The sequence below is a fragment of the Bacillus chungangensis genome (genome assembly GCF_030812995.1).
In the GTDB taxonomy this organism is placed as follows: domain Bacteria; phylum Bacillota; class Bacilli; order Bacillales; family Bacillaceae_C; genus Bacillus_CF; species Bacillus_CF chungangensis.
Window position 1 is genome coordinate 57,672 of record NZ_JAUSTT010000012.1, and the last position, 84,840, is coordinate 142,511.

The 84,840-nt window shown below is 37.1% G+C and carries 64 protein-coding genes and 5 pseudogenes; 50 read left to right on the forward strand and 19 right to left on the reverse strand.

The window, feature by feature from the left end; all coding sequences use genetic code 11:
• Nucleotides 1-325: 325 nt before the first annotated feature.
• The gene (locus J2S08_RS11105) at nucleotides 326-526 is read right to left on the reverse strand and encodes a LysM peptidoglycan-binding domain-containing protein (protein WP_307229507.1); all 201 of its coding nucleotides are present in this window, start codon (nucleotides 524-526) and stop codon (nucleotides 326-328) included.
• A gap of 158 nt (nucleotides 527-684) precedes the next feature.
• On the opposite strand from J2S08_RS11105, the gene J2S08_RS11110 reads away from it, so the two are divergent.
• The 3 genes from J2S08_RS11110 to hutI all read left to right on the forward strand — a co-directional run bounded on the left by J2S08_RS11110 (nucleotide 685) and on the right by hutI (nucleotide 5,315).
• On the forward strand, nucleotides 685-2,166 hold the full coding sequence (locus J2S08_RS11110) for a helix-turn-helix domain-containing protein (protein WP_307229509.1): 1,482 nt from the start codon (nucleotides 685-687) through the stop codon (nucleotides 2,164-2,166).
• 170 nt (nucleotides 2,167-2,336) lie between these two features.
• Entirely contained in the window at nucleotides 2,337-4,001 is a 1,665-nt protein-coding gene (hutU, locus tag J2S08_RS11115; protein ID WP_370875672.1) for a urocanate hydratase, read from the forward strand.
• Nucleotides 4,002-4,037: 36 nt separating this feature from the next.
• Nucleotides 4,038-5,315, forward strand: a complete 1,278-nt coding sequence (gene hutI / locus J2S08_RS11120) for an imidazolonepropionase (protein WP_307229512.1) — start codon at nucleotides 4,038-4,040, stop codon at nucleotides 5,313-5,315.
• Between the two features lie 404 nt (nucleotides 5,316-5,719).
• Here hutI and J2S08_RS11125 read toward each other — a convergent pair whose 3' ends face one another.
• From J2S08_RS11125 to J2S08_RS11145, 5 genes and pseudogenes are all read right to left on the reverse strand, one after another.
• The gene (locus J2S08_RS11125; protein WP_307229606.1) at nucleotides 5,720-6,505 is read right to left on the reverse strand and encodes a glycosyltransferase family 2 protein; all 786 of its coding nucleotides are present in this window, start codon (nucleotides 6,503-6,505) and stop codon (nucleotides 5,720-5,722) included.
• Between the two features lie 288 nt (nucleotides 6,506-6,793).
• Nucleotides 6,794-7,099 carry a hypothetical protein gene (locus J2S08_RS11130; protein ID WP_307229515.1) on the reverse strand — a complete coding sequence of 102 codons (306 nt, stop codon included), beginning with the start codon at nucleotides 7,097-7,099 and terminating at the stop codon, nucleotides 6,794-6,796.
• Between the two features lie 217 nt (nucleotides 7,100-7,316).
• A complete protein-coding gene (locus tag J2S08_RS11135; RefSeq protein ID WP_307229517.1) occupies nucleotides 7,317-8,717 on the reverse strand; it encodes a protoporphyrinogen oxidase in 1,401 nt (466 codons plus the stop codon).
• 155 nt (nucleotides 8,718-8,872) lie between these two features.
• Nucleotides 8,873-9,121, reverse strand: a complete 249-nt coding sequence (locus J2S08_RS11140; protein ID WP_307229608.1) for a GNAT family N-acetyltransferase — start codon at nucleotides 9,119-9,121, stop codon at nucleotides 8,873-8,875.
• 454 nt (nucleotides 9,122-9,575) lie between these two features.
• Nucleotides 9,576-9,713 (reverse strand): annotated as a pseudogene (locus tag J2S08_RS11145) (sunset domain-containing protein); the annotation flags it as partial.
• 1,115 nt (nucleotides 9,714-10,828) lie between these two features.
• Here J2S08_RS11145 and J2S08_RS11150 point away from each other — a divergent pair.
• From J2S08_RS11150 to J2S08_RS11185, 8 genes are all read left to right on the forward strand, one after another.
• Complete coding sequence (locus J2S08_RS11150) at nucleotides 10,829-11,449, forward strand: hypothetical protein (protein WP_307229519.1); 621 nt, start codon at nucleotides 10,829-10,831, stop codon at nucleotides 11,447-11,449.
• A 462-nt stretch (nucleotides 11,450-11,911) separates the two neighbouring features.
• Nucleotides 11,912-13,135 (forward strand): sensor histidine kinase, encoded by a 1,224-nt coding sequence (locus J2S08_RS11155; protein ID WP_307229520.1) that lies wholly within the window; start codon nucleotides 11,912-11,914, stop codon nucleotides 13,133-13,135.
• Nucleotides 13,132-13,815: a response regulator gene (locus J2S08_RS11160; RefSeq protein ID WP_307229522.1), complete on the forward strand. Its 684-nt coding sequence runs from the start codon at nucleotides 13,132-13,134 to the stop codon at nucleotides 13,813-13,815. Before J2S08_RS11155 ends, J2S08_RS11160 begins: the two co-directional genes overlap by 4 nt.
• 156 nt (nucleotides 13,816-13,971) lie before the next feature.
• Nucleotides 13,972-14,100 (forward strand): hypothetical protein, encoded by a 129-nt coding sequence (locus tag J2S08_RS11165; protein ID WP_307229524.1) that lies wholly within the window; start codon nucleotides 13,972-13,974, stop codon nucleotides 14,098-14,100.
• A 13-nt stretch (nucleotides 14,101-14,113) separates the two neighbouring features.
• On the forward strand, nucleotides 14,114-15,046 hold the full coding sequence (locus tag J2S08_RS11170) for an ABC transporter ATP-binding protein (protein ID WP_307229526.1): 933 nt from the start codon (nucleotides 14,114-14,116) through the stop codon (nucleotides 15,044-15,046).
• Between the two features lie 14 nt (nucleotides 15,047-15,060).
• Nucleotides 15,061-16,260: an ABC transporter permease gene (locus J2S08_RS11175; protein WP_307229528.1), complete on the forward strand. Its 1,200-nt coding sequence runs from the start codon at nucleotides 15,061-15,063 to the stop codon at nucleotides 16,258-16,260.
• A 4-nt stretch (nucleotides 16,261-16,264) separates the two neighbouring features.
• Nucleotides 16,265-17,305, forward strand: coding sequence for an ABC transporter permease (locus J2S08_RS11180; RefSeq protein WP_307229530.1), 1,041 nt, complete (start codon nucleotides 16,265-16,267; stop codon nucleotides 17,303-17,305).
• Nucleotides 17,306-17,573: 268 nt separating this feature from the next.
• Nucleotides 17,574-18,779, forward strand: a complete 1,206-nt coding sequence (locus tag J2S08_RS11185) for a dicarboxylate/amino acid:cation symporter (protein ID WP_307229532.1) — start codon at nucleotides 17,574-17,576, stop codon at nucleotides 18,777-18,779.
• 29 nt (nucleotides 18,780-18,808) lie between these two features.
• On the opposite strand, the gene J2S08_RS11190 is transcribed toward J2S08_RS11185, so the two are convergent.
• Nucleotides 18,809-19,096: an alpha/beta-type small acid-soluble spore protein gene (locus J2S08_RS11190; RefSeq protein ID WP_307229534.1), complete on the reverse strand. Its 288-nt coding sequence runs from the start codon at nucleotides 19,094-19,096 to the stop codon at nucleotides 18,809-18,811.
• Nucleotides 19,097-19,607: 511 nt separating this feature from the next.
• On the opposite strand from J2S08_RS11190, the gene rsgA reads away from it, so the two are divergent.
• From rsgA to J2S08_RS11220, 6 genes and pseudogenes are all read left to right on the forward strand, one after another.
• Nucleotides 19,608-20,678: a ribosome small subunit-dependent GTPase A gene (gene rsgA / locus J2S08_RS11195; protein WP_307229536.1), complete on the forward strand. Its 1,071-nt coding sequence runs from the start codon at nucleotides 19,608-19,610 to the stop codon at nucleotides 20,676-20,678.
• 20 nt (nucleotides 20,679-20,698) lie between these two features.
• Nucleotides 20,699-21,715, forward strand: a complete 1,017-nt coding sequence (locus J2S08_RS11200; protein ID WP_307229538.1) for a phosphotransferase enzyme family protein — start codon at nucleotides 20,699-20,701, stop codon at nucleotides 21,713-21,715.
• A 264-nt stretch (nucleotides 21,716-21,979) separates the two neighbouring features.
• Nucleotides 21,980-25,225 (forward strand): DEAD/DEAH box helicase, encoded by a 3,246-nt coding sequence (locus tag J2S08_RS11205; protein WP_307229540.1) that lies wholly within the window; start codon nucleotides 21,980-21,982, stop codon nucleotides 25,223-25,225.
• A gap of 242 nt (nucleotides 25,226-25,467) precedes the next feature.
• Nucleotides 25,468-25,770, forward strand: coding sequence for a lysozyme family protein (locus J2S08_RS11210; RefSeq protein ID WP_307229543.1), 303 nt, complete (start codon nucleotides 25,468-25,470; stop codon nucleotides 25,768-25,770).
• Nucleotides 25,771-26,683: 913 nt separating this feature from the next.
• A pseudogene (locus J2S08_RS11215) lies at nucleotides 26,684-27,016 on the forward strand (lytic transglycosylase domain-containing protein); the annotation flags it as partial.
• Nucleotides 27,017-27,450: 434 nt separating this feature from the next.
• Complete coding sequence (locus J2S08_RS11220) at nucleotides 27,451-28,977, forward strand: glycine betaine uptake BCCT transporter (RefSeq protein ID WP_307229545.1); 1,527 nt, start codon at nucleotides 27,451-27,453, stop codon at nucleotides 28,975-28,977.
• Between the two features lie 610 nt (nucleotides 28,978-29,587).
• Here J2S08_RS11220 and J2S08_RS11225 read toward each other — a convergent pair.
• A complete protein-coding gene (locus J2S08_RS11225) occupies nucleotides 29,588-30,604 on the reverse strand; it encodes a GNAT family N-acetyltransferase (protein ID WP_307229546.1) in 1,017 nt (338 codons plus the stop codon).
• A gap of 868 nt (nucleotides 30,605-31,472) precedes the next feature.
• On the opposite strand from J2S08_RS11225, the gene J2S08_RS11230 reads away from it, so the two are divergent.
• The 6 genes from J2S08_RS11230 (at nucleotide 31,473) to accC (ending at nucleotide 37,373) form a co-directional block, all read left to right on the forward strand.
• Nucleotides 31,473-32,252, forward strand: coding sequence for a 5-oxoprolinase subunit PxpA (locus J2S08_RS11230; RefSeq protein ID WP_307229548.1), 780 nt, complete (start codon nucleotides 31,473-31,475; stop codon nucleotides 32,250-32,252).
• A gap of 42 nt (nucleotides 32,253-32,294) precedes the next feature.
• Nucleotides 32,295-33,473, forward strand: coding sequence for an NRAMP family divalent metal transporter (locus J2S08_RS11235; RefSeq protein ID WP_307229610.1), 1,179 nt, complete (start codon nucleotides 32,295-32,297; stop codon nucleotides 33,471-33,473).
• Nucleotides 33,474-33,714: 241 nt separating this feature from the next.
• On the forward strand, nucleotides 33,715-34,473 hold the full coding sequence (gene pxpB, locus J2S08_RS11240; RefSeq protein WP_307229550.1) for a 5-oxoprolinase subunit PxpB: 759 nt from the start codon (nucleotides 33,715-33,717) through the stop codon (nucleotides 34,471-34,473).
• Nucleotides 34,470-35,480 (forward strand): 5-oxoprolinase subunit C family protein, encoded by a 1,011-nt coding sequence (locus tag J2S08_RS11245; RefSeq protein WP_307229552.1) that lies wholly within the window; start codon nucleotides 34,470-34,472, stop codon nucleotides 35,478-35,480. Before pxpB ends, J2S08_RS11245 begins: the two co-directional genes overlap by 4 nt.
• Before the next feature lie 31 nt (nucleotides 35,481-35,511).
• A complete protein-coding gene (gene accB / locus J2S08_RS11250; RefSeq protein ID WP_307229554.1) occupies nucleotides 35,512-36,000 on the forward strand; it encodes an acetyl-CoA carboxylase biotin carboxyl carrier protein in 489 nt (162 codons plus the stop codon).
• A 20-nt stretch (nucleotides 36,001-36,020) separates the two neighbouring features.
• Nucleotides 36,021-37,373 (forward strand): acetyl-CoA carboxylase biotin carboxylase subunit, encoded by a 1,353-nt coding sequence (accC, locus tag J2S08_RS11255; protein WP_307229556.1) that lies wholly within the window; start codon nucleotides 36,021-36,023, stop codon nucleotides 37,371-37,373.
• A gap of 310 nt (nucleotides 37,374-37,683) precedes the next feature.
• On the opposite strand, the gene J2S08_RS11260 is transcribed toward accC, so the two are convergent.
• Nucleotides 37,684-38,445 carry an IclR family transcriptional regulator gene (locus tag J2S08_RS11260; RefSeq protein WP_307229558.1) on the reverse strand — a complete coding sequence of 254 codons (762 nt, stop codon included), beginning with the start codon at nucleotides 38,443-38,445 and terminating at the stop codon, nucleotides 37,684-37,686.
• Nucleotides 38,446-38,950: 505 nt separating this feature from the next.
• Between J2S08_RS11260 and J2S08_RS11265 the strand changes: the two genes are divergently transcribed.
• From J2S08_RS11265 to tlp, 5 genes are all read left to right on the forward strand, one after another.
• Complete coding sequence (locus J2S08_RS11265; protein WP_307229560.1) at nucleotides 38,951-39,160, forward strand: hypothetical protein; 210 nt, start codon at nucleotides 38,951-38,953, stop codon at nucleotides 39,158-39,160.
• Entirely contained in the window at nucleotides 39,129-39,890 is a 762-nt protein-coding gene (locus J2S08_RS11270; protein ID WP_307229562.1) for a thermonuclease family protein, read from the forward strand. The genes J2S08_RS11265 and J2S08_RS11270 overlap by 32 nt, the downstream gene beginning before the upstream one ends.
• A gap of 563 nt (nucleotides 39,891-40,453) precedes the next feature.
• Entirely contained in the window at nucleotides 40,454-43,168 is a 2,715-nt protein-coding gene (gene acnA, locus J2S08_RS11275; protein WP_307229564.1) for an aconitate hydratase AcnA, read from the forward strand.
• Nucleotides 43,169-43,689: 521 nt separating this feature from the next.
• Nucleotides 43,690-43,932, forward strand: a complete 243-nt coding sequence (locus J2S08_RS11280) for an FbpB family small basic protein (protein WP_307229567.1) — start codon at nucleotides 43,690-43,692, stop codon at nucleotides 43,930-43,932.
• 115 nt (nucleotides 43,933-44,047) lie between these two features.
• Entirely contained in the window at nucleotides 44,048-44,281 is a 234-nt protein-coding gene (gene tlp / locus J2S08_RS11285; protein WP_307229569.1) for a small acid-soluble spore protein Tlp, read from the forward strand.
• Between the two features lie 303 nt (nucleotides 44,282-44,584).
• Here tlp and J2S08_RS11290 read toward each other — a convergent pair whose 3' ends face one another.
• On the reverse strand, nucleotides 44,585-44,920 hold the full coding sequence (locus J2S08_RS11290) for a DUF2500 domain-containing protein (protein ID WP_307229571.1): 336 nt from the start codon (nucleotides 44,918-44,920) through the stop codon (nucleotides 44,585-44,587).
• Between the two features lie 197 nt (nucleotides 44,921-45,117).
• Here J2S08_RS11290 and J2S08_RS11295 point away from each other — a divergent pair, with 197 nt between their 5' ends.
• Complete coding sequence (locus J2S08_RS11295) at nucleotides 45,118-45,540, forward strand: acyl-CoA thioesterase (RefSeq protein ID WP_307229572.1); 423 nt, start codon at nucleotides 45,118-45,120, stop codon at nucleotides 45,538-45,540.
• Nucleotides 45,541-46,430: 890 nt separating this feature from the next.
• Here the strand turns inward: J2S08_RS11295 and J2S08_RS11300 are convergent.
• The 3 genes and pseudogenes from J2S08_RS11300 to J2S08_RS11315 all read right to left on the reverse strand — a co-directional run bounded on the left by J2S08_RS11300 (nucleotide 46,431) and on the right by J2S08_RS11315 (nucleotide 50,308).
• Nucleotides 46,431-47,603 carry a serine hydrolase domain-containing protein gene (locus J2S08_RS11300; RefSeq protein WP_307229574.1) on the reverse strand — a complete coding sequence of 391 codons (1,173 nt, stop codon included), beginning with the start codon at nucleotides 47,601-47,603 and terminating at the stop codon, nucleotides 46,431-46,433.
• A gap of 646 nt (nucleotides 47,604-48,249) precedes the next feature.
• Nucleotides 48,250-49,751, reverse strand: a pseudogene (locus J2S08_RS11310) (IS1182 family transposase).
• Nucleotides 49,752-50,017: 266 nt separating this feature from the next.
• On the reverse strand, nucleotides 50,018-50,308 hold the full coding sequence (locus tag J2S08_RS11315; RefSeq protein WP_307229576.1) for a HesB/YadR/YfhF family protein: 291 nt from the start codon (nucleotides 50,306-50,308) through the stop codon (nucleotides 50,018-50,020).
• A gap of 614 nt (nucleotides 50,309-50,922) precedes the next feature.
• Here J2S08_RS11315 and J2S08_RS11320 point away from each other — a divergent pair.
• On the forward strand, nucleotides 50,923-52,974 hold the full coding sequence (locus J2S08_RS11320) for a FapA family protein (protein WP_307229578.1): 2,052 nt from the start codon (nucleotides 50,923-50,925) through the stop codon (nucleotides 52,972-52,974).
• 62 nt (nucleotides 52,975-53,036) lie between these two features.
• Here J2S08_RS11320 and plsY read toward each other — a convergent pair whose 3' ends face one another.
• Complete coding sequence (plsY, locus tag J2S08_RS11325; protein ID WP_307229579.1) at nucleotides 53,037-53,624, reverse strand: glycerol-3-phosphate 1-O-acyltransferase PlsY; 588 nt, start codon at nucleotides 53,622-53,624, stop codon at nucleotides 53,037-53,039.
• 138 nt (nucleotides 53,625-53,762) lie between these two features.
• Between plsY and J2S08_RS11330 the strand changes: the two genes are divergently transcribed.
• The 13 genes from J2S08_RS11330 (at nucleotide 53,763) to J2S08_RS11390 (ending at nucleotide 73,298) form a co-directional block, all read left to right on the forward strand.
• Nucleotides 53,763-55,487, forward strand: a complete 1,725-nt coding sequence (locus J2S08_RS11330) for a glycosyl hydrolase family 18 protein (protein ID WP_307229580.1) — start codon at nucleotides 53,763-53,765, stop codon at nucleotides 55,485-55,487.
• 11 nt (nucleotides 55,488-55,498) lie between these two features.
• Complete coding sequence (locus tag J2S08_RS11335; RefSeq protein ID WP_307229581.1) at nucleotides 55,499-56,776, forward strand: purine/pyrimidine permease; 1,278 nt, start codon at nucleotides 55,499-55,501, stop codon at nucleotides 56,774-56,776.
• A gap of 293 nt (nucleotides 56,777-57,069) precedes the next feature.
• On the forward strand, nucleotides 57,070-57,477 hold the full coding sequence (locus tag J2S08_RS11340; RefSeq protein WP_307229613.1) for a CoA-binding protein: 408 nt from the start codon (nucleotides 57,070-57,072) through the stop codon (nucleotides 57,475-57,477).
• Nucleotides 57,478-57,897: 420 nt separating this feature from the next.
• The gene (gene parE / locus J2S08_RS11345) at nucleotides 57,898-59,877 is read left to right on the forward strand and encodes a DNA topoisomerase IV subunit B (protein WP_307229582.1); all 1,980 of its coding nucleotides are present in this window, start codon (nucleotides 57,898-57,900) and stop codon (nucleotides 59,875-59,877) included.
• The gene (gene parC, locus J2S08_RS11350; protein WP_307229583.1) at nucleotides 59,874-62,324 is read left to right on the forward strand and encodes a DNA topoisomerase IV subunit A; all 2,451 of its coding nucleotides are present in this window, start codon (nucleotides 59,874-59,876) and stop codon (nucleotides 62,322-62,324) included. The genes parE and parC overlap by 4 nt, the downstream gene beginning before the upstream one ends.
• A gap of 592 nt (nucleotides 62,325-62,916) precedes the next feature.
• Nucleotides 62,917-63,948: an N-acetyl-gamma-glutamyl-phosphate reductase gene (gene argC, locus J2S08_RS11355; RefSeq protein ID WP_307229584.1), complete on the forward strand. Its 1,032-nt coding sequence runs from the start codon at nucleotides 62,917-62,919 to the stop codon at nucleotides 63,946-63,948.
• 22 nt (nucleotides 63,949-63,970) lie between these two features.
• The gene (gene argJ, locus J2S08_RS11360) at nucleotides 63,971-65,200 is read left to right on the forward strand and encodes a bifunctional glutamate N-acetyltransferase/amino-acid acetyltransferase ArgJ (RefSeq protein ID WP_307229585.1); all 1,230 of its coding nucleotides are present in this window, start codon (nucleotides 63,971-63,973) and stop codon (nucleotides 65,198-65,200) included.
• Nucleotides 65,201-65,236: 36 nt separating this feature from the next.
• The gene (gene argB, locus J2S08_RS11365) at nucleotides 65,237-66,016 is read left to right on the forward strand and encodes an acetylglutamate kinase (protein ID WP_370875674.1); all 780 of its coding nucleotides are present in this window, start codon (nucleotides 65,237-65,239) and stop codon (nucleotides 66,014-66,016) included.
• 1 nt (nucleotide 66,017) lies between these two features.
• Nucleotides 66,018-67,184, forward strand: a complete 1,167-nt coding sequence (locus J2S08_RS11370; protein WP_307229587.1) for an acetylornithine transaminase — start codon at nucleotides 66,018-66,020, stop codon at nucleotides 67,182-67,184.
• A 130-nt stretch (nucleotides 67,185-67,314) separates the two neighbouring features.
• Nucleotides 67,315-68,376 carry a carbamoyl phosphate synthase small subunit gene (locus tag J2S08_RS11375; protein WP_307229588.1) on the forward strand — a complete coding sequence of 354 codons (1,062 nt, stop codon included), beginning with the start codon at nucleotides 67,315-67,317 and terminating at the stop codon, nucleotides 68,374-68,376.
• The gene (locus J2S08_RS11380; protein ID WP_307229589.1) at nucleotides 68,369-71,476 is read left to right on the forward strand and encodes a carbamoyl phosphate synthase large subunit; all 3,108 of its coding nucleotides are present in this window, start codon (nucleotides 68,369-68,371) and stop codon (nucleotides 71,474-71,476) included. The genes J2S08_RS11375 and J2S08_RS11380 overlap by 8 nt, the downstream gene beginning before the upstream one ends.
• Nucleotides 71,476-72,423, forward strand: coding sequence for an ornithine carbamoyltransferase (argF, locus tag J2S08_RS11385; protein WP_307229615.1), 948 nt, complete (start codon nucleotides 71,476-71,478; stop codon nucleotides 72,421-72,423). The genes J2S08_RS11380 and argF overlap by 1 nt, the downstream gene beginning before the upstream one ends.
• A 359-nt stretch (nucleotides 72,424-72,782) precedes the next feature.
• On the forward strand, nucleotides 72,783-73,298 hold the full coding sequence (locus tag J2S08_RS11390; protein WP_307229590.1) for a hypothetical protein: 516 nt from the start codon (nucleotides 72,783-72,785) through the stop codon (nucleotides 73,296-73,298).
• Nucleotides 73,299-73,747: 449 nt separating this feature from the next.
• Here J2S08_RS11390 and J2S08_RS11395 read toward each other — a convergent pair.
• Together J2S08_RS11395 and J2S08_RS11400 are read right to left on the reverse strand one after the other, a co-directional pair.
• Nucleotides 73,748-74,150: pseudogene (locus tag J2S08_RS11395) on the reverse strand (IS66 family transposase); the annotation flags it as partial.
• Between the two features lie 655 nt (nucleotides 74,151-74,805).
• Nucleotides 74,806-75,090 (reverse strand): hypothetical protein, encoded by a 285-nt coding sequence (locus J2S08_RS11400; RefSeq protein ID WP_307229592.1) that lies wholly within the window; start codon nucleotides 75,088-75,090, stop codon nucleotides 74,806-74,808.
• Between the two features lie 581 nt (nucleotides 75,091-75,671).
• Between J2S08_RS11400 and metA the strand changes: the two genes are divergently transcribed.
• The 5 genes from metA (at nucleotide 75,672) to J2S08_RS11425 (ending at nucleotide 79,598) form a co-directional block, all read left to right on the forward strand.
• Nucleotides 75,672-76,580 carry a homoserine O-acetyltransferase MetA gene (metA, locus tag J2S08_RS11405; protein WP_307229593.1) on the forward strand — a complete coding sequence of 303 codons (909 nt, stop codon included), beginning with the start codon at nucleotides 75,672-75,674 and terminating at the stop codon, nucleotides 76,578-76,580.
• A gap of 334 nt (nucleotides 76,581-76,914) precedes the next feature.
• On the forward strand, nucleotides 76,915-77,205 hold the full coding sequence (locus J2S08_RS11410) for a recombinase family protein (protein ID WP_307229594.1): 291 nt from the start codon (nucleotides 76,915-76,917) through the stop codon (nucleotides 77,203-77,205).
• A 47-nt stretch (nucleotides 77,206-77,252) separates the two neighbouring features.
• The gene (locus J2S08_RS11415) at nucleotides 77,253-77,510 is read left to right on the forward strand and encodes a hypothetical protein (RefSeq protein ID WP_307229595.1); all 258 of its coding nucleotides are present in this window, start codon (nucleotides 77,253-77,255) and stop codon (nucleotides 77,508-77,510) included.
• 693 nt (nucleotides 77,511-78,203) lie between these two features.
• Complete coding sequence (locus tag J2S08_RS11420; RefSeq protein ID WP_307229596.1) at nucleotides 78,204-78,593, forward strand: hypothetical protein; 390 nt, start codon at nucleotides 78,204-78,206, stop codon at nucleotides 78,591-78,593.
• A 330-nt stretch (nucleotides 78,594-78,923) separates the two neighbouring features.
• Nucleotides 78,924-79,598 (forward strand): DUF4145 domain-containing protein, encoded by a 675-nt coding sequence (locus J2S08_RS11425; protein ID WP_307229597.1) that lies wholly within the window; start codon nucleotides 78,924-78,926, stop codon nucleotides 79,596-79,598.
• Between the two features lie 324 nt (nucleotides 79,599-79,922).
• On the opposite strand, the pseudogene J2S08_RS11430 reads toward J2S08_RS11425, so the two are convergent.
• The 3 genes and pseudogenes from J2S08_RS11430 to J2S08_RS11440 all read right to left on the reverse strand — a co-directional run.
• Nucleotides 79,923-80,115: pseudogene (locus tag J2S08_RS11430) on the reverse strand (IS3 family transposase); the annotation flags it as partial.
• Nucleotides 80,116-80,325: 210 nt separating this feature from the next.
• Nucleotides 80,326-81,351 (reverse strand): PmeII family type II restriction endonuclease, encoded by a 1,026-nt coding sequence (locus J2S08_RS11435; protein WP_307229598.1) that lies wholly within the window; start codon nucleotides 81,349-81,351, stop codon nucleotides 80,326-80,328.
• A gap of 107 nt (nucleotides 81,352-81,458) precedes the next feature.
• Nucleotides 81,459-82,556, reverse strand: a complete 1,098-nt coding sequence (locus tag J2S08_RS11440; protein ID WP_307229599.1) for a DNA cytosine methyltransferase — start codon at nucleotides 82,554-82,556, stop codon at nucleotides 81,459-81,461.
• Nucleotides 82,557-83,544: 988 nt separating this feature from the next.
• Here J2S08_RS11440 and J2S08_RS11445 point away from each other — a divergent pair.
• Together J2S08_RS11445 and J2S08_RS11450 are read left to right on the forward strand one after the other, a co-directional pair.
• Nucleotides 83,545-83,877: a hypothetical protein gene (locus J2S08_RS11445; RefSeq protein ID WP_307229600.1), complete on the forward strand. Its 333-nt coding sequence runs from the start codon at nucleotides 83,545-83,547 to the stop codon at nucleotides 83,875-83,877.
• A gap of 29 nt (nucleotides 83,878-83,906) precedes the next feature.
• On the forward strand, nucleotides 83,907-84,107 hold the full coding sequence (locus tag J2S08_RS11450; RefSeq protein WP_307229601.1) for a hypothetical protein: 201 nt from the start codon (nucleotides 83,907-83,909) through the stop codon (nucleotides 84,105-84,107).
• The last annotated feature ends 733 nt before the right edge of the window (nucleotides 84,108-84,840 follow it).

Below are 84,840 nucleotides of genomic sequence, written 5' to 3' on the forward strand. Positions count from 1 at the left end.
AGCTAAATATGATTCTATTTGTGGTGAGAGAAAACACTGCAAAAGGGAAGTTAGCATTAGAAATCGGAGTATTCGATTGTTCAAGTAGTTATTCGCTATCTATTTTTGAACAATTCTCAATATTAGAGACGCTATTACATAAGCATCTGAAAAAAAGTGGTTGCGTTTTTAGAGTGTGGAAGTGCTTGTAGCAAAAAGAGGAGCAGGCTTGTTTCAAAATTCTTAAAAAGCAAGCCTGTTTTCAAACACATAATTGTAAAAAAATTAATTACTTGGCTGCTAAATAAAGAAATCTTCATGCTATGATAAAAAGCTATAAAGTTTTTCAGTCAATATCCATAGCGGTGGAGTTTGATTTCCCTGACACAGCATTTAATTTAATTAAGAAGGCAGTCAATGTTTCACCAGTCAACAGTTGTTGTAATGGTTTTTCCGTGATCGGGATATTGTTTTCTCGAAACAAGCTAGCTGTTTCTTGCCAATTTTCTACGATTTCTTTTGGTGACATATGTGGTTTAATGACCATCTTCTTCTCCTCTCCTTTCTTTCTATTTTATATTATACACCAAAAACCTGCTAAATTATTTTTACCCCTCATCCTTTACAATGTTGAACATGTCCCAGATAATAGCAGTAATGTATGAAAAGTTTCTACTGCACCGTGTAAAAAGGAGTTGAAAACATTTGTATAAAGTACTGATCGCTAGTCGCGATGCATTTGATGCAAAGGGCATTCAATGGCTATTAGGATCATCATTTCCGAACATAAAAGCCGAAGCAGCTGTGGATCTAACTGCGGCATGCCAGCTGATGGAGCAATTAGGGCCATCCCTTCTAATCGTTGAAATGGATTTTTTTTCTGACAAACAGTCTGAATCATTTTTTAAAGCAGTGAAAATTATGAAGCCAACGATCATCGCTTTAACAGTAGAACCAACTTTTGAAGCGGCACAGAAAGCCATTCATTTAGGCGTCAAAAAACTGTTTGTGAAACCATTTCCACCACAAGATTTAATGAAAAGTGTGCAAATGTTTTTGAAAGATTGGGAAACTGGAGATGCACTTCTGCCGACAGAAAGTAAAAAGGAAAAAAATGAAGCGCCTTATGAAAAATTGTTTTTACCATCGTCTCATTCCTTCGTTCCACAGGTATTGAGCGCTTTTAAACCAGAAAAGCGAGAGGTATTGCCATCATTATACATATTTTTGCAGCAATATCATTTTCTACATAAGCCTATATTGATCCTATTAGAGGAAATGATTATAGCGATTTTTAAAAAGACTGAAGAGCACCAAATTGATCAAACATGCAAAAAACTATTAAGTGATTGGCATGAAATAGAACAAACATCGTTGTCTATCATGATTAATGGCAATCACCATGCAGGAAAATCACTTCATCAACAATATACAGAAACAAAGAAAATGGTTGATATCACTTTCTTTGTTGGCTATAAAAGTGTACTGTTCTTTTCAAAACCGTTGCAATGGAAGTTTATCGACCCTTTTTTAACCCCTCAAGAACAACGATTATGGATTAGTTTCTTAAATGAGGGAGATAAAAAAGAGATAAGATCTTGGCTATATCGTGAATTTTTACAATTTCGTGATCCATATCCAGACCCAAGTCTGTTAAGAATTCGGTTAACGAGTATTCTTGCTCAGCTGCGCCGCCACATGAAAACATATCATCTAGATCATCACCAAGAATATGAAGACGCTTACTTACAAATGTTTGAGGCGATTTTATATGGATCATTGATTTACCGGATTGTGCAACAATTAATCGATTTTACATCGAAAATAATCGATGCGGTTCAACAAGCACACTATGCGTATTCATTTGACATCATAGAAAAAAGTCTCCGTTTTATAGAAACAAATTATTGGAATAAACAAATCGATCTGCAAACGTTAGCAAAGCTAGTTGATCGAAATCCATCTTACTTTAGTCAACTTTTCGCTAAAAAAGTAGGAAAAAAATTTCGTCAAAAGCTGAATGAAATTAGAGTGAAAGAAGCACAAAAGCTCCTTGTAGAAACAGACCTGTCAATAAAGGAAATTGCTGCTTTAACCGGATTTCAAAATCAACAATATTTTTCCCGTATCTTTCATCATTATACAGGACAAGCTCCCAGACAGTATCGTTCATCTCAATTACAGTAAAACGAATGATAAATAAAATAAAAATAGTATAAAAAAAATGAACAAAACATAAAAAAATTATTTTTATATATAAAAAGTATAAATAATTCAATAAAATCATTATACTTTGACGCTGACGGAGCTTTTATAATACATGTATAGAGAAAACAAGCGCATTAGGAGGTAAAATGATGAAAGCGGATACATCAAGCGTTAAAAAGTATACTGGTTCTGAGCTACATACAAAAGGGTGGGTTCAAGAAGCAGCATTGCGTATGTTAATGAATAATTTAAATCCAGAGGTAGCGGAAAAGCCAGATGAGCTCGTCGTTTATGGCGGGATAGGAAAAGCAGCTAGAAACTGGGGAAGCTTTGAAACAATTATAAATACTTTGCACAATTTGGAAACAGATGAAACATTGCTTATTCAATCGGGCAAGCCTGTTGCTGTTTTCAAAACACATGAGGATGCCCCGCGTGTACTTATTGCCAATTCAAATCTCGTTCCTGCTTGGGCGAATTGGGATACTTTTCATGCATTAGATAAAAAAGGGTTAATGATGTACGGACAGATGACAGCAGGAAGCTGGATTTATATTGGTAGTCAAGGAATTGTTCAAGGAACATACGAAACTTTTGCTGAATTGGCACGCCAGCATTTTAGCGGTACTTTAAAAGGTACGATCACGTTGACAGCAGGACTTGGTGGGATGGGCGGTGCACAGCCGCTTGCGGTGACAATGGCTGAAGGTGTATGTATTGCAGTAGAAGTTGACGAATCAAAAATCGATCGCAGAATAGAAACCCGTTATTTAGATAGGAAAACAGACTCCTTAGAGGAGGCATTACAGCTAGCGAAGGCTGCTAAAACAGCAGGTGAGGCACTTTCGATCGGTTTAGTTGGAAATGCAGCGGATATATTGCCGAAGATGCTTAAGATTGGTTTTATCCCTGATGTGCTAACAGATCAAACATCCGCACATGACCCATTAAATGGATATCTTCCGAGTGGATGTAGCCTTGAAGAAGCTGAACGACTTCGAAAAGAACAGCCTGATGACTATACGAGAAGAGCAAAGCAAAGTATAGCAGTACATGTAGAAGCAATGCTCACGATGCAGCAAAAGGGTGCAATCACATTTGATTACGGCAATAACATTCGTCAAGTTGCAAAGGATGAAGGGGTTGCCAATGCTTTTGATATCCCTGGTTTTGTCCCTGCTTATATTAGGCCGCAATTTTGCGAAGGAAAGGGTCCTTTTCGCTGGGTCGCGTTAAGTGGCGACCCAGAAGATATTTATAAAACGGACGAAGTGATTTTACGAGAATTTAAAGATAATCAAGCACTCTGTAAATGGATTAAAATGGCACAAGCAAAAATTCAATTTCAAGGCCTGCCATCTCGAATTTGCTGGCTTGGCTACGGGGAGCGGGCAAAGTTTGGCAAGATCATGAATGATATGGTTGCAAGCGGCGAATTGAAGGCGCCGATTGTCATTGGCCGCGATCACCTTGATTCTGGTTCCGTTGCGTCTCCTAACCGCGAGACGGAAGCAATGAAAGATGGCAGTGATGCGGTAGCTGATTGGCCGATTTTAAATGCACTCATTAATGCAGTAGGAGGCGCCAGCTGGGTATCCGTACATCATGGGGGTGGTGTTGGAATGGGGTATTCACTTCACGCTGGAATGGTTATTGTTGCAGACGGAACGAAAGCAGCAGAAAAGCGGCTGGAACGGGTGCTGACAACTGATCCGGGGATGGGAGTCGTACGTCATGCTGATGCGGGATACGACTTAGCAATCAAAACGGCGAAAGAAAAAGGCGTACACATTCCAATGCTAAAAGGTGAATAGTAAGGTATCGTTTGCAGAGAAGGAGTGAGTGATACAATGAATGATAAACCTATTTTCATCAAAAACGCTAATGAGTTAATTACATTAAAAGGAAGTTCAGATGCCCCTTTAACGAAAGCAGGGATGAATGAACTGCATATTTTAAACAATGGAAGTGTTTGGATAGAAGCTGGAAAAATTGCAGCGATTGGTACAGCTGAAGAATTGAAAGTGAAATACAGAGCTAAACTAGAATCGGCAATGATCGTTGATGCAGCAGGAAAGATTGTCCTTCCCGGCCTTGTTGATCCCCATACACATATCGTGTATGCCGGCAGTCGCGAAAACGAGTTTAATATGCGCTTGAATGGCGCTACCTATATGGAAATTATGAATAATGGCGGCGGCATCCATGCAACAACTTCTAAAACAAGAGAAGCCTCCCACGAACAGCTTTTTGCAGAAAGTATGAAACGGCTTGATTCTTTTCTTAAACATGGCGTTACTACCGTTGAGGCAAAAAGCGGTTATGGTTTAGATTGGGAAACGGAGAAAAAACAATTAGAAGTAGCAAAACGATTAAATGAAACCCATGTCATTGACATCGTTAGCACTTTTATGGGAGCACATGCGATTCCTGCGCAGTATAAAGAAAATCCTGATGCGTTTGTAGATTTAGTAGTGACAGAAATGATACCAAAAGTAGTGGAAGAGAAGCTTGCAGAATTCAATGATGTATTTTGTGAACGCGGTGTTTTTACTCCTGAACAATCACGAAGAATTTTAGAAGCAGGGAAACAATATGGACTCATTCCTAAGATTCATGCAGATGAAATTGAACCATATGAAGGTGCTGAGCTGGCAGCAGAAGTTGGCGCTATTTCTGCCGACCACCTATTAAGAGCTTCAGATAAAGGGATGCTAGCAATGGCTCAAGCAGGGGTTATTGGTGTCCTCCTGCCAGGAACAGCTTTCTTCCTTATGGCTGAATCAGCAAAAGGCAGAAAAATGATCGATATGGGAGTGCCAGTAGCGCTTTCGACGGATTGCAATCCAGGTTCCTCACCAACAACGTCCTTGCCATTTATCATGAACTTAGCATGTATGAAAATGGGGATGACTCCTGCAGAAGCAATTACAGCAGCAACAATTAATGCAGCCCATGCCATTAACCGCAGCAAAGAAATAGGCAGTTTAGAAGTAGGGAAAAAAGCTGATATTGTAATCATGGATGTACCGAACTATATGCAGTTAGCGTATCATTATGGCATGAATCATACTGACACAGTGATTAAAGCGGGGAAGATTGTTGTCCAAGGAGGAAGCATTTGTTAATGTTTGATCAAAAAAAGGTTGAGCCCGGCTTTTCATAGCGGGCTTTCATTAAATATACCCACTATCTATCTAGAGGCAAATCCCTTTTGTCTTGTAGTTGATGATTAAAATCAAATATCCTTTTCATGCTTACAGAATGGGAAAGCTTCAACAGCGATAATTACATAAAAAAACGCTTATCAAAAAGAGGAGAGGAAAATCTTTACTTGCGAAACAACATTCATCGTTATTAGAACGATAGTCTATTTAAGATGAAAGGGTGGGTGTAGTAGCATATATAGCATCTTCAAAGAGATTAGTACAATGTTTATCATATGTTAAGTGATTAAAAGCAAATGCGAGCATTAATTTTAACAGTAGTTTTTAAAAGGCTACCGAGGTTTTCTCGACAGCTTGAGCAGTATTCAATGTTTAGCAGAATTAGGTTGTAGTCCTGCTAAAGATAAATATCCACTATCGTAGTGGAATATAGGTTTATAAATATCTCCCCAACTTTTCAACGTTTCTTCAATTATGCACCGCAGTGTGATGGCAATTTCATTTTTATCATTAGTATTGTTGGTTTCATGTCTTCGATGGTATAGCATTAATTCATCTATCCAGTGGAAACGATAATCTACTATCAAACGAAAAAGAATACTCATATCTTCTACATACCTTCCTTCGTAGGGAACATCAGTTGGCCATCCACCAATTTCTTTTAAAATAGATGTACGATAACATCTAGGCCAAACAGAGGTATTAGCCTGGATAAAATCATAAGGATCAGAAAATGATCTTCCTTTCATCATATAAGACTGGGTTGCATTTCCAAAAGCATCTTCCCAGCAAACTTTCATATTTCCGCTTAATACAGCAACATCTTCTGGTTGTTGCACAGCTTCTCTCATTAATGTTTCTAGAGTATTTGGATAAAACCAATCATCAGCGTCTAGCTGAACAAAAAAAGGTGTATTCATTTGCTGCAACCCTGTATTTAAACTTTTTGCGTGTCCTTGGTTAATAGAATGGCGAATTAGAGTAACTCGGGAATCTTGAAGATAAGATTGGATGAGATCTGTACTGTTGTCAGTTGAAGCATCATCTACGAGTAAAATTCTCCAATCTGAATACGTTTGATTAAAAATACTGTTTACGGCATCAATTATATATTTACCAGGATTATAAAAGGTTATTAAAACAGTAATCATATTTTCCAATTATATACCCCCTAACTGGCTTTCCTTAAAATATGTGTATGGTTTTCTAAAAAAAATGCTTGTTTTGGTGTACATAATTAAATTAAAATATGTTAATTGATTAGGGGATGAATATTGAGTTTTAAAAAGGACGTTAACATATTAGTTATGTTTATCTTTAGGTTAGGTAAGTGTAACATTTGATATTAAAAGCGCCACAACATTTTAGATATGTCTAAAATGTTGTGGTCCGATTGTTTTCTATTTTCACTAACACACCCGTTTCTGGAAGATAGCCATTTATGAATAATTGTTTCCTTTCTTGCTATAAATTTCATAAGCAAAAAATCCAAATAAAAAGCCTATTCCAGCTCCTAAACTAACTGTAAATACTAGAGAGGTAAGGGAAAACATGCCATAAATTACACCGATAGCACAACCAAAAAGCATTCCCATTGGTATTAAACTATCTAATAAATTTTGAGCGCCTTTTGATTTTTTCTTACCTAGGTCGCCTTGGTTATATTTATGTTTAAGCCTTTCAATGACATATACTACAATTCCTCCCACTATTACAACAGGCGCAATTGCCATGACTAACCCCATGTTAGAATCTCCTTTCACTTATTAATCAGATTATACCTGCTACTTAAAATTTTATTCCGTTAAATGGCCATTAGTAGAATAAGGATTATAACTCCCGAAAGTATTCAGTAGTTTTTCATTTTCTATTTCACGTAATCGCTTATTTTCTTTTTCGAGTTCTTTTTTTATTCTTTATCCAGTGGGGGATGGAGAAACCCCCACTGATGGAGGTTTCACTTTAATTGTTGTTCATTATTCTTTCTTTCAATAGGTGAGCGATATTTTTCCCGTTTGTCATACAGTCTGCGATGCCAACGCCATAATAAGAACATCCAGCAAGAAGAATATTTGGATATTTCTTTGTTAAGGCTGCGTTTAATTTGTTGACTGTTTCTTGGTGTTTTAGGTTATAAGTAGGCATTTGTTTCTGCCATTTTGTTACATTTACTGTAATTGGTTCACCTTTGATTCCGATGCTTTTTTCAACATCTTTTAATGCAACTTGAATAAGTTTATCTTTATTTAAGCTATTTAAGTATTCATACTGGACTGGGTCAGTGCTTTTATAAAATAATCGTAATAATAGCTGTTGATTTTCTGATGTATGTTTCCATTTCCTGCTCATCCATGTGCATGCATGACAATGTAGGCCGCTGTTACCAGGAACGATAAATCCAGTGCCATCTTTAGGCAGTTTTTCATCAGGAATATCAAATCCTAAATAAACACTGATAAGTGAAGCACTGATGAAATGTTGAAAATGATGATCCAATTCATCATCCTGGAGCATTTGTTGTGCAGCCTGGTGGGGAACACTTAATACAACAAAATCTGCTTCCATTTTTTCATGATTGTCAAATGAAATCATATATTGATTGTCTAGCTTTCTAATCTCAGTCGCTTTTACGCCTTTTAAAATCATCGCATCTGTTAACTGTTCTTCCATCCGATCGATCAGTGTAGAGAGGCCGTTTTTAAAAGAAATGAATTTTTTGTTATTTTTTGTTTGAAATTGTTGTTGATTTTCGGATAACCCACGAATAATGCTCCCATACTGATTTTTATAGTCAAGAAGGTATGGAAGTGTAGAAGCTAGCGTTAATTCATTCAGTTTTCCAGAATAAACGCCTGATAAGACAGGGCCAATTTGCTTCTCAACGATTTCTTCACCGAGAAAATATGTCAGAAACTCTCCAACCGAGCTGTCTTTAGTAAATGTCGTATTCTCCGTTTCAAAATCTTTCAAAGCAGCAAGTTTTCCAGCTTCAGAAATCAGTTCGCTGGAGAATAGTGCTTCCTTGCTAGTGGGGATTCCAAATACAGTGTCTGCTGGAATTTGCTGCAATCCTTTATTTGAATAAAGAAATGATTTTCCAGTTTCGTTATAGGCAATTTCATTATGCAAGTGTAGTTCATCAAGCAATGAAGAGACATTTTTTTTTCGAGCGACAATGGAGTCAGCACCTGTCTCCATGATAAATCCGCCAGCTTTTGTCGTCTGAATTTTACCACCTAATGTTGCACTTTCTTCCACTAATATGGAACGAATAGGCAAGTTACAAGCTTTTTTGATTTTTTCTAAATAATAAACTGTTGAAAGGCCAGTAATACCTCCACCAATCACAACAACCGTTTTCAATATTGTCACTCCCCAACATTCATCGTGATGCCTTTATTAAACTATATTGTTGATAACAATAGCAATAAAATGTCGGCTTGATCTACTATTTGTCACGACGTGTTCACAAATGCTTCCTAATAATTGTTAAAAGCCCCACTGATGGAAGTTTCACTTTAATTTTTACCCAAATAGGAACAAGTCATCGTAATAAAATCAACACCATGATGTTTAAAAGAATGCTGCATAGAAAACCCAACTCTTTTGTAAACAGTAATGGCCCGTTTGTTGAAAACTGCAACAGTTAATCTCATCTCTTTTGGGTGAAATGCCTCATTTGCAAAAGCTAATCCAGCTTCAACAAAGGATTGTCCAGTTCCCTTTCCAGTACGTGACGGCTTCATTCCAAATCCAATATTTAATATATTTTTTTCTCATAGAGTCCTAATGTCTGACCAGCTTGAACTTGGGCACTTGTTTCCAAAACAAAAGAACCCAATGAGCTGATTGTTATTATCAAAAACAGAATAGTAGGAGCCATTTAATAATTCTTTCAGTTCTTCGTCACGATCTTGAATATTATAGAAAGAATAGGGTTCATCATATTTCTAAGCTACGATTTCACATGCATCAGCTAATGTCATTTTCTTTATGTGGAAAGCCAAGATAAACATCTCCCAACTATTGATTGAAAGTTTAGTATATAAGTTAAAATATTCATAACTTCATTGTATCCAACATTTTTACGAGGAAATTTACATTAATTTCCGATACACTCTCAGTTTCTAAACGTTCGTCAAGAAACTTTTCCCTAAGAAAGGAAAGCCTTCCCAAAAAAATTGGTGAAGGCTTTCTAATATTTTTATAGAATTGCAATTGCTAACGCTTTGGAGCCTTATATCCAGCGCTCTCCGCTTCTTCTGGAGAACAAAACCAGCGAACGACATTTTTAGTTCTGCTGTAATAAGTACTTCCAGGAACGTGATAAATTCCATTCTTGCTACCTTTTATGTTGCAATCTGTAAAAAATATTTAACATGATGGTCTCCTAAAATATCTTTGTTAAAGACTAATTATTTCATATTTTCTTTGTGATCTTGCTCTTTTTTTAAGGCTTTGCTTTAAGTGAACTACTCACCACTTATCGACCTTGCGGTCTGATTGAAGTGGGAGCTTCTAGGGAACTAGATACTTTTGTTAGCTATCTATATTTACCAAGCTATAAGGGTAGTCCCTACCCCTAAAGAAAATACCAACTACATGGCGAGTTTCAGCAAATTTTTATTTGCATGTTTTGGAAGTAATTGTTGATTTTCTTTTACTAATACAGAAGCGAAATATTTATTTTTAGGTGTTTTAGAAATGGTTACAGACTTAATCAAGCATGGTTTTTTATAGCACTATCAAACTCCATATTGTATAGACTAATCATAGAACAATCTTTTGGCTTACGCCAACCGAAAATTCATCTCCCACTTTCATTGGGCTATGCCCTTCACATTTTTAGAAGTGGGAGAATTCTTTTCGGAAATCCAGTTAAATGAATAAACTAATTTTGTGTTCACTCCTTTATTCTCCTTTTTTCTCTGCTTTTGGATGATAAACCTTATAAAGGAAATAGAAATCTATATAGATTATAAGGCATATAATAAAAATAACCAAGTGAAAATGATATTTTTTATTATTTTCTAATTATTTAGTCTTTTTGGTTCAGTTAATCTATTGTGCATCAACGTCTCAATGAAAATGAAAAACTCAGCCCTTTTATTCTGTTTTATAATGTAAAATCAATATGTTATATCTTTGCTAAGTACTAGATAATTTATCCCACATCTAACTAGCAGTGAGCCCCCCCCTCAAGAAGGGGAATCAAAGAAGTTTAGGAGGGGGATAACTGAAAGTCCAATGTCCGATTGGTTCGTCCGACAGGACAAGGAAAGCTTCGGCAGTGATACATCGTACGAAGAATAAGCGGTTTTCTTTTTTCGAGGACATTGCGATCTTATCCTTTGTTCTACTTCTTATCAGTGGGGGATGAAAGAAAACCCTATTCATGAAGTTTCACTTTATTTTAAGGAGGAGACGTGTTGCTAAGCTTTAAAACATTCAAGAAAATGAAATGGAGGTCTAAGATGTATATTTGGTATGTCAGCTATGGATCAAATTTATGTGAGGAACGATTTCATTGTTATATAAAAGGCGGAAAGCCGGACGGAGCTGTAAAACCTGAAAAAGGATGTCGTGATAAAACCCTTCCAAAGAAAAATGAAAGAATTACATTTCCTTACCAATTATATTTTGCCAAGAATAGCAGCAAGTGGGGAAAAGGAGGGGTTGCTTTTATTGGTCACCAAAAAGAAAAATCAGCGAAGACAATTGGCCGTATGTATTATATTACAGAAGAGCAATTTATTGATGTCACTGCGCAAGAAAACAATTGTGAATCGGTAGTAATTGATTTTGATAAACTCTTCCAAAATGGACATCAAACGATAAATGCTGGGTGGTATGGCCGATTGGTTTATCTTGGGAAAAAAGATGGTGTGCCTATGCTTACCTTCACTTCAAATCAAGACATAGGATCTGAGGTTTTTAAGGTTCCTTCGTTAGCGTATTTAACCACAATCGCAAACGGCCTTATGGAGCTAGGACTGAATAAAAAAGAAGTGATCGACTATTTTCTACAATGCTATGGCATTAGAGAGGCATTCACAAAAACAACCCTTTCTGCTTATCTGTTTCCTGAAAAATAAAGGGTTATGTTAGGATCAGATATGACTTTATAAAGACAACCTAGCAATCGCTCTTTTCGTTTGACAAGCTAAATGCCGGAATTTATTATTCAGCCGAGAACCTTGTGATTTCAATCATGAGATGAGACTGACATTTGTTTTAACAAACTGCAACTTAAATCGTGAGAGCTTCAAAATTTGAATCTAGATGTAATCATCCAAATTTAGGTAATGTTATGAATAAGCGTTTTTACTATCCGAATTAAGGTATTTATCTTTAAAATTAGAAGGAATCTTGGCATTCAATATTTAGAAAATAAAGTTCGAATCTTAGGTTTTGCCACGAATTTTGTTGTTTATCGTCGTCCTAATGATTATTTTAAGCTAGTGCCAAGTTTTGCAATTAAGCAATCTTTGTCTACTAAGCTCTTCTATTTAAATCAAGTTTCATGCTGAAACATTTTAAGAAATGAGTGAGCATGTTTGTCTAACATTTCATATGCATTTTTAACATTATCGAGAATAGGGATGTTTATTTTAATAAGTACTATTCACTTTTTCATCATTAATCCAGAAGAATCCTGGAAATATTGGTTTGTTACGATTGCTATTGTTATCTTTATTATCAATCATATTTTGACTTTCTCTACAGAAAATAACAAGTTGGAATTATTATATTGCACCATTGATTTAATCGTTAGTATCGCATTTGGATTTGTTTTTATCGTAGATAGCAGCTTGTACTTAATTTTTTTTGGCATCGTTTCGACGACAATTTTTATACAAACCGGCCGCAAAATAGTTTTATTGCTCTTTTCGCTAGCTTTTGCTGTAAGTTGGGCCTTGATCAGTTATTATCAGGTCTATGTGATATTTAATCATTCGATTCTTATTTATAATCTATTAAGCTTAACTTTTATCATATTTGGAGGAATTGTTGGCAGCCTCATTCGAAAACTAATGCTCGCTGGTGAAACAATTGAAGATCAACTTGAGCAATTAACTGCTTCTCATCACGTGCTGGAGGATGCTCATCAACAGTTAAGTGTCTATGCTGAAAAAGTAGAGGAGTTTACGGCAATTCAAGAGCGAAATAGGATTGCAAGGGAAATTCATGATCGCGTAGGACATAAAATAACTGCTCTTTTAGTGCAAATTCAGCTTGCACGAGAGCTGATGAAGCTAGACGAAAAACAATGTAAAGAAGCACTGCAAAACGCTGAAAAGCTTACACGCGATTCTCTTGAAGAAATTAGGATGTCTGTCCGAACCTTACAAGTTGAAACGAAATTTTCACTTACTTTTTTAGAAGCATTAAAGCAAATGCTTAATGATTTTGCCAATATGACCGGTTTACACATTACGCTTTCAATTGAAGGGGATCTCACCAATGTTCCTCATTCGTTGCAAACGACGATCAAAAGAGTGATGCAAGAAGCATTGACAAATGTGAAACGCCATAGTGATGGAACACAATGTGACATCAGCATAAAAAGAAGCGATACCGAAGTTAGGATAGAAATAATTGATAATGGCAAAGGCAGCAATAATGTGACAGCAGGCTTTGGATTGGTGAATATGCGCGCAAGAGTATTGGAACATGGAGGAACGATTCAATATGGAAGTGAAGCAAATAAAGGCTTTTGTATTAAGATGAGGTTGCCTTTAAAAGGAATGAAATGGCATACGAATGAGGTGCTGTCATGATTAAGATAATAATTGTTGATGACCAGCAGTTAATGCGCGATGGGCTTGCGACTTTATTAAATCTTCGCTCAGAAATTAAAGTGATTGGAACGGCAAAAGATGGCCAGCAAGCTTTGGAAAAAGCACTGGAATTAAAGCCTGATCTCGTATTAATGGATATTAGAATGCCAGGGGTTGATGGAGTAGAGGGAACGAAACGAATTCGTACACATATGCCAGAAACAAAAGTATTGATGCTGACAACATTTAAAGATAGTGAGCTTATTTTTGATGCATTAGAAGAAGGAGCCAGCGGTTACCTATTAAAAGATATGCCGACTGATACGATTGTTCAATCAATTATCACTGTACATGCAGGCGGGGTTGTGCTGCCTTCAGAGTTGACAACACAAATGTTGAGCGAATTAAAACGCAGCAAACATTTAGAGCATGAAATAAATAAGGTTTCATGCGGCAAGATTCCTAATGACATTCATTTGTTAACTGCCCGAGAATTAGAGGTATTACAACAGCTCGGCTATGGGCTCAGCAACAAAGAAATTGCCCAATTATTTCATATTACGGAGGGCACAGTTAAAAATCACGTATCTAACATTATTCAAAAATTGTCGCTCCGTGATCGGACACAGGCTGCTATTTTTGCCGTCCGCTATCAAATTTCAAGTTACAATCAGCAGTAAATATTCCCGTTAGAAACACTTATCTATCAACGAAATCAAGTATTATTCACTTGTTTCGTTGATTTTTTTATTTGTAAGCAGACATTACTTTTGGCATATACCGAAGAGTGAGGAGATCATCACTGAAAATCTATCTGACGTTTGATGGCAATCGCAATGAAAAGCAATACAATGAAAAATATGAAGCAAGATAACAATCGTATTTTAATCTGTATCATACTGAAAGAAAACCCAACGAAGGATGCTTCACTAATTGGCCAGCCTGTTGCCAAGCAAATTGATTGATAGAGGTGAGAGAATGTTAAAGGTTCAAAATGTCACAAAAAAATATGATAAAAAAAAGGTTATACAGGATATTTCCTTTCATGTACGTAAAGGAGAAGCATTTGGATTGTTAGGACCCAATGGCGCAGGCAAATCAACACTCATTGGAATGTTGTGCGGTTTGCTTCCTTATGATCAGGGAGATGTTGAAGTTGGAGGCGTGTCAGTTCGGAAAAATCTACTGATGATTAAAAAGAAAATCGGTGTTGTACCACAGGATATTGCACTTTATCCAACGATGTCTGCACATGACAATTTAATTTTTTGGGGGAGAATGTATGGTTTAAAAAAAATCGAAGCTAAAAAGCGAGCGGCGGAAGTACTGAAGATGGTTGGGCTGTCAGAACGGGCAAAAGAAAGAATAGAAACGTATTCTGGCGGGATGAAGCGAAGAATCAATATTGGTGCTGCACTGATGCATGAACCAGAGCTGCTGATCATGGATGAACCAACCGTAGGAATCGATCCTCAGTCACGTAACCATATTTTAGAAACAGTCAAGAAATTAAATCAAGCTGGAATGACGATCATCTATACAAGTCATTACATGGAGGAAGTAGAATATTTGTGTGAAAAAATTGCCATTATCGACAATGGCGAATTAATTGTAATCGGCACGAAAATGGAAATCTTAAATCGACTTGCTGGTGGGACAGTTTTAAAACTAAAAGTGGAAAATGCAACAGACCAATACATAGAGGCTTTAAAAACAATTCCAGGTGTTGAAAAATTAGTATTGATAGAAGAAGGGGATCTTGATTTGATGATAACTGATCGCCAACAAGTACTTGGAAAAGTTGTCTCATTATCGGTTGCACAGGAAATTCCAATTTTGTCGATTCATATTCAAGAACCGAACTTAGAAACTTTGTTTTTACAACTAACCGGACGTTCATTACGCGATTAGAAGGAGAATGTAAAATGAAGATTTTATCGATTGCCGCTAAAGATTTCAATACTCTCCTAAAAGACCGGAAAGCATTTATGATGCTATTGCTTCTTCCACTAATATTAACAGCAATTTTAGGAGGTGCGCTCCAAAATATCGTTGGAAGTAATATTTCTATGCCAAATATGAAAATAGGCCTATTTATTGAACAAGCTGATCCTTTAGCGGAAAGGTTTGAAGCACTGCTGGCACAAGAATCCTTTCGTGAGGTAATCTCGGTAGAAACAGTTGCTTCCCAAGATCGATTAGAAAAAAAAGTTGCTGATAACGCTGTGGATGTCGGTATTTTCATTCCAGCTGAGTGGAGTAAAAATATTAAAAAAGATGGGCTAAAAACAGTTTCTATTTTAACAGGTGAAAAAAATGGATTTCAAGATTTATTTGTCGCCACTATGTTAGAAGCATTTATTGAGCATTCGGAAACGATTACTGCTTCAATGGATGTTGTGATGACGGAGTTTACATCGAATGGTTCACTGTTTCCAGAGATTAGCAACGATATTATGAAAGCAATTTCTCAAAGTGCGGAAATACAAGAAAACTATGTGAAAGCAGAACCACTAGGGAAAATTCATGTATCTTCAATGCAATATTATGCAGCAGCAATGGAGGCAATGTTCTTATTATTTGTTGCAATGATGGGTGTCAAATCAATCATAAATGAACGTTTAATTGGAACATTTTCAAGAATGCGATCAACGCCAACAAAAACGTTAGATATTATCTTCGGAAAATGTCTTGGAACAGTTTATTTTTCACTCATTCAATTTGCCATCTTTGTTACGGCAACCTATTTCATTCTAGGCGTCCATTGGGGTGAAAATATGTTGCAAATAATGGCAATTGGTTTTGCTTATGTCATTGCGATTTCTGGTTTTTCGCTGTTGATTGCTGCTTTTATAACGAATGAAAAAACGGCAGATGTCATCAGCGGGCTTGGTGTTCAAATCATAGCATTGTTAGGCGGGTCTATGATTCCAATTTCTTTATTTCCTGAACTGTTAAGGAAGTTTGCTTTCATGCTGCCAAATGCATTGGCATTGCAAAGCTTTACAAAAGTAATGGGCGGTTCAAACTGGCATTCATTGGTTTATCCAATTATCTTTTTAATAGGTCTTGGCGGATTATGTTTATGTGTAGGTTCATTGCGGCTGCGAACTGTTAGGGGGTAGGAATATGAATAAAATTGCAGCGTTTTGTTTATTTGAAATAAAAAGAGTATTCCGAAATAGATCGATTTATATTGTGATGTTCGCTATGCCGATCTTATTTGCTTTTATATTTGGCACTGTTTTTAGGGACGATTATGACGGAGAAATGATAAAGCTGGCAATTGTTGATCGTGATGAAACGCAGTTGTCTAAAGAACTGGTAAAAAATATTGAAAATATTTCTTTATTTAAAAGTGAAAAAACATTATGGAAAGCTGCTCAGAAACTACTAGCTGACAAACATGTACTAGGCGTTGTAATTATCAATAATGGATATGGCAATAATCTTTTAGAAAATAATGCACCAGCTATATCATTTAAGCATGGACCAAATTTTACCAATGAAGAATCCATCTCTGCAATTATCAATCATGCAATCGCAAAAATGAAGGTTCAAGTTGCTGCAGCAAAGGTCTGGAGTGAAGAAACCGGAAATGATGATTGGATGTCGATGTACGAAAAAATTGTGGGAGAGGTAAAATCGAAAAAAAGTAAGCTCACTTTTCAAGGCATAAATGGAGAGAGCGCAAAGCCGAAGCTAAGTGCATTATCCCAAAGCTCTGCTGGCTTTTCCATTATGTTCTTAATGATTGTGATGATCTCAACAACTGGAGCAATTTTAGAAGCTAAAAATGTAGGAGTTTGGTATCGGCTCTTATCAACGCCTACGACCAAAATACAAGTGTTAAGCGGATATTTTTTCTCTTTTTTTCTAATTGGCTTCATTCAATTTGGTTTATTAATGATAATGACTTCGTTATTATTCAAAGTTCATTGGGGGAACATGGGAGGAATTTTGTTGCTCGCATCAGCTCTCATATTATGTCTAGTCGGGTTAGGATTGCTCATTTCAAGTTTTGTCAAAACAACAGAACAGCAATCAGCATTCGGAATATTTGTTGTTATTCCAACTTGTATGCTTGCTGGTGTCTACTGGCCAATTGAAATCATGCCTGATTTTATGCAGCGTCTTGCTGACTTCATACCGCAAACATGGATATATTAATGCCATCTACTGTTTTGCTCGGATTTGCTATCCTCTTTTTCAGCATCGGCCTATCGCGGATTAAATATGAATAAAAATGTTATGATAAAAAAGAGGCGAAATTTATTTTAAAATCTGTCTCTTTTTTTTTGTCTTTTTTCTCTTAATCATTTAAAAATTTTACTTTATTAAATAGAAAAAAGAAACCACATATTCCATGAGAAACGTGAATAAAGTTAATGATATGGATGCGTTTTTACAGAAAATAAAATAGAAAGGGGGTATATAAATGAAAAGAAAAGTTAGTTTATTTACACAAATTTTCATTGCTTTTATATTGGCTATTATTCTAGGCATTGTTTTTGGTTCCGATATTAAAGTGCTTCAGCCGCTTGGAGATTTATTTTTACGTTTGATTAAGTTTATTATTGCACCATTAATATTTGCCTCTTTAGTGGTTGGTGTTGCAAGCACTGGTGATCCAAAACGTTTAGGCAGAATTGGAATGAAAACAATCGTTTATTATTTGGTGACGACAGCGATTGCAATCATCATCGGTATTGGTTTTGCTTATTTGATTTCTCCAGGAAATGGAATTGATATCGCCATTCCTAAAACACCAGTACAAATTAATGAAACAGAGGGAATTATTGCAACACTTCTGCAAATTGTACCGGATAATCCATTTGCCGCACTTGCAAACGGTAATATTTTACAAATTATCTTTTTTGCACTTTTTATTGGCTTAGCGATTACATTTTCAGGAAAAAAAGCAGAGCTCATTTATCCATTTTTTGAAGGGTTTGCAGAGGTTATGTATAAAATAACAGGGATTATCATGCGCTTTGCGCCGCTCGGTGTATTAGGTTTAGTAGCTCCAATTGTAGGCAATTATGGTGTATCCGTATTAATGCCCTTAATAAAAGTAATTATTGCGGTTGGGATTGCATGTGCTGCTCATTCTTTGTTCGTATATTCTATCGCAGTAAAATCCTTTGGCAAGATGTCGCCTTTTTTCTTCTTCAAAGGTATTGCACCTGCAGCATTAGTGGCTTTTAGTACTGCCAGCAGTGCAGGAACCTTGCCTATAACAATAAAAAATACACAAGAAAATTTAGGTGTGTCTAAGCGTATAAGCAGCTTCGTTCTCCCTCTTGGCGCAACGATAAATATGGATGGTACTGCAATATATCAAGGTGTTGCAGTTATCTTTATCGCGCAATTCTTCAACTTAGAGTTAACATTCATGCAGCTCGTTACAGTTGTGCTTACGACAATTTTAGCTTCCATTGGAACTGCTGGCGTCCCTGGTGCTGGAATGATCATGCTGGCAATGGTATTAAGCTCGGTTCAGATGCCATTGGAGGGCATTGCCCTTATAGCTGGAATTGATCGGATTCTTGATATGTTTAGAACGACTGTTAATATTGTTGGTGATGCTTCCGCAGCTGTAGTCGTTGCTGCAACGGAAAACGAACTGACATTAAAAAAATAGAGGTGAGATGCAAGCAAACTAACCTAAATCTAGGTTAGTTTGCTTCGTTCATTCAGTTGTTTTTTGGCCATTTCAATCATTTCAGAAACCATCGAACCGCCAATTTCTCCGCCGATTTTCCCTGCGTCTTTTGCTTTAATATTTCCATTATAGTTTTTGTCCAAAGGAATTCCTTTTTCTTCCGCTACTTCGTATTTTGCTAAATGAGAAGTATGTTGATCTACGTTATATCCTTTTTTCTTCATTACCTCTCCCTTCAGCTTGTTTAAAGCTGCTCGTGCTTCTGGAACAAGAATGCGTTGATTTCTGGTTGCCATTTTTTTGTCACCTTCTATTTCTATTATGCAAACTTTTTTTTATGTTTTCCATTACAAAAAAAATGATGCTTTTTTTATACTATTTTTAATAGGAAGAATCATAAATGGATTGAACTATTTTCCAAAATAATGCTATAATGTACCTACTATATTTTGAAAGGGAGTGAGTTAATGGGAAAAAAGTTAAATATATCTTACAACATGCCGTTTCGTTGTCCCTCACTCATTCAATTAGAGCTTAAATAAACATTATCAGTGAATAAGCCATGGCAACAAACGCCTCGGCTTTTTTATTGTGGGAGCAGGCATATAAACTATTTGACTCTTTTATCGCATATCTAACTTTGGTTTCTTCATCAAAGTTAGAGGGGGAGGATAGAAATTACTTCAGTAAATGTCTGTTGGTTTCATTTGAATGAACAAATCCATTAATGGATTTTTTTGGCTCCATGAGTGAACGAAACTGGATGTTCAATCGTAAAGTAGCAAGAAATTTAATGGAGGCGAACTCATGGAATCAAAGCGACTAATGGGATGGGATGAATTCTTTAACGAACACTATCAGGTTTATCAAGAAAAAGGACTTCTTCCAGGAAAAATAATAGCGCAGCAAGGTCATTGCTACCAGGTTAATGATGAAGGACAGGTGTTATTTGCTAAAGTAGCAGGTAAATTTCGATACGATGCCTATTTAAAAAAACATTATCCAGTAGTAGGAGATTGGTGCGTTTTCAGAAAAGTAGAGCATAGTCATGAAGCAATCATTCAAGCTGTGTTGCCAAGAAAAAGTAGTTTTGTAAGAAAGCTGCCGATTTCAGGTGGACGAAAAATGAAAAATGGAATCGTTGAAGGAGGAACGACTGCGGAACAAGTTATTGCCTCTAACATAGATACCTGCTTTATCATTAGCGGGTTAGACCAAAATTTTGATCTCAGAAGGATCGAAAGATTTATCACCTTAGTCTATAACAGTGGATGTAAACCTGTTATTATATTGAACAAAATCGATCTTTGTGATGATGTTGAGTCATTCGTACATCAAGTAAGAAAGGTAGCAGCAAATATACCGATCCTTACAATAAGTGTTGAACATGACATAAACATGAATACGTTAAATCCATATTTATTACCTGGGAAAACGATTGTTTTTCTTGGTTCGTCTGGAGTAGGGAAATCAACGATAACAAACTATTTGCTTGGAGAAGCAGAGCAAAGAAAACAATCAATTAGTATGGCTACTGGTAAAGGGAAACATACGACAACTAGTACAAAACTATTGGTTGACAGTGCAGGCTGTATGATTATCGACACTCCTGGTTTAAGAGAAGTGCAACTATGGGGAGATGAGGAAGTACTGGAACAAAGCTTCCAGGATATTAAAAACATAGCAATCGAATGTAAATTTCATGATTGTCAACATGAAAAAGAACCGGGTTGTGCAGTGAAAAAAGCAATACAAAATGAATTAATTAGTGAAGACCGATTAAAAAGTTATAAAAAACAATTAAGAGAACTAAAAAGATTAGACAAAAAGAAACAACAATTTGAAAAACATATATCTCGACGGAAGAGAAATCATTAATAATGGAAGAGGTTATGCCTATGATGAGACTAAGTACGATGAAAAAAGTAGTTGCCACTGTAGACGAGAATTGGCGGAGTCCTTTGGCAGAAAAAATATTGGAACGATGGGGTTATGATCCTGGTTCTGTTTATTATTTTCGATCTAGTGCAAACTTTGTCTTTGTCTTTTCAAAAGAAGGAAAAGACTATTATTTAAGGTTTAATGAAGCTTGTGAAAGAAGCCTAAAAACAGTGGAAGCAGAAACAGAAATATTACGATACCTTTGTGATAAGCCTATACGCACTGCACAGCCCGTTCCTTCTTTAAATCAAAAATATGTGGAGACAATTGAAACAGAGCTAGGAACATTTTATGCAGTTGTTTTTGAAGCGCTTCAGGGCAACCAATTTGAAATGGAGAAATTGGATAAGGATCATTTTTATAAATGGGGCAGTACGTTAGGCAGACTGCATCATATTTTCAAAACGATGCCAGAGGAATATCGTGATGGGCGGCCAAGCTGGAAAGATCGATTACAATTTGCAAAAACGATGTTAGCGGATGAAGAAACATATATAAAGAACGAATTGGAACTTGTTTTCCAATGGGCAGAGGGGTTGCAAGTTTCAAATGAGCATTTCGGTATGATCCATTATGATTTCGAATTAGATAATCTAAATTGGGAAAAGGATGCTTTTGGCGTACTAGACTTTGATGATTGTCGCACGCATTGGTATGTAGCTGACATTGCTTACGCATTACGAGAATTATCAGAATACGATGTTGATTTAGAAAACCCGTTTGTTCAGTCATTTATTAGCGGTTATAAAACAGAAACAGAATTAGATATGGGTCTGTTAAAAGAGATAAAATGGTTGATGAGAATGCACAACCTTGAATCGCTTGCATCGCTATTACGATCTGTAGATCTCACTATCACATCAGACGATCCTGATTGGCTTTCGGAATTAAAAGAAGATTTGTTAGGATATATTGAGGAATATCGGGATTTCATTCAACAGCTACACACAAATAAAGAATCTGCCAAAAGCTGAATAGAGCAAGGGATTTTTAACTTTAAAAGTTCAACAATGAAGGAAGATTGGAAGGAGAGTTTTTCTTATCTCTCCCTTCCAATTTTTTATCCCTCACATTCCATTATCCAAGAATAAATCATTATATAAAGAGGAATGATTGAAAACGAAGCTTTTTTTAATCATTTCTCTTTCCTATTGTGTTATGTAGTACGTCTTTAAAAACGATGGGAAAAGGGGTATAATCAATTATTAAAGAATTTTTAATAGAAAGATGTTGATGCAATGTCAAAACGAGCGCTCTCAAAATCGATCATTAAAAGTTTATATCCAAGTTCTATCTACCGTCGGGGTTTGTCTTATTTTAATGATGGCAGAGTAACAAATCTCATGTATCATACAGACACGTTGTCATGGAAAGCGAATGTCGAAGGCAGCGAAACTTATTCAGTAACGATTAGAGAAGAAAAAGAAGGAGTATTTCATACATATTGTTCTTGTCCTGCTCATCAACATTATCAAGAATGCAAGCATGTTGTTGCTGTATTATTAGAAATAAATGATCAACAACAGGGAGCTAAAACCTCGAAAACTCCTGCTGATTTCATTAGGAATTGGCAGTATAACATTGCCAATGACTTCATTGATACGTTTGCAGCCTATCAAAATTTGGCTATTGATGCCAAGCAGCATAATGCGAAAAACCCAATGAAAGTGGAATACATATGTAAAAAACTTGTTTTGCATCATCAGGGAAAAGAAGAGGCATTATTAACGATTGAAATGAAGGTAGGTGTTGAACGAACATATGTAGTTCGCAATTTGCCGCAATTTCTTGAAAAAGTAAAAAAGATGACTTCCCATGAATTTACGAAAAAATTTACATATGACCCAACAGAACATTATTTCCTAAAGGAAGATGAAGAGGCAATTGCTTTTCTTCAAGAGATCGCAAATAATGCTGAAATTTACTACCGTACGCATGCTTATGGCTGGCAATCTTATACGAATGAACGAGAAATAATTATTCCCCCACTTGTAGCTGAACCGCTATTAGAAAAGTTGAACACCCGTTGCTTTACTTATATTCATGATGATGTAAGTTATAAGGAAGTTGCATTTAATGATGAAGAACTGCCGTTTTCTTTTCAGTTGAGCAAAAATAATGCAGAGGAATTTCAAATTCATTTATACGAATTGCCGGAAATAACTTATTTCCCTGAATATGGATGGTTGTTTTATGATGGTGTTTTTTATAAGCCTAAAGATGAACAAAAACCATTTGTAGAAGGATTAATTTCTTTTCAAGAAGTAGCAAGTGAACGTTTTCTGCCCATTGCAAAGAATCAAATAGAGCCATTTTTGTCGCAAGTACTTCCCGGCTTAAAGAAGATAGGCAAGGTAGAGATAGCAGAGAATGTTTCTGATCAAATCATGCAGCCGCCGCTTCAGGCAAAATTATTTATTGATCAGCAAGAAGAACGATTAGAAGTAAAAGTTGAATATCATTATGGCGACGTCATGATCAATCCCTTTAACTATGAACCGCCGCCACTCCTTTCAGAACAGACAATCTTATTGCGGGATGCGGAAAAAGAAAGACAGCTTATGGCAGCCATTGAGAGCTCACCGTTAAAGTTTAATGGCAAACAGCTTTATTTGGAAGCCGATGAGGCAAAGCTGTATGACTTCTTATTTCACTCGCTTCCAGCCATCGAAGTGCATGCCGACATTTATATGACAAATATAGTAAGAACTTATTTAACATCGGAACAACATGAACCTATTACGTCAGTGGATGTGAACTCCCATAATGGACTGCTTGAAATAAATTTTGATATTGCCGGTATCGAAAAATCGGAAATTGAAGAAATATTGAAGTCAGTCGTAGAAAAGAAAAAATATTATCGTCTGCAAAATGGCGCATTTATTTCCTTGGAAAAAGAAGCATATCAAACATTGGATACGTTTATTTCTGAGTTTGCTCTCGCACCGAAAGAGCTCGCCAACGATCAAGTGAGACTCCCTGTCTATCGTGGGTTGCAACTGGAGGAGATAATTGGAAAAGGAGATAAATATACAACAAAGTTTGGGAAAGCCTACCGGCATCTTCTTCAGCATTTGAAGCATCCAGATGAAATGGAATTTACCTTTCCTGATAATGTACAAGCATCGCTTCGGGAATATCAAAAAACAGGTTTTCAATGGTTTAAAGCGCTCTCCTATTATCAGCTGGGCGGTATATTAGCTGATGATATGGGATTAGGGAAAACATTGCAAAGCATCGCTTATCTAGCTTCGGAAAAAGAAAAAACAGAGGAGCCTTTTCTTATTGTGGCGCCTGCTTCTCTTGTATACAACTGGGAAAGTGAATTTCAAAAATTTGCTCCTTCATTAAAGGTTAGAGTCGTTATCGGTTCACCTAAAGAGCGGGCAGCATTGCTTCAATCTAATGAAATGCCAGATGTCTGGATTACTTCTTACCCAACTTTAAGGCAGGATATTGATATGTATGAGGCCTTTACATTTGATACCATGATTATGGACGAAGCGCAAGCGATTAAAAATCATTTAACGAAAACAGCAGGAGCAGTACGCCGAGTAAGAGCACAGAAGCGCTTTGCCTTAAGCGGAACTCCAATCGAAAATTCCCTTGATGAATTGTGGGCGATATTTCAAACCGTGCTGCCGGGATTTTTTCCAAATCAGCAAGCATTTAAAAAACTTTCTCACGAAAAAATTGCCAAGATGATACGTCCTTTTATTTTAAGAAGAGTGAAAAAAGATGTGTTAAAAGAACTGCCTGATAAAATTGAGACAAAGCATTTATCGGAGCTTACAAGGCCGCAAAAAGAACTGTATTTAGCTTATTTGGAAAAAATTCAACAGGAAACAGTTCTTTCTTTACAAAATGAAGATTTCAGTAGAAATAGGATGAAGATTCTTGCTGGTCTCACACGCCTAAGGCAACTTTGTTGTCATCCAAGCCTTTTTGTTGAGAATTATACTGGTGAATCAGGCAAACTGAATCAGTTAATGGAAATAACTCAAAATGCTCTTGAGAATGGCAAACGCTTATTAATTTTCTCTCAATTTTCCAGCATGCTTAAAATAATTCGGACAACACTTGAAAAAGAGGGGATTTCCTTCTTCTATTTAGACGGACAAACTAACTCTAAAGAAAGAGTTGAGATGAGCAGCTGTTTTAACCAAGGTGAGAAAGATGTTTTCCTCATTTCTTTAAAAGCAGGAGGAACAGGACTTAATTTAACAGGGGCAGACACAGTCATTCTTTATGATTTATGGTGGAATCCTGCTGTGGAAGAACAAGCAGCTGGAAGAGCTCATCGAATTGGACAAAAAAACGTCGTACAGGTAATTCGATTAATTGCACAAGGGACGATTGAAGAAAAAATATATGCATTACAGCAGAAAAAAAGAGCATTAATCGAAAAAGTCATTCAACCTGGAGAAACGATGCTGACGTCTTTATCTGAAAAAGAAATTCGCGAGATTTTAGATATTTCATGATGAAGGAGCTGGGACGCGGTATGAGAGAGGAGACCGCTCTCAACTTTTACTTGATTAATAGGTGAAACTTTTTCATAATCAAAATAGGCAATGTAAGCTTATTTTTCATTAATATGAAAGGAGATGATATAAGCAATATAGTAGCAAGAGATGTTTTCATGGAAAGGGAGAAAAGATTGTCAGTTAAAAAAACAAAAAATAAAAAAGAGTCAACTAGGAAAAAGATACTGTGGAGACGATCATTGTTAGTTCTGTTTCTCATTCCAATTGCAATTTTTGAATTATATGGTTTTTATTATTTACTAGGAAATGAGAAAAATGAGCAAGCAGTTCTAGCTGATGCAACTAATGTCTCCGACAATGAATTGGCTGGACAAAGCAATATTCCTCCAGAGTATATGCCAATCTATAAAGCGGCGGAAGAAAAATACGGTGTTCCTTGGTATTTATTGGCGGCACATCATCGAATTGAAACACGTTTTTCAACAATGGATCCAATGGTTTCACCAGCAGGGGCAATAGGACATATGCAAGTGCGACCATAAGGGCAGGTAAGAAATCTTCTGTTAGCATAGAAGTAAGCAAGACCACAAAATGCTTATCATCATCCAACTTATTCGTGAGGGAAACCAAAAACGGAGAAATCAGCATGTTGGAAAAGCCATAAGTTATCCGTTCACGTTCAAAAAGTCATTAAATAGTCAATCGCATAGTCGATCCATATATACATTTTGAACATTGTCTTACGATGATACAACTGAATGGCAAGATGAAAGGTTGTAAACAAGGATGAAGGCTAAACTGCTTGAACGATAGTCCGAGGGGGAAAAGTTCTACCTTTCAGCAGATGCATAATAAAGATCAAAACAGCCTAAAAATGGATATCAAACACAAACTTATGTTTAAACCGAATCTGTTGACTGATGTTTCATGTTGTAAGTGCTATATTTATATCCGTTAATGCATGAAGAATGAATTGCATGTTCTTTATGGCGTGGTCCGAGGCTGACCACTCTCAAGGAAGAGAGAAAGGACGAACATCGCATCCGCTATTACAACAAGCTTGTTCTTATCTATCTAAATGGTGATTACCTAAGTTGAAATCGTTAAGCAGCGAAGGTTTGCTAATGATTCAATATGGTAACGGAGCTTCCGTAGTAGTCTGAGGCAGGGAAAGCCTGCTACATGGCGAAGGGGAGCAGCTTATCAAGTCTCTATGAACAATGGAAAAGAGCGGGAGGCTTTAGTCAGATTCTAATTGTTTCGAGACAATCTAGCTGGCCTTAATGGTTTTGAGGTTTCTGTAAAGCCGCTTATTCTTAAACGGATGGGCAAAGTCTAACAGATTACTCTATACAATCGTTGCAACAGCTAGATAGATAAGGGGAGAGCCGTATACTTTGAGAGGAGTATGTACGGTTCGGAGAGAAGTGCTTGGAAACCTGTTATGATTGGCAAGGCGCTAAGAACTTACTCTACTTTATGCCGTGTACATTTGTCGGCTGGGCTCATCCTTCCTGTGAGGGATTGGGCAAGGGAAATATACCACGTGAGGAATTGGTCAATTTAGAAGTTATCAAGAAGTATGGAGGCTATGGCGTCGACGGCAATGGCGACGGCATTGCAGACCCTTGGAATCTTGAAGATGCTATTTTTAGCGCTGCCAATTATTTGGCTAATTATGGAGGCGCTGACGGTGATTTAAAAAGGGCAATCTATGCTTATAATCATAGTGAAAAATATGTAGAAGATGTATTGTATTACGTTAACTTATATCAAAATGATACATAGGAAAAAGGGCTGGTTCAAGTCTAGGACATATGGGCCGGCCTGTTTCCGTTTTTGGATACCTAAAACAAAATACATATAAAGTCTAAAAAAGTTTAGCATATACCCATTGAAAGGACATGCGTGGTTTAAAAATGTTAGATTTTTTTATAAAAATGGGGAAGCTATTTTGTATAGATGTTGATAACCATTGGAATGACCTATCGTATATTAAATAAAGGAAATAAGGTTCAATTTACATATAAAACTTTGTTAACTTTTAAAAACTTAGCTATAAAACGTCCTATTAAAGACAAAAATAAGTCAGAGGATGCGAGGTACTTTGATCGAAAGTAAGCGTTTTTTTTTGCCTCTCATTTTTTATAAAAATCGGAAAATAATTCTGTGAATATTCTACTTCATCATCCATGTTTTTGCAGCTAGGGAGGAGAAAGTGAATGAAAAAAATATCTAACGTTTTTTGGATTTCGCTGCTGATTTTGTTTATTGCAGTTATTTTTGGTGTATGTACTCCAAAACGATTTGAACAAGCGACTTCCAATCTTCAAGCTTTCATTACTTCAAGCTTTGGTTGGTATTATCTTATTTTAGTTTCCGTTATCGTCTTATTTTCATTGTTTTTAATTATTAGCCCTATCGGTGCTCTTCGCTTAGGTAAAACAGACGAAAAGCCAGAGTTTTCGAATATGACATGGTTTGCTATGCTTTTTAGTGCTGGAATGGGGATCGGATTAGTGTTTTGGGGGGCAGCTGAGCCTATCTCTCATTTTGCGATTCATGCACCATTATCAGAGCCTGGAACGGAACAATCATTAAAAGAAGCAATGAGATTTACTTATTTTCATTGGGGAATTCATGCATGGGGAATATATGCAATTGTTGCTTTATGCCTTGCTTATTTTAAATTTCGTAAAGGGGAACCCGGACTTATTAGTGCGACGCTAACACCAATTTTGGGGAAATATGCAAGAGGAAAAATAGGTGTCGGTATTGATGTTATTGCAGTATTCGCTACAGTCGTAGGAGTAGCAACAACACTTGGTTTTGGTGCTGCGCAAATAAATGGCGGCTTATCGTACTTGTTTAATGTACCAGTCCATTTTCGCATTCAGGTTATTATTATTATTATTGTTACTTTTCTTTTTATTTTTTCGGCATGGTCAGGATTAGGAAAAGGAATTAAGTATTTAAGCAATACGAATATGGTGCTTGCAATAGCGCTGTCTGTTCTTATGTTTATTGTTGGACCGACATTGTTTATTTTGGATTTTTTCACAGATACATTAGGGACGTACTTTCAAAATTTAATTCGAATGAGCTTTCAAATTGCTCCTTTTGATGCGGACCATCGTGAATGGATTAATAGATGGACCATTTTTTATTGGGCTTGGTGGATCGCATGGTCGCCATTTGTCGGGATTTTTATTGCCCGCGTTTCGCGTGGACGAACAATTAGGGAATTTATTATCGGGGTGCTTTTGGTGCCTTCCATTGTTAGCTTTTTTTGGTTTGCAGTATTTGGTAGTTCCGCAGTTAATGTGCAACTAGCGGGAAACATAGACTTAACACAATTTTTAACGGAGGAAGTACTATTCAATGTTTTTAGCCAATACCCAATGGGGTCGATTTTATCAATTATTGCTATTGCTTTAGTCTGTACTTTTTTCATTACCTCTGCAGATTCAGCAACATTTGTATTAGGGATGCAAACAACGTATGGTTCTCTGTATCCACCGAACAGGGTGAAGCTAATCTGGGGTATTGCTCAATCAGGGGTTGCTTTAATTTTGCTTTATAGCGGTGGCTTGCAAGGATTGCAGAATGCTCTGATCATAGCAGCGTTTCCTTTTTCTTTGATCATTATTATGATGCTGCTTTCTTTGTATAAAGCATTAAGCGCTGAAAAGCAAGAGTTTGGAAATTATTTAAAGATAATAAAAAAGCAGCAAAGAAAAACACAATAAGAGTATAAGTCGTATTTTTAAAGGAGAAAGTCTAGATCTAACCTTAACAAGTAAAGACAGATCAGATATTGTGAAGTATTTAACAAAAAAGCTTACGAAAAAAATATTTTTCAGGAAATGTATATCATTTCCTTGTTACTTCGACCGATCATTTGCGTGTATTTTAAGTGTTATCCTATATCTAACTGGCAGTAAGAGGGCTCAGAAGCGCTGGGTGGAGGATAACAGAAAGTCAAATATCCGATTGGTTCGGGCCGACAGGATAAGGAAAGCTTTTTGAATCAACATCGCACGAAGAAAAGCGGTTTCCTTTTCGAGGACGCCTTTGTTCTACTTCTTATCATTGGGGGATGAGAGAAAACCCCCAATGATGGAAGTTTCACTTTATTTTGCACATCCAACATGAAGAACCCAGCTTTTCTTATGAGAAGATGCTGGGTTCTTTCATTATTTTCATCCAAATTATTTCGAGTAATCTCAATCCGTCTGATAAAAAGACGACGGTCCTTTATTCAACAATCGCGCCTAATTCAAGAATACCATTATTGGAAAATGGACATCTAAAATTCAAAATGGGAAATTAAATTTAAACATCCTTTCATTCAACAATTCAAAGTTCTTTATGATAACGCACTTCTTCCGATACCTCTTTGAAACCGACAGAGTGATACAAGGATAGAGCTGATTTATTTGCCGTTTCCACCTGTAATTCTGCGAATTCACAACCATGATTTTTTAGATATGTGAGAGCCTGAGTAAGTAAATGTTTTGCAACACCTTGTTTCCGCCAAGGTTTTCTAACAAATAGATCTTCAATGACTCCATCTCCGTCCTCATCAATCCAAGTCATAACACTTCCTACTAACACACCTTTGTCCCTTACCACAAATGCAGTCCAAGCAGAATTTTTCTTGTTTTCCATTAACCGCATAAACCCAATTGGGGCTTCCGGCCAAATTTCCATGTCTACTTTTAAGTATTCATCTACGCTTTCCTCAGAAGCCATGTCCCATTGTCTGCAACTATAGGGTGTAGAAAGAACTGCATGTTCAATCAATTCGGATAAATCTCTTCTCATCGTAAATGAACTTTTCCAGTATACGAAACCTTTTGATTTGAAATAGTTGTTGTTTTGCTCTTCAGTGGATTGGTTCCCTATGCCAATCATTGTTCGATATCCATGGGGTAATTTTTCTCTCAACTGATATGCCCTATTTACCAAACGCTCATATAAAAGGTCATAAATGGGATATTCGTCTTCTCTTTCCGGAAGCATTTTTAAATTTAAATAAATATAATGCTTGAAATCTTTTGGACTGCCTTGAGTAATCGAGGTAATAACACTAACTTGCCCTTTTCCTATCATTTGCTTTCCCTCAAACGCTATGAAAACGTTCTTCCAATTATCTTCTTCTCCAACCCACCAGAAAACAGTGTTTTTTCTAGATGTGATGGCACGATACAATTCACCTAGTTTCTGAAAATCATCCTTTGTAAATCTACGGATCTCAATTTTGCTCATGTCACTAACCACCCTTTTTTTCATTACTTGCTCGAGTGCAACATTAAAAACCAGTAGCACTATCCTGCTCCAGTAGTTGAAGCTTTTTTTTGCTTCAAGTCCCATGGGTAGAACGAAGTCTTTGTAGCCGATCTGTCATATAACGTTTATCAACGAACAACATTTCGCAAATCCCGTTGCTTTTGGAATATTCTCGTCCTTTATCCCACATCTAACTGGTAGTAAGACCCCCACCTCAACAATAAGAGGAACGAAGAAGTCTAGGTAGAGGATAACTGAAAGTCAAATGTCCGATTGGTTCGGGCCGACAGGATAAGGAAAGCTCCTTGAATCAGCATCGCACGAAGAAAAAGTGCTCTTCTTTTTCGAGGATGTCGGTCACAAAGGCGTTGCAATAGGACAAGGAAAGCTTCGGCAGCGATACATTGCACGAAGAAAAGCGGTTTCCTTTTCGAGGACGTTGCGTCCTTAGCCTTTGTTCTACTTTCAATCAGTAGAGGATGAAAGAAAACCCCTACTCATGGAAGTTTCACTTTATTTCGTAAGTATCTTTATTCAGCAAGGATTCAAAAGACAAGTATCGTTACACCGTATCGAATATTACGTATCCGATATAAACAAATTCGACTTGCTTTGCTAATATCCTTCTTTTCCACAAGGAAGTTTTACTTTATTGCAATAATAAAAAATGAATATAGGCATTGAAATAATTTCATGCTATAATATTTGAAACTCAATTTCCTAAATTCGGAACATAATGATAAGTGAATACTTTTTATTGTTTTTAAGAGATAGCGGTAAACGGTTACTCAGGGAGCTAATGAGTGTGATGTTTTCGTCTAAACTTAACAGGAGCTTCTCTTGTTGGTGGAGAGTGGTTTTACCTGTAAAATGCGTTCTGCAAAACTACTTTTATTGCGTCATATTGTTTTAATGTTAAATAAAAATTTAATCATTACGGGAGGTTTTTTTCATGTATCAAATTGATTTAAATTGTGATTTAGGAGAAAGTTTTGGCGTTTATAAGATAGGAATGGATGAGGAGATGTTAGATTTAGCAACATCAGTAAACATTGCCTGCGGTTTCCATGCAGGTGATCCAACAGTGATGAGAAAAACTGTTCAACTTGCTTTAAAGAAAGGGGTTCACATTGGTGCTCATCCTGGTCTTGATGACTTAAAAGGGTTTGGAAGAAGAAATATTCCGATATCTGCAGTAGAAGCGTATGATCTTGTGATGTATCAAATTGGTGCTCTCTATGGAATCATCAAAGGGGAAGGGGGAGTAATGCAGCATGTAAAACCGCATGGGGCTTTATATAATATGGCGGCCAAAAATAAAGAGTTAGCGGAAGCAATCGCCACTGCTGTCTATAAAATAGATGAAAATTTAATATTGTTTGGTTTATCTGGGAGTGAATTGATAAAAGCTGGAGAAAAATTAGGATTAAAAACAGCACAAGAAGTCTTTGCTGATCGAACGTATCAAAAGGATGGGACATTGACACCGCGCACCGACGCTCATGCACTTATCGATAAAAGTGAACAAGCAATTCATCAGGTGATTCGAATGGTGAAAGAAGGAAAAGTTCATTCTATACAAGGCGTGGATGTACCTATTAAGGCTGACACGGTTTGTATTCATGGCGATGGACCCTATGCAGTTCATTTTGCCAAGGAAATACGTCAGGCGCTTAAAGATTCCAAAGTAGTTGTACAAGGGATCAGATCGAATAGAGTGAAAGGGGACTAATAGGTGAAATTACAGAAAACATTATTCTCACAATCTACGAAAATGAATTGGTCAATGTTAATGGGGGCTGTTTTTCTTATGGCAACCTCATCGATTGGCCCCGGGTTTTTAACACAAACAAGTGTGTTTACTGAAACTTTATTAGCTAGTTTTGGATTTGTCATTTTAGTATCCATTGTATTAGATATTTTTGTACAAACAAATGTTTGGAGAATCATTGTAGCTGCTGAAAAAAGAGGACAAGATATTGCTAACATGGTGTTTCCTGGACTCGGCTACATTTTTTCTTTTTTTATCGTAATAGGAGGACTAGCATTTAATATTGGAAACATTGGTGGTGCTGGTCTTGGAATAAACGTATTATTTGGGATTTCTGTCAAAACAGGAGCGATAATTAGTGCAGGAATTGCCATTTTTATTTTTGTTGTAAAAGAAGCTGGCAAAGTCATGGATCTTTTTATCCAACTTGCAGGGGTAGTGATGATTGGCTTAACTATCTTTATCGCTTTTAAAACTTCACCTCCGGTTGGAGAAGCAGTAATCAAGACAATTGTACCTGATCAAATTGATATATTAGCGATCATCACTTTAGTAGGCGGGACAGTCGGGGGGTATATAACGTTTGCAGGGGGACACAGATTATTAGATGCAGGTGTTAAAGGTGTGAATGCAGTTCCTCAAGCAACAAAAAGCTCAATTTTAGGTATTTTGATCACTTCAATTATGAGAATTGCACTTTTTTTGGCAGTACTTGGTGTCGTATCAAAAGGTTATCATTTAGATTCCGATAATCCGGCGGCTTCTGCTTTCCAATTAGCTGCTGGAAATATAGGCTATAAAATTTTTGGTATTGTTATGTGGACGGCAGCTGTTTCTTCAGTAATTGGTTCTGCATATACGTCCGTATCGTTTATTCGTTCCTTTAGCAGGCGGATAGAAGAGCATCATAAGTGGATTATTATCATGTTTATTGCTGTCTCAACATTGTCTTTTATCACAATAGGAGAACCAGTAAAGGTGCTTATCTTAGTTGGAGCATTAAATTCTTTGATACTGCCATTTGCGCTTGGTACACTTCTCATTGCAGCCCATAAGAAAAATATTGTCGGTATGTACAAGCATCCCATTTCCTTAACAATATGTGGCGTATTTGTTGTTATCATTACTATTATTATGGGTGGGTACACAATCATCAATGAGGCTGCAAAAATATTTTCTTAATATAGAAGAAGTTATTTTTTGACAGTTTAAATCTGTTACAAATGATGTCCACGAACCGATCATCCAATTAAATCTAAAAATACATAATAATGAGATTTATTAGAAAAAGGTACTGTTATCACGATGATAAGCTGACCAGATAAAAATCCTCTTGTATTTTTATGTAAACACATCTATAATAATTTCATTAGTCCGTTTTTCGGAAAGTATATACCGAAATTTGAAAAAAGGATGTGAATAGATGGATCGACTACATGTAGAAGAGCAAATATCCTTTTCATGTGAGCAACTAGGGGATACTGCGATCATCATCCAATTTGGTTCGGAAATAACTCCGGAAATTCATGAAAAAGTGAAAGCATTTACCAATGCTTTAGAAGAAAACCCGTTTTATGGATTTATCGAATGTGTTCCAGCATTTACGAGTGTAACAGTCTATTATGACCCGTTTTTAGTTTTTCAAAATAGGAAATTGTCTGACGGCGCTACTAATATTGAGTCCGTCAGTCAACTAATTTCCTCTTATTTGAAAGGGGTTACAAAGAAACTTTTATTGGAAGAAGTAAATCAATCACGCAAGATTGAAATTCCTGTTTGTTACGGTGGAGAATATGGACCAGATTTAGAAGCAGTCGCAAGCTATCATGATCTTACGGTTAATGAAGTGATTAAAATCCATTCAGAGAAAGAATATGTCGTTTATATGATTGGTTTTGCTCCTGGTTTTCCATATTTAGGTGGAATGTCAGAAAAGATCGCAACTCCTCGTAAATCAACACCGAGACTCACTATTCCTGAAGGAGCAGTTGGCATTGCTGGTAAGCAAACAGGGATTTATCCAATCTCTACTCCAGGTGGATGGCAGATTATCGGACGTACACCGTATTCTCTTTTTAACACTAGCAAGTATCCTCCTAGTCTTTTACAATCTGGAGATGTGATTAAGTTTGTCCCGATTACGATTACTGAGTATGAAAAGTATAAGGAGACAAGTGTATGAGTATAAAAGTCATTCATCCTGGTTTTCTAACAACCATACAAGACTTAGGAAGATATGGGTTTCAAAAATATGGTGTTTCGGTAAGCGGTGCAATGGATCCTATTTCTCTGCGTATTGCTAACCTTTTAGTAGGCAACGAGGAAGGTGAAGGTGCTCTTGAAATAACATTAATGGGCCCTTCGTTGACAGTAGAGAGAGAGATGATGATTGCGATTACTGGTGCAGACTTATTGCCGACAATTGACGAAAAAAAAGTTCCAATGTGGCGTCCTGTATTGATAAAAAAAGGAAGTACGTTAAAATTTAATGCTTGCAAAATTGGATGTCGGGCCTATCTTGCTGTTGCAGGAGGTTTTCAAGTTTCAAAAGTAATGAATAGTAAAAGCACATTTGAACGAGGAGCTTTTGGAGGATATCATGGCAGAAAATTGCAAAATGGAGATATTCTCGAAGTGAATGAGATATCAGAGCAAGTAAAAACCATGATGGAACGAGTAGAAAGGGAAAGTGCTAGTTCTTTATTCTTTCCGATGCCTTGGTATGTGCAGCCGGAATTATTCTTTTCTTTTAAAAAACACGCTCCGGTTCGAGTCATGCGTGGTGAGCATTTTGATCAATTGACACTATCAAGTCAAAGTAATTTTTTTAAGCATGATTTTAGCATTTCTTCAAGATCGGATCGGATGGGATATAGACTTTCTGGTTCAAAAATATCATTAAAGGAACCAATAGAACTGCTTTCAGAAGCGGTCTCGTTAGGAACGATTCAATTACCGCCTGATGGTAATCCTATTATGCTTCTGGCAGATCGTCAAACGACAGGGGGATACCCAAGAATCGCTCATGTAGCAACGGTAGATATTCCAGTAGTAGCGCAAAGAATGCCTGGAGATAAGATACATTTTAAAGAAATAACTTATGAGCAGGCCCAAAAGCTTTATATAGAGCGAGAACAACAATTAGAAGAATTAAAGATAGGTATTCACTTTAAAATGCAAGAAGGATGAACAGATTTTGTGGAGGGAGAAGAAAATTTTTATGATAAATTTTAAAGAAATGAAAGAAATGATGGAAATATTTGATCGCTCTTCGATTTTTAAATTGAAAGTGAAAGATGGAAGCAACTGCTTTATGCTTGAGAAAGAACAGTCGCAATCCCAGCAAAAAAGAGAAGAACAACCTAGACAAGAAAGTATGGAAGACGATCCTTTTTTGTCTATCAATGAGGCATCCATAGAAACGAAAGAAATACAAAATGAATCAGGGGAGTATCAAGTAATAGCTCCGATGGTAGGTACATTTTACTCTCGTTCTCATCCAGATTCGAATCCATTTGTTCAAGTTGGCACGGAAGTAAAAACAGGTGAAGTCCTTTGTGTTTTAGAAGCAATGAAATTATTTAATGAAATACAAGCAGAAGTGAGTGGGGAAATAATAGAAATATATGTGAAAGATGGGCAATTGGTAGAGTATGGACAGCCAATATTCAACATTCAAAGAACACTTTCAAATCATAACGGCAACTAGATCTTAAAAGGGGGAGTGAAATGTTTAATAAAGTATTAATTGCCAACCGCGGTGAAATTGCTGTTAGAATTATTCGTGCATGCAAGGAAATGGAAATTAAAACGGTAGCAGTTTATTCTAAAGCAGACAAGGAAGCGATGCATGTTAAATTGGCAGACGAAGCATATTGTATTGGTCCATCAACTGCTAAGGATAGTTATTTACATATTCCTTCTATTATGGCTGCAGCAATTGCTGCAAAAGTGGATGCTATTCATCCTGGCTACGGTTTTCTAGCTGAAAATCCTGATTTTGCTGAAATTTGCAGCAAGTGCAATATTACCTTTATAGGACCTAATCCAGCATCGATTTATCAAATGGGTGAAAAAGCAACAGCAAGAGAAACAATGAAGAGAGCAGGAATACCTATAGTCCCTGGAACTGATGGCCTAATTAACAATATGGACGAAGCAATGATCATTGCAAAAAAGATAGGATATCCGGTTATTGTAAAAGCGACAGCTGGAGGAGGAGGAAAGGGGATGCGGCTAGCCTATAACAAGGATGAGCTGCAAAAAGCAATTCGCCATGCTAAAACAGAAGCTGAAACAGCTTTTGGGAACGCTGGTGTTTATCTAGAAAAATACATAGAAGAGCCTCGTCATATAGAGGTGCAAATTATTGCAGACCGACATGGAAATATTGTTCATCTTGGAGAGCGTGACTGCTCCATTCAAAGAAGGCATCAGAAACTTATTGAGGAAGCGCCTTCCCCTAAAATGACAGAAGCATTGCGGCTAGAGATGGGAGAAGTTGCTGTGAGAGCAGCAAAAGCTGTCCATTATGATAGTGTCGGAACAGTTGAGTTTTTATTGGATAAATTTGATCATTTTTATTTTATGGAAATGAATACACGGATTCAAGTTGAGCACCCGGTAACTGAACTTGTCACTGGGTTAGATTTGATAAAAGAACAAATTTCCATTGCAGCTGGCTATCCACTTCGCTTGCAGCAAGAAGACATAAAAATGAGTGGTTGGGCTATAGAATGCAGAATCAATGCTGAAGACCCGACTAAAAATTTTATCCCTTCTCCTGGAAAAGTGGAAGTGTATCAACCTCCAGGTGGTTTTGGCATTAGAATAGACAGTGCTGTTTATGCAGGGTACGAGATCCCCCCTTTCTATGATTCAATGATAGCAAAGGTAATTGTTTTGGGTAAGGATCGTCATGAAGCAATACAAAAAATGAAGCAAGCACTTCGAGAATTTTGTATTTCTGGTATAAAAACGACAACCCCCTTTCATCTAAAGCTATTAGAGCATGAACAATTTGTAAAAGGAGACTTCCATACAAAATTTTTAGAAAATATATCAATTACTTTAGATGATTAAGTATTTTCTTTAGGGGCAGGGACTGCCCTTATAGCATAGCTAACAAAAGTATCTAGTGCCTAAGAAGCTCCCGCTTCAATCAAAATCGCAAGGTCGATAAGTGGTGAGTAGTTCAAGTGGAGACAAAAAGATTTTATCATACCTGACCTTTTTCGATAAATGAGATAATCGAAAAAGGTCGTTTTATTTTTATCTAAAAAAGATCTTTCTTTTAGAATGTCTATTTCAACTTTTTTTCTTATCCAGTATTCACAGAATCTATCTATAAAGAATTAAAGCTTTAATCGTGCATTTTTACCAATCTAGTACCCTAATTATTCACGTTAAATCCAAGGTTTTGTGATATTTCTGTTGCTGCAGTCTTTACTTTTTCAATATATTGAGGCAAATTTTCTTTTTGGAAATGAAGATCGATACTTGCTATACTAAGGCCTGCTATTACTTCGCCTTTATAGTTAAAAATAGGAGCAGCTACTGAAGTAGTATGGTTTTCAAGTTCGGAATGACTAATCGTATATCCATTTCTTCTTGCCGTTTTTAATATTTCCTGCAATTTATTTTTATCCGTAATGGTTCCTGCTGCCAACGGCTTTAATTCTGTCGTTTCTAGATAATGATCAATCTCTTTGTCTGATAAATAAGCAAGAATAATTCGTGAACAAGCTCCAGCATATAGAGGAGATCTCCTGCCTATGGCAGTATAAAGCCTAACAGGTTCATTTGTATCAAGTTTTTCAATATAAATCGCTTCATTCCCATCTCGAATAATCAAATTAATTGCTTTCCCAACATTGTTTTGAAGCGTTTCCATAATAGGGAGTGCGATTTGTCTAATATCTAGCCGTTCTGCTACTAAATGACCGAATTGTAAAAAGGAAAGTCCTAGTGAATACTTACCGGTTTCATCTTTTTGAAGAAATCCCATCTCTTCAAGAGAACCGATCATTCTATAAACGGATGTTTTTGGTATTCCAGAAACTTGAACTATTTCGTTAAAACTTAACTTTGAATAGGTTAAAAATAGATTTAATACGTCCATTGATTTGACGACGGTTTTATTTTTGTTTTGCATTTAGTATCTCCTTTTTAAAGTAATGAACATTAAAATATGCTAGAAAGAGCACTTATACAAAAAATCCGATAAGTTAAAAAAGAGGTCTGCAATAATTGAAGTTACAGTGATTAGAAAAGCCTTTGTTATAAAAGGATAAACGAATTTGAATGCTCATCCTTTGTTTGGTATGCTACAAGACTTTTTCAAACAGTTTGAAAAAAGCTAGTTACTGTTGAGAAGCGAAGGTAAGCGTTCTTAATCATATCATATCATGAATAAATGAATAAGTGGTTTTTATCACTAGTCTTTTGAAAGAATTGAAGAAGTCTACATTTTTTCTTGAATTGGACGTTTTCAGTAGGAATGATATTTTTTAAAAAAAGAAAATCGCTCGATGTAATGTTACAATGGTAACTGTTTGCGGCTTTTTTCATTTCAGCGATCAGGAAGGAGAGTTGTCTATTGAACAATGGGGTCAGCTCTTTACTATTATGTTTTTCGCTATTAAAAGCAGCCAATTGAAATGTTTGTTGTTTTAAGGAAAAATGGCGTGCTCGCAATGATCTTATCAAGGTTTAAAATGAATGGACACAATTTTAGAGAAGTTGATATGAATAAACGAACGATCAGCAATAAAATTTGTATCATTCATTTCAACAATAAGATAGATGTAATCAATGATGTGAATGGAGAAATAGTCAATGAAAAAGTTGTTCATGTTGATCATGGTTAGTATGATCATGATCACAGGATGTGGGATTAATAATACGATACAAGTGGTAAATGAAAAAGCAGAGACTGTTCATTTAGGCTTAAAAGAAAAAGAGCTGCAGCAAGACATATCTGGTATTCCTGCTAAAGTGGTTAATGTAGTGGATGGGGACACAATCGATGTGATGATGAATGGCAAAAAAGAGCGGGTTCGTTTCATTCTCGTTGATACGCCAGAAACGAAGCATCCTCAGATGGGTGTTCAGCCATTTGGAGAAGAGGCATCCAATTTTACAAAGGAACAGTTACTTGGTCAAGACATCATTTTGGAATTGGATGTAGCCGAGCGCGATCGTTATGGAAGGCTACTCGCTTATATTTGGCTAAACGGGAAGCATTTTAATGAGATTCTAATAGAACGAGGATTGGCTCGTGTCGCAGTATTTCCACCTAACACAAAATATGTTGATAGATTTCGAGAGATTCAACAAACTGCTCAAGAACAAGCAATTGGCATTTGGTCGATCGAAAATTATGTCGAAGAAAAAGGTTTTAACAAAGAAAAAATAAAAAAGAATCAATCATTAAAAGAAGCGAAAAGCGGCTGCAAGATAAAGGGGAATATTTCAAGTTCAGGGGAAATGATTTATCATATGCCTGGAGGTGTCTATTATGATCGAACAAATCCAGAAGAATGGTTTTGTTCGAAAGAGGAGGCCGAAAAAGCGGGATATCGTGCGTCAAAAAGATAATGCATAAAAAAAGCATACATCTACATAACTTGGTCTTTTAACTAGCAAGTCAAGCCCATTACCTCAAGTGTTACTAGAATTTAGTTAGAGGACAACAGAAAGTCAAAAGCCCGATTTGTTCGGGCTTTTGTTCTGCTTCTTAATCGAGTGGGGAATACTTTATTATCTGTACTTTCATGTATGAATGCACTGCGCTTTGACATGATTAGTGAACGCAACAGATGTTGAACTAAAGCTTCTGCATCAGTAAAAGATAATATCATGAAGCGATCGTTCGGTAGTCTAGTAAATACGATGTTTGCATGGTTAGCAGTTTTTAAGCTGATTACTGGTGAAAGAGATGCAAAAGCAATATGATGAAAAAGAGGCCAAACGTTGATTTAACAAAAGCAGCAACAGCCTAGATAAGAAAAACTTATTGAAAACAATAACTTTCTTGTTATTTACTTATGTGGCTGATTGTATTAAGATGGATACGATTGGCAAGCTTGATGGGTTATCCATGTAAGACTTTTTGTCAAAAAAAGAAGTTTTTATTGATTTTCAAAAGAGGGGGAATCAACATGGCAAAGAATGATGTATTTAAGGCACGTTCTTCTTTTGAGCTAGAGGGGAAAAAATATCATTATTATCGACTAGCAGCAATTGAGGAAGCTGGTGTAGCAAAGGTTTCACGCTTACCTTATTCTATCAAAGTGCTATTAGAATCAGTTTTGCGTCAAGTAGACGGACGTGTTATCACAAAAGAGCATGTTGAAAATTTAGCAAAATGGGGATCTGATGACATTCAAGAGGGAGATGTTCCATTTAAACCTTCCCGTGTCATTTTACAAGATTTTACAGGTGTTCCAGCAGTAGTGGATTTAGCATCGCTTCGTAAAGCTATGGCTGATATGGGTGGAAATCCAGATTTAATCAACCCTGAAATTCCTGTTGATCTTGTTGTAGACCACTCTGTACAAGTAGATCGCTATGGAACACAAGATGCACTTCAATTAAACATGGATCTTGAATTTGAAAGAAATGCGGAACGCTACCAATTTTTAAGCTGGGCACAAAAAGCTTTTGAAAACTATCGAGCTGTTCCGCCAGCAACTGGCATCGTTCACCAAGTGAACTTAGAGTATTTAGCAAGTGTTGTACATGCAATAGAAACACCGACAGGGGATTTTGAGGCTTATCCTGATACGCTTGTTGGAACGGATTCCCATACGACAATGATTAATGGGATTGGAGTTCTCGGCTGGGGAGTCGGTGGTATTGAAGCAGAAGCAGGCATGCTTGGACAGCCATCCTATTTTCCAATTCCAGAAGTAGTGGGAGTGAAGCTGCTCGGTGAATTGCCAAACGGAGCTACAGCAACAGATTTGGCGTTAAAAGTAACCCAAGTACTGCGCAGCCACGGCGTTGTTGGGAAATTTGTCGAATTCTTTGGTCCGGGTGTATCTAAGCTTCCGCTTGCTGATAGAGCGACAGTTGCGAACATGGCGCCAGAGTATGGTGCAACGTGCGGATTTTTCCCAGTAGATGCTGAAGCGCTTGACTATCTTCGCTTGACAGGCCGTTCTGAAGAGCATATTCAATTGGTTGAACAATATTTGAAAGCGAATGATATGTTCTTTACAGCAGATAAAGAAGACCCTATTTATAAAGATTTGATCGAAATCAATTTAGCAGAGATTGAACCTAACCTTTCTGGACCGAAACGACCTCAGGACTTAATTCCACTATCAGCTATGAAGAAGTCCTTTAATGATGCTTTAGTAGCTCCAGCTGGCAACCAAGGTTTTGGCTTGGATGCAGCAGAAGTAAATAAAGAAGCAACCGTTTCATTTAAAAATGGCGACAAAGCAACAATGAAAACAGGTGCGATCGCAATTGCCGCGATTACTAGCTGTACAAACACCTCTAACCCTTATGTGATGCTAGGTGCGGGGCTTGTAGCGAAAAAAGCTGTCGAAAAAGGATTGGAAGTACCAAAATTTGTTAAAACCTCCTTGGCGCCAGGCTCTAAAGTTGTAACAGGATATTTAAGAGATTCAGGTCTCCTTCCTTATCTTGATAAATTAGGCTTTAACCTTGTAGGCTATGGCTGTACAACATGTATTGGAAACTCAGGTCCACTGAAAGAGGAGATTGAGAAAGCGATTAGTGAAAGCGATCTGCTTGTTACTTCCGTACTTTCTGGGAATCGAAACTTTGAAGGGCGAATCCATCCACTTGTGAAAGCGAATTATCTTGCATCACCGCCGTTGGTTGTTGCATATGCTTTAGCTGGAACGGTAAATATCGATCTTCAAAATGATCCAATCGGCAAAGATAAAGATGGAAATGACGTCTTTTTCAAAGATATTTGGCCAACAACTGAAGAAGTAAAAGCAGCAGTCTCTGCTTCAGTGACGCCAGCTCTATTCCGTAAAGAATATGAGCGTGTGTTCGACGACAATAAACGTTGGAATGAAATTAAAACGAGCAATGAACCATTATATACATGGGATGAAAATTCAACGTATATTCAAAATCCGCCTTTCTTTGAAGGATTGACACCTAATCCTGGAAAAGTAGAAGCATTGTCCAATATGCGCATTGTTGGAAAATTTGGCGATTCAGTGACTACAGACCATATTTCACCAGCAGGTGCGATTGGCAAAGATACACCGGCAGGAAAATATTTACGTGAAAATGGCGTAGAAATTCGCGACTTTAACTCTTACGGTTCACGTCGTGGAAACCATGAAGTCATGATGCGCGGTACGTTTGCGAATATACGGATTAAAAACCAAATTGCGCCAGGTACTGAAGGCGGCTATACGACTCATTGGCCAACAAATGAAGTAATGTCCATATATGATGCATGCATGAAATATCAAAAGGATAGCACTGGCCTTGTCGTGCTTGCTGGCAAAGATTACGGCATGGGCTCTTCACGCGACTGGGCTGCAAAAGGTACGAACTTGCTTGGCATTAAGACTGTCATTGCAGAAAGTTTCGAACGTATTCACCGTTCTAATCTAGTCTTGATGGGTGTATTGCCACTTCAATTCAAAAAAGGTGAAAATGCAGATGTTTTAGGCTTAACAGGAAAGGAAATGATCCATGTCCATGTCGATGAATCAGTAAAGCCTCGCGATATTGTGAAAGTAACAGCTGCAGATGAAGACGGAAGCAAGAAAGAATTTGAAGTACTTGTCCGCTTCGACTCTGATGTTGAAATTGACTACTACCGTCATGGTGGCATTCTGCCAATGGTTATTCGCGGCAAACTTAAAAGCAACTAATGAAAACTGTCCCGCATGTTTATCGCATGCGGGATAATGAATAGTTTATACCTTTTTGTAGACTGTTAGTTTTAAAAATAGCATCCTAAATGAGCCTTGAAATGTATAGGACAAAAGAATTTAACAAATTTTCGACTTCATCAAGGTGATAGGGAATTAACTCATTTACTTTTAAGTGTGTCTATCCACTTAACGAGTTTGCATTAAATATATAAAATAAAAACCGTGATGCCCCTTATCTTTAAATGAAGGCTTCATTAACCGCGAATTATATGATTAAACTTCAATTATAGACCCCGTTTCTTCTTTCGGTTCTTGAATAACTGCTTGTTCTAATGTTCGATTAGTTTAAAACAGTCCAATCTCCCATCTTTAATATTGTTTCCTTTTCTTCGTTATAAATGAATACGTACACTACATCAATCTTTTTTATTATTAACTGGGCTTCCGAAAAGAATTCTCCCACTTCAATCAGATCGTAAGGTCGATAAATGTGAGTAGTTCACGAAGGAGAAGGTAGGATGAAGGTTATAGCAGGAATATTTAGTAAGTTTTTGGACATACTGTTTCAAAGTACTGTAAATGGAGGGAAAATTCAAATGAAACGCATTAAAAAGAATAAATTTTCGCAATTTTACATCGAAAACAAATTAGCTTTATTAAATGATCACGCTGCTCTACAGCAAATTGAAAAAAGATTGGAAGAAAAATGGACAAAAGCAGCTGAAAGGAAAACATTTCAAGAGGGTCAATTACCAATATGATAAATTTGAAAAGCTCAAACCTTGTTAAAAACAAAGCTGCCTCATATTTTATCATCAGTAGGAAAAACTATTTGTTAGGGAGAGTATAGTATATTGAAAAAAGGAGGAGCTTTAGATGAATCGTCATGAACCGAAACCTGATGATCGCAGCAACAATGTTGAAAGACTAGCAGACATGATTGAAAATACAAAAGAAAATATAAGTGAGGCAGAGGAATCGCTGCGCTTCGCAGAAGGAGAACAGCGTGAACAAATTGAAGCAAAAAATGCACGGCGCCGCGAAAGCATCAAAGGAATGGAAAGCGAAATGGAAGATGAGAGAGAAGCTCGAAAAAATAGTTATCAATAAAATGCTGGTGGGTGGCTGAAAGGACGTAACCTTGTCCCTTCAGCCACATTTTTTTCCACTTCTAACTGGCGAGTCAAGATCCTCACCTTAGAGTAAAAGTAATCAGAAGTGCTAGGTGGGGAGGGACGACAGGATAACGAAAGCTTCTTGAATAAGCATCATACGAAGAAAAAGCGGTTTTCTTTTCAAGGACGCTCGCGATCTTAGCCTTTTGTTCTACTTTTCATTAATTGAGGATGAGAAAATACCCTACTTAAGAAATTTTTACTTTTTTTCAGTTAAATTAAATCTTTAGGATAGCATCTAAGATCGTTCAAAGCGATGGAATCGTGTGCCTTGAAATATTAATTTTCCATCATCGCCTTCTGCGAGTTGGCCATATTCTCTTCCACTAAGAGAAAATTCGATCCGATCGCCGCTTTCAACCTCAAAAGTGGCATAATAAGATGTGGAATGTTGGTGGTGATTGTCTTGGTGATAATGGTGTCTGGTCTCCGTTCGTTTCGTTGCGACTTTAGCCGATACAGATAAAATTGGCTGCTTATTATTATGACTCCATTCTGATAATCCTTTTAAAATGGACAAAAGGATGATGATAATTGCAACGATAAAAATCAAACTGCCAAATGTTGAAAACATTCCGTCATTATCTCCCCTCAATCATTTCTTCGCCTTTTATAACAACATGTATTGCAACTGAACAAAGGGCGTTTCAGTTAAGGATGTGTTCTTAAATGACATACGAAACAACGAGTGAAAATGTTTCAAACTTTTGTCATCGAGAATAAAGATTGTTAAAATAAGTGTAATCATCGAAATGAACGGAGAGTGGCATGATGCACATATCTGAAACAGAGATTACAGTTCGCTATGCAGAAACAGATCAAATGGGAGTCGTCTATCACGCTAATTATTTAGTATGGATGGAAATCGGCCGAACACAATTGATTCAAGATTTAGGATTTAGCTACGCACAGCTAGAGAAGGACGATATTTTAGCTCCAGTCACCAATGCGAATGTTTCTTATAAAAAACCATTGCGCTACGGGGAAAAAGCAAAGATACGTACATGGATTGAAAAATATGATGGTTTACGTACAACATATGGATATGAAATTATAACAGAAACAGAAGAGGTTGCAGCTACTGGATTTACTGAACATGTCACTGTCAGGCGAAAGAGCTTCCGGCCGCTATCTTTAAGAAAAGCTCATCCCGAATGGCATGAAACGTATGAAAAGATGAAAAAACAAGTGTAATTTAGGAGAGAAGTACATTTGCTTTCTTTAATACGAGGATGCTAAATTTAACACTTATTGTTTAACACAATGAACCGCAGAAACAAAAGATAGTATTTCTAATGTTGAAGATAACAGTAATGAGTAAAAGATGAATGATCATCTTCCTATAGATACATGGGTAGAAGGGAGAGAGCGGTAATTCGTAAAGCTAGACTCCTATTTAGCGCTATTATTTTTCTTGCAGCAATGATCGTTGCAATTTGGAAATATCCTTCCGAAATTTCCACGTTTGCGATTATTGTTGCAGGCTTTGCAGTCTTTTTTATAGGTGATGTTTTGTTAAAACAGAAAAAGTAATGTCAAAAGTGGGGTTCTTCGTACGACGCTAATGCAAGAAGCTTCCTTATCCTACAAAGTTTTGAACGATTCGGACTACTTAAACAGGACAGCCCATCCGGTTTCATTGGATTCAGTTAACTTAAAGTGATCGGGCGAGTTATCAACAAAATTCTTGACTTATAAGCCTAAACGAGTAAATTAATAAGCCCAGTTTACTGGTTTATCGGCCTAATTTATCCCACATCTAACTGGCAGTAAGACCCTCACCTCAAGAGTAAGAGAAATCTAGGAAGTCTAGGTGAGGGTTAACTGCCATTAAATGTCCGATTGGTTCGGGCCGACAGGATAAGGAAAGCTTCTTGAATCAGCATCGCACGAAGAAAAAGTGCTCTTCTTTTTCGAGGATGTCGGTCACAAAGGCGTTGCAACAGGACAAGGAAAGCTTCGGCAGTGAGACATCGCACGAAGAAAAAGCGGTTTTCTTTTTCGAGGACGTTGCGATCTTAGCCTTTGTTCTACTGCTTATCAGTGGGGGATGAGAGAAAACCTCCACTCATGGAAGTTTCACTTTATAAAGCAGCTTCTTTTACAAGTCTCTTTATCATAAAATAAATATTTATCGTTTGTATTTTTAGTCCCATTTGTTGGTTCATGAATATTACCAAGCCATTCTTTTTTTCTAGATTGTATAATGCTATCGAAAACACTCCGGGATCTGATCCAGTATGTCCTACAATGTCGTCGTTATTTAATTTTTTCATAAAAATGTCGTCTAAAGATGAATTACTCCAGCCTAAAGTTTGTTTCCCATCGTTCGATTGGGGACTGAACATCTCTTTTATTGTTTCTGGTTTTAATACGGTATTGTTTTCGTTAGTAGCCGACATGCTTATAAGGAATTTACTAAAATCAAGCACATTTGTCTTTAATGAACCATCAGGATATGTTGGAAAAGAGTATTTGGGTAATGCTCGGTTCCCTTCATACGGTAATGCGAAATTTTCTGTTTTTATATCTTTATGTAGCCAGTGTGTTTGTGACATTCCCAGTGGTTCAAAAATGTTTTGTTGCGTATATTGATCGAATGGTAGTTGGCTAATTTGTTCCACAATATAGCCCAAAAGTCCATATCCTACATTGCTATAAACGAAAGTTGTTCCAGGTTTATTATTAGTAAAATTTTTTTCTTTTGAATACCATTTTCCGCCTACATTTAAGTATTCTTTGGAAAATTCACCCACCGAAATTTTGGAGTCACCTCCTCCACTATCTATCGTATAAAGACTGTCCAATACATCCCAATTGTCTTCGATTCCTGAAGTATGATCCAGTAGCATTCTTACTGTAATCGGTTTATTCGGAAAATGAGGGTTAACAACTGAAAATGGAAGATACTTGTTTATTTCATCATCCAGATTGATTTTTTTCTTTTCATACAGTTGCATGATGGCGGTAGCTGTGACAACTTTTGAAAGTGAAGCAATTTGAAACACCGTGTCTTGGCTCACTTTTTTCCTTTCGTTGACATTCGCATAGCCATAACTTATATATTTATCAACTTTATTATTTTTTATGATTGCAATCGAAACGCCAGGTACATCGGTTTTATTCATCTTGTTATATACAAATTTTTCTATGTTTGCCGGATTTGAAAAATCTACTTTGAGGGCTATTGCGATGCTTGCGATAACAAGCACCAACGTGATAATAACTCCTAATATTTTAGTAGCTTTCTTGATCATAAAAACACTCCTTTTTTATTTACATAACTCTTACCATTAGCATTGCATTTGTTATTCCAGAAGATTAGGAATTAATAGAATGGTTAGAAAGCGATTGGTTCATGGCATAAAAAAATCCTATACATTGGATAAGAGGTGGTTCCTGCCAAATTCCAACATAAAGGAAATCACTATGGACAAGCATACACCATTTTCATCATTTGGTAAATGGTTTCATAAATAGATCATGAAAACTTTCTAAACAAGTAGAAACGTTAAAACAAGAATAATACCCAAAGAAACTAACGACTCAAAGCTATATAGCTCTTTCTGTTTGCCCACTTGCATGAATTGGAAAGCCTTCATGCTTTCATGATGCATTGCTTAACGAAGAACTTCAGAATATGCATAACTATATTTATGCAACGCTAGTGAAATTAAATAACTTTATTATTCTTTAAAGCAGTAAGTTATCGTCAATAAGTATTTTTTTAATAAATTTAAATAGCCTACGGTCATAAGTTGGACTGTAGGCTGTTGGGATTGAGAGAGGAAAAGCGGTAACTTAAATGAAGAGGCTGGGACATAACTAGCCAAAATTAATAAAAAATGGTTCCAACCATCGGAATTTTGATGGTTGGAACCATTTTTTTAGGTTATTTTTTACCTAAAAGGCACATTGGTTGTTCATGGCGGTGTACTTTCTCAAGTTCACCGCCATGAACGCAAATCCCAATTCATTTTTCACTTTCTCTTTGCCCCTTACAGACAAACGTGTGAAACGCAAATTAGCCTTCAGGAATCCGAAAACTGGCTCCACATCAATTTTACGTTTTCCGTAGATTTCCCCAGTTTTCTCTTCTGAAAGCTTCTGTCTGACATATTCTTTTTGTTGTTCCCACTTTTCGTTATATTGTATTTTTCGATTTTAGCTTTGGTACATTGGGAACGTAGCGGACAATCGGTACAGTCCTCACTTTCATAGACTTTAAACGCTCGTGTAAATCCATTTCGGTCTGTTCGATTGGACAGATATCGGAACGCTAATTTCTTTTCGTTTGGACAGGTAAACGAATCGCTTTCCTCGTCATATTCCCAATTGGCCGAGTGGAAAGCATTGTTTTTGAATTTCTTTTTCTTCTCCTGGCGGTAGCTGTTATACGTAATAAGCGGGATACGTTTTCGATTAGTTATCACGTCTTCATAATTTTGTTCGCTGCCATAACCTGCATCAGCGACGATATAGTTGGGCAACTCAAAAAAGCCTTTTTCGATTTTATCCAGAAAAGGGATGAAGGTACGTGTATCCGTCGGGTTTGGGAATACATCAAAAGCGAGCACATATTGTCCTTCTGTCGCGACCTGCACATTATAACCTGCTTTAAGCTGGCCGTTCTTCATATAATCATCTTTCATGCGCATAAAGGTGGCGTCATGGTCTGTCTTGGAGTAGCTGTTGCGCTCTCCGAAGATTTCCATATCATTTTGGTATTTTTGTTTGCGCTCCAAAAAATCCTTGAATCGTTTGCGGTATTGTTTCGGAGCTTTGCGTAGAGAGCGCAGTTGTTTACGTTCATTTGCCTCCTCACTCGCTTCTATTTTTTTGTCATATTCCTCAACCTTCGCATCCAGCTTTTCGACAACTTTGGCGAGCTCTTCGGCAGACATTTCATCCGAACTTTCCCGTTCAATTTCCGGAACAATCTTTTTTTTCAATAACTCTTCATACATTTGGTTGGATCTTTCCACCAGATCGGCACTGTACTTTTCAACCGCCTTACGCCAGACAAACGTAAACTTATTAGCATTGGCCTCAATCTTTGTACCGTCGATAAAAATCGCTTCTTCGTCAATCAATTTTTCCTGCACCAGCTGGCATCGGAATTGGACGAAGCACTGACGTAGCAGCTCTTTGGCCTCAGGGTGGACACGAAACCGATTGATGGTCCGGTAACTTGGTACATGCCCTTGGGCCAACCACATCATTCGTACACTATCCTGAAGTAATCCCTCTATCTTTCTGCCTGAAAAGACAGATTGTGTATAGGCACACAGAATAATCTTCATCATCATTCGCGGATGGTAAGTAGGACAGCCGGTTTCACGCAAAAAGCCAGTGAAAGCTTCGTCAGGAATATTTTCCACCACATCGTTGACGGTATAGGCAATATCATTTTCCTGGAGTTTTATCTCCAAATCCAGCGGCAAAACGACTTGATTCATGGTATAATGTTTAAACATAAGGATGCCTCCGATAATTATTGTGTCGTAACTTTAATTTTATCAGAAGGTATCCTTTTTTGTTTTCTAAAACAAATAAAGAGTGGCATCTCCACCGATTCAATTTGGTGGGTGCCACTCTTTTTCTAGTTTACTGGGTTTTGTCCCAGCCCCGTTAGAGGACGGGAGTTAGTCGCCTCGATCTATCTCAATTGTTATTTCACATAATGATAAAGTGGTTCGTCTATTTTTTCATCGTAATCAACATGCAAATCATGACCGTCAAAATACCAAATATCCCGTTCTTCGACAAAATAAGTTGCACCATGATGTTCAATCATCGCACCAATGTCCATTGGCTTTTCTTTGTTAATGCCTAAAGAAAAGCCTTGCTGTACTGGGCTTGAGCCTCCGTACTTTACATAGAAGCGGACATAATCCCCTTTCTTCACGAACATTTCATCTTCAAACCACTGTACTGCTGCCTTTGATAACACGATGTTCATTGTTAGATGCCTCTCTCTCATTAAGGTCTGTATTTAAAACGTTCTGTGCTCCTTCATTATATACAATGATGGCAAAGGAACTCTAATTATTCGTTTCAATTCTGTGTCAAGTACACATGGCAACTAGGTATGAATTCGCAGGAATATAGGTGGATCATTGCGATATTTGTTTTTTAATAAAATGCTTTTAACTGTTCAAAATGTAAATAAAAAAGCTGGAAATATTGTCATATGTTGAATAATTTTGTACAATAAAGTCAGGTATGAAATTACTATCCATAAAGTCCCGTAGGAAAGATTAGGCAGGTGCCTGTTTTAAAAGATAGGAAACTTATCCTGCTTTATTGATCTAGGCGTTTGGATATGAATAGTCTTTATTATACCTATTATTTGAGCATTTATTATGAATACTGTGTAAAAAGTAACATTAACGGGAATCTGCAGTCAGATAATTCGAAATCTCCCCTCTTTTTAGTGTGCAACTCCATTTAAACAACATATTGGATTTAGCAGCACGAGTGTTTTTCAACTAAAGTAATTAGATAATTTGTCGTAGTCTCATAGACTTGACACTTTTTTTAATTTATAATTATCAAAAGGATGGTGATTAAAAAATGCCGCTACTAGTAAAAGGAAATAATGTCTCAGAAGCAATAGAGACCGCTTTAGCGAAGCTCGATGCATCAAGGGATGAAGTAGAAGTAGAAATCGTTCAAAAAGAAAGTACTTCTTTTCTTGGCTTGAAAAAAACGCCAGCAATTGTAAAAGTAGTGAAAAAAACATCAGGACAACCAATGAATAATGAAGATGAGATATCGGAATCTTTGCTTAACATTCCAGACCCGCAGCGTAACGCCTCACCCATTCATTTCGACGAGGATGGTATTCCAATTGAGAAAGAAGCCCTTCCCAATGACGTGAACACAATGACCGCAGCAGCATGGATTGAAAATGAAAAACTCTTTGTCAAACAATCAGAAATTGATTTTCCGAGCATTTTACCAACAAGCAATGTAAAAATTGTCGTTAATGGAGATGTATTAACAGAAGAGCGAATGATTACGGCAGATGATCATGTTGACATTACCCCACTGGATGATGAGATTCCAATGACGTGGGACATCATCCTATCACAAGACAAAATGAAAGCGTTTATGAAAATCATCCCAGGGAAAAAGATCAGCAGAGTGTTGATTGATTCTGGGCCGTTTTTATCACTTGAACCACAGGTGGAAGAGACAGTTGTAACAGTAAACGATTTAACTCCTCAGGATATCCAAGAAAAATTAATAGCAATGAACATTGAAAAAGGCTGGAAAGAAGATGCTATTATAAAGGCAACGAAGATCTTGGAAGAAGCGGAGCTGCTCATTGCCGAAGGAGTGGATGTTGTAGAGGGGAAAAATGGTGAAGTAGAATTTCAAATCTCTATTGAACAGGAAAAAACCTTTCAAGAAGAGGATACGATTAATTATCGAGAATTCCGCTTGCAGCCAACAGTAGATGAAGGTCAAGTAATTGCAAAGGTCATCCCGTCTAGTCCAGGTGTTGATGGGATTAATTTAATGGGGGATATTATTCCAGCCAAAAAAGTCCAAGATGTTGTTCCACAACTAGGAAAGAATATCGAACTCAATGAAAATCAAGAAATCGTTTCTCTCATTTATGGACGTCCAGAGATTCATAAACGTGGTTTCATTGTTAAAATTGATGTTTTAGAAAAGTTGGTTCATAGTAAAAATGTTGATTTAGCTTCTGGCAACATTAAATTTTTTGGAGATATTGATATTTTAGGAAATGTAGAAGAGGCAATGGAAGTAGAGTCGCAAGGAATCGTTCATTTATTTGGTTTCTGTACAAATGCTAGCATCCATGCTGGAAACGCAATCGTTGTGGATAAAAATGTCCTGTCCTCCTCTTTAAGTGCAGGTCAAAATAATGTAGTGGCATCAGAATTGATAGTGTCACTAATTGAAATTCATTCACAAATGGAAAGTATTGTAAAGACGGTTAAGCAGCTGATGTCTGTAGAAGATGTTAGAAGAAGATGTTCGCAACCTGGGCAATTTTTACCATTTTTAAGAAGGTTAGTAGAGCAGAAATATAGCAGTTTTAGAAATAATGTAAAAGAATTTTTACAGAAATTAGAAGGCGATAAAGCAAGTCTTGATGAAGAATGGGAGCGGATTGGCAAGCAGCTTGATCTGTTATTTATTGATATGCGGATGCAGCCAACTGTTCAATTCAGGATGCTAGAACAATTGGTCACCCAAACCCAGAAATTCTTACAAGAGCATACGGGTTCGGGGGAGGAGTCTGTAATTAAGCTGCCGTATGCAATCAATAGCCGCTTGCACTGTAGTGGAGATATTTTAGTAAATGGGCAAGGGCTGTATAACTGTGAAATCCAAGCAGGCGGGGAAGTACAAGTAAAGGGCATATTACGAGGAGGCTCTATTTACGCTGGAAAACATGTTCTAATCCGTGAAGCTGGATCAAGAAGTGGAGTAAAAACCTTTATCAAAGTTGGAAAACATGGCATTATCAAAATAGAGCATGTGTTTGACGATGTAACGATACAAATTGGAAAGCACAGCCATACATTCAATCAAGAAAGGAAAAATGTGCATGCATTTGTAGATACGGATGGCACACTTATCCTTTAGAATGAAATGGTAAACAGTAATATAAAAAGGACTGGTATATTAAAAAACCAATCCTTTTTTTATTAAAGCCATTTTACTTTTGGCTCGGTTTTGTTTTTAATTCTCGCGATGTTAGCTTTATGACGGTAAATAACAAAAGAAGCGAGTGCAGCAGTAATGGCAATTAGCGGCCAGTCTAGTGTAATGAAACTATAAATCAATGCTACTAGTGCCGCAATCATGGAAGAAAGTGATACATATTTTGTTAATTTTAAACTAATAAAAAAGACGACAAGCAATAGTAAAAATAGTAGTGGAGCATAAGCCAATAAGAGACCTGCTGATGTTGCAACTGCTTTGCCCCCGCGGAATCCAGCAAAAATAGGGAACATATGGCCAATTACTGCAATTAATCCTGCAATGAGAATGAGCAATTGCGAATTAGTTAAAAAGAAAGTTGGAAGCAAAGCTGCCAGTGTACCCTTTAAAATATCTGAGATCGTTACGATCATACCAGCTTTCACACCTAGCACCCTAAATGTATTAGTGCCGCCAAGATTTCCACTCCCATGTTTGCGAATATCTGTATGATAAAAGGCTTTCCCGATTATAAGTCCAAATGGGATGGAACCTATTAAATATGCGGACAAGAAAATTATTACATAGGTCATCATTATATTGCTCCCCTTTTACTTCAATCATTGTGTACATTGTACCATGAACAGTACTGCTTTTTATAAAAATTTTTCTTCCTTTCTCTTTTTTTGTTGCGCTCGATATTGTAGGATAGTAGAGGGAGGTTGCAAATCATGTCTAGAATACTACGGCGGCATACCCCGTCACAGAAGAAAGTTAAGCCTATCGCGATTTTACTCATTTTTTTCTTCCTTTCTACAAGTGCGCTCGTTTTTTATTTTTATCCGTTCGCCTCTTCAAAAAAAAATCCTTATTTTAAATATGACCAGCAGATTTTATATAAGGGATCACTTTATGGAAAAGCACACTTAGAAAAAAATGCTATTTATCTGCCATTATCATTTATCCGTGATAAGATTAGCGATCAAGTATATATAGATACGGAAGAACAGGCAGTTATTTTTACGACAAAAGGCAGTGTTATTTACATACCAATCGAATCAAAGGAATATGAAATAAACAATGAAAAAAAAGCTGACGAACAGATCATTGTCAAAGCGGATAATGATGAGTGGATGATGAATATTTTGTTCTTAAAGCATTACGTGCCATTGGACGTACGAGTTGTAGAGAGTTCTGGGGCAGTTTGGATTGAGAAATCTGGAGAAACATACGTGAATGGAACAATAGCAGGCAAAAATGCTGATCAAGCCTTTTTGCGTTTACGAGAAAAACCAAGCTTGCAATCACCATATGTAGCTGAAGTTCAGCACGATGAGCAGATTAGAATAGAAGGTGAAAAAGAAGACTATTACTCTATTCGAACTGCTGAAGGTTACCAAGGATATATGAAAAAGAAATTTGTAACAAAACAAGAAGAAAACGTCATGACGATCAATATAGAAGAGGAGCCTATTAAACTTCCAGACTTAAAAGAACCTATTAACTTAACATGGGAAGCTGTCTATACAAAAAATCCTAGCACAGATCAATTGCCTGCGATGCCTGGGGTTAATGTCGTTTCACCGACTTGGTTTCATTTAGGAAATGAAAAAGGCGACTTAAAGAACCTTGCTTCTTCGGAATATGTTCAATGGGCAAAAAATAGTGGCAGACAAATATGGGGGCTATTCTCTAATAGCTTCGATCCTGAATTAACGAAAAAAGCATTTCAATCTTATCAATCTAGAAAACATATTGTTGATCAGCTTGTGCATTTCGCCAAACATTATCAACTAGAAGGGATCAATATTGATATCGAGAATGTCGATCCTGATGATGCACCGCTTGTGACACAATTTGTGAGAGAAGCTGCTGCTCGATTGCATCAAGCAGGAAAAATTGTTTCTATGGACATTACTTTTATTTCAACTGGAAATTGGTCTGCTTTTCTTGAAAGAGAAAAGCTTGCACAAACCGTTGATTACCTCGTTGTAATGGCTTATGATGAACACTGGGGAAGTTCACAAACAGCTGGCAGTGTGGCCAGTTTACCGTGGGTAGAAGCGAACTTAAATACGCTTTTAGAGGAAGTGCCTGCAGAAACATTAATACTTGGTCTGCCTCTTTATACGAGACTTTGGATAGAAGAGACGCATGAAGGGGAACAAAAAATGTCCTCTAAAGCATTGTCTATGCAACAAGCACAAGAATGGATGCAAGAAAGAAACTTAGAAGCGAGCTACGATGATGCGTCAGGCCAGCATTTTGTTGAATGGCAAGATGAACAAACGAATACTATTTATCGAATATGGTTAGAGGACGACGTATCTTTACAAAAACGCGTTGATTTAGCGAAGAAATACAAGCTGGCAGGAATTGGTACTTGGTCTCGTTTCTTTGCGGATGATACAGCGTGGCACACTTTGCAGCAAGCATTGACAGCTCAAGAGGAATAGAGGTATAAATAATGAAAACATTTATTTCAGCCATCCAGTGGATGGCTTTTATGATTGCGGGAGCAATTGCAGCGCCGATTGCAATCGCGGACTTATTTCAACTAGATCCACAAGAGACAGCAGCCTTTGTACAACGAACCATTTTCGTGCTTGGAGTTGCCAGCCTCCTGCAAGGAACATTAGGACATCGTCTTCCCATTCATGAAGGTCCAGCGGGTCTTTGGTGGGGGGTATTTGCCATCTATGCTAGTTTCGTCGGTACTCTTTATGTATCGGAGACTGAAACATTAAGGGCGCTTTCGGGCGGAATGATTGTAAGCGGCATTTGCTTTTTCGCACTTACTTTTTTTGGATTTATGGAGAAATTAGCAAAATTATTTACACCAACCATTACATTTATTTATTTAATGCTGCTGATTTTACAACTAAGCGCTTCTTTTTTAAAAGGCATGCTTGGCATAACGGCTGATACACCTGTTCTTCAGCCGCTTGTTGCGATCCTAAGTATAACCGTTGTTGCTATTGCGTTCTATTTGGGACAGCACCGGGTATCATGGGTTCGCCAGTTTTCCATTATGTTTAGTCTCGTCATTGGGTGGCTTATTTTCTCTATTTTCGGCAAAGCACCAGCTGTTGTTACAAGTGATAAATGGTTAATCTTTCCTGAAATTTTAGCTTTTGGCACACCTCTTTTCGACGCTGGTACGATCGTTACTTCATTATTTATCACATTGCTTTTAACAACAAACATGATTGCATCCATCCGTGTCTTAGAGGCAATTGTCAATAACGGTGCGTCTATAGATACATTGCGCTATAAACGAGGAGGCTTTATCTCTGGCATTAGCCAAATTACTGGCGGTATGTTTGCTAGTATTGGTTCAGTGCCGATTTCAGGAGCTGCTGGATTTGTCTCTCAAACAGGAATGAAGACGATCAAACCTTTTGCAGTGGGATCATTATTGGTTGTTATCATCTCTCTCTTCCCGCCTTTAATGAACGTGATGGCTGCGATTCCAGCACCAGTTGGCTATGCCGTAACCTTTGTCATCTTCACTAAAATGGTTGGGATGGCGTTAAGAGAAATTGAACATTCGTCTAATCGTGAACGAACATATAGTACCGCTGGTTTGGCGCTGCTAGTCGGAGTAGGAGCGATGTTCCTGCCGCCAGAAGCCACCTTACAGCTGCCAACTGTTGTCGCCTCACTTTTAAATAATGGGCTTGTATTAGGTACGGTCATTGCAATTATAACTGAGCAATATCTTATTCGGAAAGAAGCACGTTGATGATATCTTTTCCTCTTGAATTGAGGGAAAGGATCATACTTGTTTGTAAGAAATTTGTGTGAAATAAGTGCCATTTTATTGCAGTTATACCGTTCTTCTATTACGATTAAGGGGAGCTAAAGATATTTTTTCCATTAAACTGTTCTAACAAGATGAAAGGAGAAGACAAATGATCTCTCTTTGTCTTTCGGAAGAGGATGACAGGTTATTTGAAACATCATAAGGGAATCTTCAGTATATGTGATCTGGGGAAATTTAACTATACTAATGCGGAAGGAGTTTTTAAAATGGCTATTGAAAACCCTAGCAGAGAAGAAATCAAGGAAATTCTACAAAAAGCAAAGCGGATTGCAGTCGTTGGATTGAGTGATAATCCAGACCGGACATCGTATAGTGTATCAGCAGCAATGCAACAAGCAGGGTATGAAATCATCCCGGTAAATCCAATGGTGGACGAAGTCCTTGGAGTGAAAGCTTATTCCTCTTTAAAAGAAATTGAGGGGCATATAGATATCGTTAATGTGTTTCGACGTTCAGAATTTTTACCAGAAATCGCTAAAGAGTTTGTTGAAATAGATGCTGATGTCTTTTGGGCTCAGTTAGGTATTGAAAATGAAGATGCTTATCAATTTCTTAAAGAAAAAGGCTGCACTGTCATCATGGACCGCTGTATTAAGGTAGAGCACGCGATGACGAAATAACAGTCTAGCCAATGAATAGACCTCATCATACAAGAAAATCTACTAGGCGAAATCCCACTTAGAAACAACGAATATGCTTGTCTCGATAAAATGTTTCAAAGTAAGAACGGAAATAAATAAAATCTCCATAGATTGGAATCTGTTTGCCTGGCTAACATATTTAAACCATAGTAAGTAAATGAAGCAATTGCTGTTTGACAGCCGATAGACATCACTATAGTATTTATAATTAGGCAAGCGTTTTTATGGCGCTTGCTTTGCTGTGGAATGGAGATGGGCATCCTAAAGATAAATAGGAAGGCTTGCATTGCATTCTCTATTTGCGATTTATGATTTTCACGTTACAATAAAGCTATGATATAATATAAAGAACAAACGTTTGGATTGTAGGCAGGAAGTGTTTTTGAAAGGGGAATGTTTGTGACCAAAAGGCAAAATAAAACGGATTATAATGATGATGCAATTCAAGTATTAGAAGGATTAGAAGCTGTCAGAAAACGTCCAGGAATGTATATCGGATCTACTGATAGCCGGGGACTGCATCATCTTGTCTATGAAATTGTCGATAATTCTGTGGATGAAGCACTTGCTGGACATGGAAATCATATTATCGTAAAAATACATAAAGATAACAGCATTAGTGTGGAGGATAAAGGGCGAGGCATGCCAACTGGAATCCACAAGACAGGGAAGCCAACGACAGAAGTGATTCTCACTATCCTTCATGCCGGCGGAAAATTTGGCCAAGGCGGCTATAAGACGAGCGGAGGACTGCATGGAGTCGGAGCCGCAGTTGTCAATGCATTATCAGAATGGCTTACTGTTACAATAATGCGTGACGGCTTCATCTATGAACAGCGTTTTGTCAATGGAGGATACCCGGAGACAACCCTTGAAAAAATTGGTAAATCAAAACAAACAGGGACAATGATTCATTTTAAACCAGATGCGAAAGTTTTTAGTACACTAACCTACAACTATGACACACTATGCGAAAGGCTCAGGGAATCTGCTTTTCTTTTAAAGGGACTTAAAATTGATATTATTGATGAACGCCATAACGAACAAGAACAGTTTTTTTACGAAAATGGGATTGAGGCGTTTGTCTCTTATTTGAACGAAGAGAAAGATGTCCTTCATCCAGTAGCATTTATGGAAGGGACTGCCAACCAAATTGAAGTAGAGTTTGCCTTTCAATTTAATGATGGGTTCTCAGAGAATGTGCTGTCCTTCGTTAATAATGTAAGAACGAAAGATGGCGGAACGCACGAAATCGGAGCGAAAGCAGCAATGACCCGTGTGTTTAACGAGCATGCTCGCAAGTTCAACCTTTTAAAAGAAAGAGATAAAAATCTCGAAGGCAGCGATATTCGTGAAGGGCTTTCTGCGATTGTTTCGGTACGAATTCCAGAAGCATTGCTACAATTTGAAGGCCAAACAAAAGGGAAGCTTGGAACGAATGAAGCAAGGTCTGCAGTTGATGCAGTCATTTCTGAACATCTGGCATATTTTTTAGCGGAAAATCCTACGATTAGTTCTACTCTTATTAAGAAAGCAGTGAAAGCTTCCCAAGCTCGGGAAGCAGCTCGCAAAGCAAGGGAGGAAGCACGTTCAGGGAAAAAAAGAAAACGTGCTGAAGCGCTGCTTTCTGGGAAATTAACACCTGCCCAGTCGAGAAATCCTGCAAGGAATGAACTATACTTAGTGGAAGGCGATTCTGCCGGCGGTTCAGCAAAGCAGGGGCGCGACCGGCGTTTTCAAGCTGTTTTGCCGCTCCGTGGGAAAGTGATTAACACTGAAAAAGCAAAGCTGCAGGACATTTTTAAAAATGAAGAAATTAATACCATTATCCATACGATCGGTGCTGGAGTCGGTGCAGATTTCAATCTGGATGATGTCAATTACGATAAGATCGTTATCATGACTGACGCTGATACGGATGGCGCACATATTCAAGTGCTCTTGCTTACTTTTTTTTATCGTTATATGAAGCCGCTTGTAGAAGCAGGCAAGGTTTATATTGCTTTGCCGCCTCTATACAAAGTAAGTAAAGGAACAGGCAAAAAAGAGGTAATTGAATATGCATGGACAGATGAAGAGCTTTCCGGTGCGATCAAAAAGGTCGGCAAAGGCTATATGCTGCAGCGTTATAAAGGTCTTGGAGAAATGAATGCGGACCAATTATGGGAGACGACGATGAATCCTGAAACAAGAACGCTCATTCGTGTTCTGATCGATGACACCGCAAGGGCAGAACGGCGGGTTACAACCCTGATGGGTGATAAAGTGGAACCAAGGCGCAAGTGGATAGAACATCATGTCGAGTTCGGTCTAGAAGAGAGCCAAAATATTTTAGAAAATGAAAATCTGATCGTAGAAGGGGAGGAAAAGCGTAAATGACGATTGTTGAGAGATTCCAAGACTTGCCCCTTGAAGAAGTATTGGGAGATCGGTTTGGCCGCTATAGTAAATACATTATTCAAGAACGTGCCCTCCCTGATGCTCGAGATGGTTTAAAACCTGTACAAAGGCGCATTTTATATGCGATGCATGTCGAGGGAAATACTGCTGATAAAGGCTTTCGCAAATCGGCAAAAACTGTTGGGAATGTAATCGGGAACTATCATCCTCATGGCGATACGTCTGTCTACGAAGCAATGGTAAGGATGAGCCAAGATTGGAAAGTCCGCAATGTGCTGATTGAAATGCATGGGAATAACGGCAGCATAGATGGCGACCCAGCGGCTGCAATGCGTTATACAGAAGCAAGGCTTTCAGCTATATCTTCCGAACTGCTTCGTGATATCGAGAAAAATACAGTTGAATTCGTGCCAAATTTTGATGATACTTCAAAGGAACCAACAGTGCTGCCTGCAAAATTCCCTAACTTGCTTGTGAATGGTTCTACTGGCATTTCTGCGGGATACGCAACGGATATTCCCCCTCACCATCTTGGCGAAGTAATTGATGGGACGATTATGAGAATTGAAAATCCCGCTTGTACAGTGGAAGATTTAATGACTGTTATCAAAGGGCCTGATTTTCCAACTGGGGGAATCATTCAAGGCATAGACGGCATCAAGAAAGCTTATGAAACTGGAAAAGGAAAAATCATTGTTCGCGGAAAAACTGAAATTGAAACGATTCGCGGCGGCCGCCAGCAAATTGTTATTACAGAAATCCCCTACGAAATGAATAAGGCAAGCCTTGTCAAAAAAATCGATGAGCTCCGCTTAGACCGAAAAGTAGAAGGCATTTCTGAAGTTCGCGATGAAACCGACCGGACAGGGCTGCGCGTAGTGATTGAGCTGAAGCGGGAAGCCGATGCTGCTGGCGTATTAAACTTTTTATTTAAAAACACAGATTTGCAGATTACATATCATTTTAACATGGTTGCGATTTATCATCGCCGTCCACAGCTAATGGGTCTGCCTCAGCTGTTAGATGCTTATATCGAACATCAAAAGACAGTCGTAACAAATCGTTCACAATATGAATTGAATAAAGCGAAAGAGAGGCAGCACATTGTTGCTGGCTTGATAAAAGCTTTATCGATTCTTGATGAAGTAATCGCAACAATTCGGGCCTCTAAAGATAAACGAGATGCGAAAAACAATTTAATTGCCGCTTATGCCTTCACTGAGGAGCAAGCGGAGGCGATCGTCTCGCTCCAGCTTTATCGTCTAACAAATACCGATATAACAGCGCTTCAAAAAGAAGCAAGTGAATTGGATAAAACTATTAATAATTTAACGACGGTTCTCCAGAATGAAAATAAGCTATTACAGGTAATTAAAAAAGAATTAAAAGCCGTTAAAAAGCATTATAGCAATGCCCGCCGCTCACAAATTGAAGCGGAAATCGAAGAAATCAAAATCAATCTTGAAGTGATGATAGCGAGCGAAGACGTTATTGTGACGGTAACGAAAGACGGCTATCTTAAACGAACAAGCCTTCGTTCTTATGCAGCTTCCAATGGACAAGATTTTGCAATGAAAGATAGTGACAGATTGCTGTTCGAGCAGCAGATGAATACGACCGATATCTTGCTGTTGTTTACGAATAAAGGAAATTATCTCTACCAGCCTGTTCATGAGCTTCCCGATATTCGCTGGAAAGACTTGGGGCAGCATGTAGTGAATCTGATTGCATTGGAAAATGAAGAACGAATCGTGAAAGCAATACCGGTTAAGGAATTTACAGAAAATCATTATCTCTTATTTATAACGAAAAATGGCATGACGAAAAAATCAGTGCTTCAGCAGTACAAAGCACAGCGCTATTCACGGCCTTTAGTTGCGATGAACTTAAAAGCAAATGATGAACTAATAGATGTTCACTTAACTGATGGTGCACAAAATATCTTTCTAGCAACGTATTTAGGTTATGGGCTATGGTTTTCTGAAGAGGAAGTGAAAGTTGTCGGTGCGAGAGCTGCTGGCGTAAAAGGCATCGATTTAAAACCCGGAGATATCTGTATCGGCGGCTCTGTGTTTGCCGATGATAGTGAGCAATCAATTTTTATTGCTACTCAGCGTGGAGCAGTCAAAAAGATGAAACGGACAGAATTTGATAAAAGTACAAGAGCAAAGCGCGGCGTCGTGATGCTGCGTGAATTGAAGAAAAATCCTCATCGCCTCAGCGGAATTGCACTCGTGAATGAAAAAGATATATTGTTTCTGATGACCGATCAGCATCATATCGAACAAGTAGCTGCTGAGGAAGTGCGCTTTAACGATCGCTACTCGAACGGTTCCTTTGTACTTGATGAACTCGAGAACGGAACAGTAGTCGATTTTTGGAAGCAAGTTTCGTCTGAGATGAAGGATGAGAATGAGAAAAAATAACTTAAAGTGAACAACATCATGATTCGCTTGAGAAAAATAAATTAGGGATTTTACCATTCATCCCAATGTTATTAAAATGAATATTGGACATTGCAAAAGCTTCCAGAAGATCGGATTTATTCCTTACTTCTGGAAGCTTTTTTCCTATGAAAAAGACGTATCAATATGAAATCGAAGACTTTGAGCTCCGGATCGGATCGATTTTATAACACAATAATCGAATAAAGCAAAACAGTTAACATGGATAGACAATTGACTACCTTTTGATATTTAGTGTGATGAATTGATAATTGATAAAATAGCTCCAAGTGAAAAAATAGATAGATTTTTCAGTCTACTCATAGTTGAAATTTTTTTATCTTCTTCGAATAAAAATACATTTCAACACTATTTCCATTGGGCAATCAACACTATTGAAAACAATCTAATTAAAATATCAACGCAAACTCTTTGGATATTTTTTCACTAATTTATAAATATACTGTTGCATTTATTAATATACAATATATAATATACGATAACAAAAAAATTTAAGAAGTTGAAATGATGCTGAACAGGAATCATTTACTTCTTGGCTAACGGAGGGCTTGAAGTGAAAGTTGGAATTGTCGGGGCAACAGGCTATGGTGGTGCAGAATTAGTACGGGTTTTACATGCACATCCAGAAGTTTCTAATCTTATTGTTTATTCATCCTCTAAGCAAGGAAGCTCCTTATCAGAAACATATCCGCATGTCAGTCATCTTCCTTATAGATTGGAGGAAATTGATCCTGTTGCGATGAATGAAGCAAATGATATTGTTTTTCTTGCAGCGCCAACTGGGGTTTCTAGTCAACTTGCACCAGCGTTATTAGCAGCAGGCTGTACTGTGATTGATCTTGCCGGCGATTTTCGGCTTCAAGATGTAGAAGATTATGAAAAATGGTATCGGAAAACGCCTGCACCTGAAGAGTGGATAATGAGAGCGGTCTATGGACTGCCTGAGACAAATAAGGAGCAAATTAAAACTGCACAGTTTATTGCGAATCCGGGCTGTTATCCTACTGCTTCGATACTAGCATTAGCACCTTTGGCAAAAGCAGGACTCATTCAGGCAGAATCGGTCATTATCGATGCAAAGTCAGGAGTATCAGGTGCTGGGCGTTCCGCATCACTTGGAACGATCTACAGTGAACTAAATGAAAATTTGAAAATCTATAAGGTGAATGAGCATCAACATATTCCAGAAATTGAACAGCATCTATCATTGCTAGGCTATGCATCTCCCATCACGTTTCAAACGCATCTCGTTCCAATGACACGAGGTATCATGGCAACAATTTATGTGAATCTTAAGCAGGAAATGACTGAACAGCAAGTAAGAGACCTCTATCATACGTTTTATGCAGATGCGGCTTTTGTGAGATTAAGAGAAAAAGGCCAGTATCCTGCAACGAAAGAAGTACTTGGTTCTAATTATTGTGATATTGGCTTTTCTCTTGACGAAAGAACAGGCAGGCTCACCATCATATCAGTGATTGACAATGTTATGAAAGGTGCGGCCGGGCAAGCAGTACAAAATGCAAATATATTATTTGGATATGCGGAACAAACGGGTTTACAAATGATCCCCGTTTATCCGTAGGAAAGAAATGGGAGGAATTTTTATGCAGGGAATAAAGAAAGCAGTGTTAACGAAGATGGAAAATGGACATATCGCAGCTCCTAAAGGCTTTTCTGCTGCAGGGATCCATACAAAAGTAAAGCGCAAACGCAACGATTTGGGTGTCATCGTATGTAGTGTACCAGCGTCTGCTGCTGCGGTTTTCACCTTAAATGAGATCCAGGCCGCACCGCTTACGGTGACGAAAGCAAGTTTAGCCGAAGCTGGAAAGCTTCAGGCTGTTGTCGTAAATAGCGGCAACGCAAATGCTTGTTCTGGAAAAAAAGGCTTGGAAGATGCTTATCTCATGAGAGATTCTCTCGCTGCCTCCTTATCCATCCCGAAAGCATATACAGCAGTTGCTTCGACCGGGGTAATCGGAGAAGAAATGCCGATGGATAAAATCCTTCCTGGTATTCATATGCTGCATCCGAAAACCGATGACGAAAGTGCGGCTGCTTTTGGTGAAGCGATATTAACAACGGACACAATCCCGAAGTCAACATGTTATTCAGCGATGATTGACGGCAAGAAGGTTACAATGGCTGGAGCTGCAAAAGGCTCAGGCATGATAGCACCAAATATGGCAACAATGCTTGCCTTTCTGACGACGGATGCAAACATTTCAACAGTGCATTTACAAGCTGCATTAAAAGAGGCGACGGATCAAACTTTCAACCGTATTACCGTTGATGGTGATACATCCACAAATGATATGGTGCTTGTAATGGCGAGTGGTCTAGCGGAAAATGAAGCGTTATCGCCAACTCATAAAGACTGGAACATATTCATGAGGCTTTTACAGCAATCGTGCGAAGATTTAGCTAAATTAATTGCTCGTGATGGAGAAGGCGCAACGAAATTGATTGAAATTACTGTTCAAGGGGCATTAAACGATCAAGAAGCAGATAACATTGCAAAAACAGTTGTCAGTTCTCCTCTTGTTAAAACGATGGTATTTGGTGCAGATCCGAATTGGGGGAGAGTAATGATGGCCATCGGCAAAAGCGGCGCAAAAATTGATCCAAACAATATTGATATTCAGATTGGACCATACCCGCTATTGAAGGGCTCACAGCCACTCTCATTTTCAGAGAAAACGCTGCAGACCTACTTAGAAGCCGATACGATTCAAATAACGATTAATGTCAACATTGGCAAAGGAACAGGAAAAGCATGGGGATGTGACCTTACTTATGATTATGTCCGTATTAATGCGAGCTATCGGACGTAAGAAGCGATCAAATTAAAGCAAAGAGGTGTAAAAATGATGGAAGAACTGATTGTGATTAAATGTGGAGGGAGCACAGTTGAATCACTTTCTGACGATTTTTTTAAAGGAATCAAAGCTTTACAGCAGCAAGGAAAAAAACCAGTTATTGTGCATGGCGGCGGCCCGCGTATTAAAAAGATGCTAACTGCGCTGCACATTCAATCAGAGATGGTGAATGGATTAAGAAAAACGACACCAGAAGTCATGACAGTTGTGGAAATGGTTTTATCAGGTAATGTGAATAAAGAGCTTGTTCGGAAATTACAAAAACATGGTGTCTATGCATTTGGTGTGACAGGCTGTGATGGTTTGCTCCTCCAAGCAAAAGCAAAGGATTTGCCGGCGCTAGGATTAGTTGGCGAGATTGTAAAAGTAAACGACACCTTTCTTCATAACATGATTGATCTTGGTGCAGTACCTGTTATTTCTCCGATTGCTGCTGGAATGGATGGGGAGGATTGCTACAATATTAATGCAGATACTGCTGCGAGCGCTATTGCCAATGCGCTTGAAGCAAAGCAAATTCTCTTTGTAACGGATGTTCCAGGCATATTAAAAGACAATCAATTATTGTCAGAAGTGACGCCGAAGGAGCTGGTAAACTTCATTCATGATGGCACGATTACGGGTGGGATGATTCCTAAAGTGCATGCGGCAATGGAAAGTCTTCAGGGAGAGGCAGAGGAGATTATGATTGTGAGCGGTCATGCAAATATTGTTGGTGATGGCCACATTATTGGAACAAAAATAAGAAATACAGTGGGGGTTATTCAATAATATGAGTCATTTATTTCCAACTTATACCCGTTGGGATGTTGAAATAGAGCATGCCAATGGTACAAACGTAATTGATAAAAATGGCAAAACTTATTTAGATTTCGTTGCTGGGATAGCTGTCTGTAACTTAGGGCATTGTCATGAGGCGGTTTTAGCAGCAGTGCTGAAACAATTTGAGAAAGTGTGGCATGTATCCAACTTATTTGAAAACTCCCTGCAAGAAGAGGTGGCAGCGAAGCTTGTAAACCATTCGTGCGGCGAAGCTGTTTTCTTTTGCAATAGTGGAGCCGAAGCAAATGAAGCAGCGATAAAATTAGCAAGAAAATATACAAATAAATCGAAAATCATTACTTTTCAGCAATCATTTCATGGGCGAACATTAGGAACAATGGCGGCAACTGGACAGGAAAAAGTGAAGCAAGGATTTGGACCAATGCTCGAAACATTTGTACACATCCCGTACAATGATGTGGAAACATTAAAGCAGACAATCGATCATGAAACTGCGGCAGTCATGTTGGAAGTGATCCAAGGAGAAGGCGGTGTCCATCTTGGAAATCGCGCTTTCATCCAAGCAGCAGCGGCACTTTGCAAACAATACGAAGCGTTGCTTATTATCGACGAGGTGCAAACAGGAATTGGGCGAACAGGAAAGCCGTTTGCTTATCAACATTTCGACATTTCTCCCGATATCATTACAGTTGCAAAAGGACTTGGAAATGGTTTTCCAGTAGGTGCGATGATTGGGAAAAAAGTGCTGGCAACCGCATTTCAAGCAGGAAGCCATGGTTCAACATTTGGAGGCAATCCGCTGGCAATGGCTGCAGCAAATGCAACATTGGAGATTATCTTTGATAAGGCTTTTCTTGCAGAAGTAGAAGAAAAAGGGGCATATTTTTCTGCTCAATTACAAGATATATGCGCTGAAATAAATGGATTTCAAGCTATTCGCGGCAAGGGATTGCTTATTGGAGCGGCATTCGACTTTGAAACAACATCTATCATTCAAACATTAAGAGAAAATGGCTTGCTTATCTTAAATGCAGGGCCTCATGTTATTCGGTTTTTGCCCCCGCTGACTGTATCGAAAGCAGAAATAGATGCAGCAGTTCAAATTGTGAAAAAAGTATTAGAAAAAACAGGATCTTGTATGAAGATGCATATTTAAGAATAGTAATTGTTTTGATGAAGCTTAAAATAATGATATTTATCGTATTTTACATTCATTTTTTTTATGTTATAATGCATAAAAATACTTAGTTGTAAATAAATATACCCTATGTAGGGAGATGACAAACATGCAGGGGCATCTGAAATTAGCTAATGGAGAAGTATTTAGCGGCAAATGGTGTGGCAAGCCAAAAAATATCATTGGAGAACTCGTATTTTTTACTGAGATGACAAGATTTCAAGAAGTATTAACGGATCCATTATTAAGTGGAAAAATCGTTGTTTTGACTCATCCAGAGATCGGAATTTGTGGAATAGATGAAGAAAGCTTTGAAAAGAGTACGATTTATGCAGCTGGTGTTATTGTTCAGCGTATTTCAACACAATCATTTCATCATGAAATAAAAAGGACGTTCACAGATTTTTTGGCAAAGCATCATGTGCCACTTCTTACTAATGTTGATACTCGTGCAATCGTAAAAAAAATTCGCAAGTTAGGAGAAATGGCGGCTATTCTTTCAATGGAACATGAAACTGTACAATTGGAAAATAACCAAAATCAAGCTGTTGAAAAACTTCTCACTCAGAAACCAGTTTCTTTTTATAACGGAAAAAAACAATTTGTACTCATTAACTTTGGTTATCATGACGCTTTGCTTGCAGCTTTTAAACAATACGATTGTCAAGTGGCAGTTGTTCCGCATTTTACATCATTTGCTGAAATTCAAAGCTACCTTCCAGACGGCATTATTTTATCAGGAGGGCCTGGTCATCCAGAGGCATATGCGAAATTTTATCCACAATTGAAAAAGTTGGCGACAACGTATCCTACGATTGGATTCGGCCTAGGGCATCAAATAATAGCGCTCTTTTTCGGAGCAAAGCTTGAAAAACTTGCTTGTGGGCATCGTAGTTTTCAGCAACCAGTACTGGATACAACGACAAACAAAGTGTACTTTACAAGGCAAAATCATCAATTTTTTATCTCGGAAAAAAGTATCGAAAATAGTGATTTTCATGTTACTGTTCGCCATGTACAAGATGGGACAATTGAAGGTTTGCATCATAAGCATTATCCCATTAGCACGTATCAATTTCATCTTGATTGCTATAAAGCAACAAATGAATGGATGCTGCAGCCTTTTTTACAACAAGTGAAAGCAAATAAAGGGGAAGTTGTATATGCCTAAGCAAGCAACATATAAAAAAGTATTAGTGATTGGTTCAGGGCCAATTGTCATTGGCCAAGCGGCAGAGTTTGATTATGCAGGAACTCAAGGCTGCATGGCTTTGAAGGAAGAAGGCTGTCATGTCGTGCTTGTTAACAATAATCCTGCAACAATGATGACTGACGAAGTATTTGCGGATACTGTTTATTTTGAACCTTTAACGATTGCAAGCTTGACGGAAATTATAAAGAAAGAGCGTCCTGATGGCATTTTAGGAACGTTAGGAGGGCAAACTGGTTTAAATTTAACTGTAGAGCTATATAAAAAAGGCATTTTGAAGAAATTTGGTGTAGAAATGCTTGGAACGAGTGCAGAGTCGATCATAAAAGGGGAAGATCGGGAAGCCTTTCGCAACTTAATGTTCGAATTAGGGGAACCCGTTCCGGAAAGTGCCATTATTACAACGATCGAAGAAGCCATTCATTTTGCAAATAACGTTGGCTATCCAATTATTATTCGGCCTGCTTATACATTAGGGGGAGCAGGAGGCGGTATCGTTTACAAGAAAACCGATCTTCTTCATGTTGTGAGAAAAGGTTTAGAGGCTAGCCCGATTACTCAGTGCTTAATTGAAAAAAGTATTGCAGGCTATAGAGAAATTGAATTCGAAATGATGCGTGATGCCAATGATACATGCATCGCCATTTGCAGTATGGAAAATGTTGACCCAGTAGGAGTTCATACCGGTGATTCAGTTGTTGTTGCTCCCCAACAGACGCTGACTGCAGAAGAATATCACTTGCTTTACACAGCAGCAGTAAAAATTATTCGTGCGTTGGACATTGTCGGCGGCTGTAATATTCAAATTGCGATCGATAACAAAAGCAATCAGTATTATTTAATTGAAGTAAATCCACGTGTCAGCAGATCATCAGCTCTCGCTTCAAAGGCGACTGGCTATCCGATTGCAAAAATTGCGACGAAACTAAGTCTTGGCTTTTACTTGCATGAGTTAAAAAATCCAGTGACAGGAAATACGTATGCAAGCTTTGAACCGGCTCTCGATTATGTTGTTGTAAAATTTCCACGCTGGCCATTTGATAAATTTCCAAGCGCAAATCGGAAACTTGGAACACAAATGAAAGCAACTGGTGAAGTGATGGCTCTAGAGCGTAACTTACCTGCAGCTTTTCAAAAGGCAATCCGCTCTTTAGAATTGCCGACATTAGGACTTGAATGGCCGGCACTTCAATCGATGACCGACGCAGCGCTTTGGGAATCAATAATGCTGCCTGATGATCGGAGATTTTTTGCGATTTTCACATTAATGCGGCGTGGTGTTAGCATCATAGATATTCAAGAAAGAACAGGTATTCATTTATATTTTTTAACCTGTTTTTACAATCTTATTCAGCTTGAAAATAAGGCGAAATCAATCACAATGAAGACGGTTCAGACAGATTTTTTACAAGAACTAAAGGAGCTAGGTTTTTCAGACGAATGGATTGCGGAAACATGGCAAACTGACTTGCAGACCATCCGACAATACTTACAAGATAAAGGAATTGCACCTGCATTTCATATGGTAGATACATGTGCAGGGGAATTTCCAGCAGAAACGCCATACTATTACACGTCCTGGAGTGGAGAAGGCGATGTCGAGCCGGATCACAAGCAAAAGAAAATAGCAATTATCGGTTCTGGTCCGATTCGAATAGGGCAAGGAATTGAATTCGACTACTGTTCCGTACACGGGGTTCTAGCCTTGAAAAAAGCTGGCTATGAAACGATTCTAATCAACAATAATCCAGAAACAGTCAGTACGGATTTTCAGATAGCAGATCGTCTATATTTTGAACCATTAAAGCTGGAAGATGTCCTGCATGTACTTACATTTGAGCAGCCCGATGGGGTGATTGTACAGTATGGCGGCCAAACAGCAATAAACCTAGCCCAAGGCTTGGTAGATCATGGTGTTCCATTGCTTGGAACATCGCCGCAGCAGATCGATTTATTTGAGGATCGAGAACGGTTTTATCAGCTCATGCTGGAGTTGAATATTCCTCATATACCAGGTCAGACCGCTTTGGATCATAATGATTTGCTAACAAAAGCAAAACAGGTCGGTTTTCCGCTCTTATTGCGGCCTTCCTATGTAATTGGCGGTCAAGGCATGTTCATTATTCAAAATGAAGCGGAACTATTAGCCAAAATCGATCGTATTTCTTATCCAGTCTTACTCGATGCTTATTACCGTGGAACTGAGATTGAAATAGATGCCATCTCTGACGGGAAAGATGTTGTCATTCCAGCTATATTTGAACATATTGAAAAAGCAGGTGTTCACTCTGGCGACAGTATGGCAATTACGCCGCCGTTGACAGTTTCCAGTTCGGTTAAAGAATTAGTAAAGCAATATACAGAAAAAATCGCTCAACATGTTGCTTTTAAAGGAATTTTTAATATTCAATTTGTTCTTTATCAAGATAGGTTATATGTGCTAGAGATCAATCCACGCGCTTCACGGACAGTTCCAATTATAAGTAAAGTAACCGGCGTTCCTTTGATTGCATTAAGCACGAACGTTTTACTTGGAGAACCGCTAAAAAAAGAAAAGTTTCTCAAACCAAACTTTTATACTTTAAAAAGTCCTATTTTCTCTACTGTCAAGCTTGCAGGAGTCGACCCAATGCTTTCTCCTGAAATGAGTTCTACTGGAGAAATCATTGCAATTGGGAAAACGGCAGAAGAGACGTTCCAAAAAGTGCTGAATTGGAATGATGCCGTAAAAGCTGCATTACAAAAGAATGAAGTATATGTAGAAGCAGTAGAACAGATTAAAGAAATAAAAAAATTGCTGCAAGACGGAAACATCAACATTGCTTCTGACAGTTATTTTTCTGATTGGATCAAAAAACCAAATGCACTTGCATTTGTAAGTTTAGAGCGAACCGCTGCGGCGAAGGAAAAACGCCTTCAAGCACTAGAGCGGCAGATCATTGTGATAACAGAAATAGAAACTTTGAAAGCATTCTTATTGGGGATGAATGGAAAAACTACGGAACCAACTGCAATGACGGAATGGTTCAATAAACAACATAAATTGGAGATGAGTTTATGATGGCAACTTCCTCTGTTGTACATTTAAAAGGAAAGCATCTGTTAACATTGGCTGATTTTACTGGAGAAGAGATTGAATATCTTCTCAAAGAAGCTGTAAAATTGAAAGCAAAGCAAAAAAACAAAGAACCGCATCCATATCTAAAAGGAAAAACACTAGCGATGATTTTTGAAAAGGCATCGACAAGAACTCGCGTTTCTTTCGAGGTTGGTATGCATCAGCTCGGCGGCCATGCACTCTTTTTAAGTAAAAATGATATCCAAATGGGAAGAGGGGAAACGATTCAAGATACAGCAAAAATATTATCAGGATATGTTGATGGTATCATGATCCGTACATTTGCCCATGACATTGTTGAACAATTAGCAGCCCACTCTTCTATTCCAATTATTAATGGATTAACTGATGATTTTCATCCATGTCAAGTGCTCGCTGATTTATTAACGATTTATGAAGAAAAAGGCTACCTTGCAGGGAATAAACTTGCTTATATTGGAGATGGCAACAACATGGCCCATTCCTTAATGATTGGCTGTGCAAAAGTTGGGATAGACTGTTCGATAGCTGCTCCTATTGGCTATGAACCGCAGGCCTCTATCGTTGAGAAGGCGAAGCAAATTGCTGCAGACACTGGGGCGGTCATACATGTAACGAATGATCCAAAAGCAGCTGTCCATCATGCTGATTTTGTTTATACGGATGTATGGGCAAGTATGGGCTGGGAAGCTGAGCAGCAAACGCGTGAAAAAGCTTTCGCCGCCTATCAAGTGAATCAAGCATTAATGTCATATGCAAAGCCAAACGCAGGCTTTCTACACTGTTTACCCGCCCACCGTGGAGAGGAAGTAACTGCAGATATAATTGATGGGCCTCAATCATTGGTTTTTCAGGAAGCCGAAAATCGTCTTCATGTTCAAAAGGCGCTGTTAGCAGCATTATTAGCTTAATAGATTAATAAGGAAGTTTCCCGCAAGGTGAATGTTGGGAAGCTTTTTTTATCCCACATCTAACTGGCAGTAAGACCCCCACCTCGGGGAGTAAGAGGAATCGAAGAAGTCTAGGTGCGGGATAACTGAAAGTCAAATGTCCGATTGGTTCGGGCCGACAGGATGTCGGTCACAAAGGCGTTGCAACAGGACGTTGCGATCTTAGCCTTTGTTCTACTTCTTATCAGTGGGGGATAAGAGAAAACCCCCACTGATGGAAGTTTCACTTTATGAAGACCCCGACCTTTAAAATATTTAGTATGAAGAAAATCTATGCTGCGGTAAAATGTAAACAACAATTTTTAGGAGGAGAGAGGAGAATGAATGAACAAGAAACATTAATGCTATTTGTGAAAATCTCACAACAGAGAATGCATCGTCATTATCTGCCTAAATTAATACAATCGATTCAAGTAATTCATACAGACGTATTATGGGATGAGCAATCAGAAAATTTAAATTCGATAGGGGGAATTATTCTTCATATTTGCGAACATATTAAAAGAAGTTCTACAAGATTTTCAAATCTTCTTCATACAGAATACGGAGAGGGAATCGAAGCGTATTTCCCTAATGAAAATTTATCACCAAACGAATTATGCCTAGTTGTAAATGAAACATTTACCGAGTTTTATTCAGTTATGGACAACCTGCTCGCACGTATGCCAGAACAAATTGACATGCATCGTTTATTTCATTTAGTGGAACATACTAGTTATCATTTGGGTCAAGTAATTGATCGCTCTAAAAGAATAACGAAAATATCTTTCAAATTTTGTCAGAATGGAATAAATGAACACAATTTGAAATTAATGATTAAAGATGGTGATAGCTAAGGAGAATGATTTGGGATTGTCAACTAAATTGACTGAATAAGATAGGATTTGCTGAATAACCGGAAAGTTCTAAGATATCAGCTAAAAGCATTGCTGAATATGATGATTTTCCATTTTGAGTGTTTTGATTAAGCCGTCTCTATTCTTACAGGTGAAAGTCCTGTCTTAGTAATTAACCAGTTCGACTAAGTAGCTGTGGTATACATGTGCGGAGTAATCCAATCATGGAAGCAATACCGACTAACGTGTCCTTAGTAGGCTTTCCTCAAAGAAGACGGTCTTAATCCAGCCAATGGGAGCAAGTAAATCTACAGTCCGTAACGAAAGTGAACCTCCGTTAAGTGTCGTAAAGGTCAACTTGGCGCTTATAGCTGGAAGAGCCAAGATTAGAATCGTTGAGTCTTTAGAACGGGGACAAAACTGTCATCATTACTGGATTAACTGGTACGTGCTCTGTTTAGAGTATACTCGGCTGCTGTCGCTGGCGCATTTTTGCCGTAGAACGGTGATTTTTCAACCCAGTCAAGGAATTTATCAACGATTGGCTTCGAATACTTTTTGCGTTTTTTTCTTTGTTTACTCGGAACAAATGCTTAAATTGCCTTTCAAGTCGAAATAAATCACATCGCAATATTTTATACCGATTTGTCCATTTTTACTGTCCGCTTTTAACCAGTAACGACGGACATGTGCCCAACAATTTGCGAAGGTAACACCTTCTATTTTGTCATAGGCAGAATAACCATCACCGACAATCGTTCCGGAATAATCTTTAATAAAGCTTTCAAGAACAGACCGAGCGTGTGATAAGGCACTTTGAAACAGTACAATCGTTGAACCTTGACTAGGCACACATAAACCCTTATATATCAAGCTGTAGCTCATTTTTTATAGTAAGTAGTCTATAGTTATATATAGTGGGTTTTAAGGGGATTATTCAAACTAAGATTATTTTGTGAGTAATCTAAGTCTAAATACCACCAGTAAAGGATTTTATAGGTATTACTATGTGTAATCTGTTAATTACTCAAAGGAGGAGAACTGTCCTCCTTTGGTAAGGTGGAGATTAGATAAATAAAAATGGTTCTATTATGCAGTAAAAATAGCCACGGTCCAAAACCATGGCTATTATATTTCTTTACATACCCGCTAAAGTAACTAGGTGCATAAAATACTATATAGTAATTTGCATTTGGATCTAAATCTCGAACATTAGTATATTGGGTTTTCTCAGGAGCTAACGTATTAAAAGTATAGACTCTGGTGTAAAAATTAGCCCCATCTTAAACAGCGCGTAATCTAAGGACTATGAATTATTATTAACAGCGATTTGAACAGATGAAGACCCTGTAAATGCATTAACTGTTAATAAAGTAGAACTTTTTGTGCGACCTCCAAAGGTTAAATCTCTTTGAGTGATATCGTATCATCCGATCTACTTTGGTTGTAAATTATTTCTCAAAGAATGGTACAAAAGATTCAGAGATCCTAAAACATTTGCCCTTTATCAGTAATCTATTCTAAAATCTGAATGTATACTCGATTCTAAATTTTTGAAATCATTATCGATAAATACTATATAACCTGTTAATTTATACTTGTTTCTATCTTTGAATACAGTATCTTTAATTTCTAGTTCAATAATAGTTGTATTATCTTCTTTAGGATTAGAGAAAGTAACTCCATCTGCAACAGGTTTTTTACTATTTTCTGCTTTTAGATTAACAACTTCGAAATCACTCAAAGAAACTTTTTCGCCATTTTTAAAAGTATATTCATTAACATTGGTCAAGTTATCAGCTAATTGTCTTTCAACAATGGCTGAAATTTCTTGCTCTTATTTAATGATACATCCAACTAAAAATAAGAGGAATATATCATTAAATATGAATTATATCAATTTTCATAATTTTGTAAACTATTTATATTAATTTTAATTGAAAAACAATAAGAAATAAGTTAAATTTATAGGAGACATTCTAGGAAAACTTAATTCATAGGGGGAGGTTATTTCTTGGATTTACTTATTTTTCTTACGGTTGGTTTTCTAGGACTGTTCATGACTATCATACTAACAATAGTGTGGATACTACGCAATTTGAAAAAGTAAGAATCACCCTTCACAAGGGGGTTATTGTTATATAAGAAAAAAATTATCCTTATCAAGAAACTAGCAAAATTTCAAGAAATCAAAAAAGTGTTCTAAATTTGTATAAGCGTGCAAGTTTTCTTCTAATAAAACGTGACTTTCCCATTGTTCGCAAAGAAATGCAATGAACGTACAGAAATGCTAATCTCTTTTCAGCTTTTCTCAACCATTTAGATTATAATAGATGCTATTAATAAAAAAAAGCACATCAGGGGGTATAAGGTTTGCCAATTAATATTCCTAAACAATTGCCAGCGAGAGAAATACTTGAGCAAGAAAAAATCTTTGTCATGGATGTTGAACGTGCAAAAACGCAGGATATTCGTCCACTTAACATTCTCATCTTAAATCTCATGCCTGAAAAAGAAAAAACGGAAGTCCAGCTGCTGCGGTTGTTGGGAAATACGCCGCTGCAAGTGAATATATCGTTTTTGCGGACTGCAACCCATAAGTCGAAAAATGTGAGTAAATCACACTTAACACAGTTTTATACGACTTTTAAAGAAGTGAAACATCGTCGTTTTGATGGAATGATTATGACAGGTGCACCGGTTGAAAAAATGCCCTTTGAACAAGTGAATTATTGGGAAGAGCTAAAAGAAATTATGGAATGGACGAAGGATCATGTCACTTCTGTGCTTCATATTTGCTGGGGGGCACAGGCAGCACTTTATTATCATTATGGAATTGATAAATTCGATTTAACAAGAAAATGTTCTGGTGTTTTCAAGCATCAAGTGACAGATGCAACTGTCAAACTTGTGCGTGGTTTTGATGATTATTTTCTAGCGCCGCATTCCCGTTATACAAGTGTAGAAATGGAGGAAATTGTTGCGAATGACGCATTGTTGCTGTTATCTTCCTCTGAAGAAGCAGGGCCGTTTCTCATCATTTCAAAGGACGAAAAGCATGTCATGATTACTGGCCATTTAGAATACGATGCTATGACACTTGCGGAAGAATATGAACGGGATCTCCAAAAAGGGTTAGATATTCACATACCAGAAAATTATTTTCCAAATGATGATCCTACTCAACAGCCTTTGAACAAATGGCGCTCACACACACATTTACTCTTCTCAAACTGGCTGAATTATTATGTTTATCAGGAAACGCCTTATGAATGGGAATAATAGTCAAAAACCTATAAAGACAAATTGATGAAAAGACTCGTTTTCGATTGATTAAAATACACCAATTAATGTAATATATTTGAAGCCACCTGAAAAGATTAAAGAATTATTGATGCTTTTATTATTTTAGTATGTCGTAGCGCTAACATTGCATTAATTATTGCATAAGATTAAAAATCAACAGAATGCTCGGAAATGGTCAATTCACAATATTAAAAAATCCTTTACAATTGATAAGTCAGGTGGCTCCTGTCCAAATCCAACGTAAAGGAAATCGCTATAGACAAGCATACACCACTTTCATTATTTGCTAAATGGTTTTCACAAATAAATCATGAATTACTTTCTAAACTATGTCCGTAAGTCAAGATGTGATGAAGAACGAGAAAGAAGAACAGGCGAGGATGCACTAACCGAACAAAAAAAGTTAATGGCTAAATTATTAGACGATATGGGTATACCATACGTTCAAAAGTTTGAAGTCGGTTCAGGTGTTAAGATTGCTACTCGTCCAGTTTTTAAAGAAGTATTAGAAGAATTGAAACAGGGAAAATATGACGCTATTGCGGTTAAAGAAATATCTCGTCTTGGGCGTGGTTCTATGTCTGATATGGTTGACAGGTAAGAGTATTTATATCATTACACCATACAGAATATATGACCCTAGAAATAATGGAACAGAGGAACAGCTTTTTAGAAGTAAGAGCAACTAAAGAAGAAGTGGACGTTAAAAGGATAAGAAAAAACTTTAATAATATTTTAGCCGCATATAACCAGCTTGATAACGCAGAAAAGGAAAACCAGCTATTAAGAAATAAATTTGATGAAATAGTATTAGATATTCTTGAAAAAGGAACTAAAAGTAAAGAACCTAAATTACAGTTAGAACCAACGCTGTCATTCCAGTTTTGGCAGGGCATAGCAGAATAAAAAAGAGATCCAATATCAGGTTATTTAATTTTTTTAGAGTTAATGTTTTGTTTGTTTTTCAATTAGTAAGGAACTTTAGTTCCGAACTAGCGAAGCCATAATCTTTTTTCTTTGTTTCTGTTGATAGCTTAAGTCAAAGTTTTATTATCTTTACTTTTTCTCTTTTACGTCCGAGAAATAGCACCGTTTTACAGGTTAAAAATGAAGTATTTTTTACCAAATGCAAGAACCCTTGATACGACTGGGTTTGTTGTTAATCACAAATTTAAGGATTAACCTTAATGACCCTGTATGATTTTTTAGGTCATAAGAATTGTGATTATTAAATTCTGTGAACCCTTGATACATAAGGCTTTTTAAAGTTTGTTAATCACAAGGAATTATTTAGATTTATGAAGGCAATTTGTATTTTTTGTCTAATGGAAGATGATTATTGGTGGGAGTTTACTTTACTTGACAATGCAGATTCATTAAAGTCTGCATATATAAACTTGGAATCATTAAATTGAATTGATGAGGGCGGGGAACATAGACTAAGGACGCTGTTATTTTTCTTAACCATGGAGTGGAACTGTTGTTGAAATACATTCTTTAACAACGTAGTCCAGCGTTAATGTTTGAAAAAATTGAACCATACTTAAAACTAAACAGGATTTGAAAAAGTCAAAAGATGGTCAAAAAACGGTCTTTGATATGGATAAGAATTTAAGAACTGTTAGTCTTTTAGAAGCTTTAAAAAAGATCGAATATCTTTGTGATATTGAAATCCCCGAAAAATTCTATGGAACTATTCTCTATATTAATAAAATACGTAACAATTTCATGCATTACGAAATGGAACTAGATGAAAAGGAAACAGATACTCTAGTTACAAACTTACAGGTCTGCTACGAGGAAACCATTGAATTTCTTGAAATCCATATAGACGACTTAGAGGATTATATTCAAGATTCACGTTTTGAACTCAGTCACGAAGAGTATGAGGAACAACAAGCTGAATTTTGGGCTGAAATGCGTATGGAAGATATGAAAATCGAAGCTATAGAAAGTGCATATGAGGATTTAGGTGAAGGAAAATGGTAAGTTGTAAAACATCCAATTAAGGGTGCTTTTTAGTTTGAATCACTTTTTGTGATTAACAACCCTATGAAATAAGGCTTTACAGGGGTTATTAGTACCACCGTCTAAGGATTATTAAATTTTGTAATTAACCACCTTATAAAATCAACGTTTATCAGGGTTATTAGTTACACGTTGCACAGTGAGGGAATTAGATGTGAACCCTTATAACATATAGGTTTTTGAAACTTTTCTATTGTGATTTTTTGGGCAAATAACGCTTGTTTGCTTATTGTTCTGGAAAATTTTTATGTATAAAGGAATATAAAACTATTAAAAAGAAGGAGAATAGGGATGGAAAAAGATTTTTATTCAAAATCAGAAGTTATTGATTATGTATGGCAATATTCAAAATATCATGGGAATTTACTTAGTTATTGCGAACAAATAGTGAAAGATGATTCTAGAAATGGTTTTACTGCACTTATTTTCTTACTAAATTTAACGGAGAATATATTTAAAGATAAAATAAAGGATTATGATGCGAATTTAATAAATGTAATAAATGAACTTAAAAATCAGGGATTGATTACACAGATAGAATGTACTTTCCTTAATGACAGAAACAATAGTATCAGAAGACTACGGAACCTCTTAGCACATGCTAATTTATCGAAGTATAATTTTGCCTTTATTGAAGATGGTAGGGAAATTTTATATCCTTTAACAGAGAATGAAACATGTATAAAGCTTTATGAAATGTTTTCAGGAATACTCTTTAACTTAATGTTAAGAATAGTAAGTGCTAATTTCATTAAACCTTTTGAAATAAATCTAGATGATAAAATCAAAAATCTTGAAATTAATATTAAAGAGTTAACGCCAGAAGAGTTGTTAGAATTAAAGGGTTTTGATGTTTCTGATGTCTCTAATTGGGAAGAACTTAGTGAAATTGATAGATATAGACTTGTAGAAAACTCAGGTGATGTTAATATTTATACAGAAGTATTCAAAGGGTTATTTAAATAATTTATTAGTAGTTCGAAGTGTAGATCTTTTGCTACTGTTTTAAAGTACGCATTAACAGAATTTCATTTATATGTTTGATTGACCGATGTCAAAAACATCAACCTTGTGACAAACGCCGATGCATAAGACATCACCACAGCCCCATATAAGCCCATATAAGGACACTATGGATAAAGTAATATTTAATTGGCTATGACAACAGCACAGCAAGGTACAGAAAGCTTGCCAGATTTGCATGGAAGGTCAGCAGCGAAGTACAACAAGAAAGAAACAACAAGAAAAAAAGAATGAAGAATTGGAATGTCAACACTAAACTGGAAAAAATTATAAGGTCAGCTTCTTGAATTCTACAGGCGTTAAATAGCCTAGTGTTCCATGAATTCGAATGTTGTTGAACCAATAAACATAATCATCAAGTTCAAGAGCGAGCATGTTCAAGGGAAGAGAAATGAGCTCCATTAGTGAATTCTGTTTTAAATACCTTAAGCATCGCTTCAGCCACGGCATTGTCATAAGGAATGTCATAGGATGTTACATAGAAGAAGACATAGTTAAAAAAGCAACTTAAGAATTTGCTTTATACTAAATAATTCTAGTTTTAAACAGTAAATTACTTATTTATATAATTAAATAGCAGTTGAATTACGTTCAACTGCTAAACAACTATTGATTTTTATTTTATCTTTTTAAATTCTTCTAAAATAGGGTAATTGAACTTCTAAGACATCTATTCGACTTTAGATTTTCTTTCTTTTTTTAGACTGAAAGTACGTGTTGCAGTCTTACTATAACAAGAGATAATTATTTTTACTTTTGTTCCAGGTTCAACGTCTGATGCAAACTTAACAATGCCGTTATCCTCAATTAAAAGCACGTCCTCAAAACCTTCATACCCTCCGGCTAATTCATAAGTAACCACTTCTGAACCAGTAACATTTTCAATTGTATCATCTTTAAGAACAGCATTAACTTCTATTTGGTAATCTTCATCCTGTGCTAAAGCTTTATTGCCATTGAAATTTATTTCTAACTTTTTGCAAGGTTTCCCACTATTAAAGACTACTAGTTTTTCCCAATTTATTGAACCATCTTCATCACAAAATTTAATAGTAAAATCTCTTGTAAAACGGTTAACTGCTGCATTAAAAGCAGCTTGATATTCAGGTAAGTGTTTTTGAGGCTTATCACCAATCAATTGAATTATTTTGATGTAGAAGTTAGGGTCAGATGTTAAGTGTTCCCAAAAAACTTGTCCTGCAATTTCCAGTACACCATTCCCGGTTTCTGAGTGTTTCTTTCCATAGGCATAACCAATAATGGGCTGATATATCAATTTCCTCTTTCTAATCCTATTTAAAATAGTATTAAAGTTTTCCATCTGCTTTTTTCTGCTAGCAGCATTAAAAACATTAGTCCCACTTTTAACTGCAATTGCTTCATAAATATTTCCTACTTGTCTACTTACGTCAATTCCTTCAGCTTCTCCAACTAGTACTTGACCACTCGCTACTCGTTCTGCTAATACCTCGAAGAAGGCATCTCCAAAAATGCCTTCATCACTACTAGACATATATGCTGAAAGAATTTCTTTAATAATGTCATTAGCATTTTCGTAACCAGTTGCTTTGTATAAATATGGGTTCTTTCTTGATAAGGCTTCTTTTAATTTTAGAGTGTTAATTTTCTCTATTCTTCTTTTGTAGAAATCGTTTAATAGTTCATCAACGATTTCTTCCAGTTTCTCCTCTTCCAAAATCATCACACCTTTCAAATAAAAAAACGATCTAATTCTATAGTAATACAGAATAGATCGTTTGTGCTATAATTTTACTAAAAATTGTAATGGAAATATAATAAAAATTAGACTGTTTGTAGTACTCTAATTGAATTAGCTATAGATTGACCAATCACAGTTGCTAATCGAACTGGAACAGCATTTCCTATCTGGGTATATTTTTGACTTAATGTTCCGCAAACTTGATAACCTTCAGGGAATTCTTGTATGGCAAGATATTCCTCTATACTTAAGGGTCTATCCTCCAAAGGATGTCCCAAATTCGTACTTTTTTGTGCAGGTGAGGTTAATAAAGTTGGTGCTGGGCTATTTAATTGTATTCTTCTGTAAAATCCGACTTTCCCACCACCAGAATTATAAGCACCACCCATAGCCTGTCTAACAATTTCTGTAGGTAAATCCCTCCAATTTCCACCACCTCGTGGAATCATTCGCATATAATGTAAACGTTCTGCGGAATAATTAACATAAGTATGATTATCATTATTTAAATTCTCGAATACTTGTCTAAAAGTTCTCCATCGTAATAACCCATCAGTACCATTCTCATTATGAGTTTGCATTGGAAAAGCATAGTTTATGTTTAAATCATTACGAACACCAATAATAAAAACACGTTCCCTTTTTTGAGGAACACCGTAATTAGCAGCATTTACAATATTGGTCGTAACATTATAGTTTCCTATACGGTTCAATAAATACTGTAATGCACTACCCGGCATTTCATCTGGTTCCAATGGTGGAAAATCCTGTCCTCGTTGATTTATTGGTCTGTGTCTTAAAGCAGCAGACAAAAATCCTTTAACATTCTCTAATAGGAAAAATTTTGGCTGAAGTTCATTAACTAGATCAGCATAGTGTAACATAGCCTGACCTCTTGGATCGGTGAATGCTTGTCGTTTGCCAGCTGTTGAAAAACTTTGACAAGGTGACCCACCCACAACTAAATCAATTTCTTCACCTGGCAATAGCCCAGCTTCTTCCCTAACTCTTTCACCATTGTAGTCCATAATATTACCCTGTCTAACATTATGATGGTTATTCATTACTAAAGTTTCACAATATATTGGTTCTATTTCCAATGCTAGTTTAATATCAAAACCAGCTGATTGTATTCCTAAATCTAATCCCCCTGCACCAGTAAAAAAGGAAATAGCGTTCATTTTTTCACCTCAATGGTCTTTCATAATCTTTATAAGTATAACATTTAAGTAAAGTTTGGTCCAGCATTAAATATCCTATTTAATGATTATACTATAAGAACAAATATTCTGGGTACAATATATTATATTATTGTTCGAATCATCCCGTTTTGAAGATTTGTCGAAAGCGGCCGTAGTACGGATGAAAAACGGAACTTTACAATTTTTTGTAATTCTAGCATTTACTTTAGAAATACCCACTAATTCAATAACAAGATACTTAAAATATATAAATAGCTTATGACATTAAAGATTATGAAATTAGCACAATAAGCTTATGAGTACTTTTACAAATTTAATAATTTAATAAGGGAGGCTGCGGAAATTCATGACTTTTTTATTGTGTTTATTATTAAAATAATGAAGGGGTTATGCTAAGCCGTTTAACCTAGAAGGTCAGTTAATATTAAGAAACAGGAAATTCGGAGAAATATTTTCAGCTAGGATTGTCACTTATTAGTACAAACAAAGTATAAAATGGAGGATATTTACTGTACAATTTTAATGGGAAAAGTAATAGTATGCGAAAAAGAAGATATAAAAGATTGATAATGTCTTTTGTTAGATGGAGGTTTTTTCTAGTCTTAATTCTTTCAGAAAATACATATAAGGATATTTCTAATTCATAACAGGGCAGGATTTAGGAAAAGATGAAGAAATATTGTTTTAGGTTAAGTGGGAGGAGGAAAAATGAAGAAGGAAATCCCTTTTCAAGAAGGTAAAGTAGTCTTTTTTTAAGAATCGGATTTTTGGGGTGAGTTGTTGCAAAGATGTAATAAGGGAACAAAAGCTATCTATATTGCTACATACAATTTTAACCAGTACGAAAAAAGTTTTATCAGAGGTTATCAAACCTTGCCAATTCACGGGTAATGGTTAACTTGTTGTATGCAAAAATGACCTATGCTGACGAAGATAAATTAGAACTCGAAGAAATTCTTAAAACTTTGTGTTATGTGCCAATCTTAAAACTAATCACTCAAAGCTATTTATAACAGATGATTTGACGTTTATTGGTTCTACTAATTTTAGTTTCGGTAGTAATAACAATTACGAATACGGCGTTATTTTTAATAATAAAGATATCATTTCAGAATTAAGAATGTTTTATTGTAGTGAATTACTTGATCAAAGTGAGTTTACAAACGTCCCGGAATGTTTTGATCCATTTGAATTGTTGCCAAGACTATTAAGTGTGGTTAAAGAATTAAGCAAAATAGAAAGTATGGATAAAATTATATCAAAAAAAGAGACAATACCAGAATTGCGATTTTTGACATAGAAAAGTATTTAGGGAAAACGGGTTATCCAGTGCCAATCCATATTGATTGGTTTAATTTTTATATGCATCTAGATAAAGCAAAAAATGTACCTGATATTACTTTTAGTGAATTTAAAAAATATCTTCATAAACTATTTCCGTATTTAATTGAAGTATCCGAGTATGTTAACGAACAATATAAAACCATAGGCAGAATTCAATTATTAAAGCATGTTCAAGTAATAAAATGAACATCGTTAAGGTAATCTGGTTAAAATTCAAAGGAGTTAATTAAACGTATTATTTTAATGATTTATCTCATTACAGAAATAAACGATTAAAATCTAAAACAGTAAATGAATTTAGGGTTAATCCTAACTAGATTAACCCTAATCTTTGTGCGACGGGCAGTCGTACCTTGTGTAGCATCTCTACACAAATGAATTGTTAAAGGTTGGAATACGTTACCTAGGTAAAAACGAATCCCAAATCCCAGAAGATTCATGTCTCGAAGGTGAAAGTCCTTCCTTGGGAGTGCTGGTACAACCCAAGAAGCCTAATCTAGGACATCATCGTGAGATGTTGTCTGAAGGAGATGCAGGAAACCGAGAGGACTGTAGGCGGATAGTAGACCAAAACGAATAGTGAACTACAGAGGCGGCGGGGTAAGTTGACGACCATCCGATGATAATGGGAAGTCTTCCTCATAGGTGTCTGTTTGCCAAAGAACCAGCCGACAAATGGAAGCTTATCCTGTGAAAGGTAATGGGTATGTTTAGAAGGAAAGTATGATGACCCCGTGAGGTCTCCATTTTCCCTGATTAGTAGGATGATCATATATAAGGGTAAGCCGAAATTATGATCGTAATGGAGAAGTCAGACGTCCTTATAGTGCGTGCGTGGCAGCACGCTCATCAGGTGGGTTAAAGTCCCACTGAATCTCGGACTAGGAGATTCATATCCAAACTTGGGAGTAACGACTCA

What these genes read in the sequence shown, in the direction of transcription:
- J2S08_RS11410 (WP_307229594.1), top strand. Translation starts at nt 76,915, where the DNA reads ATGAATTACTTTCTAAACTATGTCCGTAAGTCAAGATGTGATGAAGAA.
- J2S08_RS11380 (WP_307229589.1), top strand. Translation starts at nt 68,369, where the DNA reads ATGCCTAAGCAAGCAACATATAAAAAAGTATTAGTGATTGGTTCAGGG.
- argB (WP_370875674.1), top strand. Translation starts at nt 65,237, where the DNA reads ATGGAAGAACTGATTGTGATTAAATGTGGAGGGAGCACAGTTGAATCA.
- J2S08_RS11125 (WP_307229606.1), bottom strand. Translation starts at nt 6,505, where the DNA reads ATGATTACTGTTTTAATAACCTTTTATAATCCTGGTAAATATATAATT.
- J2S08_RS11225 (WP_307229546.1), bottom strand. Translation starts at nt 30,604, where the DNA reads ATGGGACTTGAAGCAAAAAAAAGCTTCAACTACTGGAGCAGGATAGTG.
- J2S08_RS11265 (WP_307229560.1), top strand. Translation starts at nt 38,951, where the DNA reads ATGTTTGTTGTTTTAAGGAAAAATGGCGTGCTCGCAATGATCTTATCA.
- J2S08_RS11170 (WP_307229526.1), top strand. Translation starts at nt 14,114, where the DNA reads ATGTTAAAGGTTCAAAATGTCACAAAAAAATATGATAAAAAAAAGGTT.
- J2S08_RS11375 (WP_307229588.1), top strand. Translation starts at nt 67,315, where the DNA reads ATGCAGGGGCATCTGAAATTAGCTAATGGAGAAGTATTTAGCGGCAAA.
- J2S08_RS11165 (WP_307229524.1), top strand. Translation starts at nt 13,972, where the DNA reads ATGAAAAGCAATACAATGAAAAATATGAAGCAAGATAACAATCGTATT.
- argF (WP_307229615.1), top strand. Translation starts at nt 71,476, where the DNA reads ATGGCAACTTCCTCTGTTGTACATTTAAAAGGAAAGCATCTGTTAACA.
- J2S08_RS11390 (WP_307229590.1), top strand. Translation starts at nt 72,783, where the DNA reads ATGAATGAACAAGAAACATTAATGCTATTTGTGAAAATCTCACAACAG.
- J2S08_RS11235 (WP_307229610.1), top strand. Translation starts at nt 32,295, where the DNA reads ATGAATTGGTCAATGTTAATGGGGGCTGTTTTTCTTATGGCAACCTCA.
- J2S08_RS11280 (WP_307229567.1), top strand. Translation starts at nt 43,690, where the DNA reads ATGAAGGTTATAGCAGGAATATTTAGTAAGTTTTTGGACATACTGTTT.
- J2S08_RS11105 (WP_307229507.1), bottom strand. Translation starts at nt 526, where the DNA reads ATGGTCATTAAACCACATATGTCACCAAAAGAAATCGTAGAAAATTGG.
- parC (WP_307229583.1), top strand. Translation starts at nt 59,874, where the DNA reads ATGACGATTGTTGAGAGATTCCAAGACTTGCCCCTTGAAGAAGTATTG.
- J2S08_RS11420 (WP_307229596.1), top strand. Translation starts at nt 78,204, where the DNA reads ATGGATAAGAATTTAAGAACTGTTAGTCTTTTAGAAGCTTTAAAAAAG.
- J2S08_RS11260 (WP_307229558.1), bottom strand. Translation starts at nt 38,445, where the DNA reads ATGCAAAACAAAAATAAAACCGTCGTCAAATCAATGGACGTATTAAAT.
- plsY (WP_307229579.1), bottom strand. Translation starts at nt 53,624, where the DNA reads ATGACCTATGTAATAATTTTCTTGTCCGCATATTTAATAGGTTCCATC.
- J2S08_RS11415 (WP_307229595.1), top strand. Translation starts at nt 77,253, where the DNA reads ATGGAACAGAGGAACAGCTTTTTAGAAGTAAGAGCAACTAAAGAAGAA.
- J2S08_RS11330 (WP_307229580.1), top strand. Translation starts at nt 53,763, where the DNA reads ATGTCTAGAATACTACGGCGGCATACCCCGTCACAGAAGAAAGTTAAG.
- J2S08_RS11185 (WP_307229532.1), top strand. Translation starts at nt 17,574, where the DNA reads ATGAAAAGAAAAGTTAGTTTATTTACACAAATTTTCATTGCTTTTATA.
- J2S08_RS11200 (WP_307229538.1), top strand. Translation starts at nt 20,699, where the DNA reads ATGATGAGACTAAGTACGATGAAAAAAGTAGTTGCCACTGTAGACGAG.
- tlp (WP_307229569.1), top strand. Translation starts at nt 44,048, where the DNA reads ATGAATCGTCATGAACCGAAACCTGATGATCGCAGCAACAATGTTGAA.
- J2S08_RS11295 (WP_307229572.1), top strand. Translation starts at nt 45,118, where the DNA reads ATGCACATATCTGAAACAGAGATTACAGTTCGCTATGCAGAAACAGAT.
- J2S08_RS11245 (WP_307229552.1), top strand. Translation starts at nt 34,470, where the DNA reads ATGAGTATAAAAGTCATTCATCCTGGTTTTCTAACAACCATACAAGAC.
- J2S08_RS11160 (WP_307229522.1), top strand. Translation starts at nt 13,132, where the DNA reads ATGATTAAGATAATAATTGTTGATGACCAGCAGTTAATGCGCGATGGG.
- accB (WP_307229554.1), top strand. Translation starts at nt 35,512, where the DNA reads ATGATAAATTTTAAAGAAATGAAAGAAATGATGGAAATATTTGATCGC.
- hutI (WP_307229512.1), top strand. Translation starts at nt 4,038, where the DNA reads ATGAATGATAAACCTATTTTCATCAAAAACGCTAATGAGTTAATTACA.
- J2S08_RS11230 (WP_307229548.1), top strand. Translation starts at nt 31,473, where the DNA reads ATGTATCAAATTGATTTAAATTGTGATTTAGGAGAAAGTTTTGGCGTT.
- rsgA (WP_307229536.1), top strand. Translation starts at nt 19,608, where the DNA reads ATGGAATCAAAGCGACTAATGGGATGGGATGAATTCTTTAACGAACAC.
- J2S08_RS11180 (WP_307229530.1), top strand. Translation starts at nt 16,265, where the DNA reads ATGAATAAAATTGCAGCGTTTTGTTTATTTGAAATAAAAAGAGTATTC.
- J2S08_RS11175 (WP_307229528.1), top strand. Translation starts at nt 15,061, where the DNA reads ATGAAGATTTTATCGATTGCCGCTAAAGATTTCAATACTCTCCTAAAA.
- pxpB (WP_307229550.1), top strand. Translation starts at nt 33,715, where the DNA reads ATGGATCGACTACATGTAGAAGAGCAAATATCCTTTTCATGTGAGCAA.
- J2S08_RS11320 (WP_307229578.1), top strand. Translation starts at nt 50,923, where the DNA reads ATGCCGCTACTAGTAAAAGGAAATAATGTCTCAGAAGCAATAGAGACC.
- J2S08_RS11425 (WP_307229597.1), top strand. Translation starts at nt 78,924, where the DNA reads ATGGAAAAAGATTTTTATTCAAAATCAGAAGTTATTGATTATGTATGG.
- J2S08_RS11270 (WP_307229562.1), top strand. Translation starts at nt 39,129, where the DNA reads ATGAAAAAGTTGTTCATGTTGATCATGGTTAGTATGATCATGATCACA.
- J2S08_RS11335 (WP_307229581.1), top strand. Translation starts at nt 55,499, where the DNA reads ATGAAAACATTTATTTCAGCCATCCAGTGGATGGCTTTTATGATTGCG.
- accC (WP_307229556.1), top strand. Translation starts at nt 36,021, where the DNA reads ATGTTTAATAAAGTATTAATTGCCAACCGCGGTGAAATTGCTGTTAGA.
- J2S08_RS11440 (WP_307229599.1), bottom strand. Translation starts at nt 82,556, where the DNA reads ATGAACGCTATTTCCTTTTTTACTGGTGCAGGGGGATTAGATTTAGGA.
- hutU (WP_370875672.1), top strand. Translation starts at nt 2,337, where the DNA reads ATGAAAGCGGATACATCAAGCGTTAAAAAGTATACTGGTTCTGAGCTA.
- J2S08_RS11300 (WP_307229574.1), bottom strand. Translation starts at nt 47,603, where the DNA reads ATGATCAAGAAAGCTACTAAAATATTAGGAGTTATTATCACGTTGGTG.
- acnA (WP_307229564.1), top strand. Translation starts at nt 40,454, where the DNA reads ATGGCAAAGAATGATGTATTTAAGGCACGTTCTTCTTTTGAGCTAGAG.
- J2S08_RS11150 (WP_307229519.1), top strand. Translation starts at nt 10,829, where the DNA reads ATGTATATTTGGTATGTCAGCTATGGATCAAATTTATGTGAGGAACGA.
- J2S08_RS11290 (WP_307229571.1), bottom strand. Translation starts at nt 44,920, where the DNA reads ATGTTTTCAACATTTGGCAGTTTGATTTTTATCGTTGCAATTATCATC.
- J2S08_RS11190 (WP_307229534.1), bottom strand. Translation starts at nt 19,096, where the DNA reads ATGGCAACCAGAAATCAACGCATTCTTGTTCCAGAAGCACGAGCAGCT.
- argJ (WP_307229585.1), top strand. Translation starts at nt 63,971, where the DNA reads ATGCAGGGAATAAAGAAAGCAGTGTTAACGAAGATGGAAAATGGACAT.
- J2S08_RS11220 (WP_307229545.1), top strand. Translation starts at nt 27,451, where the DNA reads ATGAAAAAAATATCTAACGTTTTTTGGATTTCGCTGCTGATTTTGTTT.
- J2S08_RS11130 (WP_307229515.1), bottom strand. Translation starts at nt 7,099, where the DNA reads ATGGGGTTAGTCATGGCAATTGCGCCTGTTGTAATAGTGGGAGGAATT.
- J2S08_RS11370 (WP_307229587.1), top strand. Translation starts at nt 66,018, where the DNA reads ATGAGTCATTTATTTCCAACTTATACCCGTTGGGATGTTGAAATAGAG.
- J2S08_RS11315 (WP_307229576.1), bottom strand. Translation starts at nt 50,308, where the DNA reads ATGAACATCGTGTTATCAAAGGCAGCAGTACAGTGGTTTGAAGATGAA.
- J2S08_RS11205 (WP_307229540.1), top strand. Translation starts at nt 21,980, where the DNA reads ATGTCAAAACGAGCGCTCTCAAAATCGATCATTAAAAGTTTATATCCA.